The 112,630-nt window shown below is 57.2% G+C and carries 109 protein-coding genes and 13 pseudogenes; 45 read left to right on the forward strand and 77 right to left on the reverse strand.

Annotated elements, in window-relative coordinates; genetic code table 11:
• Positions 1–778: HlyD family secretion protein (locus ACR3FC_RS20915; RefSeq protein ID WP_480478366.1), on the forward strand; the 778-nt coding region annotated here is incomplete at its 5' end.
• A gap of 67 nt (positions 779–845) precedes the next feature.
• Entirely contained in the window at positions 846–1,007 is a 162-nt protein-coding gene (locus ACR3FC_RS20920) for a hypothetical protein (RefSeq protein ID WP_480478368.1), read from the forward strand.
• Positions 1,008–1,156: 149 nt separating this feature from the next.
• Here the strand turns inward: ACR3FC_RS20920 and ACR3FC_RS20925 are convergent, their stop codons facing one another.
• Positions 1,157–1,438 (reverse strand): hypothetical protein, encoded by a 282-nt coding sequence (locus ACR3FC_RS20925; RefSeq protein ID WP_480478370.1) that lies wholly within the window; start codon positions 1,436–1,438, stop codon positions 1,157–1,159.
• Between the two features lie 249 nt (positions 1,439–1,687).
• Between ACR3FC_RS20925 and ACR3FC_RS20930 the strand changes: the two genes are divergently transcribed.
• From ACR3FC_RS20930 to ACR3FC_RS20950, 5 genes are all read left to right on the forward strand, one after another.
• A complete protein-coding gene (locus ACR3FC_RS20930) occupies positions 1,688–2,038 on the forward strand; it encodes a hypothetical protein (protein WP_480478372.1) in 351 nt (116 codons plus the stop codon).
• Entirely contained in the window at positions 2,035–2,454 is a 420-nt protein-coding gene (locus ACR3FC_RS20935; RefSeq protein ID WP_480478374.1) for a hypothetical protein, read from the forward strand. The genes ACR3FC_RS20930 and ACR3FC_RS20935 overlap by 4 nt, the downstream gene beginning before the upstream one ends.
• Positions 2,455–2,552: 98 nt before the next feature.
• Positions 2,553–3,092 carry a TolC family protein gene (locus tag ACR3FC_RS20940; RefSeq protein WP_480478376.1) on the forward strand — a complete coding sequence of 180 codons (540 nt, stop codon included), beginning with the start codon at positions 2,553–2,555 and terminating at the stop codon, positions 3,090–3,092.
• A gap of 31 nt (positions 3,093–3,123) precedes the next feature.
• Positions 3,124–3,654: an AraC family transcriptional regulator ligand-binding domain-containing protein gene (locus ACR3FC_RS20945; protein ID WP_480478378.1), complete on the forward strand. Its 531-nt coding sequence runs from the start codon at positions 3,124–3,126 to the stop codon at positions 3,652–3,654.
• Positions 3,655–3,800: 146 nt separating this feature from the next.
• Positions 3,801–4,118, forward strand: coding sequence for a helix-turn-helix transcriptional regulator (locus tag ACR3FC_RS20950; RefSeq protein ID WP_480478380.1), 318 nt, complete (start codon positions 3,801–3,803; stop codon positions 4,116–4,118).
• Between the two features lie 117 nt (positions 4,119–4,235).
• On the opposite strand, the gene ACR3FC_RS20955 is transcribed toward ACR3FC_RS20950, so the two are convergent.
• Positions 4,236–4,472, reverse strand: coding sequence for a glycine zipper domain-containing protein (locus tag ACR3FC_RS20955; protein ID WP_480478382.1), 237 nt, complete (start codon positions 4,470–4,472; stop codon positions 4,236–4,238).
• A gap of 590 nt (positions 4,473–5,062) precedes the next feature.
• Here ACR3FC_RS20955 and ACR3FC_RS20960 point away from each other — a divergent pair.
• The 4 genes from ACR3FC_RS20960 to ACR3FC_RS20975 are packed head-to-tail and all read left to right on the forward strand — an operon-like array spanning position 5,063 to position 8,430.
• Positions 5,063–5,626, forward strand: coding sequence for a hypothetical protein (locus tag ACR3FC_RS20960; RefSeq protein WP_480478384.1), 564 nt, complete (start codon positions 5,063–5,065; stop codon positions 5,624–5,626).
• A gap of 2 nt (positions 5,627–5,628) precedes the next feature.
• The gene (locus ACR3FC_RS20965) at positions 5,629–6,681 is read left to right on the forward strand and encodes a Mu transposase C-terminal domain-containing protein (RefSeq protein WP_480478386.1); all 1,053 of its coding nucleotides are present in this window, start codon (positions 5,629–5,631) and stop codon (positions 6,679–6,681) included.
• Positions 6,659–7,516, forward strand: a complete 858-nt coding sequence (locus tag ACR3FC_RS20970) for a TniB family NTP-binding protein (protein WP_480478388.1) — start codon at positions 6,659–6,661, stop codon at positions 7,514–7,516. Before ACR3FC_RS20965 ends, ACR3FC_RS20970 begins: the two co-directional genes overlap by 23 nt.
• A complete protein-coding gene (locus tag ACR3FC_RS20975) occupies positions 7,513–8,430 on the forward strand; it encodes a TniQ family protein (RefSeq protein WP_480478390.1) in 918 nt (305 codons plus the stop codon). The genes ACR3FC_RS20970 and ACR3FC_RS20975 overlap by 4 nt, the downstream gene beginning before the upstream one ends.
• A gap of 209 nt (positions 8,431–8,639) precedes the next feature.
• Here the strand turns inward: ACR3FC_RS20975 and ACR3FC_RS20980 are convergent, their stop codons facing one another.
• From ACR3FC_RS20980 to ACR3FC_RS20995, 4 genes are all read right to left on the reverse strand, one after another.
• A complete protein-coding gene (locus ACR3FC_RS20980) occupies positions 8,640–8,984 on the reverse strand; it encodes a type II toxin-antitoxin system RelE/ParE family toxin (RefSeq protein ID WP_480478392.1) in 345 nt (114 codons plus the stop codon).
• Positions 8,974–9,231 carry a ribbon-helix-helix domain-containing protein gene (locus ACR3FC_RS20985; protein ID WP_480478395.1) on the reverse strand — a complete coding sequence of 86 codons (258 nt, stop codon included), beginning with the start codon at positions 9,229–9,231 and terminating at the stop codon, positions 8,974–8,976. Before ACR3FC_RS20985 ends, ACR3FC_RS20980 begins: the two co-directional genes overlap by 11 nt.
• A 149-nt stretch (positions 9,232–9,380) precedes the next feature.
• Entirely contained in the window at positions 9,381–9,926 is a 546-nt protein-coding gene (locus tag ACR3FC_RS20990) for a LuxR C-terminal-related transcriptional regulator (RefSeq protein WP_480478397.1), read from the reverse strand.
• Positions 9,927–10,224: 298 nt separating this feature from the next.
• Positions 10,225–10,578: a hypothetical protein gene (locus tag ACR3FC_RS20995; RefSeq protein WP_480478399.1), complete on the reverse strand. Its 354-nt coding sequence runs from the start codon at positions 10,576–10,578 to the stop codon at positions 10,225–10,227.
• Positions 10,579–10,760: 182 nt separating this feature from the next.
• Between ACR3FC_RS20995 and ACR3FC_RS21000 the strand changes: the two genes are divergently transcribed.
• Positions 10,761–11,471 carry an IS6 family transposase gene (locus ACR3FC_RS21000; protein WP_480478401.1) on the forward strand — a complete coding sequence of 237 codons (711 nt, stop codon included), beginning with the start codon at positions 10,761–10,763 and terminating at the stop codon, positions 11,469–11,471.
• A 51-nt stretch (positions 11,472–11,522) separates the two neighbouring features.
• Here ACR3FC_RS21000 and ACR3FC_RS21005 read toward each other — a convergent pair.
• A pseudogene (locus ACR3FC_RS21005) lies at positions 11,523–12,073 on the reverse strand (IS6 family transposase); the annotation flags it as partial.
• 160 nt (positions 12,074–12,233) lie between these two features.
• On the opposite strand from ACR3FC_RS21005, the gene ACR3FC_RS21010 reads away from it, so the two are divergent.
• Both ACR3FC_RS21010 and ACR3FC_RS21015 read left to right on the forward strand, forming a co-directional pair.
• Positions 12,234–12,467: a type II toxin-antitoxin system CcdA family antitoxin gene (locus tag ACR3FC_RS21010; RefSeq protein WP_480478403.1), complete on the forward strand. Its 234-nt coding sequence runs from the start codon at positions 12,234–12,236 to the stop codon at positions 12,465–12,467.
• A complete protein-coding gene (locus tag ACR3FC_RS21015) occupies positions 12,467–12,766 on the forward strand; it encodes a CcdB family protein (protein ID WP_480478405.1) in 300 nt (99 codons plus the stop codon). The genes ACR3FC_RS21010 and ACR3FC_RS21015 overlap by 1 nt, the downstream gene beginning before the upstream one ends.
• A 9-nt stretch (positions 12,767–12,775) precedes the next feature.
• On the opposite strand, the gene ACR3FC_RS21020 is transcribed toward ACR3FC_RS21015, so the two are convergent.
• A complete protein-coding gene (locus ACR3FC_RS21020; RefSeq protein WP_480478407.1) occupies positions 12,776–13,825 on the reverse strand; it encodes a Fic family protein in 1,050 nt (349 codons plus the stop codon).
• A 238-nt stretch (positions 13,826–14,063) separates the two neighbouring features.
• Between ACR3FC_RS21020 and ACR3FC_RS21025 the strand changes: the two are divergent.
• Together ACR3FC_RS21025 and ACR3FC_RS21030 are read left to right on the forward strand one after the other, a co-directional pair.
• Positions 14,064–14,371: pseudogene (locus ACR3FC_RS21025) on the forward strand (ATP-binding protein); the annotation flags it as partial.
• Between the two features lie 322 nt (positions 14,372–14,693).
• The gene (locus ACR3FC_RS21030) at positions 14,694–16,526 is read left to right on the forward strand and encodes a TPR end-of-group domain-containing protein (RefSeq protein ID WP_480478409.1); all 1,833 of its coding nucleotides are present in this window, start codon (positions 14,694–14,696) and stop codon (positions 16,524–16,526) included.
• Positions 16,527–16,672: 146 nt separating this feature from the next.
• On the opposite strand, the pseudogene ACR3FC_RS21035 reads toward ACR3FC_RS21030, so the two are convergent.
• The 12 genes and pseudogenes from ACR3FC_RS21035 to ACR3FC_RS21090 form a co-directional block, all read right to left on the reverse strand.
• Positions 16,673–17,046 (reverse strand): annotated as a pseudogene (locus ACR3FC_RS21035) (IS6 family transposase); the annotation flags it as partial.
• A gap of 28 nt (positions 17,047–17,074) precedes the next feature.
• On the reverse strand, positions 17,075–17,719 hold the full coding sequence (locus ACR3FC_RS21040; protein WP_480478411.1) for a pyridoxal phosphate-dependent decarboxylase family protein: 645 nt from the start codon (positions 17,717–17,719) through the stop codon (positions 17,075–17,077).
• A 9-nt stretch (positions 17,720–17,728) separates the two neighbouring features.
• Entirely contained in the window at positions 17,729–18,145 is a 417-nt protein-coding gene (locus tag ACR3FC_RS21045; RefSeq protein ID WP_480478413.1) for a hypothetical protein, read from the reverse strand.
• A gap of 224 nt (positions 18,146–18,369) precedes the next feature.
• Positions 18,370–19,017: a tyrosine-type recombinase/integrase gene (locus ACR3FC_RS21050; RefSeq protein ID WP_480478649.1), complete on the reverse strand. Its 648-nt coding sequence runs from the start codon at positions 19,015–19,017 to the stop codon at positions 18,370–18,372.
• Between the two features lie 110 nt (positions 19,018–19,127).
• The gene (locus ACR3FC_RS21055) at positions 19,128–19,385 is read right to left on the reverse strand and encodes an amidohydrolase family protein (protein WP_480478415.1); all 258 of its coding nucleotides are present in this window, start codon (positions 19,383–19,385) and stop codon (positions 19,128–19,130) included.
• 2 nt (positions 19,386–19,387) lie between these two features.
• A pseudogene (locus ACR3FC_RS21060) lies at positions 19,388–20,730 on the reverse strand (amidohydrolase); the annotation flags it as partial.
• Between the two features lie 10 nt (positions 20,731–20,740).
• Positions 20,741–21,586 (reverse strand): oligopeptide/dipeptide ABC transporter ATP-binding protein, encoded by an 846-nt coding sequence (locus tag ACR3FC_RS21065; protein WP_480478417.1) that lies wholly within the window; start codon positions 21,584–21,586, stop codon positions 20,741–20,743.
• 69 nt (positions 21,587–21,655) lie between these two features.
• A complete protein-coding gene (locus ACR3FC_RS21070; RefSeq protein ID WP_480478419.1) occupies positions 21,656–22,636 on the reverse strand; it encodes an ABC transporter ATP-binding protein in 981 nt (326 codons plus the stop codon).
• Positions 22,633–23,490, reverse strand: coding sequence for an ABC transporter permease (locus tag ACR3FC_RS21075; protein ID WP_480478651.1), 858 nt, complete (start codon positions 23,488–23,490; stop codon positions 22,633–22,635). The genes ACR3FC_RS21070 and ACR3FC_RS21075 overlap by 4 nt, the downstream gene beginning before the upstream one ends.
• 11 nt (positions 23,491–23,501) lie before the next feature.
• Entirely contained in the window at positions 23,502–24,440 is a 939-nt protein-coding gene (locus ACR3FC_RS21080; protein ID WP_480478422.1) for an ABC transporter permease, read from the reverse strand.
• 74 nt (positions 24,441–24,514) lie between these two features.
• The gene (locus ACR3FC_RS21085) at positions 24,515–26,077 is read right to left on the reverse strand and encodes an ABC transporter substrate-binding protein (RefSeq protein ID WP_480478424.1); all 1,563 of its coding nucleotides are present in this window, start codon (positions 26,075–26,077) and stop codon (positions 24,515–24,517) included.
• Between the two features lie 21 nt (positions 26,078–26,098).
• Positions 26,099–28,078: a CocE/NonD family hydrolase gene (locus tag ACR3FC_RS21090; RefSeq protein ID WP_480478653.1), complete on the reverse strand. Its 1,980-nt coding sequence runs from the start codon at positions 28,076–28,078 to the stop codon at positions 26,099–26,101.
• A gap of 130 nt (positions 28,079–28,208) precedes the next feature.
• Between ACR3FC_RS21090 and ACR3FC_RS21095 the strand changes: the two genes are divergently transcribed.
• A complete protein-coding gene (locus tag ACR3FC_RS21095; protein ID WP_480478426.1) occupies positions 28,209–28,976 on the forward strand; it encodes a helix-turn-helix transcriptional regulator in 768 nt (255 codons plus the stop codon).
• A gap of 383 nt (positions 28,977–29,359) precedes the next feature.
• On the forward strand, positions 29,360–30,154 hold the full coding sequence (locus tag ACR3FC_RS21100) for an SDR family oxidoreductase (RefSeq protein WP_480478428.1): 795 nt from the start codon (positions 29,360–29,362) through the stop codon (positions 30,152–30,154).
• Between the two features lie 213 nt (positions 30,155–30,367).
• On the opposite strand, the gene ACR3FC_RS21105 is transcribed toward ACR3FC_RS21100, so the two are convergent.
• Positions 30,368–30,820, reverse strand: a complete 453-nt coding sequence (locus tag ACR3FC_RS21105) for a hypothetical protein (protein ID WP_480478430.1) — start codon at positions 30,818–30,820, stop codon at positions 30,368–30,370.
• Between the two features lie 5 nt (positions 30,821–30,825).
• On the opposite strand from ACR3FC_RS21105, the gene ACR3FC_RS21110 reads away from it, so the two are divergent.
• Positions 30,826–31,722, forward strand: a complete 897-nt coding sequence (locus ACR3FC_RS21110) for a LysR family transcriptional regulator (protein ID WP_480478432.1) — start codon at positions 30,826–30,828, stop codon at positions 31,720–31,722.
• A 378-nt stretch (positions 31,723–32,100) separates the two neighbouring features.
• Here ACR3FC_RS21110 and ACR3FC_RS21115 read toward each other — a convergent pair whose 3' ends face one another.
• Positions 32,101–32,721, reverse strand: a complete 621-nt coding sequence (locus ACR3FC_RS21115) for an adenylate/guanylate cyclase domain-containing protein (RefSeq protein WP_480478434.1) — start codon at positions 32,719–32,721, stop codon at positions 32,101–32,103.
• A gap of 23 nt (positions 32,722–32,744) precedes the next feature.
• A pseudogene (locus ACR3FC_RS21120) lies at positions 32,745–32,993 on the reverse strand (nuclear transport factor 2 family protein); the annotation flags it as partial.
• Positions 32,994–33,408: 415 nt separating this feature from the next.
• On the opposite strand from ACR3FC_RS21120, the gene ACR3FC_RS21125 reads away from it, so the two are divergent.
• Complete coding sequence (locus ACR3FC_RS21125) at positions 33,409–34,026, forward strand: GNAT family N-acetyltransferase (RefSeq protein ID WP_480478436.1); 618 nt, start codon at positions 33,409–33,411, stop codon at positions 34,024–34,026.
• A 372-nt stretch (positions 34,027–34,398) separates the two neighbouring features.
• On the opposite strand, the pseudogene ACR3FC_RS21130 reads toward ACR3FC_RS21125, so the two are convergent.
• The 5 genes and pseudogenes from ACR3FC_RS21130 to ACR3FC_RS21150 all read right to left on the reverse strand — a co-directional run bounded on the left by ACR3FC_RS21130 (position 34,399) and on the right by ACR3FC_RS21150 (position 37,873).
• A pseudogene (locus ACR3FC_RS21130) lies at positions 34,399–35,456 on the reverse strand (ornithine cyclodeaminase).
• A 2-nt stretch (positions 35,457–35,458) separates the two neighbouring features.
• Positions 35,459–36,132: pseudogene (locus ACR3FC_RS21135) on the reverse strand (type I glutamate--ammonia ligase).
• Positions 36,133–36,140: 8 nt separating this feature from the next.
• Positions 36,141–36,770: a type I glutamate--ammonia ligase gene (locus ACR3FC_RS21140; RefSeq protein WP_480478438.1), complete on the reverse strand. Its 630-nt coding sequence runs from the start codon at positions 36,768–36,770 to the stop codon at positions 36,141–36,143.
• Positions 36,763–37,134: a MurR/RpiR family transcriptional regulator gene (locus tag ACR3FC_RS21145; protein WP_480478440.1), complete on the reverse strand. Its 372-nt coding sequence runs from the start codon at positions 37,132–37,134 to the stop codon at positions 36,763–36,765. The genes ACR3FC_RS21140 and ACR3FC_RS21145 overlap by 8 nt, the downstream gene beginning before the upstream one ends.
• A 28-nt stretch (positions 37,135–37,162) precedes the next feature.
• Positions 37,163–37,873: an IS6 family transposase gene (locus tag ACR3FC_RS21150; RefSeq protein WP_480478442.1), complete on the reverse strand. Its 711-nt coding sequence runs from the start codon at positions 37,871–37,873 to the stop codon at positions 37,163–37,165.
• A 23-nt stretch (positions 37,874–37,896) separates the two neighbouring features.
• Between ACR3FC_RS21150 and ACR3FC_RS21155 the strand changes: the two genes are divergently transcribed.
• Both ACR3FC_RS21155 and ACR3FC_RS21160 read left to right on the forward strand, forming a co-directional pair.
• The gene (locus ACR3FC_RS21155; RefSeq protein ID WP_480478444.1) at positions 37,897–38,976 is read left to right on the forward strand and encodes an efflux RND transporter permease subunit; all 1,080 of its coding nucleotides are present in this window, start codon (positions 37,897–37,899) and stop codon (positions 38,974–38,976) included.
• Between the two features lie 2 nt (positions 38,977–38,978).
• Positions 38,979–39,230, forward strand: a complete 252-nt coding sequence (locus ACR3FC_RS21160) for a hypothetical protein (protein ID WP_480478446.1) — start codon at positions 38,979–38,981, stop codon at positions 39,228–39,230.
• Between the two features lie 2 nt (positions 39,231–39,232).
• Here the strand turns inward: ACR3FC_RS21160 and ACR3FC_RS21165 are convergent, their stop codons facing one another.
• Positions 39,233–39,943: an IS6 family transposase gene (locus tag ACR3FC_RS21165; RefSeq protein ID WP_480478401.1), complete on the reverse strand. Its 711-nt coding sequence runs from the start codon at positions 39,941–39,943 to the stop codon at positions 39,233–39,235.
• Positions 39,891–40,166: a type II toxin-antitoxin system CcdA family antitoxin gene (locus ACR3FC_RS21170; protein ID WP_480478448.1), complete on the reverse strand. Its 276-nt coding sequence runs from the start codon at positions 40,164–40,166 to the stop codon at positions 39,891–39,893. Before ACR3FC_RS21170 ends, ACR3FC_RS21165 begins: the two co-directional genes overlap by 53 nt.
• A 483-nt stretch (positions 40,167–40,649) precedes the next feature.
• On the opposite strand from ACR3FC_RS21170, the gene ACR3FC_RS21175 reads away from it, so the two are divergent.
• Positions 40,650–41,396: an MBL fold metallo-hydrolase gene (locus ACR3FC_RS21175; RefSeq protein WP_480478450.1), complete on the forward strand. Its 747-nt coding sequence runs from the start codon at positions 40,650–40,652 to the stop codon at positions 41,394–41,396.
• A gap of 353 nt (positions 41,397–41,749) precedes the next feature.
• Here ACR3FC_RS21175 and ACR3FC_RS21180 read toward each other — a convergent pair whose 3' ends face one another.
• The 4 genes from ACR3FC_RS21180 to ACR3FC_RS21195 all read right to left on the reverse strand — a co-directional run bounded on the left by ACR3FC_RS21180 (position 41,750) and on the right by ACR3FC_RS21195 (position 47,413).
• The gene (locus tag ACR3FC_RS21180) at positions 41,750–43,054 is read right to left on the reverse strand and encodes an MFS transporter (RefSeq protein WP_480478452.1); all 1,305 of its coding nucleotides are present in this window, start codon (positions 43,052–43,054) and stop codon (positions 41,750–41,752) included.
• A 75-nt stretch (positions 43,055–43,129) separates the two neighbouring features.
• On the reverse strand, positions 43,130–44,566 hold the full coding sequence (locus ACR3FC_RS21185) for an aldehyde dehydrogenase family protein (RefSeq protein ID WP_480478454.1): 1,437 nt from the start codon (positions 44,564–44,566) through the stop codon (positions 43,130–43,132).
• A 16-nt stretch (positions 44,567–44,582) separates the two neighbouring features.
• Entirely contained in the window at positions 44,583–45,791 is a 1,209-nt protein-coding gene (locus ACR3FC_RS21190) for a mandelate racemase/muconate lactonizing enzyme family protein (protein ID WP_480478456.1), read from the reverse strand.
• On the reverse strand, positions 45,788–47,413 hold the full coding sequence (locus tag ACR3FC_RS21195) for a GMC family oxidoreductase (protein ID WP_480478458.1): 1,626 nt from the start codon (positions 47,411–47,413) through the stop codon (positions 45,788–45,790). Before ACR3FC_RS21195 ends, ACR3FC_RS21190 begins: the two co-directional genes overlap by 4 nt.
• A gap of 118 nt (positions 47,414–47,531) precedes the next feature.
• Here ACR3FC_RS21195 and ACR3FC_RS21200 point away from each other — a divergent pair, with 118 nt between their 5' ends.
• Positions 47,532–48,419, forward strand: coding sequence for a LysR family transcriptional regulator (locus tag ACR3FC_RS21200; protein WP_480478460.1), 888 nt, complete (start codon positions 47,532–47,534; stop codon positions 48,417–48,419).
• Between the two features lie 110 nt (positions 48,420–48,529).
• Positions 48,530–49,357 carry an IS5 family transposase gene (locus ACR3FC_RS21205; protein ID WP_480478462.1) on the forward strand — a complete coding sequence of 276 codons (828 nt, stop codon included), beginning with the start codon at positions 48,530–48,532 and terminating at the stop codon, positions 49,355–49,357.
• Between the two features lie 194 nt (positions 49,358–49,551).
• Here ACR3FC_RS21205 and ACR3FC_RS21210 read toward each other — a convergent pair.
• A pseudogene (locus ACR3FC_RS21210) lies at positions 49,552–49,746 on the reverse strand (IS6 family transposase); the annotation flags it as partial.
• A gap of 228 nt (positions 49,747–49,974) precedes the next feature.
• Between ACR3FC_RS21210 and ACR3FC_RS21215 the strand changes: the two are divergent.
• Positions 49,975–50,871 carry a LysR substrate-binding domain-containing protein gene (locus ACR3FC_RS21215; protein ID WP_480478464.1) on the forward strand — a complete coding sequence of 299 codons (897 nt, stop codon included), beginning with the start codon at positions 49,975–49,977 and terminating at the stop codon, positions 50,869–50,871.
• A gap of 177 nt (positions 50,872–51,048) precedes the next feature.
• Here the strand turns inward: ACR3FC_RS21215 and ACR3FC_RS21220 are convergent, their stop codons facing one another.
• From ACR3FC_RS21220 to ACR3FC_RS21305, 18 genes and pseudogenes are all read right to left on the reverse strand, one after another.
• Positions 51,049–51,675: a cupin domain-containing protein gene (locus tag ACR3FC_RS21220; protein WP_480478466.1), complete on the reverse strand. Its 627-nt coding sequence runs from the start codon at positions 51,673–51,675 to the stop codon at positions 51,049–51,051.
• A gap of 251 nt (positions 51,676–51,926) precedes the next feature.
• Positions 51,927–53,429, reverse strand: coding sequence for a glycerol kinase GlpK (glpK, locus tag ACR3FC_RS21225; protein ID WP_480478468.1), 1,503 nt, complete (start codon positions 53,427–53,429; stop codon positions 51,927–51,929).
• Positions 53,426–55,069, reverse strand: a complete 1,644-nt coding sequence (gene glpD, locus ACR3FC_RS21230; RefSeq protein ID WP_480478470.1) for a glycerol-3-phosphate dehydrogenase — start codon at positions 55,067–55,069, stop codon at positions 53,426–53,428. Before glpD ends, glpK begins: the two co-directional genes overlap by 4 nt.
• A complete protein-coding gene (locus ACR3FC_RS21235; RefSeq protein WP_480478472.1) occupies positions 55,069–55,911 on the reverse strand; it encodes an alpha/beta fold hydrolase in 843 nt (280 codons plus the stop codon). Before ACR3FC_RS21235 ends, glpD begins: the two co-directional genes overlap by 1 nt.
• A 31-nt stretch (positions 55,912–55,942) precedes the next feature.
• On the reverse strand, positions 55,943–57,664 hold the full coding sequence (locus tag ACR3FC_RS21240; protein ID WP_480478474.1) for a PHA/PHB synthase family protein: 1,722 nt from the start codon (positions 57,662–57,664) through the stop codon (positions 55,943–55,945).
• 62 nt (positions 57,665–57,726) lie between these two features.
• Positions 57,727–58,596 carry a 3-hydroxyisobutyrate dehydrogenase gene (mmsB, locus tag ACR3FC_RS21245; RefSeq protein ID WP_480478655.1) on the reverse strand — a complete coding sequence of 290 codons (870 nt, stop codon included), beginning with the start codon at positions 58,594–58,596 and terminating at the stop codon, positions 57,727–57,729.
• Entirely contained in the window at positions 58,596–60,155 is a 1,560-nt protein-coding gene (locus tag ACR3FC_RS21250) for an acyl-CoA synthetase (protein WP_480478476.1), read from the reverse strand. Before ACR3FC_RS21250 ends, mmsB begins: the two co-directional genes overlap by 1 nt.
• 9 nt (positions 60,156–60,164) lie before the next feature.
• Positions 60,165–61,181, reverse strand: a complete 1,017-nt coding sequence (locus tag ACR3FC_RS21255) for a zinc-dependent alcohol dehydrogenase family protein (protein WP_480478478.1) — start codon at positions 61,179–61,181, stop codon at positions 60,165–60,167.
• Positions 61,182–61,191: 10 nt separating this feature from the next.
• Positions 61,192–62,346: an acyl-CoA dehydrogenase family protein gene (locus ACR3FC_RS21260; protein ID WP_480478480.1), complete on the reverse strand. Its 1,155-nt coding sequence runs from the start codon at positions 62,344–62,346 to the stop codon at positions 61,192–61,194.
• Positions 62,346–63,305 (reverse strand): branched-chain amino acid ABC transporter permease, encoded by a 960-nt coding sequence (locus tag ACR3FC_RS21265; RefSeq protein ID WP_480478482.1) that lies wholly within the window; start codon positions 63,303–63,305, stop codon positions 62,346–62,348. Before ACR3FC_RS21265 ends, ACR3FC_RS21260 begins: the two co-directional genes overlap by 1 nt.
• The gene (locus ACR3FC_RS21270) at positions 63,302–64,162 is read right to left on the reverse strand and encodes a branched-chain amino acid ABC transporter permease (RefSeq protein WP_480478484.1); all 861 of its coding nucleotides are present in this window, start codon (positions 64,160–64,162) and stop codon (positions 63,302–63,304) included. The genes ACR3FC_RS21265 and ACR3FC_RS21270 overlap by 4 nt, the downstream gene beginning before the upstream one ends.
• Positions 64,163–64,283: 121 nt before the next feature.
• Complete coding sequence (locus ACR3FC_RS21275; protein WP_480478486.1) at positions 64,284–65,504, reverse strand: ABC transporter substrate-binding protein; 1,221 nt, start codon at positions 65,502–65,504, stop codon at positions 64,284–64,286.
• A gap of 59 nt (positions 65,505–65,563) precedes the next feature.
• Entirely contained in the window at positions 65,564–66,265 is a 702-nt protein-coding gene (locus tag ACR3FC_RS21280; protein ID WP_480478488.1) for an ABC transporter ATP-binding protein, read from the reverse strand.
• Positions 66,265–67,032: an ABC transporter ATP-binding protein gene (locus ACR3FC_RS21285; protein WP_480478490.1), complete on the reverse strand. Its 768-nt coding sequence runs from the start codon at positions 67,030–67,032 to the stop codon at positions 66,265–66,267. The genes ACR3FC_RS21280 and ACR3FC_RS21285 overlap by 1 nt, the downstream gene beginning before the upstream one ends.
• Positions 67,033–67,390: 358 nt before the next feature.
• Positions 67,391–67,552: pseudogene (pgk, locus tag ACR3FC_RS21290) on the reverse strand (phosphoglycerate kinase); the annotation flags it as partial.
• A 47-nt stretch (positions 67,553–67,599) separates the two neighbouring features.
• Positions 67,600–68,310 (reverse strand): IS6 family transposase, encoded by a 711-nt coding sequence (locus ACR3FC_RS21295; RefSeq protein ID WP_480478442.1) that lies wholly within the window; start codon positions 68,308–68,310, stop codon positions 67,600–67,602.
• 100 nt (positions 68,311–68,410) lie between these two features.
• Positions 68,411–70,042, reverse strand: coding sequence for an arylsulfatase (locus ACR3FC_RS21300; protein ID WP_480478492.1), 1,632 nt, complete (start codon positions 70,040–70,042; stop codon positions 68,411–68,413).
• A 14-nt stretch (positions 70,043–70,056) separates the two neighbouring features.
• Entirely contained in the window at positions 70,057–70,899 is an 843-nt protein-coding gene (locus tag ACR3FC_RS21305) for a TauD/TfdA dioxygenase family protein (RefSeq protein ID WP_480478494.1), read from the reverse strand.
• 90 nt (positions 70,900–70,989) lie between these two features.
• Between ACR3FC_RS21305 and ACR3FC_RS21310 the strand changes: the two genes are divergently transcribed.
• On the forward strand, positions 70,990–71,928 hold the full coding sequence (locus ACR3FC_RS21310) for a LysR family transcriptional regulator (protein WP_480478496.1): 939 nt from the start codon (positions 70,990–70,992) through the stop codon (positions 71,926–71,928).
• Positions 71,929–72,291: 363 nt separating this feature from the next.
• Here the strand turns inward: ACR3FC_RS21310 and ACR3FC_RS21315 are convergent, their stop codons facing one another.
• The gene (locus ACR3FC_RS21315) at positions 72,292–73,290 is read right to left on the reverse strand and encodes a HupE/UreJ family protein (RefSeq protein WP_480478498.1); all 999 of its coding nucleotides are present in this window, start codon (positions 73,288–73,290) and stop codon (positions 72,292–72,294) included.
• Positions 73,287–74,111, reverse strand: coding sequence for a peptidyl-prolyl cis-trans isomerase (locus tag ACR3FC_RS21320; protein ID WP_480478500.1), 825 nt, complete (start codon positions 74,109–74,111; stop codon positions 73,287–73,289). The genes ACR3FC_RS21315 and ACR3FC_RS21320 overlap by 4 nt, the downstream gene beginning before the upstream one ends.
• A 340-nt stretch (positions 74,112–74,451) precedes the next feature.
• Between ACR3FC_RS21320 and ACR3FC_RS21325 the strand changes: the two genes are divergently transcribed.
• Together ACR3FC_RS21325 and ACR3FC_RS21330 are read left to right on the forward strand one after the other, a co-directional pair.
• Positions 74,452–76,407, forward strand: a complete 1,956-nt coding sequence (locus ACR3FC_RS21325; RefSeq protein ID WP_480478502.1) for a DUF3604 domain-containing protein — start codon at positions 74,452–74,454, stop codon at positions 76,405–76,407.
• Between the two features lie 18 nt (positions 76,408–76,425).
• Entirely contained in the window at positions 76,426–76,797 is a 372-nt protein-coding gene (locus ACR3FC_RS21330) for a hypothetical protein (RefSeq protein WP_480478504.1), read from the forward strand.
• A 350-nt stretch (positions 76,798–77,147) separates the two neighbouring features.
• On the opposite strand, the gene ACR3FC_RS21335 is transcribed toward ACR3FC_RS21330, so the two are convergent.
• The 7 genes from ACR3FC_RS21335 to ACR3FC_RS21365 all read right to left on the reverse strand — a co-directional run bounded on the left by ACR3FC_RS21335 (position 77,148) and on the right by ACR3FC_RS21365 (position 87,139).
• Complete coding sequence (locus tag ACR3FC_RS21335) at positions 77,148–78,251, reverse strand: DUF4172 domain-containing protein (RefSeq protein WP_480478506.1); 1,104 nt, start codon at positions 78,249–78,251, stop codon at positions 77,148–77,150.
• A gap of 154 nt (positions 78,252–78,405) precedes the next feature.
• On the reverse strand, positions 78,406–79,461 hold the full coding sequence (locus ACR3FC_RS21340) for a helix-turn-helix domain-containing protein (RefSeq protein ID WP_480478508.1): 1,056 nt from the start codon (positions 79,459–79,461) through the stop codon (positions 78,406–78,408).
• A 370-nt stretch (positions 79,462–79,831) separates the two neighbouring features.
• Positions 79,832–80,542 (reverse strand): IS6 family transposase, encoded by a 711-nt coding sequence (locus tag ACR3FC_RS21345; protein WP_480478510.1) that lies wholly within the window; start codon positions 80,540–80,542, stop codon positions 79,832–79,834.
• A gap of 139 nt (positions 80,543–80,681) precedes the next feature.
• Complete coding sequence (locus ACR3FC_RS21350) at positions 80,682–83,081, reverse strand: trimethylamine N-oxide demethylase (protein ID WP_480478512.1); 2,400 nt, start codon at positions 83,079–83,081, stop codon at positions 80,682–80,684.
• Positions 83,082–83,095: 14 nt separating this feature from the next.
• Positions 83,096–85,078, reverse strand: a complete 1,983-nt coding sequence (locus ACR3FC_RS21355) for an ABC transporter permease (RefSeq protein WP_480478514.1) — start codon at positions 85,076–85,078, stop codon at positions 83,096–83,098.
• The gene (locus tag ACR3FC_RS21360) at positions 85,078–86,106 is read right to left on the reverse strand and encodes a quaternary amine ABC transporter ATP-binding protein (protein WP_480478516.1); all 1,029 of its coding nucleotides are present in this window, start codon (positions 86,104–86,106) and stop codon (positions 85,078–85,080) included. Before ACR3FC_RS21360 ends, ACR3FC_RS21355 begins: the two co-directional genes overlap by 1 nt.
• Positions 86,107–86,188: 82 nt before the next feature.
• Complete coding sequence (locus ACR3FC_RS21365) at positions 86,189–87,139, reverse strand: ABC transporter substrate-binding protein (protein WP_480478518.1); 951 nt, start codon at positions 87,137–87,139, stop codon at positions 86,189–86,191.
• Between the two features lie 238 nt (positions 87,140–87,377).
• On the opposite strand from ACR3FC_RS21365, the gene ACR3FC_RS21370 reads away from it, so the two are divergent.
• From ACR3FC_RS21370 to folD, 4 genes and pseudogenes are all read left to right on the forward strand, one after another.
• The gene (locus ACR3FC_RS21370; protein ID WP_480478520.1) at positions 87,378–88,313 is read left to right on the forward strand and encodes a LysR substrate-binding domain-containing protein; all 936 of its coding nucleotides are present in this window, start codon (positions 87,378–87,380) and stop codon (positions 88,311–88,313) included.
• Positions 88,314–88,498: 185 nt separating this feature from the next.
• On the forward strand, positions 88,499–90,175 hold the full coding sequence (locus ACR3FC_RS21375) for a formate--tetrahydrofolate ligase (protein WP_480478522.1): 1,677 nt from the start codon (positions 88,499–88,501) through the stop codon (positions 90,173–90,175).
• Between the two features lie 55 nt (positions 90,176–90,230).
• Positions 90,231–90,536 (forward strand): chorismate mutase, encoded by a 306-nt coding sequence (locus ACR3FC_RS21380; protein ID WP_480473724.1) that lies wholly within the window; start codon positions 90,231–90,233, stop codon positions 90,534–90,536.
• A gap of 51 nt (positions 90,537–90,587) precedes the next feature.
• A pseudogene (folD, locus tag ACR3FC_RS21385) lies at positions 90,588–91,477 on the forward strand (bifunctional methylenetetrahydrofolate dehydrogenase/methenyltetrahydrofolate cyclohydrolase FolD).
• Positions 91,478–91,504: 27 nt separating this feature from the next.
• Here the strand turns inward: folD and ACR3FC_RS21390 are convergent.
• Positions 91,505–92,350 carry an EamA family transporter gene (locus ACR3FC_RS21390; RefSeq protein ID WP_480478524.1) on the reverse strand — a complete coding sequence of 282 codons (846 nt, stop codon included), beginning with the start codon at positions 92,348–92,350 and terminating at the stop codon, positions 91,505–91,507.
• A 129-nt stretch (positions 92,351–92,479) separates the two neighbouring features.
• Here ACR3FC_RS21390 and ACR3FC_RS21395 point away from each other — a divergent pair, with 129 nt between their 5' ends.
• Positions 92,480–92,929, forward strand: coding sequence for a group II truncated hemoglobin (locus tag ACR3FC_RS21395; protein WP_480478526.1), 450 nt, complete (start codon positions 92,480–92,482; stop codon positions 92,927–92,929).
• Between the two features lie 69 nt (positions 92,930–92,998).
• Here the strand turns inward: ACR3FC_RS21395 and glnT are convergent, their stop codons facing one another.
• From glnT to ACR3FC_RS21425, 6 genes are all read right to left on the reverse strand, one after another.
• Positions 92,999–94,327: a type III glutamate--ammonia ligase gene (gene glnT, locus ACR3FC_RS21400; RefSeq protein WP_480478528.1), complete on the reverse strand. Its 1,329-nt coding sequence runs from the start codon at positions 94,325–94,327 to the stop codon at positions 92,999–93,001.
• An 81-nt stretch (positions 94,328–94,408) separates the two neighbouring features.
• Positions 94,409–95,737, reverse strand: a complete 1,329-nt coding sequence (locus ACR3FC_RS21405; RefSeq protein WP_480478657.1) for an FMN-binding glutamate synthase family protein — start codon at positions 95,735–95,737, stop codon at positions 94,409–94,411.
• Positions 95,738–95,757: 20 nt separating this feature from the next.
• Positions 95,758–96,441 carry a protein GlxC gene (locus ACR3FC_RS21410; protein WP_480478530.1) on the reverse strand — a complete coding sequence of 228 codons (684 nt, stop codon included), beginning with the start codon at positions 96,439–96,441 and terminating at the stop codon, positions 95,758–95,760.
• Position 96,442: 1 nt separating this feature from the next.
• The gene (locus ACR3FC_RS21415) at positions 96,443–97,372 is read right to left on the reverse strand and encodes a class II glutamine amidotransferase (protein ID WP_480478532.1); all 930 of its coding nucleotides are present in this window, start codon (positions 97,370–97,372) and stop codon (positions 96,443–96,445) included.
• Between the two features lie 147 nt (positions 97,373–97,519).
• Complete coding sequence (locus ACR3FC_RS21420; protein WP_480478534.1) at positions 97,520–97,735, reverse strand: hypothetical protein; 216 nt, start codon at positions 97,733–97,735, stop codon at positions 97,520–97,522.
• Positions 97,736–97,746: 11 nt separating this feature from the next.
• Entirely contained in the window at positions 97,747–99,120 is a 1,374-nt protein-coding gene (locus tag ACR3FC_RS21425; protein WP_480478536.1) for an ammonium transporter, read from the reverse strand.
• Between the two features lie 340 nt (positions 99,121–99,460).
• Here ACR3FC_RS21425 and ACR3FC_RS21430 point away from each other — a divergent pair, with 340 nt between their 5' ends.
• Genes ACR3FC_RS21430 through ACR3FC_RS21445 form a run of 4 tightly spaced genes read left to right on the forward strand, consistent with a single transcriptional unit; the run spans position 99,461 to position 103,298 of the window.
• The gene (locus tag ACR3FC_RS21430) at positions 99,461–100,606 is read left to right on the forward strand and encodes an aminomethyl transferase family protein (RefSeq protein WP_480478538.1); all 1,146 of its coding nucleotides are present in this window, start codon (positions 99,461–99,463) and stop codon (positions 100,604–100,606) included.
• A gap of 55 nt (positions 100,607–100,661) precedes the next feature.
• Positions 100,662–101,258 carry a dimethylamine monooxygenase subunit DmmA family protein gene (locus ACR3FC_RS21435; protein ID WP_480478540.1) on the forward strand — a complete coding sequence of 199 codons (597 nt, stop codon included), beginning with the start codon at positions 100,662–100,664 and terminating at the stop codon, positions 101,256–101,258.
• Positions 101,255–102,217, forward strand: a complete 963-nt coding sequence (locus tag ACR3FC_RS21440) for a PDR/VanB family oxidoreductase (protein ID WP_480478542.1) — start codon at positions 101,255–101,257, stop codon at positions 102,215–102,217. The genes ACR3FC_RS21435 and ACR3FC_RS21440 overlap by 4 nt, the downstream gene beginning before the upstream one ends.
• Before the next feature lie 13 nt (positions 102,218–102,230).
• Entirely contained in the window at positions 102,231–103,298 is a 1,068-nt protein-coding gene (locus tag ACR3FC_RS21445; RefSeq protein ID WP_480478544.1) for a heme-dependent oxidative N-demethylase family protein, read from the forward strand.
• A gap of 75 nt (positions 103,299–103,373) precedes the next feature.
• Here the strand turns inward: ACR3FC_RS21445 and ACR3FC_RS21450 are convergent, their stop codons facing one another.
• A complete protein-coding gene (locus ACR3FC_RS21450) occupies positions 103,374–104,084 on the reverse strand; it encodes an IS6 family transposase (protein ID WP_480478442.1) in 711 nt (236 codons plus the stop codon).
• A 48-nt stretch (positions 104,085–104,132) separates the two neighbouring features.
• A pseudogene (locus ACR3FC_RS21455) lies at positions 104,133–104,273 on the reverse strand (helix-turn-helix domain-containing protein); the annotation flags it as partial.
• 47 nt (positions 104,274–104,320) lie between these two features.
• Between ACR3FC_RS21455 and ACR3FC_RS21460 the strand changes: the two are divergent.
• Positions 104,321–104,539 (forward strand): hypothetical protein, encoded by a 219-nt coding sequence (locus ACR3FC_RS21460; RefSeq protein WP_480478664.1) that lies wholly within the window; start codon positions 104,321–104,323, stop codon positions 104,537–104,539.
• A 138-nt stretch (positions 104,540–104,677) separates the two neighbouring features.
• Entirely contained in the window at positions 104,678–105,307 is a 630-nt protein-coding gene (locus tag ACR3FC_RS21465) for a helix-turn-helix domain-containing protein (protein WP_480478546.1), read from the forward strand.
• A 98-nt stretch (positions 105,308–105,405) separates the two neighbouring features.
• Here ACR3FC_RS21465 and ACR3FC_RS21470 read toward each other — a convergent pair whose 3' ends face one another.
• Positions 105,406–105,822 carry a WGR domain-containing protein gene (locus ACR3FC_RS21470; RefSeq protein ID WP_480478548.1) on the reverse strand — a complete coding sequence of 139 codons (417 nt, stop codon included), beginning with the start codon at positions 105,820–105,822 and terminating at the stop codon, positions 105,406–105,408.
• A 54-nt stretch (positions 105,823–105,876) separates the two neighbouring features.
• Between ACR3FC_RS21470 and ACR3FC_RS21475 the strand changes: the two genes are divergently transcribed.
• Positions 105,877–106,554, forward strand: coding sequence for an ankyrin repeat domain-containing protein (locus ACR3FC_RS21475; protein WP_480478550.1), 678 nt, complete (start codon positions 105,877–105,879; stop codon positions 106,552–106,554).
• 137 nt (positions 106,555–106,691) lie between these two features.
• Positions 106,692–107,201: a nucleoside deaminase gene (locus ACR3FC_RS21480; protein WP_480478552.1), complete on the forward strand. Its 510-nt coding sequence runs from the start codon at positions 106,692–106,694 to the stop codon at positions 107,199–107,201.
• A gap of 26 nt (positions 107,202–107,227) precedes the next feature.
• Here the strand turns inward: ACR3FC_RS21480 and ACR3FC_RS21485 are convergent, their stop codons facing one another.
• From ACR3FC_RS21485 to ACR3FC_RS21500, 4 genes and pseudogenes are all read right to left on the reverse strand, one after another.
• Positions 107,228–107,470 (reverse strand): hypothetical protein, encoded by a 243-nt coding sequence (locus ACR3FC_RS21485; protein ID WP_480478554.1) that lies wholly within the window; start codon positions 107,468–107,470, stop codon positions 107,228–107,230.
• A 205-nt stretch (positions 107,471–107,675) separates the two neighbouring features.
• Positions 107,676–108,083, reverse strand: a complete 408-nt coding sequence (locus tag ACR3FC_RS21490) for a phasin, PhaP (protein WP_480478556.1) — start codon at positions 108,081–108,083, stop codon at positions 107,676–107,678.
• A gap of 309 nt (positions 108,084–108,392) precedes the next feature.
• Positions 108,393–108,575 (reverse strand): annotated as a pseudogene (locus ACR3FC_RS21495) (IS6 family transposase); the annotation flags it as partial.
• 60 nt (positions 108,576–108,635) lie between these two features.
• Positions 108,636–109,244 (reverse strand): annotated as a pseudogene (locus tag ACR3FC_RS21500) (DUF3179 domain-containing (seleno)protein); the annotation flags it as partial.
• Positions 109,245–109,411: 167 nt separating this feature from the next.
• Between ACR3FC_RS21500 and ACR3FC_RS21505 the strand changes: the two are divergent.
• From ACR3FC_RS21505 to istB, 3 genes are all read left to right on the forward strand, one after another.
• A complete protein-coding gene (locus ACR3FC_RS21505) occupies positions 109,412–109,669 on the forward strand; it encodes a hypothetical protein (RefSeq protein ID WP_480478558.1) in 258 nt (85 codons plus the stop codon).
• Positions 109,670–109,760: 91 nt separating this feature from the next.
• Positions 109,761–111,305 carry an IS21 family transposase gene (gene istA, locus ACR3FC_RS21510; RefSeq protein ID WP_480478659.1) on the forward strand — a complete coding sequence of 515 codons (1,545 nt, stop codon included), beginning with the start codon at positions 109,761–109,763 and terminating at the stop codon, positions 111,303–111,305.
• Positions 111,295–112,083, forward strand: coding sequence for an IS21-like element helper ATPase IstB (istB, locus tag ACR3FC_RS21515; RefSeq protein WP_480474839.1), 789 nt, complete (start codon positions 111,295–111,297; stop codon positions 112,081–112,083). Before istA ends, istB begins: the two co-directional genes overlap by 11 nt.
• Positions 112,084–112,149: 66 nt before the next feature.
• Here the strand turns inward: istB and ACR3FC_RS21520 are convergent, their stop codons facing one another.
• A complete protein-coding gene (locus tag ACR3FC_RS21520) occupies positions 112,150–112,428 on the reverse strand; it encodes a ParB/RepB/Spo0J family partition protein (protein ID WP_480478560.1) in 279 nt (92 codons plus the stop codon).
• Between the last annotated feature and the right edge of the window lie 202 nt (positions 112,429–112,630).

Raw genomic sequence — 112,630 nt, forward strand, 5'->3', positions numbered from 1 at the left:
CCTGACCATTCTGCCCGAATCCGGTGGGCGTGTCAGCGAAATCTACGTAGATAACCGTCAGCATGTCGAACAGGGCCAGCCGTTGTTCAAGCTGGATGATTCCAGTCAGCAGGCCGCAGTCATTACGGCCAGAAAGGCTCTGGGTGAGATCGCGGCGGAAGAGGCCGTTCTGAGTGCTGAGCTTGAAGCCGCCGAAGGGCTTATGCGTCAGGCCGAAGGATCCTTGCAGCAGGCCATTGACGAGTTGGAGACCAACAAGGAACTAGCGGATCGCAATTCGGATATTGTCGGAGAGCGAGAGATTGAGCGGCTTGAGCTGTCCGTAGCCTCACGTCAGGGTGCATTGGATACTGCCGTCGCCAACCGTGATGCAGTGGCGGCCACGCTGCAACAACTGATCGAAGCCAAACGTGAAAGTGCGCAGGCCCGGTTGGATGAGGCGCTTATCGCGCTGGAAAAGACCACCATCTATGCCGGTGAATCCGGTCTTTTGCAGCAATTTGCGTTGAAAGTCGGCGACTACGTGAACCCTGTACTCAGACCGGCTGGATTGCTGGTGCCTGACACCTTGGGTCCGGCCGAGTTCCAGGCCGGGTTCGATCAGGTCAATGACCAGATTTTCGAAGTTGGAATGCCGGCGGAAATCTCCTGCATTTCGAAGCCCTTTACCGTGGTGCCCATGGTCGTAGCGGACATTCAGGAAGTCATTCCAGCCGGTCAGTTCCGGCCGACGGACCAACTGGCCGACATTCAGGATAGGCACGTCCAGGAACGGTAACAATCATTCTGGAACCGCTCTATGCAGGCGGTGCGGATGGGATCGCCGGGCAGCAAGTGTATCGCCAATGCCTATACCAGCAATCATGATCGTATCGCACATGGTGATCTGGGGGCGGGCAAAACTGTTTCTGCACATGGTCGACACAGTCGGTGTCGTGCATGCCGTTATCCTGAGGATTCAAACCTTGCTATTGCCGGTTCAACGCCTCGTATTTTCCGGTCATTAGCAAGGCTGGCGCCAACCACCAACGAACTGCCGGGGTTGGCGTCTTTCTTCATGGCAGCCTGATGTCGTCAGGAGCACAGCCATAGCAAAGAAAAATGCGCCGCAAGATTCCTGCGACGCACTGAGAGTGAGTAGTGGTGATGAAAAAGCCTAGCCTGCCTGGCGTTTGTCCATTTTGCAGTCGACCTTGTCGAGGCCCAGCCCTTCGCTCTGGCGGCAATCCTGGCGCATATCCTGACGCCCGTCACGCGTGTCCTGCCGATCGTCGCGGCGGTCCTGACGGTTGTCCATGCCAGCGGTATCCGCGACCTCATAGGATTCAGAGGCGAAAGCCTGAGGAGTGGAATCTGCGGAATTTGGGGCCACCGACGCAGAGGCCAGAGTGGCAGTCAGAACAAAAACGGCTGCGGCGGAGAGAGTTTTGTTGAACATTTGGATTTCCTTTCCTGTGAAACTGTTTCAAGGCCGGTGTCTGGTCTGGCCTCTGATGAACCCAAGATGGCAATTCCGGGGCTGTTCTGCTTGTATCGCTGGGACAGAGTTGTGCGAATTTGGGACATGAAGGCGTATTCTGGGAACAGCGCCGTCGTTCGACATGAGATATCCGACGTTCGAACTCAACAAGGCGTCAGCCAACAGCACCAGAAGTCCGACAAGCAATTGAGATAAATCGGGAAACAAATGAATAGACGAAGCTTCATTGGACTGTTCGGCGCCCAATTGATTACTCTGTCCGGATGTACGGTCGGTGATGATTTTGTTAATCCAGAAAAGGCGGTGCCGGATCAATTTCTTGGGACACAGAAAGAAGTCTCAATCACAAGAGCACAGACGAAATGGTGGCAGGCCTATGGCGACGCCAAACTCAACCGGCTTGTTGAATTGGGGCTAAAGCAAAACCTGGATATTCGTCGGGCGGTCGCGCGGATTGAACAGTCCCGGCGATATTGGATGGTGCGGGCTATCCGGTTTCAGGAGCGACGCGAGTATCCGAAGTACAGGCTTCTGCAGGAGGGACCAACGGGCGGGTGAACAGCGGCTTTGTCCGAGCCGAAGCAAGTTGGCAGCTTGATCTTTTTGGCAAGTTGAAGCGTGAGAAAGAAGCGGCTTTCTACCGGTTGGAAGGGGCTTATGCGGATGCGAACGTGGCGCGTATCACGTTATTGGGCGAATTGACGACTGCCTATATCGATGCACGCTTTTTTCAGGAGCTGATCCGTATCAATCATCGAGTGGTTGCGTCGCGGGAAAAGACATTGGACGCGACGCTTCGCGCGCAACAACGCGCTGGGGTAGCGCAACCTGAGCCTGATGGCGGCGCTGAAATTCCGATTGTCACTGAACTTGATGTTGCCCAGGCCCGAACGCTGGTTGCTACGGCGCGCGGGAACTGCCAGAAACCAAAATTCTGTTCTTCAAATCTGTTTCTCGTGTCGGAACGCTGTTAGGACAAGCTTGGGACCGACCGCGCGAAGGATTGGACCGGACTGCGCCTCAACCCGTTCCCTCAATCTCGAGCCTCAGGACCGGGGTACCCGCCGATTTGGTGCGAAGCAGGCCGGACGTTCTGCTTGCGGAAAGCCGATTGGCGGAATCTGTCGCACTTGCAGGTGTGGCAGAAGCAGATCTTTACCCCGAACTGCGTCTGACCGGGAACATCAACATCAACTATTCCGGAGACGATATTCTGCCAACAGCTGGCTTTGCCCGGCTCGGACTGGATGTCCCGCTGTTCGATCTGCCCGAGCGGAAATCGCGGGTCCGGTTTCAAAAAGCACGAAGTGAGGAATTGCTGGCCGCTTGGGAAGAAACGGTTGTCGAAGCCGTCGAAGAAGTTCAGGATTCCCTGGTCAGTCTGAAGAACCATCAGGAAGCGGTGCAATTCACAACCGAAGCCATCCGCGAGCTCAATGAAGTGCTGAAACTGGCTCGCAAGGGTTACATCGAAGGTCGCAGCAGTTTCTTGCAGGTGCTGGATGCAGAACGCGCCTTGCTTGCTGCGGAGAATGCTCTGGCGTTGGACAGGCGCAATTTTGCCGTAGACTTTGTTGACCTGAATGTTGCTCTTGGGGGGTCTTACAGGTGACTTACATTTATATTTTTTTTCCGGTGCTTCCATGATCCCGAACAAGAACGAGCGGTTTCTTCATATCTGCAAACATGTCGAAGCTGAGCTTGGCAATGCCGCATATTCCAGATTGCTTGTGGGCGTCGGGCTTGTTTCGGGCAGGGTGGGCGAAATGCAGACCAGCGCCATGCAGGAAGCCACTTTGCTGCGCAACGCGTGTCAGGCCGCAGATGACATTACTCTGGCCGCCCGGATCGGGATTGCATTCAGACAGGCCAGCACATTGACGGCTTATATCGCCCGAAGTTCGGCCACACTACGTCAGGCAATTGAAAACGGTGCGCGTTTCTACAGTCTTTCAGACTCATCGACAGAGTTCGTCCTCAAACAGGACAGCGGCCACGATGTCATGGAGGTTGTAACCCCCGAAGGTGCATTGATGCGGCATCACCGGTTTCAGGAGTTTCGGGTCTTTGGGCTGTTGGCCCGTCTACGTGCGATAGCAGGGGCCGATTTTTTTCCGGAAGAACTTTGCCTGCGTCACGAGGGTGGTACGGATGCGAAAGCTTTTGAAAAATAGCGAATTGCTCAGTAAGATTTGCCTGCCCGTTCAATGGCATCCGCTTCAAGCCAGGCGCGCTGGACCGGTCGATTCCCGGTTACGATCAGGACCTTGTCGCGTATCTGAATGAATTGGGGGCCGAACGCCTGCGCAAAGTGGGGAAGGTGAAACAGAGTTTCAGGGCACAGGTCGAGGCGCTGGTGATTGGCAGATTGCCGGGGCGGATCCTGACAGCAGATGAGATCGCGTCAGAATTGGGGATGAGCCGTCGCACACTGACCCGGCATCTGACGCAGGAAGGAACAAGTTTTCGGCAACTTGTCGAAGAGTTGCGTTTCGATCTTGCCAAGACCTATCTGAGGGACGGGCTCAATATTTCTGAAATCGCATTTATTCTGGGATATGGTGATCATGCTGCATTCTCGACGGCGTTCCGCCGCTGGGCTGGGCAAAGCCCCAGTGCTTTTCAGAAAAACCGCTGAATTGCTTTTGACAACAAACCCCGGCAGATCATGTCCCGACCCGGTTTGAGGCAACGGGCCGGAATTTTCCAGCCCGCCTGGAATGGTCCAGCGTGTCTAGGCGTTGTTGTATTGGGTTCAGTGGTCCTTGTGATGGCTTTTACCGCCTTTGTTATTGTCGAAATCGTCGTGACGATCTTCAAAGTCGTTCTTTTGCACCGCACCAGCTACTGCCCCGACAGTGGCACCAACAACAGCGCCTTCTGCGGCGTCACCGCCAGTGGCTTCGGCAACGACTGCACCTGCAACAGCACCTCGGACAGCTTTTTCCGCGACAAAGTCGGCTTGTGCCGACAAAGGAAGTACCAGAAGCATTGTGGCGGAGAGAGTGGAAAGAAGAGTGAATTTAGTAGCGTTTGTCATGGTTCCAACCTTTCTGACTGTGGCGTCCTTCGTGTCCGCCTTCTGACACTCAATTTGAGGAAAGTCCGGTGGAATTCCTTGTGATATTGGGGCATGAATGTGTGATTATGGGACATCCAAAAACACTGAGCGTGTTGCGCTGCGGGGCGATACTTCACCTCTAACCACTGCACCAACAACGAATACTATATCTCGAGTATCGCTTGACCAATTGCTCAGCGGGTCATCAAGTATCTGATGCGAACTCGTGAAGAAGAAAACTGAGTTGGTCTGTCCGTATTTGCTGTCCAGTTCTTGCCTTCGTGGTCGTGAGGCAAGCACGGTCATCGAGGTTGATCTGGTATCGAAGTTGTTTTGGCATTACCTGTCACTGTACCCTAATTAATCAGAATCTTGTCTGAAATTGTCCTGCAAAATCAATGATAGTTTGTACTCTTAATTTTCATATTGTACCGCTAATTACCACACTGTACCCTTAATTGCCGTACTGTCGGAATTGTGGATATGTTTCGGCCTATTGGGGCGGGGGATTTGCGTGGTAAATGAGCGTCTTGCGAAACACCGTGCAGCGGTTCTTCGGCCGATCCTGGAGCTTGAGAAGAGGTGAGCCGATCAGCACGGCGATCGGAGATGCCGCTTGGGAACTGGGCTTGGCGAAAAGCCACACATGGTCGCTTTACCGGCGTCTGAGAGAGAACGATGCGCGTGCCACGGCGTTGGAGTTGGACCGTCGCGGGCCGAAACCAGGGTCGAAACGGATTGCCAAAGGCGTCGAAATCATCATCTATGAGAGCTTGCGAAAATACTATCTGATCCGTGAGCGTTCGAGCTTTCTTCGCATCTGGCGCGAGATTCGTGCCGAATGCGTGGCGAAGGGGTTTCAGCCCCCGACCCGTAGAACGGTCAAAGCCCGTCTAGATGCTATGGATCAGCGAGAGGTCTTCCGGAAACGGCGCGGGGCAGAGGAGGCTGACAAGGTCTTTGCTGCGCGTCCGGGCCGCCTTGCAGTTTCAGCCCCGCTGAAAGTCGTTCAGATCGATCATACGACTTCGGACATCACGTTGGTCGATCACGTCAATCGACAGCCACTTGCGCGCCCTATCTGACGGTGGCCATCGATGTCGCGAGCCGGATCGTCCTCGGGGTCTATGTCTCTTTCGATGAGCCGTCTGTCTTGTCGATCGCCCTGTGTCTCAATCACTGTGTGCGCCGGAAATCGGTGCACGTCCCTGGAACAATGGAAGAGGTGGTTTGGCCGACGGCCGAGATCCCGACGGCGATCCACGTCGACAATGCCCAGGAGTTCCACAGCGACGCCTTCAGAATGGCCTGCGAAGATTGGGGCATTGCTATCGAGTATCGTCCGCTTGGCGGCAAACACTACGGCGGTCATGTCGAACGGCTGATCGGAACAACTATGGGGGCCGTTCATGTGCTGCCCGGGACAACGCAATCCTCAATCGTTGAGAAGGGCGACTATGACAGCAAGAAGCACGCGGCCCTGACACTGACCGAGTTCGAGGATTGGCTTCATCTGGAAATCTGCCGATACCACAATACGGTTCACGAAGCTCTCGGACGAACCCCAATCGCGGCATGGGCGGACATGGGCGGGGATACTGCGGGACGGCAGGTTGTCGATGTCGATGCCTTTAGGACAAGCTTCATGCCCTTCGAGTGGCGCCAGCTCGGGCGCACCGGGATCACGCTCTTCGGGGTCCATTACTGGAGTGATGTCTTTGCCTCGTTGGTCGGACGAGGGCAGGGCAAGGTACAGGTGAAATACGATCCGCGAGACTTATCGCAGGTCTGGGTCTTCACCGGTGATGGCCGCGTGATCCCGGCGCGCTACCGGGATCTCAGCCACCCGCGGGTATCGCTTTGGGAAAGTCGGCGGGCGCGGAAAGATTGGCAGGAAAAGCATGGTGGCCGGATCAACGAGCGGGTCCTATTCCAATTGATTGACGCGCAACGGCAGCTGGCTGAGGCGGCGCGCCAAAAAACTCGGATTGCCCAGTTAGAGAATGAAAGAGACGCGCGGCTACCCCGGCACCAACCGAGCCGTGATCCGTCGCGCGAAATGTTCGCGATTGATACAGGCAACCCTGATCTGCCTACCTATGAGATTGATGAGATTAATGACCTCAGAAGAAAGAATTGACCGTATCCGCGGCGACCATTGGGTCGCGTTTGACCGTGCCACCGTCGTTCTCAACAGATTGACATCCCTGATGGAAATGCCACAGCAAAGCCGGATGCCAGGGCTGATGGTTTATGGAAGTTCCGGCATCGGAAAGACGATGATCGCCAAGCGGATGGCGAGCAAATTTCCAACGCAGTACAACGCTGAACTGGGTATCACGAAAACACCCATCCTGCTGGTTCAGGCCCCGCCGGCCCCGGACGAACGACGGTTCTATCAACACATCCTGGCGACGATCGGGGCGCCTATGTGGGGTCGGCATACCGTGTCCGAGCTCGAGGTGCGCGCGCTCAGTCATCTTCGGGACATGGACCTTAGGATGCTTATGATCGACGAAGTGCATAACCTGCTTGCTGGCAGCTACCGTGAGCAACGCCGTTTCCTGAACATGCTCCGGTTCCTCGCCAACGATCTCTGCGCCTCGCTCGTCGTCTTCGGTGTGAACGAAGCCCTGGAGGCGGTTCGAGGAGACGATCAATTGGCCCGACGTTTGGACGAACACTACCTGCCGCTCTGGGAAGACGATGTGGAGTTCTCTCGACTGATCCAGACGTTGATCGCGGCGATGGCGCTTGAGCAACGCTCAGGCCTTACGGTGGCGTCGCTTCGGACGATCCTGAAAGTGACCGGTGGCGTCACCTCGCGCGTGTTTATCATGATCAAATCCCTGGCTATCGATGCAATCGAGACCGGAGAAGAGCGGATCACGGACGAAGCGGTTCATGCCTGGCGACCGGTTTGGACGAAGCATGCCTGGAACATTCCTCGACAGCCCGCCGCTGCATTCGGGTGACCGTCAGACCGCTACCGTTTCGACCGCCACCTATGCGTGATGAGCTTCTGTCGAGCTGGATGGGTCGCTTGGCGAAGGCCAATCATTGTTCGGTTGAAGAGCTTTGTGGCTATCTGGGTTTGGGGCAGGGCAGGGTGCCGGAATGTGCAAGCGACCTGCGGATGGCGAACTGGGCCATGCTATGCGGGGCGGTTCAGCGGTCCCCGGATGAAATCGTCAGCATGGCTCTTCCGGATTCAATGCATCATGACGTGCAATACGTGTCCCGGCATGACTTCCAATATTGCCCGGGGTGTGTTGCTAAATCACCCGATTTGGTGCTTCGCCATTGGCGCTTGGCATGGTCGATGACCTGTGAAATCTGCGGCCAGGTCCTGGCAGCAAAGTATCCAGCCAATGATGTATCAAGCAGACTTCATGCCCGCGCTTTGCGCGGCGCGGAAGTTCTGAAGACGGCTGCTATAACGACCGATCTCGCGCGGTTGCGCCGGATCAGTCTGACCCTGCAAGTCATGTCGGTGCTGAAGATCGGGCGTCTTTGGTCGCTCACCTCCGGGAACAAGCGCGATAGGCTACTGGCGCTTGCTGCGGTCGGTATTGGCACGACCCGTCCCTTGTTGGGTGCCGCCATCATATTGCGAGGAAACGACCGGGTGGCCCTGGAGTTGAGCCGCGTCTTTCCTGAACATCGTCAGATGATCGAGCGGATCCGTGGATTGTCGCAGGACCTCAGTCGACCGCTTCCTGGTCTGGGTGAAACAGGGCATCCAACCGGGCATGAAACACATGGATTGTGCCGCCCAAGAGTGTCGGAGAGCGCTTTGCAGGCCGCTCGTCAGGCCATCTCAGAGCTCGGAGCAGACGCAAATCGTCAAGCGCTTCTGACGCGCGCCGATGCACTTTGGAAGCGCTAAAGTGGGGTCAAGTCATAAGCCCCTGAACCTGTGGATATATTGCAATTAAGGGTACAAAAACGCCCCATAACACCGTGAATCCGCTAATTCTGATTTATTAGGGTACAGTGACAACTATGGCCGAGGATTGCTGCACAAGAAGTTGTTATGTGGTGTTTTATGCTCAAGGCTTTCAAGATTCTCGTAGCCACCCCATGACCGGGTTCGTGTTAGGACAATAATCGCAGCAAAATATGTGCATCGTGGTTTTGGCCGCTATAGAAGACAGCGAGCACCCGAACGACCTGTTCATAATCGTCGACGTCAAAATAGATGATCGCTTTGTTCTTGGTTACATTCCGAATGCTATTGCCGAGATGTGGTCTTAAGGTGCCTTGATGTGGAACTTTGGCCAGGCCTTCGAGGCTCTCCTGAATCTCGATGACGCGATTTTCAGCGCGCAGAAATGCGGTCTCTGAGTTTTCACCAAAGTGCTCAGCTGCTTCAACAAGATAGTCAAATATGAGATCGAGATCTGCGGTGACTTCTTCGGCGCGAACGACTTTATAGACCACGCTCTGCTCGCTTGCGTGCGATCATGTCTGCGGTGCGCTTTTCGCCCTCTTCGAGAGTAATGAAGGTTCCGTTTCGACGCTGATCCAGCAGCTCTCGCAGTGCATCCGTGTTTTGCGATTGCTCGCGCATCAGTTCAAGCCCATGCTGAAGCACGGCGGACAGGCTAGCGTAATGACCCTGGGCGACCAGATTCCGTGCGTAGGCATCTTGTGACTCCGTCAGGGATATTGATGCTTTGACGCTCATATCAAACCTCATTACTACTACTGAGTAGTATAATCTGCTGCATACAACTGTCAATATTGGGCGTGCACGGACGTGTTTTATTGGCATATCTATGTGGAAAGAAACTTCCCTGCATATCCCGCTCTATCGAAGTGCCACGCCAACGCCGTTCAAAGGTATCTTATCCACACGCTCTGATCCCAGTTGAGCCCGAGTTTTTCAAAAATCTCTTCAGCGTTCAAATTGAAGTCCTTGGCACGGTTTTGGACCTGAACCGCCTGAAAGCTCTCAAGGTTCCGCACAGTTCGGCCTTCTTCGAAGGTGATCAACTCGTGTGATCTGCCAGACCAACGGACGATCCCGCCACAAAGGATCTGTCGTTCGACATCAACCAGTTCAGCGACGGGATCCGCAAAGAAGTCGGTCCATTTGAGAAGACCCGCACTCACTGCCCGAGCGACTGCTTGTTCGATGGTGCGGCTTTTGAGCTTGGTTTCAATCGAAGCAATCAGCGCATCCACCGTTCGGGACGAAAAGCCCGTCTGACTGGCGATGACGGGTGGAATCAAGCCTGATGCAAGCATCTTCAGCACATCCATCTCCTGATCAGAGAGCGCATCCGAACGAAAGGTAAAACTCGTGCCAATGACATCGAGCGCGAGCAGATGCAGGATCTGTGCTTCATGACGCAGGGCAGGGAGGATTCTTGCTACCAAAGCGTCCCACTCGAAGCGGGTTCAAAACTTTGCAACAGAACCCAGAGATCGCGCGGCGAGGCTCAGATCGGGCGCTACAAACAGGTCATCGGGCTGGAACTTCGCAGCCGCAACATGGAGACCCAGACAACCGAAGCCCGCATCGCTGTCAAAGCCCTCAACCGCATGACCCGTCTAGGTCGTGCGACCTATGAACGTGTCGCATAACGAACCGGGGAAAGGGGCAAATGCGGCCCAAGCGCTATTCGTGCAACGCGGTCCCCCTCATCCACCTTTTCCTTTACTCTTCCCATACCGGTCATTCTCCGGACGGTGGCACCTCGGCCCATACCAGATATCGGTACTCGCCGCCCTCGCTCAACGCGCGCTGCACGATGTCGCGGATATTTGCGGCAGATCGCTTCGGATCGATAAAGATCTGCCATTGCCTTTCGTAGCCTGGGGTCTCGTTCGCCAGGAAGTCGTACTCGAAAGCACGCCCTGGCCCTTGGCCCTCGAGCCGCACAACCTCCAGTCTGGCTACGCTATAGCCCCGAGATGCTATGTATTCGTTGAATTCAAGCATCTTGCTAGAAGGCTCGACGTACACGAAGGCCCCCGTTTCGAGCTTGTCCAGCATTTCGTCAAACTCATTTTGCATATTCACTTTCATTCCAACGGCCTGATGATCGGGTCAGGTTCATTTTCTCTGTCCCGAAGAGGACGGTTCCTATTGCTTACGGCGACGACGTGCCCTTCCGGACCCAAGAGTACCCAGTGCCCGTCCTGTCCAGTCAGCAAGGTCATGGGTATTGCCAAGTTGTCTGGCATTTCGACGACGACTAAATGCAATGAATGAACATTCCATCCAGCATGCCGCGCCTGAAGGGCTTTCGCTACCCTCGTGAGGTCATTGCCTACGCGGTTTGGGCATACCATCGGTTTGCCTTGAGCACTGCGGATGTCGAAGATCTCTTAGCGGAACGGGGTGTCATCGTGAGCCGAGAAACCATTCGGCTCTGGGTTAATCGGTTCGGCGCGCATTTTGCCGCCTGCATCCGGCGCGATCGCCCTAAGCCAAACGACAAATGGCACATGGACGTGGTTGTCATCACAATCCGCGGCAAGAAGCACTGGTTGTGGCGGGCCATCGACGCGAACGGCGACGTTCTCGATATCCTCGTGCAAACGCGGCGAAATGCAAAGGCGGCCAAGCGGTTTTTCAAAAGATTGGTCGCTCAGTTTGGTGAGCCAAGGGTCGTGATCACAGACAAGTTGCGCAGCTACATCAAGCCCGTCAGCACCTTGGCACCACAGGCCGACCACCGGGCCCACAAAGGGTTGAATAATGCGATCGAAGTTTCGCACAGAATGACCCGTAAGCGGGAGAAGTTGTTTGGTCGGTTCAAGTCACACCGACAAGCTCAGAGGTTTCTGTCCGCGCATGACCAGATCAACCTGATATACCGTCCCCGCCGCTATCAACTCACCGCCATCTCTTACCGCCATGCCCGCAACGATGCGTTCAGTCTCTGGGCCGCTTACACCGCCGAAATGGCAGCATAACCCTACTTTTTCCAATGCTTCACAATCGGCCGGCAACAACTTGGCAATACCGAACCGGCCCATAAGCTTCTCTCGCTTCCGGGTTGGTCGGTGCGAGCCCTCAATACGATTATTCAGGCCCTTGTGAGCCCGGTGATCTGCGTCAGGAGCCAGCTGACGGATCGGCTTGATGTAACTGCGTAATTTGTCTGTGACGATAACGCGGGGCTGGCCAAACCGGGCGGTCAACTGTTTCAGAAACCGCTTGGCCGCCTTGGCGTTTCGCCTTGGTTGGACCAGAATGTCGAGCACATCGCCGTTCCCGTCCACGGCCCGCCATAACCACATCTTGACGCCGTTGATCGGGACGACGACTTCATCGAGGTGCCATTTGTCTGCCGCTGCGGGCCGGTCACGCTTGATACAATGTGCGAAATGCCGACCAAACCGGTTGACCCATTTGCGTATGGTCTCACGGCTGACCATCACATTCCGCTCGGCGAGCAGATCTTCAACATCAGCGGCACTGAGTGCGAACCGATGGTATGCCCAAACGGCGTAGGCGACGACTTCACGGGAAAACGGTAGCCCTTCAGGCGTGGCATCTCAGCTGGTATATTCATGGAGACCGGCTAAACAGCCTCAGGTACGACTGCAAGTTGGCAATCCCGGTGACATTTCTACTTTGCGCAGCCGGTGACATTTCTACTTGGTTGCAACAGACATGCGCATACTTGACGCACATTGATTCTATGCATAATCTCCTTACTTAAGGAGATCATCATGCCCCCTGCACCGGTCAGAAAACCTACAAACCTGACGCTCGACAGCGATCTGCTGTCGGATGCCAAGGCTCTGAATGTGAATCTGTCTCGCGCCGCGGAAGAAGGTGTGCGCGCAGCAGTTACCAAAGCACGTGAGGAACAATGGCGGGCGGCGAATGCAGCAGCACTCGAAAGCTCAAATGCGTTTGTCGACAAACACGGCTTGCCGCTTGATCGGAACCGCCAGTTCTGATGGCAAAGTTCGACGTCTATTCCGGCTCCGATAACGATACACTTCTGCTCGATGTCCAGGCAGATTTACTCGATGCCCTGAACACGCGCATGGTCGTACCCCTGATGGCTGTAAGTAAGGCGCCGATACCGGCAAAGCGGCTGAACCCGGTATTCGCGATCGATGGCGCCGAATATGTCATGGTGACGCAGTTCATGGCGGCTGTTCCCAGATCGATCCTGCGAGAACCCGTCACCAACCTGAACAGCAGTTTCGAGGACATCACGTCGGCGATCGATATGCTGACGCAGGGGTTCTGAGGCCGGTTGCTACCGAACCGAATACCAGGCGCCCCGAGCCTGGCCGTGAAGCTCCAGATGGCCGTCATGCACAAGCGCGCGAAAATGCTGTTTGAGCGTATTCCGGTTGGCGCCTGTAAGCTTTACAGCCTCCGCCATTGTCAGACGCCCGTGTTCCCGCGTCAGTTCGTAGAGTTTCGCTGCCAGTTCCGGCATGGCACCCATCATCAGCTTTTCTCGTTCAACGCGGATCCTGAGGCGCAACATTTGCTTTTGCAGGGCGTTCAGGAAAAACTCCAGCCACGGCGTCCAATCGGGCTCAGCGCTTCGGATTGTGCCCTGGGTTTGCCGCAGCGCCAGATAGTAACCTTCCTTGCTTTGCTCGATCACGCTTTCGAGGGAGCTATACGGCACATAGGCGTACCCTGCCCTGAGCAGCAACAGCGTGGTCAAGACCCGGCTGAGCCTGCCGTTCCCATCCTGGAACGGATGTATCTCCAGGAACACCACGACAAATATCCCGATCGCGATCAGAGGATGCATGTCCCGTTTCTGGACGGCATCACTGTACCAGCTGATGAGTTCCGTCATCAGCCGGGGTGTGTCAAACGGTGTCGCCGTTTCAAACACAATCCCGATCTGTGCGCCGGTGTCGTCAAACGCGGCGACACTGTTGGAGGAGGTTTTATAGGCCCCCCGATGGCGCTCATCCTTGTCGCTGTGCTTCAGGAGGTCCCGGTGAAGCTGAAAGATGTGGTTTTCGGATATGGTGATGTGGTCCCACGCCTCGAACACCGTTTCCATCACTTCTGAGTATCCGACGACTTCCTGTTCATCCCTTGTGTCGAAGGTTTTGATTTCCAGGTTGGACAGAAGCCGCTGGACTTCCTGATCGGAAAGCTTGCTGCCCTCAATCCGGGTGGACGAACCGATGCTCTCAATGGTTGCGACCCGTCTCAGCGCCGCCAGCCGTTCCGGCGCCAATGTGCCAAGGGCTTGCCAGGCGCCTTTGAACTCGTCGATTTCCGAGATTCTGGCAAGGATTGTTGAGGTGATAACCAGTGTGTCAGTTCTGAACATACCCAAAATAACACCCATTTACACCCATTTGTCAACCCACTTCTACACCCATTTACACCCAAAAAGCTTTCGCCGATTTTCTAAATCAATACTGCCTCTAGCAGGCATTCAATATTTCACCACCTCAGACCCATGGTTCCCCTCGTTATCGGTCCATTCTACACCAACTGCTCTCGTATAACTGCCTCGCTGGCATGCCCTGGAATGAATAACCCGGCTTGGCACTGAATCTGGACTAGATGACCGCCGCCTGCAACGCCTGCAAAAACAACTGGCAGCACAGGACCTGCTGATCATCGACGAACTTGGTTTTGTGTCGTTGTCAAAGACCGGGGCGGAATTGCTGTTCGAGGTCATCAGCCAACGCTATGAGCGCGGCTGGATCCTGACACCTCGAACCTGCCCTTCGATGAATGGACCAAAACATTCGGATCGGAGCGCCTCACTGGTGCCTTGCTCGACCGGTAGACCCACCACGTCAGCATTCTGGAGATGAACAGAGAAAGCTATCGCTTGGCACAGAGCAGGGCCCGGCAGAACTCCTAAGGCACAGAAGAGATTGGTCCTGACGGACCAAGACGCCTTGGCAACCGCCAGCTATTTGGGAGCGCGTTTGCCAAGGCGCCGGTCACCCAAACAGTGGACGACTTTTGCTCCGCCCAATGGCAGACTTTCTCACCGCCGTTGACACAGCGAATGTCTCCTCTGACGGGCTGCACCGCCACCGAGGTCGGCTTTTGAGCCCAATTGGGACCGTGCAAATAAGGTTTTCCTGACATTTTTCTTCTGGTTCTGGACCGATTGCGCTCTGCAATTTAGGCTCCGCTTTGTATGGATGCCAAGCATAGGAAATTGATCGGAGTCATAAGTGGAACGACGGCTGTCAGCAATCATGGTAACTGACGTGGTTGGCTTTAGCCGCCTGATGCGGGCCAATGAGATTGCCACGCTGCAGGCTTTGAAGAGTCACCTCGACGATGTAGTCGAAGGCCAAGTTAGGGAGCATGCCGGGCGGGTCGTCAAAAGTACCGGCGATGGCTTCATTGCCGAGTTTCCGAGCGTCGTCAACGCAGCAACCTGTGGTGCCGAAATACAATCTCGTATGCGCACCCGCAATCTCGACATTCCCATCGACAGGCGGATCGAGTTCCGGATTGGCATTAATGTCGGAGACATCATTCATGATGGCGATGATGTCTTCGGCGATGGCGTCAATATTGCAGCCAGGATCGAATCTTTGGCACGCCCCGGTGGCATAGCTGTGAGCGCGCCTACGCGTGCTCAGATCAGCGTGGATTCAGGGCTTCGCTTCGAAGATGGTGGGGAACATATCTTAAAGAACATCGATCAGCCTTTACAGGTGTTTCATCTAGCCAGCAGCGGCGCACAGGAACTTCCAGCAGATGCACCGCTGCAACGCAACAAATCAGTTGCGGTGCTGCCACTGATAAATCTGAGCGAAGACCGGGAACAGGACTATTTTGCCGACGGGATCACCGAAGACCTGATCGTGGATTTGTCAAAGATTTCCGCCTTGTTCGTGGTCGGGCGCAATGCTGTGTTTGCCTACAAGGGCAAATCGGGCAACTCCTCGCAGATAGCACGCGAACTGGGCGTACGATACCTGCTTGAAGGCAGTGTGAGACGCGCTGGCAAACGCGTGCGCGTGACGGCGCAGCTGATTGACGGCACGACGGGGGGGCATGTCTGGGCTGACCGTTACGACCGCGACCTGGAAGACATTTTCGAGGTGCAGGACGAAATCACGCGAACTATCGTCGATCAGTTGCGCATCGAGCTGAATGTGTCGGAAGAACGTTCCATCGCTGCGGCTCCAACTCGCGATGTCGACGCCTATAGCTACTACCTGAAGGGCAGACACTTCTACCATCTGCGGATGCATGACTACATGGCGCGCGCGCGCGCCATGTTTGAGGAAGCTGTAAAGCTCGACCCCACATTTGCGCGCGCCTATGCGGGCATCGCGGACTGCGACTCCTGGTCAACAAGTTGGTTGGGCGCAGGCATCGATCGCGACGCGATACTTGCCTCAGCCGAAAAGGCCATCGAACTTGAACCGAACCTAGCCGAAGCGCATGCTGCCAAGGGGCAGGCCCTGTTGGGAGCGGGACAGGAAAGCGCAGCGCGTGCTTCGATGGAACATGCGCTTACTGTCGATCCGTTGTGTTATGAGGCACATTACTACTACGCGCGTTACTGCTGGACATCCGGAGACACTGAGAAAGCCAAACTCCACTTCATCCGCGCGCTTGAAATTCGGCCAGATGATTACCGCTCACCACTACTCCTTAACATGATCCTGACTAGGTTAGGTGAAAAGAAGACAGGGAGGGATTATGTCGATCTAGGCTTGCGCAGGGCAGAAATTGCCGCCGATCTGTATCCTGACAATCCTGACCCGCTCGAACTTGGCGCGTCGATACTCGCCCAGCGAGGCGAGTTTGACCGCGCGCGGGAATGGTTGGACCGCGCATTGCGAATACGGGGCGGAAGTGACGGTGGTAGTTTCAACATTGCTTGTGTCTATTCGCTTTTGGGCGATACGGATCTGGCTCTGAATGTGCTCGAACGTACTGCCAAAGATGCAGGACCTGACGTGCTTCAATGGCTATCGGTCGATCCGGATCTTGATGCGATCCGCGACCATCCCCGCTTCAGGGAGTTGATAAAACAAGACTAGCCTACATGAGAAACTTACTCGTAGCTGTGCTAACATTGCTGCTCTAGATGCCTTCGATCAGTGGCGGAGCTACGCACTTGACATGACCGCGTGATCGTACCCGCATCAGACTTTTGCAATCAGTGCAGAATAAGTTGGCAATCCCGTTTCCTGAAAAAGCGCTTTGCGGCAGCTTTGTTCCGGCGGGATTGAATCAAAACGTCCAGAAGTCACCGTTGGCATCAACCGCGCGCCAGAGCCAGTGTTTACGCCCCAAGATTGGCACCACGACCTCATCGAGATGCCATTTGCCCGCAGGACGCGGTCGATCCCGTCGGACCTTTACGGCAAACTGAGCCCCAAAGCGTGCCACCCAGTCCCGGACAGTTTCGTAAGAAACCGCGATCCCGCGAGAGGCCAAAAGATCCTCAACATCACGCAGGATGAGTGCAAACCGATGGTACGCCCAGACCGCGTAGCCAATGACCGAGCGCGGGAAACGAAAACCTTTGAGGCGGGAAAGATCACACAGATTCAACATGGCAGCGCGCTACAACGACCAGACCGCTTCAACAACCTGGCAATGCCCCTCTTGCACGCCGGGATAGCTCCGGCGTTGAATCACTTGGTTCCCAATGCTCTGTTGTTTCCGGGAGATAGGCGCCGCGGGCAGACATTGACGCAACGAGCGGCGCCCGGTCGCGCACGATAACCATGCCTGCATCGAATGGAGCATTAAGCCACTTGTGCAGGTCAATCGCCCAACTGTCCGCTTCAGCAACCCGCTCCAACCGGTTTGCCAGTTCGGGTACAGCAGCGAGCCAGAGCCCGAAAGCACCATCCACATGAACCCAGCCGTTCCGCTCGCGCACCATTGGGATGAGCTCGGCAAACGGGTCGAAGGCGCCGGTGTTTATTTGACCTGCCTGCAGGATGACAAGCGGCGGGCTGCTGCAGCTGTCCAGGGCAGCCCGGAACGCATCCGGCTTTATCCTCCCTTCGCCGTCCGCCGCGACGATGTTTGTCCGGCCCGCGCCAAAGCCAGCATAACGCAGGGCAGCGAATGGGGCGGAATGCGCATCCTGCCCGATCAAAACGGGAATCTCGGGTGCCGAAAACAGCCCGTCAGCTTCAACATTCCACCCCTGGGCAGCCAGCAGCGCATTGCGTGCGGCCATGACGCCAACCATGTTTGCCACTGTGCCGCCGGTCACAAGACCGGCTCAGCTTTCGGGCGGCAGTGACAGCAACTCTATTACCCAGTTGCAAACAGCGCGCTCCATTCCGGTTATTGCGGGCGTTTCAAAAGATGAGCCCGCGTTCTGCCCCCAGGCTGATACCAGAATGTCGGCAGCTACACCGACGGGATGCGACGCGCCGAGGACATAGCCGAAGAAGGTCGGCCCCGCCATTTTGTGCAGACCGCCTTCAGAAAGTTGCACGATGTCCCCGATTACCTCACTTTCCGGCACCCCCGTTTCAGGAAGAGGGCCCAAAAAGCGGCTGGCAGCTTCACCAAGTCCCAAGACAGGCCGGGCCGGCCCATTTGGCAGTTCCTCGCGGTAGGTTTTGGCTGCCTTGAAGGCTGCCTCTAAAGCTTGCGCCTGCCCTTCACTCAAACCTCGCCGCACTCGTCCCATCTCAAATACCCGCTACCAGAATACTATCCGTGGGAAGGTAACATGGATTGCACCGGAATGCCTTTGTTTACATGTGGCCAAAGAGCGTTTCGTACCGGCCGAGGCATTGGTTGGATAGAAATGCTGCATCTGGTTGCTAATGGCCGCTTTGGCGACCGCTGCATGCGGCGGCGGGTTGTGAAGAATGTCGGCTAAGGGCCGCCAGCGAAGACGGCCCGAAGTTGTTAGATTTCAATGGCCTCAGCGATTGCTAGCGCGTCTTCAAGTTCGACGCCCAGGTACCGGACAGTGCTGTCCATCTTGGGGTGCCCAAGCAGAAGCTGAACCGCCCGCAAGTTGCCGGTCTTCTTGTAGATCTGGGTCACCTTTGTCCGCCTCATCGAATGCGTGCCGTAGGCACTCGCCTCTAATCCGATCGAAGTGACCCAATCGCGGACGATCCGTGCATACTGGCGAGTCGAGATATGAAGACGTTCATGGAAGCGGCCGGGCCAAAGGTACTCTGAGCCGATCATGAGTTCATCCTCCATCCACTTCTCGACCGAGGCTCTTGTGCCTTCCGAAATCTCGAAACGCACTGGTTTCTGCGTCTTGCTTTGCAAAACGGAAGCCCGTTCTTTGATCTGGCCAGATGCCATGACATCGACGACTTTCATCTTCACCAGGTCACAACCGCGCAGCTTGCTGTCGATCGCCATGTTGAACAATGCTAGGTCGCGATGGTTTTCGGCCAGTTCAAGCCGAACCCGGATCGCCCAGACATGCTTTGGCTTCAGCGGTCGTTTCTGACCGACGATGCGGCCCTTGTTCCAGGCAGGGCGCAGGGCGCGGATTGCAGGTAGATTTGGTGTTTCCGTGACTGATCCTCCGATCCGCCATGCCCTCCCACAACGACAACCCGACGTTGACGGGGGATTTAATCACGAGTGAATGCGGCACTCGAAGTTTGCTTTGGCAAGGCTGCCAGAATGCCGGCGAGTGATCATGGACCGTACACCACTTCGCCTCGGCGAACCGTCATCGCCACGCTTAGATCCACTAGGTTGTCTGGAACTGCAATGGGATTGTCCGACAGCACTGCAAGGTCGGCGGCTTTGCCCGGTTCGATCGAACCTCGACGGTCCTCTTGGAATACCTGCCAGGCAGCGTCGATTGTTTGTGCCCGTAAAGCAGAAAGGACGCTAATCTTCTGGTCCTCCCCAATATCCGTCCGCTTGATGTGGTTCGGTTGACGGCGCAATGGGCTAGATGAAGCGGTCTTGTGGGGGTGACGGAGGCGTCGTTGTGAAGCGTGTAGCGGACGCCAAAACGCTCGGCCGACGCGGCCGGAGACAATCGGTCGGCGCGCTCTGGCCCCAGGAAAGTGCTGTGATGCCGGTCACCCCAGAAATGAATATGGGCGGAGAAGAAACTGACGGTTATACCAAGATCCGCCATGCGTTTCAGCTGATCGTCGCGCAGTGTTTGCCCGTGGATGATCGTGTGTCGGTGATCCGCGCGCGGGTTGTGATCCAGGGCGGCGGCCACGGCATCTATAAACATGTCGGCCCCTGCATCGCCGTTGCAATGGCAATGTATCTGGTGGCCGAGGTTGTGCAGTTTTCTGACTTCGCGGCGGTGATCCTCTTCTGCAACATAGGGCATGCCGCAGGGATTTCTCCGGTCGATTGGCCGATGATATGGCTGCGAAAGAAAGGCTGTTTGAAGCTGGAAGGCTCCATCGGTGAAGAGCTTGCGCGGCCCAAGCGTGAAATGGGGATTTCCTGGCCATTCCAGCGTCTCCGACAAGTCCGGTTCTAGCTCCCCGATGGGCAACAGCATCAAGCCGATACCGGGGTCTTGGTCTTTTGAGAGCGACGCAAAATGGTCCAACATAACGCGCGATGTCCATGCGTTCTGCGCGTAAGTCACACCATGCATAAGGTATTCATCGCGACAGGACGCAAATCCTTCCCAGAATCTCTTGCGGTCGATCAGGAAGTCGGTGTCGCCCATTTCCCCCATAGCGGAAAGACCCTCGATGAGACCGGTAAGTTCCCCGTCTTCAGCACGGCCAAAGCGCCCACCCAAAGGATCGGGCGTATCGCGGCTGATGCCCCTCCGGGCGAGGGCGACGGAATTCGCGACACCGTTATGGCCTGAAGCGTGCAGCACCCAGACCGGGTGTTCTGTCGACACGCTGTCCATTCTGCCCGCGCCGGCATTCGGCCTTCCGCAACCGCCGTGTTGTCGAACAGCACGCCCATGACCCATTCACCTTTGGGCGTCTCACTGGCTTTGGCGCGCAGACGTTCCAGCGCTTCGCCCATGTCTGTGCAATTGCCACGCGGAGGCGCGGCGAGATCGACACGGAACAAGGCGATGAAGCCCGGGTCAGGAAAGTGCCCGTGTGGGTCGATGAAAGCAGGGATAAGTGTCTGACCTTGCAGGTCATGAAGCCGCGTGCCTTGGGGCATCTGCGCCCGCAAGGCAGCCTCAGCGCCGACGGATTTGATCGTTTCGCCAACTGTCAGCACCGCCTCTGGCTCCGAGTTGGTCGCATCCATCGTCAGGATGGTGCCGTTGAAGTAAAGCGTTGCCTGCATTGGAGCCCAGTCAGGTCAATGGTGCAAGGCAGCGGAGGCCGTGACCCTCTGATACCTCCCAGCTTGGTGTCTGAGTGCAGACCTCTTGCGCGAAAGGACAACGCTCGCGGAACTCGCAACCGGATGGACGACGCAGTAGGCTTGGCGGTTCCCCAAGCGCAATCCGTTCCAGCCGCGCGTCGGGGTCAGGTTCGGGGTTCGCGCTGAGAAGACAGCGGGTGTAGGGGTGGCGCGGATTTTCGAAAATGGCTTCGGTCGTTCCTTCCTCGACCAGGCGCCCCAGATACATGATCCCCATACGGTCGGCGACGTGACGCACAACGCTGAGGTTGTGGGTGATGATCACCATCGCCAGCCCCAGCTGTTCGCGCAGGTCATTGAGAAGGTTCAAGAGTTCGCCCTGAACGGACACGTCCAAACCTGCTGTGGGTTCGTCGGCAAGGATCAACTTGGGTTCCAGTGCAAGAGCCCGCGCCACGCCGACCCGGCGCGCCTGACCGCCAGACAGTTGATAAGGATAGCGGTTCGCAAAATGTGCGGGCAGGTTGACCATCTTCAGCAGTCGTTTGGCCTCTGATTGCAGGTCCCGGTCTTTCATACCTTGAATGCGATAGGGTTCGGTTACCAGATTGCCGATGGTCAGACGCGGCGACAGACTGCCGACCGGGTCCTGAAACATCATTGCGATGTCCTTGCGCAGCGGGCGCAGACGCTTCTCGGGCAAGCCGCGAATTTCCTGACCGTCGTATTTGACCGAACCGCCCTGCGCCGGGGCCAGCCCGGCAATCGCGCGGATGACCGTGGTCTTGCCCGAGCCACTTTCGCCGACCAGCGCATAGGTTTCCCGGAGCCACATCGAAACTGACTCCCGCCAGAACATTAACCGGACCATAGCTGGTTTGAAGATTATCGACAGATAGAAGGCTCATGCTGTGACCTCCTCTTGGTTCAGCCAACAGGCGGCAAGATGACCTTCGCCAAGCTTCTCGAGCGGAGGGACGTCTGCTGCGCATTTCGACATCGCCTGATCGCAGCGATCGCGGAAAATGCAGCCGCCGGGGAGATTGGCGAGATCGGGAACCTCGCCCGGGATCGTCGGCAAGACACGGGCGCGGGTCTTGATATGGCCCGGGTCGCATTCGATCAGGCGGCGGGTATAGGGGTGCTTCGGGTTGTGGAAAATTTCGCGCACATCGCCGCTTTCGACAACGGCACCCGCATACATCACCACCACCCGATCACAGAGTTCGGCGATCACACCCAGATGGTGCGAAATGAACATAATGGCACAGTGCATCTCTCGCTGAAGTTCTTGCAACCGCTCGATGATCTGCACTTCAAGCGTCGCATCGAGCGCCGTTGTGGGTTCGTCGGCGATCAGGAGATCGGGTTCTGACATCAATGCCATGGCAATGGCGATCCGCTGGCGCATGCCGCCGGAAAATTCATGCGGGAACTGGTTCAGCCGGGCCTCCGGATCGGGAATGCCAACTGCACCCAGCATTTGCGCGGCCTTCGCGCGCTTCTCGGCCTTGCCTGCAGACGACCGGTGCTGAATATCCATCATTTGCTGACCCACCGACAGGACCGGATTGTGCGTCTGCATCGGGTCTTGGAACACGATAGATATATCGTCACCGCGCAGATCACGCATTTGGCGCTCGTTAGCTTTCAAAAGGTCCTGCCCTTTGAAGCGCACCGCGCCCTGACGGAACCGCGTATTGGGCGCGGTCAGCCGCAGGATCGAGGAAATCAGCGTGGATTTCCCGCAGCCACTTTCGCCGACGATTCCCACGATTTCGCCCTTGCGGACATCGAAAGTGATATCCCGCAGGGCCTTTAGATCGCCACGCTCGGTTTCATAGTCGACGCTGAGGTGGTCGATTTCCAGTAATGTCTCGGTCATCGGTTCTTCCTCAGTTTGGGATCAACAACGTCGCGCAGGGACTCACCCAGGAATGTGAAGCCAAGGGTTGCGATGATGATCGGCAGGCCGCCTCCGACGACCAGCCAGGGTGTTTGACGAATCAGTGCATAGCCGTCTTTCAACAGCGCCCCCCAACTTGGAGTTGGTGGCTTCACGCCAAGGCCGAGAAACGACAATCCAGCCTCAAGAGCGATCACTGTGGGGATGTCCATGGCAGCCAGAACAGCCAGTACACCAATGATGTTGGGCAGCATATGCACACCCAGAATGCGCGCCATGCTGGCCCCCATGGAGCGTTCGGCCAGGATGAACTCGGAGTTGCGCAAGGTCAGCGTCTGTGTCCGCGCAACCCGGCCATAGGTCGGGATCGAGGTCGCCATGACCACAAAGACCACCGTTTGTAGGCTGGGGCCGACAAGCGCGACAACCGCCAGCGCGAACATCACGGTCGGGAATGACCGGATAGTGTCAAAGAGCAGCATTAACAGGTTGTCAAGCCATTTGGGCCCGTAGCCAGCGATCATGCCCAGTGTCAGGCCGATCACCATGGCACCAAAAACGGCTGGCAGGGCGACCTTGAGGGCCACTTGCCCCCCCATGATGACACGGCTGAAGGTGTCGCGGCCCAACTGATCGGTGCCCAGCCAATGGGCGGCTGACGGGCCCTGCATGCGGGCCTGAATGTCCATTGCAATCGGGTCGTAGGGAACGATCCATGCGGCGAAGATCGCGCTGAAGACGATGGCACCGACGATGATCAACCCCATCAGGCCAAGCGGGTTCTTGGCAACTCCAGTAAGGATGATCCCAAGTTCGGAGCGGGATTTTTCGATTGCAGCATCGGTCATGTCGAAGTCCTCGCACGTGGGTCCAGCCAGGCGTTGATCAGGTCAGCAAGGGAGGTCGAGACCACGAAAAGGCCCGTTGAAATCAGGACTGAGCCCATCACGATCGGGTAGTTGCGTGTTGTGATGCTGTCGATCACCAGCTTGCCAAGGCCCGGGCGGGCAAAGACGATTTCGGCAAAAACGGCGGCACTCAGCAGGAACCCCATCCCCACGCCGATGACGGTGACAACCGGCAGGATGGCGATCCGCAGGGCATAGACCATGACGATCCGCCGTTCGGCCAGTCCAAAGGCACGCGCTGTGCGGATGTGGTTTTCGCCCAGAACTTCAAGCATTGAGGCACGCACGAGCCGCGCGATATATCCAACCCAGCTAAGCCCGATGGCAAAAGCGGGCAGCACCAGATGGTCCAGCCTGTCCACGAATCCGTCGCCCACACCAATAGCCGGAAACCATTGAAGCTGAACCGCGAAAAGCAAAAGCGACAACAAGGCCACAACAAAGGCTGGAGCGGCCACAAAACTGACCGACAACACCGCGACACAGCGGTCAATCAAGGTGTTGGGGTGGGCTGCCGCGTAGGCCCCCAGGCCGATGCCCAAGGCGGCTGACCAAATAATTGAGGCGAAGATCAGCTCCAGCGTAAAGGGCAGCTGCTGGAACACGATCTGCGTAACCGAGCGGCCCGAGAAGACATCCGTGCCAAGATCACCCTGCAGCATATTGCCGTAGAAGATCACCAGTTGCCGCCAGATCGGCTGATCCAACGCCAGCTCTGCCGTCAGGCGCGCCTGCAATTCCGGCGTCGCGCGGGGGCCCAGCATGATCTGCACCGGATCGCCCGGCACCGCGCGGATCATCAGGAACATCAAAGTTACGGCCACAAGCAGGATCAGCGCTGCCAGCGCGAACCGCCTCAGGGCAAAGCTCAGCATAAATCTTTCCTTTCCCGAACTGGGAGTTTACGTGCGGCCACCCGAAGGCAGCCGCACGTCCAGGCGTGGGGAGGTCACGCCTTGCCGAAGTACCGGAGCAGCGAAAGTCCATCCGGGCGCAGAGCAGGAACCACGCGCGAGGAATGCACAATCGGCGTCGCCTCATGAGTGATGAAACGATAGGCGCCGCTTTCTTCCATCAGGTCCTGCGCGCGCTGGTACATCTCGGCCCGTTTCGCTGTGTCTGTCTCGGCCGATGCCGCCGCGTGGAGCTTGTCGAATTCTTCGTTGCGGAAGCGTTCCCAGTTCCAGATGCCTGCTTGTTCGGTGGTGAACCAAGCCGTCGCATAGGACGGATCGGGTGCCATCGAGAAGCGGTTCAGAACAAGTTGCAAATCTTCGTTGTCTCCACTGGCCCAGAAGGCGCCGGATTCAAGCACATTGATTTCCAGTGTGATACCGATCTGTGCCAGCATCGCCTGAATGACCTGCGCCATCGTGGTGTAGGTCGTCTTGTTCAGGATATCGAGCGACAGCGTGACGTTCGTTTCACCGGACTCTGCCAGCAGCGCCATGGCCTTTTCGATATTGGCCTGTGGTGCCACCATGCCTTCGGCCCGGTTCCCCGCCAGACCCGGCGCGATGATGCCGGTCGAAGGTTCGGCCGCCCCGAAGTAGGAAGCCTCCAGGATCGTCGGCACATCGATGGCGTGCTGAATGGCCTGGCGCAGCTTTTGGTTCTGCAGTTTCGGGTGATCCAGGTTCATCCCCAGCCAGACGTAGAATAGCGATGGGTTCTCGACGAGGGTGCCGCCATTTGGGACGCTATCGCGATAGCGTGCCACAGAGCCGAGAGAGACCCGGGTGAGGTCAAGCTCGCCCGCCTCAAAGGCGATCTCGGCGGTGTTTTCGTCGTCGATCGGATAAATCTCGATCGTATCCCAAGCTGGTGCGTCGCCTTTCCAATCGGGGTTGCGTTGCAGCACCGTCTTTTCCTTGGGGCTCCAGCTTACGCGCAGGTAGGGGCCACTTTCGGCGACGGGATCAGAGCCGATACGGCCGCCGGCCGCTTCGACGGCAGCCTTCGAGACGATGTTGCCTGTGATATAAGGCAAAGCAATCGACCAGAGCGGCGCAAAAGGTTCGTTCAGAACGATTGTGCCTTCGCGTTCGCCAGTCACGTCGACATGGCTGAGCGGTCCCATATCCGGCTTGTTCGGGCTTTCGGTGGCGTCCGCCACGATGCGTTCAAAGCTGAACTTCACGTCCTCGGCGGTCATCGCACCATGGCCGTTGGTAAAGCCGATATCATCACGCAGGGCGAACTTGATGTGGGTCGGGTCGACCTGTTCGATCATTGTGGCGGCATCCAGTTGCCAGCCCCACTCGGAGCCAGGCTTGTACTGGATCAGCTTGTTGTAGATCGCGGCATGGATTTCTTCCTCCACGACGCCGACGCTGTGCGCAGGGTCCATGTTTGGTGCGTCACCATAAGATCGCACGCGCAAAACACCATCGCCCTGGGCGAATGCGCGCCCGGCCCAGCCCATCGGTAGAGAGGCCGCCGCGCCGAGTGCGGTCGCCCCTTTCAGAAAGTTGCGGCGCCCTGTGGGTGCCTTCATCCATTCGATTTTCATAAGTCGTCTCCCTTTGGATGGTTAGAGAAGCCCGCGAGGAACGGTGCGCGACCATTCCTTCGTCAGGACTTCGGTTTGATCAGGCCCTTCGGTGGCCCGTAGTTCGCGGTGAAGGTAGAAATTGCTCTCGTCGCAGGACATGTGCGATCGGGTTTCGATCCGAACTTCCCATGCGTCCCGTTTGAAGTGAAAGTTCCATTTCGCACTGAACCTCGCAGAAGCGGGATCTTCTGGATGAATGGCATAGTGCATGGTGACGTCGCTGCCGCTAATAAGCCCATGATAGGGGTCACGCGTCATGCCGAAATCATCGAACGTATCAAGCGTCGTGCGACCCTTATCGTCCGTACCTCGCTGTACCGAACTCGACGGTTCGCGCAGTACATCCGCATTGAGCACGGGAAAGCTGTCAGGCGGTCCCGGATTGGCGGGCTGGGGTTCGAGTCCGACGCGGCGCTCGGGGATAACCAGTTCGCAACCTTCGGTCTCAAGCGCAATCGCGGCTGATTTGGGCGAAGGCCAGACAATCGGCCAGTAGGAGGTTGAAAGTGCCAATCGCAGGCGATGTCCGGGTGCCAACTGATGCGCACAGGCGTTCAACGCGAACTCCACATCGTAGAGCTCGCCTGGCACCAAAGCTTCTGGGGCCTCGTGACTGTTGTGGTGCGTCAGGTTGAACGGTCGATAAGTGATGCGTTGCGACGTACCATCGGGCGCTACATCGCACAGCCGCGCAACAATTTGCGCAACCGGCTGGTCAATGCGGAACGCCAGTTTCAAACGCGGACGTCCGACGATTTCCAGCGGCGCCTGAAGTTGAAGGTCCAAACAGATGGATTGCCCGTCGTCATCTCTCTGATCGCCGGGCAATTCGTTGTCGATCCGCATACCCGGGCAGAAATACCCGCTGGCGGTCCCGACGTCTGCGGGGCTTGAGATGACGATCGTTCCGGATACAGGATTGGTGCCAAGGACGCCGTTGCCCAAATAGTACGAGCGATCTCGAACATTTTTCGACGGCCAGTTTTCTTCAGCAATCCACCGCCCTTTGCGCGGCTTGTTTTTGCTGGACGGATCGTCATGCTCCTGCACGAATGTCCTGAAATCAGGCAGCGTTTCGGCCCCGTTAAGCTCGCCTTTAAGCCAACGGTCGAACCAACCGATGATCTCCGAGTGGGCATCTGCGGCCTCGATCTTCGAGATATGCGGATAGCGATGCTCCCACGGTCCGATCAGGGCCTTGGTCGGTGATTTCAGGTTTTCCACCAAAGTCAGCGGTGTGTTGATGTAGGCGTCCGCCCAACCGGTGATCGCCAGAACGGGGACATCGATCCGTGACCAGTTTTCGCAAACAGATCCGTGTTTCCAGAAGTCATCGCGGTTCGGATGCGCCAGCCAGTCCGCCGCAAGGTCCGGCAAGCTCTCCAGCCGGGAGATCCAATCTTCGCGCCAGTCAGCGCGCAAACCAGGGTCGGCAGGTCGAGACAGATAGGCGAACATCTGCGCCGCCCAGTTGGCGTTGTCGCTTAACAAGCAGCCGCCCATGAAATGGATGTCGTCGGCATACCGGTCGGTCGTCGAGGCAATGCTGACGACGGCCTTTAACTCGGGCGCACAGCGATAGGCCAACTGCAATCCGTTGAAACCGCCCCAGCTGATCCCGATCATGCCAATGTTGCCGTCGCACCAATCCTGTTCCGCAATCCATGTCAAAACAGCTTCGCCGTCGGACAATTCCTGCTCTGAGTATTCATCGTCAAAACGGCCTTCGCTGTCACCCGTCCCGGCGATGTCGACGCGCACGCAGGCGTAGCCATTCGCCGCGAAAACCCGATGGGTCGTTTCATCGCGCGGCGCAGTGCCGTCACGTTTGCGGTAGGGCAGGTATTCAAGAATTGCCGGCGCGGGTTCTTTAACATCGGGAAGCCAGATCCGGGCGGCCAGTCGCCGTCCGTCTGGCAGAACGATCCATTCGTTCTCAATTGTGTTGATACCGTCCAGCACGTTTCCCACCACAAGCAGTTTGCAGGCACATCGTGGCGCGGACTAATTTGTATACCAAGTAAGCGACTTTACACATATGTACGCAAGTGTAAGCATATCAGTTAACAATTGCGAAGGTTCTTGCAGGATGTCGGAAAATTTCTCAAATAACCTGCGGTCGCTTTGCGCGGACTACGGCAGTATCGCCCAAGTTTGCCGCGACATTGGCCTGAACCGGCAACAGTTCAATCGCTATCTGAACGGTAGTGGCATGCCATCTGCCCACAATCTGCGGCGCATCGCGCAGCACTTTGACGTCAGCGAAGAGGATCTGGAGGCCGACCCGGCGGCCTTTGCGGCAAAACGCACCCGCATGCAGAACCCGATCAGAAAAGGGCCGGCGCGGCTTCTTTCCAGCATATTTCAGAACCAGGCCGGGCCACTCCGCCGTTACCTCGGCTTCTACCATGGGCATTTCGTGACACCCACCTGGGAAGACAGAATCATGCGTACGCTGATCTGGCTGCGTGAAGAAGACGGCTACATCGTGTCACACACTTTCGAGCGTGCGCTGAGCGACGACGAAAGCATCGTTCAGAAGACCAGGTATTCAGGACTCGCGGCCTACAGGGGAAATCGGATTTATCTGCTGGAAAGCGCAAATAGCGAGGACGGCTTTCTCTCTGAGTCGATCCTCTTTCCCGCACACCGCCAACAGATCAGGTACCTGAACGGTATGACGATGGGCGTTGCCACGAGACCGCGAATGGCGCCTTACGCCTCGACCACAATCTGGAAGAGAATGTCCGAGAGAACTTCGATCCGCGAGGCGCTGAAGCAGACAGGGATTTTTTCTTTTCAAGACACGAGGATCGACGTGATTGTGCGAAAGCTACTGATGGACGCCCGATCCTGACAGCCGGCGACGCGGTTACAGCGAGGATTGCTTACGCAGCGAATGGCAGCAATGCGGGCTGCAACCGCAGCATCCGGGCCTGTCGGTGAAAGGCTGGTAAGGGCCGTCCCTGTTTGGGTTTGTGGTTCTCGATGGGTAGAATGCTGCAACTGACCCAATGACCGCGAAGATCCCATAATGAACGATGCTGCAAAGTCTATGAACGGCTGCTGCTATCAGCTTGATCATTGGGGTGCCGCTTTCTATTATGTAATTATCCGAAGAAGAGGAGAACTACGATGGACAAACGGCACCGGTAACCCGGAAACCCGCCTACTAGGCGGAACTGCGCCTCGGGCGACCAACGCTCGGACTCCATCGAATTCATACCTTACGGAGCTTTCATGCCCAGATTAAAGAAAAAGACAGCCCTCATAACTGGGGGTGCCCGCGGCATTGGTGCCGCCATCGCAAGCGCCTTCCGCGACGAAGGTGCCGACGTCATCCTGACAGATATCGACGCTAAGACCGGGCAGGCCATGGCCGACCAGATCGGTGCAACTTTCGCGCGCCTTGATGTGGCTTCCGAAGCGGCGTGGAATACGGTTGCAGAACGCTTTCCCGCCCTTGACGTTCTGGTGAACAACGCTGGTATCACAGGGTTTGAAGGGCCGTTCGACGGTGCGCCACCTGCTCATGATCCCGAAAATGCTGCTTTGGCTGACTGGCGGAAGGTCCATACGGTGAACACCGATGGCACATTTCTCGGCTGCCGTTATGCGATCCGAGCTATGCGCGCGAAGGGTGCAGGCAGCATCGTGAACATCTCATCCCGTTCCGGTCTCGTCGGCATCCCGATGGCCGCTGCCTACGCGGCCTCGAAAGCCGCTATACGCAACCACACGAAGTCAGTCGCGCTTTACTGCGCCGCGCAAGGGCTGAACATCCGGTGTAACTCTATCCATCCAGCGGCAATCATGACGCCGATGTGGGAACCAATGCTAGGCAACGGTCCGGACAGGGCTGAACGCGAAGCTGCAATGGTGGCAGACACACCCATGCGGCGGTTTGGCGAAGCGAAAGAGGTTGCAGCCCTTGCCGTGCTGCTCGCTTCAGACGAGGCGGCCTACATGACCGGAACAGAACTAACGATTGATGGCGGCATCCTCGCGGGTACTGCTGCAACACCCGGCGATTGATTATAAGGCGGGGCGGGCGATCTTTCGTCCGTTCCCGTGCCTATATTGGGGACATTGCCTCAATCGCAGCGAAATCACGGTTTGTCCGCGCTGCCGCCATCTGAGCTCAAAAGAGCCCCGCTGCGTTGCCGCAGGTCCAGTTTGAGCCCATTCCACCGACTGCCAGGGGTGGGTAGCCATCGGTAGTGACAACCTACAGCAATCGTTCTGAAATCAGTTTCCCGCGTTTGCCTTGTCGCGGTTCCACCAACGATTGGGATTGGAATTATGCGGGTCGTAGCTGGCGCGGCTGGCCCAACAATCCTTGATGAAAATCAAAGGCTCTTCGTAATGATGCACATCGCGTATTGCATCCAGAACGCGCCCAAGCGTTTCGGGGTTCTGCTCGACCGAAATAACGACAAGGACGCTTGGGAAAGTTTGAACCTTATTGGCGGCTCCCAGATGCACGGCACTGGTTGAGTTTTCTTCCGGCAAGTAAGTCTCGCTGCCGATAGCGCTGACAAATGCATTGCGCTTGTACCGGCCATAGATCAGTGGATCGACCTCCATCACGTTGTCGATGATCTTGTCCGCATCTTCAGGTGTCGCCTGAATCTCGATCTGCCATACGCGTTCCACTGTGCCTGTTCGTGTCTTGAGTTTGCTGATGTCGATGCTTTGCATTTTCCTTGTCCGTTATCTTCTTTATGCCATGGCCTCTCGGGCCTGATGATGAACGCCAGTCACAACCTGAAGCCGAATTGTGCGGCGGTGATATGCGTGTTGCCACGAAGATCGTTTGTGCGATCAAACCAAGCATTGAGCGGGCCTCCTTCGGCGACAGTAGGCTTGCGTTGATTATTTCGGAAACGAATAATATTGCTAAGCGTGATGAGATATGGAAATCTTACTTCATGAAGCGTGATCTCGAAATCGACCTGCTGCGATCCTTCGTCGCCGTCGCGGCGCATCGAAACTTCACGCATGCTGCAAAGGCCATTGGGCGCACGCAATCAGCTGTCAGCCTTCAGATCAAACGGCTTGAAACCATCGTGGAGAAATGCCTCTTTGAGCGGAGCCGTCAGTCCGTGTCGATCACACAGACCGGCGAAGCGCTGCTGGTCTATGCAAATCGCATTCTGGCCGCGAACGATGCTGCGCTGTCACATCTGCAACGCCCCGAGGCGGAAGGATTGATCAGGATCGGCGCGCCTGATGACTACGCGACTTTCCTGCTGCCTCCGATTCTGTCCGCTCTGGCGAAAGCGCATCCCCGATTGCAGTTCGAGGTGACATGCGACAATGCCTGCGATCTGCTGCTTTTATTGACGAAGGGACATCTGGATGTGGTCGTTGCGACGCATCGTCCAGATGCGGTCGCTGGACAGGTCGCGAGGCATGAACCGCTTCATTGGGTTGCCTCTCCTAATTTCATTGACGATCACGATCAACCTCTTTCGCTCGTTCTCTTCCCATCTGGTTGTGTGCAGGGAAATCGCCTTAGACGTATTGAAGCGCATCGACCGCCAATGGCGCATTGCATATTCCACGCGCAGCATAGGGTTGATCGAGAAAGCCCTTCTTGACGGATCGTCGGTTTCCGTGATGGAGGCCTCTGTCATACCACCTGTTCTCAGGATCATTGACGGACAGGCAGGTTTGCCCTCGCTGCACGAGGTGGTGATATCCGTTCACCAATCGAACACCTGCGAAGCGCACGTGGCACTCGCGGCCGACTTTCTGGTAGAAAAACTGGGAAGGGCTCCTCTGCGAGCCGTTTCATGACACGGGCCTGACAGCAGCGCTGAATTGAGACCGGACATTGGAATCTCCGGCCTGTGTGGCAGATTCGTCCCGCTTATTAGAAGTCGGAAGCAGCGGTGGCGAATGGCCGCTGCTTGGCCGGAGCGGTCGTCCAGGCCCTTAAGCGGACTTCGCCACGCGGTCCCGTTTTATCGAAGGGCTTAACGCCAGTTCAGCTTAAAAATTGTATGTTCACCGTCCAGCCCTTTGAGCGGAACTGTTATCTGGTCGGCAAACGGAAACTCCGGTGATCCGCCCACCATGATCCGAGTCGCATCCGAGACGAGGATATCACTGGGTGCGGCGAGGGCCGCGATCCGTGCGGCCTTGTTGACTACGGTCCCAAAGTGATCGGCATCAGAAGTAATCACTTCGCCGGTATGCAGGCCAATGCGGATTTGTAATTTTGGCTCTTTCGGTTCAGCTGAGTTTTTCTGTTGGATGTTCTGAGCCGCCAACAGGGCTGCCCTTGCGGAGGCGAAGGACGACATCACGCCGTCACCCAGTGACTTCACCAAGCGCCCACCACTTTCGACGATCTGGGTCACGACCAGTCGTAGATGTCTACCAACGGCCTCGCTCCAAAGTGAATCGCCTATCGCTTGAGCAATTGTCGTACTGTCAGCGATATCCGTGAACATGATGGTCGCTATGCCGCTTTGGCCGAGTTCGTATGGTGTAGAGAGGGCGGCATCGAGTAGCTCTTCAAAACCCCTTGCCTCGTAGCCGATCCTTCGACGTTGTTGACGGGGATAGAATTGTGAACATGCACGATCTTCCAAGAGCCCTTGTCGAGCTTCAGAATGACGGTGGAGCGCAGTCGTGCGGACTGTCCGGTTTCGATCCCGTCGATTGTTGCCTCCCACTCCACCCACCCGAGTGATCCGCACTCAAATCCGCGAATTTCTTGTGGATCCCAATGGAAGCGTGGGACTTCACCGATATACTGCTCCATACCGCGACGCAGTGCATCGCCCCTCCGACTCGCCTTGGGCCGAACCAAAGTACGACAAGGCGGCATCATCGGAGAACAGATGCACCACGGTTTCGCCATCACCTCGGCCGTAGGATTTGATCCAGCGTTCAACAATGGCTGCAAGTTCTGGCGAAGGTCGTATCGTATCCGTCATGTGAGCGACAATAAGAGCTTCGTGTCCTAGCGCATAGAGTTCCATGGACGGAACTTTCTTGCTAGCGCCATCCTATTTGGTCGCAGATGTGCTTGCTGCCAACGGAGGCTTTGTCCGCGATCTGTGAGTTTATGAACCATGCGGTGAATGTCCGCACCTAGCGGTTCGCAACGCGCTGCACATGCAAGGGCGCAAAGGGTGAGCAAGGGCAACTGTGGGCTCACTCGACCATTCGAGGCAATTCGCGGAGAAAGTCGGCAGAGAGCCCGGAGCAGTCATCCTTCGTTGCTTAAGCAGGAAAATAAATTGCGCGTTTGACAACAAGTGTTTGCGGCCCTCATGCTAAAACTTGAAAATCGAGGTGGAACGACCAAAGGTAATTCCATGTTTAGATCATCAACCCGAAGTGAAGCAGAAAGTTTGTTAAGCGGACTTGCTCTTGGATTTTCTGCGGACCCATTCATGCGTTGGCTGTATCCTGAACCTGCCGATTTCCTTACCCACTTCCCGCGAGTAATGGACTTCTTTGGAGGGCGTGCATTTGAACAGGGCAGCGCGTTTCGAAACGACGATTTCACCGCTGGCGCACTTTGGCTTCCGCCAGGCATTTACCCCGATGAAGAACGGCTTGTCGCCTGTTTTGAGCAGACGGTCTCACCAGAAAAGCATAATGCGTTGTTCGAAACCTTTGGGCAGATGGACAATTATCATCCGGATGAGGACTGCTGGCATTTAGCTTTTATTGCGGTCGATCCATTTCGCCAAGGAAAAGGGTTGGGGTCCGCCTTGCTTGAATGCTGCCTCAAACGCTGTGACGAAGATGGAAGACCTGCTTACTTAGAGTCGACAAACCCTACAAATCTATCGCTGTATAAGCGCTATGGTTTTCAAGAGATGGGTCTAATCAAAGCCGACCAAGCCCCACCCCTGTTTCCGATGTTTCGAGCCGCCCAATAGCGATAGATCAAACGGCTGCATTGTCCGCTCTGCCGTCATTGCCCTATCGGAAATGCTGCGCGATGCACGAACGGCAGGTCTGGGGAAGCTGCCCTGCGGCGACGCTCGATCTAGCCAATGTCCGGTGAGGGCCGTCCCTGTTTGGGTTTGTGGTTCTCGATGGGTAGAATGCTGCAACTGACCCAATGACCGCGAAGAGCCCTTTTTGCCGAATGCTGCAGGCTGCACGAGCGACGACAATGCACGGATAGCCGACCTTGGACTTATGGAAGGCTTTCCTGCCCCGGCACGATCATGTGCCAAGGCCACGGTCGATATTAAGACGCTTCGAATCAGGCAGAGGCTCAATGGTAAGCGTGATGGGCTACTCCCTCAGGCGCTTCGGGCGCGTTCGCGTTCGATCATGCCAAACAGGTCGCGTGGATCGTCTGGGTCTGCAATCATGTCGAGATGTTGCCATTTATCTGTCTTCGCGATCTTGTCACGAAGCCAGCGCAGAGCGGAAAAATCCTCGATCGCAAAGCCGACGCCGTCAAACAATGTGATTTGACGATCATCTGTGCGGCCATCGCTGGTACCTGTCATGACCTGCCACAGTTCCCTGACCGGATGGTCGTCTTCCAGCTGCTGGATTTCACCTTCGATACGGGTCTGCGGCGGGTATTCAACGAAGATATCTGAGCGCAGCAGGATGTCTTTGTGCAGCTCAGTCTTGCCAGGGCCGTCGCCGCCGATGGCGTTGATATGGACGCCCGCGCCGACCATATTGTCGGTCAGGATAGTTGCATATTGCTTGTCGGCGGTACAGGTGGTGATCACATCCGCGCCCATCACCGCTTCTTCCGGGGTCGTGCATGCGGTGATGCTCATGCCTGCAGCTTGCAGGTTTGCGATGCATTTCTCTGTTGCAGCAGGATCTGTGTCGTAAAGGCGCAGATTCCTATCCCGCAAATGGATTTCAATGCCAACGCCTGGAACTCGGATTGCGCACCATTGCCGACCATTGCCAGTGTCTTGGAGTCCTTGCGGGCAAGGTATTTGGTCGCGACGGCAGAGGTAGCAGCGGTGCGCATTGCGGTCAGGATCGTCATTTCAGTCAGCAAGACCGGATAACCGGTATCAACCGAGGCCATCAGTCCAAAAGCGGTGACCGTTTGCATCCCGCCTTTCATGTTCTTCGGGTGGCCGTTCACATACTTGAAACCGTAATCGATGCCGTCGGACGTCGGCATCAGCTCAATCACTCCCTCATCGGAATGGGACGCAACGCGCGGGGTTTTGTCAAACGAGGGCCAACGGCGGAAATCCTCTTCGATATAAGCTGCGATTTCGACCATGCAGGTCTCGACGCCGATCTCGAGGATCAGACGTATCATGTTCTCGACGCTCACAAAGGGGACGAGAGACAGGTTGGCGTTGGGATTATTCATAATCAGTAAACTTCCTCGTATGCCAAGCAGCGAGCGCTGGTGTCCTTGTCTTTCAGATAGGCTATTTCACCCCGCTTATGCGCCACGTAGACAGTGGCAAAGTCAGCCGGGAACCAGCCACAAACGGTTTCATTGCCTTCAAACCGTTGCAAGGCGGCTTCAAGCGTTTCGGGCAGGCGCACGTAGCCGCGCTGCTCAAGCTCATCCGTGGACAAAACGGACAGGTCTTCTTCGGTGACCTTTGGCGCGGGCAATGCGTCTTCGATGCCCTGAGCCCCGCATGGATGATCGCAGCGAATGCCAGATGGGGCGAGGCGGCGGCGTCGGCGGCGCGGTATTCGAAATTGTACTGGCGGGCGATGCTGGAAGGGTCGGTCGCGGTCACAGGGCAGATCCGCACAGAGGCTTCGCGGTCACGAAAACCCAGATTGTTGTAGGCCGCAGACCAGCGATGCGGAGTCAGGCGAAGGTAAGACACATCAGACGGGGCGGTCAGGGCGATGATGCTGTCGAGATATTTCAACACGCCCGCGATGAAGGAAGCGGTGATCTTTGACATGCCCGCGACGCCGTTTTCATCATATGTGGCCGGCGCACCGCTTTCATCCAGAAAGCTAATGTGAATGTGCACGCCATTGCCGACGCCATCTGGGTCGCGGATCGGCGTGAATGTCACCTGTTCATTCAGGCGTTTCGCGTCATCCGTGTGACTTCGCGCAGGATCACGGCCTGATCGGCAGACCGGTGATCAGGGGCCGGATCGTTTGTCACTTCGTATTGATTGGCACCATATTCCTTCATGAAAGTGTCCGAGGCCAATCCACTTGCATCAAGTGCTGCCATCAGCGTCTCGCCAAACACGCGGCGTTCGGCAGAACCGCTGTGGCCGTAGGCCTCACCGGGTTGGGCGCCGCCCGTTTTGAACTGGAATTCATGCTCAAAGGCCGAGACGAGGCTAACCCCGCCTGCGGCCTTCAGCCGGTCCAGAGCTGCCTTCAGAAGGCTACGGGTGCAGAAGTCCCAGGGCTTGCCGTCAAGATCGGCAATGTCGCCCAAAATGAATTGTTCAACCGGTCCACCGTCTTCGAAATCCAGCTCCACACCGGCTTCCTCGTCTGGGATCAACAGCAAATCACCCAACGCCCCAAAGGGGCTTTCGGCAATTGCATCGAAGCAGGTGATCATGACATTCGTCGGGGTCCAGCCCACGCCCTTTTTCGAGCGCTTCTCCAAATCAGAAACCGGGAAGGCCTTGCCGCGTACTTTGCTAGCAACATCCGAGGTCGCCGCAAAGATCAGGGGGGTCTTAATCATCTTCATTATCTCCAAAATCCAGCCGCACGGAATCCCATTCTTCGATGCGTTTTTTTGTTTGATCCCAGTTTTTGTCAGCGATGCGGGTCAACAGAGCCTCTAACAATGCCAAGGCACCGGCATAGCTGTCCCAAAGGGTGCTGCTATCAATTGGGGCTGCCAAAACTTCGCTTGCGTGGGCGGAAATTGGCGACAGCCACTCATCTGTCATCAAGACAACCTGTACATTGCGCGCTTGAGTAGCCTTTTGTGCAAGCGCGCAAAGATTGTTTTGGTAGCGGCGAAAATCGACGATGAACAAGACGTCACGTGACCGCATCCGCAGCAGATACTCTGGCCAGGGGATTGCCAACTTATTCTGCACTGATTGCAAAAGTCTGATGCGGATACGATCACGCGGTCATGTCAAGTGCGTAGCTCCGCCACTGATCGAAGGCATCTGATCTGGCGTGGCGGTAAGAGATGGCGGTAAGACGGTAGCGGCGGGGACGGAAGATCGTGTTGATCTGGTCATAGGCGGAGAGGAAGCGCTGCGCCTGCCTGCCCGACTTGAACCGGCCCATAAGCTTCTCTCGCTTCCGGGTTGGTCGGTGCGAGCCCTCAATACGATTATTCAGGCCCTTGTGAGCCCGGTGATCTGCGTCAGGAGCCAGCTGACGGATCGGCTTGATGTAACTGCGTAATTTGTCTGTGACGATAACGCGGGGCTGGCCAAACCGGGCGGTCAACTGTTTCAGAAACCGCTTGGCCGCCTTGGCGTTTCGCCTTGGTTGGACCAGAATGTCGAGCACATCGCCGTTCCCGTCCACGGCCCGCCATAACCACATCTTGACGCCGTTGATCGGGACGACGACTTCATCGAGGTGCCATTTGTCTGCCGCTGCGGGCCGGTCACGCTTGATACAATGTGCGAAATGCCGACCAAACCGGTTGACCCATTTGCGTATGGTCTCACGGCTGACCATCACATTCCGCTCGGCGAGCAGATCTTCAACATCAGCGGCACTGAGTGCGAACCGATGGTATGCCCAAACGGCGTAGGCGACGACTTCACGGGGAAAACGGTAGCCCTTCAGGCGTGGCATCTCAGCTGGTATATTCATGGAGACCGGCTAAACAGCCTCAGGTGCGACTGCAAGTTGGCAATCCCCTTGGTGCAACTGCGGCGGGGTTCGTCACAACCGCCAACGCCGACCCCCGGTTGTCGGGCGTTTACACGACATTCTCTGCGCAGTCGCCAAAACTGAATCTCGACCTCGATCGTAAAAGGCTTCAGACGCTTGGCGTGAATGTCGACGACCTGTTCCGGGCCATGCAGGTCACTTTGGGCGGGTATCACGTGAATGACATGAACCTGTTCGGTCGGACGTGGCAGGTCAACTTACAAGCAGATGAGAAATACCGGGCCAATGTCGGAGATATTGCTCGCATTCATGTCCGAAATCACGACGGAGATATGGTGCCAGTGCGCGCCGTGGCGAAGGTAGAGCTCATTCTGGGTCCGCAATTGCTCGCCCGCTACAATAATTTTCAGGCCGTCACCATAAACGGTGGACCGTCTCCGGGCGTATCAATGGGCGAGGCCATCGCGGCGATGGAAGAAATTGCAGCCCAAACTCTGCCAGAAGGCTACAGCTACGATTGGACCGGAACCGCGCAGCAAGAGATTGAGGCCGCCGGAAAGACACCTGTTGTTCTGGGGCTTGCTTTGCTATTCGCATATCTCTTCCTTGTTGCGCTTTACGAGAGTTGGACGATACCGCTTGCGGTCCTTTACTCGGTCACGTTTGCGGTGTGCGGCGCGTTGGGTGCGCTGCTGTTGCTGGGTCTCCAGAACAACCTATACGCCCAGATCGGATTGGTGGTCCTGATAGCGCTTGCCGCCAAGAATGCAATTTTGATCGTCGAATTCGCAATGGATCGGTACCGGCAAGGTCAGAACGCCGTGGATGCAGCTATTCAGGGCGCCCGTGCGCGGTTCCGAGCGGTCATGATGACCAGCTTTGCATTTATTGCAGGGCTATACCCGCTGATTGTGGCCGACGGTGCCTCTATGCTCGCTCGCAGAGGTGTAGGTACGCCGGTTTTCGGAGGGATGATTGCAGCTGCCCTTGTTGGCATATTTGTCATCCCGTCCCTTTACATCATCGCGCAGCGGTTCAGGGAAAAAGTGCACGGCAAAACACCAAATCTCACAGGAGAATGATCATGAGCCTGCTGGTACAATACACTCTCAAATTAGAAAGCGATCGCGAAGCACAGACCGTCGCAATGAAGGCATTGGTTGACGGTTTGAAATCAGAAGGCATCGATGGCCTGCACTATTCGTGTTTTTCCACAGAAGACCCGTTACGTTTTTTTGGCGTATTGGAGTTTCCTAATGACACGACGAAACAAGCATTTCTGAATTCGGTATTGCCAAGTTGTTGCCGGCCGATTGTGAAGCATTGGAAAAAGTAGGGTTATGCTGCCATTTCGGCGGTGTAAGCGGCCCAGAGACTGAACGCATCGTTGCGGGCATGGCGGTAAGAGATGGCGGTGAGTTGATAGCGGCGGGGACGGTATATCAGGTTGATCTGGTCATGCGCGGACAGAAACCTCTGAGCTTGTCGGTGTGACTTGAACCGACCAAACAACTTCTCCCGCTTACGGGTCATTCTGTGCGAAACTTCGATCGCATTATTCAACCCTTTGTGGGCCCGGTGGTCGGCCTGTGGTGCCAAGGTGCTGACGGGCTTGATGTAGCTGCGCAACTTGTCTGTGATCACGACCCTTGGCTCACCAAACTGAGCGACCAATCTTTTGAAAAACCGCTTGGCCGCCTTTGCATTTCGCCGCGTTTGCACGAGGATATCGAGAACGTCGCCGTTCGCGTCGATGGCCCGCCACAACCAGTGCTTCTTGCCGCGGATTGTGATGACAACCACGTCCATGTGCCATTTGTCGTTTGGCTTAGGGCGATCGCGCCGGATGCAGGCGGCAAAATGCGCGCCGAACCGATTAACCCAGAGCCGAATGGTTTCTCGGCTCACGATGACACCCCGTTCCGCTAAGAGATCTTCGACATCCGCAGTGCTCAAGGCAAACCGATGGTATGCCCAAACCGCGTAGGCAATGACCTCACGAGGGTAGCGAAAGCCCTTCAGGCGCGGCATGCTGGATGGAATGTTCATTCATTGCATTTAGTCGTCGTCGAAATGCCAGACAACTTGGCAATACCCTTTCGAGCGCCGTGGCATTCTCGGCCCGCCATTGGTCTTCGCGTGCCCGGATAACCGCTGCGCGCACGCCTTCTTCCGCTGCGCGGGATAGATTCACGTTGAGGGCCTTGGCATCCGATAGCAGATCGCTGTCGAGCGTCAGGTTGGTGGCTTTTCTAATCGGTGAAAAGGGCATGATGATCTCCTTAGGTAATGAGAGTATGCCCAGAAGATATGTGCGTCAAGCATGCGCATTTAAAATGCGCATAAGCATGGTTATGTAAATACGTTTGCTGTTGGAAGCCTATAGCTGGGGCGCAGATAATGCATCACGCAAGTGGTCCGTAATTCCATAGCTGAGCCCGCGCCCAATCCAGTTCGTGAGTGCGGACCATTGGCGTGCGATCTCCTGAGGGAGTGTCCTGTCGAGGGTATGGTCGAACAAATCCAGCCATGCCGAGAAGTGCTCGGGCCTGACGTCATGGGCCGTAGCTCAAGTGGCGCTGAACGCGACCCGATCCCGCTCTTCAACGAAGTTGGAACTAACCCACAGGGCGCTGGACGGTATCGGAAAAACAGGCGAGCTTAAAAACGTCTGAATTCACGCCTGGGATTTGTTGACGCAGAGAACAAATAATAGTGGAAATGACCCATATCATCCTGATTGGATTGCAGGACCGTGACAGCAAAACTTCCCGTGGCCGGTGTCTGGTATGGCATCGAACCTCACAAGGCCGGCGTCATTCGACTTCAAGAGGTGCATATTCATCCTTACTGGAGCGGCTCGATATGGCTTTTGCGCGGTGTAAATCGCGATTTGGTGATTGACAGCGGAACGGGGATCGTGCCGCCGGCGCCAGTCGTCAATGCGATATCTTCCAGGCCGGTCCTGGCTATCGCGTTAAGCAGCTACTACGACCACATTGGAGGAATGTACGCCTTTGAGGCGCGTGCCTGCCACCGGCTTGAGGCCGATGCGATGCAAAACCCGAAAGATACATGGCGCCCCTTTGTCGATGCCAATGCCTTTAGTGCGCTTCCTTACGAAAATTTCCGAGTTGAGGACTATTCTGTCCGCCCCACGACGCCAACCGAAACGTTTGAAGACGGGGATGTGATAGAATTGGGTGATCGACAGATTGAAGTCATTCATGTCCCCGGGCGCACAAAAGGAAGCATAGCACTATGGGAAGCCGAAACCGGTATCTTGTTCGGTGGCGAAACTTTGTTTCTGGACCCGGAATGCCGTAATTTCCCCCCGTTGGATGTTTCGGCGTATGAGGCCAGCCTTCGGCGTCTCGCAACATTACCTGTGCAAACTGTATTTGGAGGCCATTACGCAGACATCAGTGCCGCGCAGTTTCGCACCCTGGTAGGTAAGGAAATTGGCCGATACAGACAGCCTGATGCCACGGCAGATGTCTGAATTGCGATGCCTGGAAAAACCTCAAAATGCTACGAAAATTGCGATCGTAAAACATGGAACAGTTCCGAGCATGTAGCCATCGCATGGCTTTGCTCTTGAGCGCATCGGGCGCGGTCTCCGCCAAAACCGCTTGTCGAAGATACTGTAACAATCCCGATCGGGCGCCGGTCTCGCGAAATCCGGCCTGTTCAACCACCGGTCTGCGATGCAGGAAGAGCGTGGACCTGCGCGGCTATTAGGTTTTGCGGTCAGGCAAAGAAGCACTTTTCGCTGGGACCCTTCATTGGGAACCGTCGGCTCCGATACTGAGGCAACGATTCCCGAACCCGCAGCGCTTCTTTGCCCGCGCCATGCTACGAACGGGCCTCGGCACCAGCCGCGCCGCGAAGCCGTGATTTCAGGATGGCAATCGCGATCAGCCCGATAACGCCCGATGCCGCGATGAAACCAAAATACATCTCATACACGGCAAGCCCGGTGTAGCGCTCGGCAAAGTAGCCGTTGATCTTGGGCAGGTAGATGTCCGGCGTATAGGCGATCAACGAGATCAGACCGATAGCAAGGCCGGTCACACGCGGCGGGATCTTGCTGCGTTCCAGCGTCGCCCAGTAGAGACCGCGTGTGGCATATGTCATCACCCCGACCAGGAGCACAACAAAGAGCAGGATGAAGCTGCTTGCGGTGGCTGGCAGGAACAGCAGGGCCACAAGCCCCAGAATGCTCAGCGAAATAGAGATCGCTAGCACGTTCTCACGGCCGAACCTGTCACCGAGAAAACCCGCACCCAACCCGCCAATCGGGCGCATCCAGAGCTTTGCCACCGTGATGAAGGCGGCCGCGCTGGCGGTCAGGGTATATTTCTCCTGCAGGAAGGCCGAGAAGGAATAGGTCGCCCAGAACAGCTGATAACCGCTAAGGATGATGATAGCGATCAGCCACAATTCGGGCTCCGATACGAGCAGTTTGAAATCCGACAGCAGATTGCCTTTCGGTTCCGCCTTTCCGGTCGGGGCCTCGCCCTTCTGGCGCAGGAACAACAGGCAGAGGAGGCCAACAGCAAAGCAGTTGTAGACATAGAGCATGATCACCGAAGGCAGGGTCGCGTTGGCGGTCAGACCCTTTACGTCGACATAGTAGCTGAACAGCGCGACGGCCGCGGTCGCCAGAACCGCCTCGACCAGACCGCGCATGCCCTCGAGCCCGCCGAAGAAGCGGCCCTGTTCATCGGACCGTGCGACCAGCCTGACGCCTTTCAGGAGCGCCGCCCAGAAGGTCAGGCCCGAAGAGATACCCCAGCCGAGGAAAATCCAGTAGAGCGCGGATTTGTCGGGGATACCGGCATACCAAAGGCCGAGCGCCCCGGTCAGTGCCATCGAGAAGGTTAGCAGAATCCGTGGCGACACCCGGTCCGCCAGCCAGCCGCTGGGCAGGTAGGTGATCACGAACATGGTTCCCAGCATCGAATAGTAAGTGCCAAGCTCGGAAACGGTGATCTGAAAGGTATCCAGGATCGTCGTTTCGAAGTTCTGACGCAGATAGATCAGCGGATAGATGGAACCCGCCGCCAGCAGCAGTATGAAGAACTGAAAGTAGCGCTGGAAACTGGACAGTCCAGGCTGTGCGTCATCGCGCGATGACACAGAACTGAGTGTAGTCATTTTGGTTGTCTCCTCCCCATCCCGGGGTTACATAAGTGTAGGAAAGGTCTTGTACGTGACCCGCTGAGCCTGCAGTCAGGACTCAGCAAGGATCGGGCGGCGCACCTTGAGTTCCTGGAAGTCCTCAAGGCCGAATACGCCACCCTCGCGGCCGTTACCCGACTGCTTGTAACCGCCGAAGGGCGAGCCGTAGTTCACCGCCTGCCCGTTCACGGTGATGGTTCCCGCGCGCAGGGCGTCGGCGACGCGTTCGGCGCGGGTGGCATCTCCGGTCTGCACATAGGCCGCCAGCCCGAATTCGCTGTCATTGGCGATGGCGATAGCCTCTTCTTCCGTGTCGAAGGGAATGATCACTAGGACCGGGCCGAAGATTTCTTCGCGCGCGATGCGCATCTCGTTGGTCACATCGGCAAAGATCGTGGGCCGGACGTACCAGCCTTCCTCCAGCCCCTCAGGCTTGCCGGGGCCTCCGGCCAGCAGGCGGGCGCCTTCATCCGTTCCAACCCGGATCATCGCCTGAACACGGTCATATTGCATCCCGTCGAAGAGCGGGCCGATGTGATCGCCTTCCACCGCCGGGTTGCCAACCTTCTGGCCGGCGGCGGCGCGGGCCGCGATCTCGAGCACGCGGTCGTAACAGCTGCGTTCCACAAGCATGCGCGTGGGCGCGTTACAGGACTGGCCGGTGTTGTGGAAGCAGCCCCGGACAGAGTTGGTCACGCAGGTCTCCAGATCGGCGTCGGCGAAGACCAGGTTGGGGGACTTGCCGCCCAGTTCCAGCGTGACCCGCTTGACGGTATCGGCTGCGTCCTTGGCGACCAGGATGCCGGCCCGGGTGGAACCGGTAAAGGACATCATCGCAATATCGGGGTGACGTGACAGGGCCGCTCCGACATTGGGGCCGTCCCCGAAGACAAGGTTGAACACGCCTGCGGGATACCCCGCCTCGTGCACGAATTCGGCGAAAAGGGCGGCGGAAAGCGGCGTGTATTCCGACGGCTTCAGCACACAGGTCGACCCGACCGCCAGCGCCGGTACCACTTTTTGCGCAATCTGGTTGATCGGCCAGTTCCAGGGCGTGATCAGCCCGCAAACCCCGATCGGTTCGCGGATCAGCAGATCGGTATTGGGCAGGATCTCGCGTTCGGGCTGGGCTTTCAGTGCCGCGATGAACGCGTGGATATGGTCGATGCCGCAACCGGCCTGAGCTGACCGGGACATGGTGATCGGCGCGCCCATCTCGGTGGTGATTGCCTGTGCCATCTCTTCCAGCCGGTCGGTGAAAGTTGCCGCCAGCCGTTCCAGCAAGGCCAGTCGCTCTTCCTTGGAGGTTTTCGAATAGGTTTCGAACGCGCGCTTTCCCGCGCCAACGGCGCGGTCGACATCGGTCTCCGAACCCAGCATCACCTCGCCGATCCGGGATTTGTTCGCCGGGTTGGTAATTGCGAATGAGGTCGCTCCGGCCGGATCGACCCAGGCGCCGTCAATGTAGAATTTGTTCAGGGTTTTCATGTCTTTCGCCTTCGGTTCACTGGACAACCGGTTCGGTGACCAGGTTGAGGTGGAGTTCTGTATCGCGATAGGGATGGGCCGCGATGGCGGCGTCGTTCAGTTCGACCCCGAGGCCCGGGGCGGAGGGCGGGATGACGTAACCTTCTTCCCAGGTGATCGGGGTGGTCAGAAAATTCATGAAGGGCCCGTCGAAACGGCCGATGGATTCCAGGATCAGGAAGTTCGGACTGCAGGTGGCGATCTGGATATTCGCCGCCGCCACGACCGGCCCGCAGTAAAGATGCGGCGCGATCTGTGCCTGACGGGTTTCGGCCATCGACGCAATCTTCTTGGCTTCAAGGATGCCGCCGACCCGGCCGAGGTTCATCTGCAGGATCGAGGCCGCGCCGGCCTCGAGAATGCGGGCGAATTCATGCTTGGTCGTCAGCCGCTCGCCCGCCGCCACGGGGATCGAGGTGTAGCGGGCAACTTCCGCCATGTCGGCGGGGTTTTCGGGGGGCAGCGGTTCCTCGAACCAGAGCGGGTCATAGGCTTCAAGCCGACGCGCCATACGCTTGGCGCCCGAGACGGTAAACTGGCCATGGGTGCCGAAAAGCAGGTCGGCCCTGGTGCCCACCGCCTCGCGGATGCGTTTGCAGAAGTTCTCGGACAGCTCGAGGTCACTGAGCCGCGGCTGGTGGCCGTCATAGATGCTGTAGGGGCCCGCCGGGTCGAACTTGACCGCGGTGAATCCCTGCGCGACTGCCTTGATTGCGGCTTCAGCCGCCAGGTCGGCATCGTTGTAGACATTGGGCGTGTCCGCGTCGGGATAGACATCGCCCTCGGGCGGATAAAGATAGGTATAGCTGCGCAACCGCTCGTGCACCTTGCCGCCCAGAAGCTGGTAGACTGGCTGGTCCGCCGCCTTGCCGATGATGTCCCAGCAGGCCATTTCCAGACCGCTGAGAACGCCCATCACGGTCACATCCGGCCGCATGGTGAACCCGGCGCCGTAGGTACGGCGCCACAGCCGTTCGATATGATGCGGGTCCTGCCCGGCGAATTGCCGGTCAAAGACGTCATGCGCCATCGCCGCGCAGAGATCCGGCCCGAATGTGGCGTTATAGATTTCTCCGACGCCGGTGATACCGCATTCCGTGGTCAGGCGCAGAAAGATGAAGTAGCGCCCGCCATGGCGCGGCGGGGGGTTGCCCACCACGAAGGTTTCGAGTTTGTCGAGTTTCATGACCTGCCTCCCAGCAGCATTGAATCTTCCAGTATGAGCTCTGCCGCACGCGCCGCCAGCATCATCACTGGCGCATTGATGTTGCCCGAGGTTATGTTGGGAAAGGCCGAGGCATCGGCGACCCTCAGCCCGGCAATGCCATGCACCCGCAACCGTGCGTCCAGAACCGAATCGCGTGCGGTTTCGCCCATGCGGCAGGTGCAGCTGGGGTGAAAAATCGTTCCAGCGCGCTCACGAAAATCCTCCAGCAGCTGCTCGTCGCTCATTCCGACAACATCGGGCACCAGGCGCGTTTCGGTCACAGCGCGGATCGCCGGGGTTTGAGCTAGGCCCTGCAATACCCGCCCGGCTTTGATTGCCACTTCGCAATCTTCGTCAGTTGACAGCGAATTCGGCCGGATTGCCGGAGCCGCAGCGGGATCGGCAGAGGTGATCGCGATCTCGCCCCGGCTGGTCGGTCGGCAGGGTTGGGCGCAAAGCAGAAATCCCGGCTCGGGATCGACGCCGGCATTTCCGGCGGCATCCGTGACATAGGACATAGGGTTGCAGTAGATTTGCAGATCGGCCGCCCCGGCCCTGTCGTCCGAGCGCACGAAACCACCGACCTGATTGACCGGCACGCTGAGGGGGCCTTTCCGGGTCAGAAGATACTGCACCCCGGCCAACATCTGTCCGATCCGGTTGCCCAGGCGGTTGTTCAGTGTCGGCCGGTTTGCGCGGTAGTAATATGAGATCCCCAGATGATCCTGGAGCCCCCGGCCCACCTGTGCCAGATCGTGTTTCACCTCGATCCCGTGACGCTTCAGCAGGTCCGACGGTCCGATGCCGGAAAGCTGAAGGAGCTGTGGCGAGTTGACCGCCCCTGCCGCGATGATCACCTCGCCCCCGGCCCGCGTAACAACGGATTTTCCGCCGATGCGGTAGCGAACACCGGTGGCCCGGCCCGCCTCAAGCTCCACCTGCTCCACCAGCGCGCCGGTGATCAGCTTCAGATTGCCGCGTTTCAGCGCGGGCCGCAGGAACGCATCTGCCGAAGACCAGCGGCGGCCGTCGCGCACGGTTGAGCGCAGCTGCATCAACCCCTCGGTCTCTGTACCGTTCAGGTTCCGCGCCACCTGCCAGCCCATCTCTCCTGCGGCTTTCAGGAAGTGCCGGGAAAACGGATGCATCCGCGCACTGACATCGCTGACCCGGAGCGGTCCGTTGCCGGTGGTGCCCGCCGGGGTGCTCAGTGTTTCGAGCGCTTCATAGGTGCGCCGTACGCTTTCGCTGTTCCAGCCCGTGGCGCCCGACTGTTCCCAATCGTCGAAATCGTGCGGCAGGCCGCGCAGATAAGCCATGGCGTTGATCGAGCTCGACCCGCCAACCACCCGGCCACGTGGCCAGTAGGCACTGCGCCCGTTCAGCCCCGGATCGGCCTCGGCAGTGTAGCGCCAGTTTACGCGCGGGTCGTTGAAGGTCTTGCCATAACCCAGCGGCACCTTGATCCAGAAACGGCGGTCGCTGCCACCGGCTTCTATCAGCAGAACCTTGTGGCGCCCTCCGGCTGATAGCTGGTCCGCAAGAACGCAGCCCGCCGATCCGGCGCCCACTATGATGAAATCGAAGTCAGAGTCAGGCATTGGCACGAATCCCGAAAAAGCGTCAGCGCTAAGATCGCCGACGCTTTTGTCAGGGGTTTAGCTATAAATCAAACAATGCTATTTTGACCTGAGGCTAAACTTCAGTTTAAGGAAAGCCATGACCAAACTCCCCCACGTCACTTGGCTCCGTACCTTTGAAGCCGCAGCACGACACAGCAGTTTTACCGCCGCCGCCGAAGAGCTTGGCCTTACGCCCGCCGCCGTAAGCCAGCAGATCCGCCTGCTCGAAAAGCAACTGGATACCGCCTTGTTTGTCCGGCTGCCCAGAGGTGTCACGCTCACAGACGCAGGAAAGGCCTATGCCCAGCCGATCCGTCGATCCTTTGCCGATATGCAATCCGTGACCAGCGGCTTGTTCCGAAAGGCGCGAATGCCCGCCGTAAGAGTGCGCGCTTCCATCTCTTTCGCCGGGCTGGTCCTGGCGCCGCGTATCACCGAGTTTCACGCGCTGCACCCTGAGATCCCGGTGCAGTTGACCTCGTTCGTATGGGCAGACCGTTTCGGCGACGATCCTTCTGACATCGACATACGCTACGGCACGGGAGACTGGGACGATGGCGCACTGCAACACCTTGGGCACGAGACCGCCATTCCCGTCTGTCATCCGGACTTTGTCGCGTCATTACCGCAGCCGCTGACAATTCAGGCGCTTGCCGCCGGTCCCACGATAGAGATTATGGGATCCGAGGCCGACTGGTCACAATTATCCGACCTGCACGATCTGAAGCTTCAGATGACTGGCCACCTTTTCAAGGTGGATTCCTCTCTTATAGCGCTGCAGTCGGTGATCGCCGGCCTGGGCACTGCCATGGTTCTGGAACGCTTTGCTTTGCATTACCTGGACCGGGGCATTCTGATCGCGCCATTTGAATATCGCCTTCCGGTCCGACTGTCGCATTTCATCGTATGCCGTGAACGATCACTGCTGAAAGAGGAAGTTCGGGTATTTTGCGATTGGCTAACGGCCGTCATGCGGGAAAACTGAACTGATGCGGTGGATGCCCCCACCAACGGTATCTTGTATGCCATAGAGCGTGTTGCACAAATCGTTTCCGATGCGTAGCTGGTCCTTTGATTTGACTGCGGGATGCTGTGATGCCTTTCAAATTCAATGCGTCGCGGCGGGATAAGTTTGCGAAAGCAAAGTACCGTGTGACGAACTGGGCCGAATACAACGAGGCGCTCCGCCAGCGTGGTGACGTAACGGTCTGGTTCAGCGAAGACGCGGTGTCTGGGTGGTGCGCAGTGCGCTCCGGCAAGCGCGGTGGTCAACAACGATATTCTGATCTGTCGATTGAGACCTGCTTGACCTTGCGCGCCGTGTTCGGCTTACCGCTTCGCCAAACGCAGGGCTTTGTCCGCAGTCTGCTGCGGCTCATGCAGACGGACCTCCCCGTGCCGGATTTTTCGACGCTTTGCCGGCGTGCGCCATCGCTTCAGATCGCGCCCGACACCCGGACAGCCAGTGGTCCGATCGCGCTGGTTGTGGACAGCACAGGGCTGCGTGTCCACGGTGGCCGCGAGTGGATGCGTGAGAAGCACGGGCTGCCGAAGGCCCGCAAGATATGGCGCAAACTGCATATCGGCTTCGATCTGGAGAGCGGCGAGCTTGTGGCGTCCTGCCTGACACCCCAGCAGGTCGGGGACACCGGCGCTCTGTCCGACCTTCTTGCCGAGGTGTCCGGTCCGGTGCGCCGTTTCATCGGTGACGGGGCTTATGATGGTGTACCAACCGCCGCGACCATCCGGCATGCGTTTGGCCCGGATGTCGAGCTGATTATTCCGCCGCCGAAGAACGCCGTTCCCGGAGATTGCCAGGCACGCAACGCCCATATCGACATGATAACCGAAACTGGCCGAATGGCATGGCAGAAGGCCACCGGTTATGGTCAGAGATCGCGCGGCGAGGCCCAGATCGGGTGATACAAACAGGTCATCGGACTGGAACTGCGCAGCCGCAACATGGAGACCCAGACAACCGAAGCCCGCATCGCTGTTAAAGCCCTCAACCGCATGACCCGTCTAGGTCGTGCGACCTATGAACGTGTCGCATAACGAACCGGGGAAAGGGGCAAATGCGGCCCAAGCGCTATTCGTGCAACGCGGTCGATACAATGTGCGAAATGCCGACCAAACCGGTTGACCCATTTGCGTATGGTCTCACGGCTGACCATCACATTCCGCTCGGCGAGCAGATCTTCAACATCAGCGGCACTGAGTGCGAACCGATGGTATGCCCAAACGGCGTAGGCGACGACTTCACGGGGAAAACGGTAGCCCTTCAGGCGTGGCATCTCAGCTGGTATATTCATGGAGACCGGCTAAACAGCCTCAGGTGCGACTGCAAGTTGGCAATCCCATTTATGGAGATCTGCGTTTGCAGAAAGTCCAACCCTCAGCTTCAGGAGGACCAGAGCGGACTCTCGCAAATGCCGGTTCGTGACACCCTACCGCCAATCACGACCTGGGGCCATCTTGATCAATATCTGAATTTTGAATAGCCTCAAAGTATTGGCGGGACGTGATGGAGATTAGTGACAATGGAAAAGATAAAAAATATAAAGTCTATTCAGGTGTTTATGGCGGCTGCAAATGCCAAGAACGCATCTGGCGCGGCTTCTTACCTGAATACCAGTCAAAGTTCGGTAAGTTATCACATTAAAAAATTAGAAACCGAAGTTGGTGTGCCCCTGTTTGAGAGGTCACACACCGGGCTGGAATTGACAGAAGAAGGCACCCTGCTTGCTTCTTATGCGGAGCGCGGCCTGACGCTCATCCAAACGGGTCTCGACAAGATCGCGGATATGGTCGAATCCACGAAGGTGGCGCTCTTGCCGATGTTCGCGAGCCGGTGGTTGGCGGCAAGGCTTGGTGATTTCTGGGAGCATCACCCCAAGTTGCCGGTGATGATGCAGACACATAACAATACCTACACCAAGCTGGAGCGCCCTGATCACTTCGCCGACCTGGGTGTGCAGTGGGGGTGCGGCGGCTGGAAGCGGTTTAACTCAACCAGATTATGGCCAGAAAAAATGGTTGTTGTCTGCAATCCGCAATATCAGGTAGCAAACCGTATCGAAACGCCTGCTGATCTGGCGCGCTGCACCTTATTGCATGTCGACGATGAGAGGATGTGGCGGGAATGGTGCACGAATAACGGCCAGACGCTTTCTCAGTCGCAGCCGCAAATGATACTGGAGGACAGGCATTTCCAGCTGAGCTCAACGATCAATGGTTTGGGCGTATCGCTATTCGCCAAATGGCTGGTCCAAAAGGAGATTGAACAAGGTGTGCTGGTCAATGTTTTCGACCGCGACTACGATACGTCGTTCGCCTATCATTTGACCTCTCCCAAAGATACGCCGCTTTCACAATCCGCACTAAAGTTTCAGAACTGGTTTTTCAAACAATGCAGGGAGTACGGACCATATCGCTAGATGTGAGCGATTTCTGGCTGCCTCTTTCCGGATATTTGACCAGTCGCCACTGAAGTCAGCAATTCAATGGCGACTGGCCCCCAACGATCAGAGCAACCGGTTCATCGCGCCCGGGACGGGATGGAGAGAGTTCAGGCGCGTCAAGCGATCTGGTCGTTGGGTGCTCCAATTTCGGCGTCACTCTTCCTGAGAGTTACCGTAAGCCTTCATCTTCCCCTCGAAATAGACCACATTCTCACCGTAGGGCTCCAACCCCATGGCTGCCTTGCGCATGACGTCCACTTCGTCGAAGGCCTCTTCGGCGGGGCGGAGGTATTTCACGTCATTGCGCCAGTAATATTTGAACCCGTTGAAATGGCCGTTGTCCGGGTACCAATACATAACGCCAAACCCTTCGGGGTCCTCAATCGGGGTGTTGTGGATCGTGTTTCCGGGAATGTAGAAGTAATCACCGGTTTCCATCCATTGATACTCGCCCTGCGCCAGGGTTCTGGCACGACCGGAAACCGCATAATAGCATTCCGGTTGCCCGTGGAAATGCGGGTTGTGATCGGAAGGCTTTCCGTTGGTGATGCCGATGGTGACCGGCCAGTCGCTGAGTTCCTTCCAGAGATACCCGACCGGCGCGTTGTCAAGGCTGCATTCAGCGGCCTCGCTGATCGCGCCACTGTCATCTATCGTCAGGCAGCCCTGGTTCTCGGCCGGGATGGTCTCATCCGGCTGAATGCTCAGAAAATCGACCTTTCCGCTTTCCCAATCCGCGATATAGGCCCGGACCGTTTCATTGTCACATTGCGCCGGCATGGTGTCGGATGGCGCGAATGGGCTTGTGACAAACGGCACATGCGTTGCCTGCTGAAACGGACGCTGAGCCGTGATGAAATGACCATGCTCATTGATGTTTCATTCTGCCTGCGTTTCCTCTGCATTGGCAGAAACACCGCCAAGACAGAACACTCCAACAGCTGCGAATGTGTATTTGGATACTGATTTCATTTATTTTTCCCACCTTCATGGAAATTGAGTTCAACAGAACAGGTTGATCTGTTCCGGGCTTAATCCGGCGTCGAAACGACACTCATCGTCGCATCTACCGCACGTTTCCATCTGCCGTACCTCTGGCTTCTTTCACTCGCACTCATTACGGGTTCAAAGCTGCGTTCCAGTTCCCAGGCACGGGCAAAGCCTTCCATGTCCGGATAGAGACCGATCTTCATTCCAGCGAGCCAGGCAGCCCCCGCAGCGGTCGTCTCACGCACTTTTGGCCGGTCAACCGGGGCACCGGTGATATCGGATAGAAACTGCATCGCCCAATCATTGGCCGACAGGCCGCCATCGACACGCAGGATCCCGGTTTCACCACCGGTATCCCAGTCCGTATGCATTGCCTCAAGCAGGTCGCGGGTCTGAAGGCCCACACTTTCCAGCGTGGCGCGGGCAAGCTCGGCCGGCCCGGAATTCCGCGTCAGCCCGAAAACGGCCCCGCGGCAATTGGGTTGCCAGTATGGCGCCCCCAGACCGGTAAAGGCCGGGACCAGGATCACATTCTGCTCACTGTCGGCCTGCTCGACCAAGGCTTGGGTTTCTGCGGCATTCCTGATGACACCCAACCCGTCTCGCAGCCATTGCACGGCAGCGCCGGCAACGAAAATCGAGCCCTCGAGGGCATAGCAGGGTTTGCCCTCTAGCTGGTAGGCGATTGTGGTCAGCAGCCGGTTTCGCGACTGCACCGGTGCATCCCCGGTGTTGAGAAGCGCGAAACAGCCAGTGCCATAGGTGGATTTTATCATCCCCGGCTTGAAACAGGTCTGCCCGACCGCCGCTGCCTGCTGGTCGCCGGCAACGCCCTGGATCGGGACTTCGCGTCCGAACAGGTCTTCGCGTACAACACCGAAATCATCGGCACTGTCCCGGACAGTCGGCAACATCTGTACGGGAATGTCCAGAAATCCGCAGATCGTTTGCGACCAGCGGCCTTTATGGATGTCGTACAAGAGGGTGCGCGCCGCATTTGTTGCATCGGTGACATGGCTTTTGCCCCCGGTCAGCCGCCAGATCAGGAATGTATCGACTGTCCCGAACAAAAGCTCGCCCGCTTCGGCGCGCTCGCGGGCGCCTTCCACGTTGTTGAGCAGCCAAGCGAGTTTGGTGCCGGAAAAATAGGGATCGAGCAGTAGGCCGGTGCGTTGCCGCACCATGTCCTCATGCCCCTCAGCCCTGAGTTTCCGGCAGAGATCGGCAGTGCGTCGGTCCTGCCAGACGATGGCATTGTGGATGGGTCTGCCCGAAACCTTGTCCCACACCACGGTGGTTTCGCGCTGGTTGGTGATACCCATAGCCGCGATGTCGGACGCGGTCAGCCCGGCGCGTTCGATCGCGTCGCGACAGCTTCTCACCGTTGTCGACCACAAGTCGGTCGGGTCGTGTTCGACCCAGCCGGAGGCAGGATAGTGTTGGGGAAACTCTTCTTGTGACGTCGCAATCAGACGCATGCTGCTGTCAAAAATGATGGCGCGGCTCGATGTCGTGCCCTGATCTATTGCAAGTATGTGGCTCATCGCAGTGCCTCCATCTCGGCCTTTGCCGATTCAAAACCCGCGTCCTGCATCCAGTGCTGCAATGCGCCGACCTTCTCGGCGCTCAGCCTCAGGCCCAGTTTGGAACGGCGCCAGACGATATCCTCGGCGCTCTTGGCGAATTCGTGCTCCACCAACCAGCGCACTTCGCTTTCCGTCAGGGTCGCGCCGAAATTGCGGCCTAGATCTTCGATACGAACGGCCTTGCCCAGAATCTTCTGCGCGTCGGTGCCGTAGGCGCGAAACAAGCGACGTGCCCAGAATTCATCGAGGAACGGGTACGCGCGGCGCAGTTCCGCCATCTTCCGATCCGCATCCTCGACCGGGAAATCCCCTCCGGGCAGTGTCGCCTGCGCCGTCCAGGAGCCAGGCAAACCGTCACAGAATGGAGCAAGTTTCTGGATCGCCGCCTCGGCCAGCTTGCGATAGGTCGTGATCTTGCCGCCGAAGACATTCAAAAGCGGCGCGGGCCCGGTGGTGTCGAGTTTCAGCACATATTCGCGTGTCGCGGCAGTGGCGGTGCTTGCGCCGTCATCATAAAGCGGCCGCACGCCGGAATAGGTCCAAACGATATCATCGTAACGGACAGGTTTGTTGAAATATTGCGAGGCGAAGCGGCACAGGTAGTCCTGCTCGTCTTCGGAACATGCGGGCGGGACCGCAACGTCGCGATGGTCTGAATCCGTGGTGCCGATCAGTGTGAAATCGCCCTCGTAGGGGATCGCGAAAATGATCCTCCCATCTGTGCCCTGAAAGAAATAACATTTGCCATGATCGAACAGCTTGCGGGTTACGATATGGCTGCCGTGGACAAGGCGAACCGATTCACCGCTTTGCGTTTTGGTAACAGTATCAATGACATCACCGACCCATGGCCCGGCGGCGTTGACAAGCATGCGCGCAAAGTAATCCTGGTCCTCGCTAGTTTTTCTGTTCCGGACGGTAATGACCCAATGCCCGCTTTCGCGTCTGGCAGAGGTGACGCGGGAATGGGTCAGGATGGTTGCACCACGCTCTGTGGCGTCGCGGGCATTCAATGCAACGAGCCGGGAATCGTCGACCCAGCAGTCGGAATACTCAAAAGCTTTGGTGAACTTGTCCACAAGCGGTTCTCCAGCAGCATCCCTCTGCAGGTTCACTTGACGCGTCCCCGGCAGAATCCCGCGCCCGCCAAGGTGATCGTAGAGAAACAAACCCATTCGGATCAGCCATGCCGGCCGACGTCCGCGCATCCACGGCATGACGGTTCTGAGCAGTTTCGAGGTGGGCGTCTCGCCCTCGAAGCGCATGCTGCTGTGATAGGGCAACACAAAACGCATGGGCCGGCTGATATGGGGCATTGCGCGCAGCAATACCTCGCGCTCTCTCAGGGCCTCCCGCACAAGGCGGAATTCGAAATATTCAAGATAGCGCAATCCACCATGAAACAGTTTGGTGGATGCCGACGAGGTCGCCCCCGCAAGATCGCCCATCTCAGCCAATGTGACGGACAGGCCCCGCCCGGCAGCGTCTCGTGTGATTCCGCACCCGTTGATGCCGCCGCCGATGACAAAGAGGTCAAGCAGGTGTTCCGGGGTGCCAACGATATCGGGTGATTTTCTTTCAGCATGGTTTTCGTTCATCACGACAAACCTCTCTCGCGATCCAAAAATGATGTGATCAAAGGGCCGATCTCATTTCGGCGAGAATACATCAGCAGGTGTCCGGCCGGGAAAACCTTCAGTTCCGCACCCGGAATTCTTTGTGCCAGCAACATTTGGTTTGCCACCGGTATCAGCCCGTCATAAATTCCCGAGATCACCTGCGTCGGCTGCGTGATCCGATGCAGCCAACCTAGGCTGGTCCACGAAAGCATCGCCGCAACCTGGCCGTAATACCCGACAGAAGACGGAGGGATGCTGTATTGGGTATATTCCCTGAACAGCGAAGGGCACAGGAGCGCTTCGCCGCCATACATCGCTGGACCCACAAAGTTGGCATATTCCTTGCTGGTGTATCGCAAGGGGAAGAAGATTTCCGACAATGCGACAGGTGTGCCCCACCAGCTGCCAATCCCGCCAGCGGAGGTGATCGCAAGGACAAGCCTGCGGCATTTGTCGGGATGATCATGCGCAAGTTGCTGGGCAATGGTGCCGCCCCAGGAAATCCCCAGCACATCGTATTCCCCGACACCAAGCCGGGACAGCAACCTGGAAACCAGTGAGGCGTGATCCGTGATACCAACCACCTCTTCGGGCACCGAGGACAGGCCGGTGCCCACTGCATCAAAGGCCAGGATAGTGCGGTCTTTCAACTCTTCGATCAAGGGGAACAGAACCTCGACGGACTGTCCCAGACCGTTGCAGATCAGCAAGGGCGTACTATCGTTCCCTACCTCCCTGATGAATACCCGCAAGCTGTGGTCACCTATGCCGACCACCTCGAGGCGGCCATCCAAGGGCATGATCGCCTTCGCCTCCGTCATGGCCTCTCTCTCGCGCTCATCGAGCGTGACACTATCCATCCGTGGAAACGGCTTCGGTCACATATGTGCCGGGCGCCGGATCCAGAACGGGATAGGCATCGTTTCCTGCCGCCTTCGGGCTTGCGACGCGCTTCTCGGTCCCGCTATCCGCAAGCCAGGCGATCCAGTGCGGCCACCAGCTGCCCTCGGCATGTTCGGCGCTCGCCTTCCAGCCATCGGGGTCGAGATTGCGGTCACCGCCGTGATAGTAGTTCCGGCGGCTCTTGGTCGGATGGTTGACGACGGTCCCCGAGACGTGGCCTCCATCGGTCAGCACATATTCCGATTGCCCGCCCACAAGACCGGTCGCAAGGTAGGACGTCTTCCATGGTACGATATGATCGCCTGTCGCCGCCACGAAATAGCACGGTAAGTCGATCCGTCCGGTATCGACGGGCTGACCCAGAATTTCCAGCGATCCTGGGTCTTTCAGACGGTTTTCGTGGTACATCTTCTCGATGTAGTAAGAGAACCACTTTGCCGGCAGGTTCGACGTATCGGCGTTCCAGTAGAGAATATCGAAAGGCGGCGGAGATTTCCCGAGCAGATAACTTCCGACAACGAAATTCCAGATCGAGTCGTTGACATGCAGCAGTGACATAGCATGGGCGATGTCGCGGCCGGGCGCCAGTTTCTCCGTCCGCAGACGCCGCTTGTAGATTTCGATCTGAGGCCGGTCGATAAAGACCTCTAGCTCTCCGGGATCGCTAAAATCAATCATCGAGGACAGGAAGGTCGCGGTGCCGACCCGGCGCTTCAAAGCGTCATCCATGACCGCAAGCGCGACTGTCAGCATCGTGCCGCCGTTGCACCAGGACAGGAGATCGGCCTTGTCGGCCCCAGATATGTCCAGACAGACCGAGAGCGCCTGAAACACACCGGTTTCGATATAGGTGTCCCAATCGAAATCGCGCTCGGGTGACGGGTTGCGCCACGAGATCATGTAAACGCTCAGCCCCTGTTCCAGCATGTAGCGGACCATGGACTTCTTCTCATTGATGTCGAAAATGTAGAATTTGTTCACACAAGGCGGCACCACGAGCACCGGCCTAGCCTCGACTGTCGGCGTGACCGGATGGTACTGGATCAGCTCGATCAGTTCGTTCCGGTACACGACCGAGCCCTCTGTGGTTGCCAGGTTTCGGCCCACATCGAACGCGTCTTCGTCGGTGGTGCTGACATAGCCCTTTTCGACGTCAGCGAGCAGATTGCGGAAACCGTCGATCAGGCTTTGCCCTTTGGTTTCCTGCGCGCGGCGAATGATTTCAGGGTTTGTCAGCGCATAGTTCGACGGCGCCAGGGCATCGGCGATCAATCTCGTATAGAAGCTGAGCTTGCGCTGTTCGTGGGAAGGCAGGCCTGTCTTGTCAGCAATATCAGTCATGCGCTCGGCCGTCAGGCAGTAGGCGTCGCGCCAGAATGAAAACATCCCTTCATTCCATGCATCATCGCTGAAACGCCGGTCCTTGGTCCTTGCCGGGGCCTTGTCGCCGTTGCCCGCAAAGCTGCCCAGCCAGAGTTTCGCGAAATCGGTCTGATATTGCACCCAGGCCGATAACGCATCGCTGCGCGGTTTGAACAAGGCCTCGAAAGTGGCGTTGAAGGAATCGGCGACTTCCGCAAGTTGCTCGGGTTCCATCGCGGCGAACAACGGATGCGATTTCAATGCGCTTTCGAACGACTGCTCGAACATGCTCTTCATTTTGTTGTCCATCTTGGATCACCCCATGTTTCAAGCGGATGCTGCATCGGCCCGGCACAGACCCGCGCCGCGCTTTATTGCCCGTAGGCCTCGAACTTGCGAACGATCGCGCTGAAATCCATGCTGCGCCCGTCCGCGTTTTCAACAAAGTCCTCGTAAAGTTGCAGGGCTTTGCGGCCCATCGGCGTTTCGGCCCCGGCACTCTCTGCCGCGTCCTGGCTGAGGCGCAGGTCCTTCAGCATCAGTTCCGCGGCGAATCCCGGCTTATAGCCGTTGTCGGCCGGCGATTTCGGTCCCACCCCCGGCGCCGGGCAATAGACGTTCATGGACCAGCTGTAACCGGACGAGGTGCTCACCACGTCAAAGAGGCTCTGCCGGTCCAGGCCCAGCCTGTCCGCCAGCACAATTGCCTCGCAGGTCGCAGCCATCGTCGCACCTAGGATCATGTTGTTGCACAGCTTGGCGGCCTGACCGGCACCGGCCTCTCCGCAATGGACCGATTTCTGCCCCATGACATCCAGCAGATCGCGCACTTTTGCATAGGCGGCCTCGGAGCCGCCCACCATGAAGGTGAGGGTTCCTTCGGTGGCGGCCTTCGTTCCGCCCGAGACAGGTGCATCGAGCACATCCACGCCCACCGGTGCCCCAAGCGCGGCCACCGATTTGGAGGTCTTCACGTCGATGGTCGAGCAATCCATCAGGACGGCCCCGGGTTTGATCAGCGGCAGGATGCGCCCGACCACATCGGAAACGACCGGCCCGCTCGGCAGCATCAGGATGACCACGTCTGCCCCGTCGGCAGCCTGACGCGCGTCGCTTGCCAGCGGCAGGTTTTCCGCCCGGCCTACAGCCGGGTCGAATCCGGTGAGGTCATAACCCGCGGCAGCAAGATTGGCCGCCATCGGCCCACCCATATTGCCAAGACCGATAAATCCGATCTTCATCATGGCGTCGCCTTTTCCGGGGTTTTGTTCCAGTATTCATCCCGCAACCGGCGCTTATAGAGTTTTCCCGTCGCCTCGCGCGGCAGTTTTTCGCGGAAATCCACGCTTCGGGGGCATTTGATGGCCGAAAGCCTGGAACGGCAATAGGCCATCAGTTCCTCGGCCAGCTCCGGCGATGGCTTGGTCCCGGCGATCAGCTGAACCACGGCTTTGACCTCTTCGCCGAAATCCTCGTTCGGCACGCCGATCACGGCCGCGTCTTCGACAGAGCCATGCGACAGCAGAACGTCCTCGGTTTCCTGCGGGTAGATGTTCACGCCACCCGAAATGATCACAAAGGATTTCCGGTCGGTGAGATAAAGGTATCCGTCCTCGTCGAGCCGGCCAATGTCGCCCAGGGTCGTCCACCCCAGCGCATTGCTGCATTTGGCGGTCTTCTCCGGGTCGTTGTGATACTCGAACTGATGGCCGTTCTCGAAATAAATCTCGCCTTCGGAACCGACCGGTAGCTCGTCGCCATTCTCATCGCAGATATGCAGAACGCCGAGTTTGGCGCGCCCGACGGACCCTTCATGGCCAAGCCATTCATGGGTGTTCAGCGCGGCAAAGCCGTTGTTTTCGGTACCCGCATAATATTCATGGATGATCGGCCCCCACCAGTCGATCATCCGATGCTTGACATCCACCGGACAGGGCGCGGCGGCATGCAGAGCCAACTTCATCGAGGAAAGGTTGAATGCCTCGCGCTCGGCCTGCGGCAATTTCAGAATTCGCACGAACATGGTCGGAACCCACTGGCTATGCGTGATCTTTTCCCGTTCGATGATCTGCAGGGAACGCAGCGCATCGAATTTGCCCATGATGAAGGCGCTGCCGCCCATCTTGATCGTCACCATCGTGTGCCGAAGGGGCGCTGCGTGATAAAGTGGCGCGGGACAGAGATAGCGCGTCTCGGCATCGTAGCCGAAAAGGCCGCTCAACAGGTCGATCAGCATTGACCGGCTGCCGACGGGGGTGCCGGTCAGCGGCCATTTGATCCCCTTTGGCCGCCCGGTCGTGCCCGAGGAATAGAGCATGTCCTGCCCCTGCACCTCGTTCTCGACCGGCGTGATCGGCTGCTCGGCCAGCGAGGCGAGCCAGTCGAGACAGTCCGCAACCGGCACTCCGACCGCGAATATCTGGCGATCTGCCGGAAGCGCCGCACGCAGCCGGGACAGCGAGTCGGCAAACCTGTCCGACCCGATCACGACCCGGGCGCTGCAATCGCCGACGATATAGCTGATCTCTTCGAAGGTGAGATGCGTGCTAACGGTGGTGTAATAGAGGCCCACTCTTTCAGCCGCGAAACAGATCTCCAGAAATTCCCGCCGGTTATCCATCACGATCACGATATGATCGCCCGTTTTCAACCCAGTCTTACGCAGCAGGTGTGCGCCCTGGTTGGCGCGTGCCTCCAACTCGCCAAAAGTCACCGTCTCGCCGGTGTCGCACATCCGATAGGCCAAACGGTCCGGCGCGGTGCTGGCATGACATCTTGTGTGATACGGTTCTACTTCCATAGCCATAATTCAAAACCCTATGAGTGTTTTGCCGACGTGGCCGCCCGAACGCAGGTGCTCCAGCGCGGGCTTCAGTTCTTCAAAGCCAAAGGTCTCACCCAGAACCGGGTGGACTTCGTGTTGCTCCATCGCTGACAACATCGCCTCAAACCCATCCCGGTGCCCGACGGTAACGCCTTGCAGCCGGACCTGCCGGGCCACGATCGGCCCCAGCGAAGCGTTCAGGTTCAGACCGGAGAGCACGCCGATCATCGAAATCGTGCCCCCCGGTCGAACCGCTCGAAGCGAAAGCGGAAGAGTAGTTTCGCCACCGAGTTCAATAATGTTGTCATAGCCACTGCGATCAGCCGTGATTCCCCGGCTGGCGCGGGCCCAATCTTCGGTCTCGCGATAGTTGATGGTTGCATCCGCGCCCATCTTCCGAACCAAATCCAGCTTGTCTTCGCTCGACGAAATGACGGTGACATGCGCACCGTGGATCTTGGCGAATGCTAGGGCGAACAGCGCGACCCCACCCGTTCCCTGGATCAGGATCTTGTCGCCGGCGCGGGTGCGGTTATGGGTCGAGATCGCGCTCCATGCGGTCAGCGCCGCGCAAGGCAGGGTCGCGGCCTCTGCATCGCTCAAGTAATCCGGCACCCGGACCACGCCCTGTTCCGACAGGCAAACGAAATCCGCCATCACTCCGTCAAGCGGCCCGCCAAGAGCCGACGAGAAACGCTCGGAGCTGGGCTCGCCGGCGGTCCAGTTCTGGAAATAGGTCGGGCAGACCCGATCCCCGGTCTTGACCCGGGTGACACCCTCGCCGGTTTCCACAACCTCTCCAACACCATCGGATATCGGGATCAGGGGCAGCTCGCCGGTGGCGCGGCCATAGCCCCTGACCGGCACGATCAGATCACGCGCATTCAGTGACGCCATTTTCATCGAGATCAGTACTTCGCCCGGGCCCGGCTTGGGCTGCGGCCGTTCCGCTAGCTGAAGATTATCAAAGCCCCATTCGCCCTGAATCTGGAATACACGCATGTTTCATCACCTATTTTGTATTGGGCTCGTGCCCGGCGCGGGCGCGAGTCAAATGTGCGACACGTTCGAGAAGCATTTCGGTCGATCCGTCGACCAATGCTGCGATTTGCACAGCAGCCAGATGTCGGGCGAAAACCCGCGCGGGATTAAGCCCCTCTGCTCCCATGGCGTGGAGCAGTTTGGGCAGATGGTCCTGAGCGTTGACTACCGCATGTATTTTCGCCTGCGCCGCCAGGAGCTGTGCGTCGCGATCTTCGACGATCGCCCGTACCGCCAGGGCAACCAGCGATCTGGAGGCCGCAAGATCCGTGACGCAACGCGCAAGATTCAGCCGCCAGGCCTGATGCCCTGAAAGCGGTGTGCCGAAACAATGCCGCTCTTCCCCATAGGCTCGTACCGCATCGAGAGCCGCCTGCATCATCCCGCAACACATTGCCGCAACATATGTCCGGGCGCCATTGATCTCGGACAGGATCGACTTGAACGCGGTGCCGGCCTCCAGCAACAGGTTTTCGTCGCCCAGCCTGTAGTCTTTCAGTCGAAAACCGCCCGTGCCCGTACTGGCCTGCGAAAACGACGAATCCAGCGGGAAACGCTCGGCCCCGTCACCATCAAGGTCCACGACAAAAGCCGCGATCCCGTTGCGGTCGCCGTGCTCACCGCATTGCGCGTAGACGATCGCCAGCGAGGCATGCCGCGCATTGGTGATCCAGACCTTTTCGCCGTTCAGCACCCAGCCTCCGGTCCCGCGTGCTGCGGTCATCCGGATCGCGGCGAAATCCGAACCGGCGCCGGGTTCCGTAAGCGCCGTACAGGCGCTGGCCTTGCCGGAAAGCAATAGCAGCAGCCAGCGGTCCTTGACGGCGCCATGCGCACATTGCGCCAGTTTGGCGGCCACATTATGGGTATTGATGACCGACATGGCAAAGCCGAAATCCGCAGCGGCGAGAATTTCACAAGCCTTTGCCTTTTGATTGAAAGAATATGCCATGCCGCCATCCTTGACGGACAGTTCTATGCGGGTCAGACCCAATTTGGCCGCTTGGCGGAGCAGAGATTTTCCAGGATGGTCACTCTGCGTCCATCTGCCCGCAGCCGGCGCGATCTGAGAGTCGGCAAACTCTTGAATACGCGCCAGCCAGTCATGTTCGGCCTGGCAGGGCATTATAACTTGCTCCGCTTCGACAACCGTGCCCACAGATCGGAGCTTACCCCAACAATGCCTCGTGGCATGAAGATCGTCGCCAGAACTAGGATCAGACCGTAGATGATCAGTCGGAAGCTGTCTGCAAACCGGAGGTATTCCGGCAGGAAGACCACGATGAAGGCGCCGATAACAGGCCCTGCGATTGTCCCAGATCCCCCCATGATGACGGCCAGGATGGCATCTAGGGATTGCGCCACGCCGAAAATCTCGGGGTTGATAAAGCTCTGATAATGCGCATAGAGCGCCCCTGCGAGCCCCGCGAACATGGCGCTCGCGACAAAGGCGAAGAGTTTGTATTTCCACGTCGGAATGCCGATCGCACCGACCAGATTCTCGTTTTGCCGGACAGCGACCAGAACCTGCCCGATGCGCGAGTGCACGATACGGGCGGCGATGATTATCATCAGAACCGCGACCGCGAGAACGAAGTAGTAGTAAACCAGCCGATCTTCGAAATCGAGCAGCGAATTCTCGCCGCCTGGTTTGGGTATGCCGGTCAGGCCCGCTTCACCGTTGGTCAGGTGGGTGAAGTTCATCAGAACGATGAAGATCACCATATTGAAGGCAAGCGTCACGATCGCGAAATAGTGCCCCTTGACCCGCAGGCTCGGGTATCCGGTTGCCAGCGCGAAGACCGCTGTCACAAATGGCGCAAGCAGGATGGTTAGCCAGACAGGCATGTTGAAATTTGTGCCCATCAGCGCCGTGCTATAGGCACCGATGCCCATGAACCCGGCCTGAACGATCGAAACATATCCGGTATAGCCCTGGATCAGGTTTTGACCCTGCGCCATGATGACCCAGACCAGCGCCAAAATGCTGAGATGCAGGTAGTATTTGACGGTGATAAGCTGCGGCAGCGCGATGAAGAAAACCAGGGCTGCGGCATAGCCAATGTGCTTTGGTGAGATGTTCATGACGGTTTTCCCATTAGGCCTTGCGGGCGCACCAGAAGAACGACGATCATCACGACGAAGGCGATGACATCCTTATAGGCGGACGAGATGAAGCCAGCGGCGAGTGACTCGGTGATGCCGAGGACGATCCCGCCGATAACCGCACCGGGAAAGGACCCCAGACCGCCGAGGATCAGCACCGCGAAGCCTTTCACCACCAGCCCTTCGCCAATGCCCGGCGCGATGGCGAAAAGCGATCCGACCATGACCCCGGCGGCGACACCAAGCGCGGTGGAGATCGCGAAGACGACCAGGGGAATGGTGTTGACATTGACGCCCATCAGGATCGCGGCGTCTCGATTTTCCGCTACCGCCCTGATCGCTTGACCGGTTTTCGTGCGTTCAACAAAAACCGCCATGGCGCCAACCAGAACAGCCGCCGACAGAATGACGTAAAGCCGCAGTTCCGGGACCGTCACACCCCCGATGTTGAAGACCCTGCTGGCGGCGGTCGGAATGACGATCTGCTCGGCCCCGAAAAGCTGCAGATTGATTCCCTCGACCATCATGGTCAGGCCAAGGGCGACAATGAAAGCGTTTATATGGTTCGCATTTCGCACCGGTCTATAGGCCAGGAATTCGATCACCACACCCAGGGCAAGACCCACGGCGACGGCGATCAGTATTGCGCCAAACAGCGGAACGCCCTGCGATGTGACCAGGAAGAAGGTCAGGTATCCGCCAAACATGGATACCGATCCATGCGCAAAATGGGCGATACCAAGAATTCCGAACACGGTGGTCAGGCCAAGAGCGATCAGAACGTAGACCCCACCTATGGCTATGCCGTTTAAGACTTGCTGCAGTATTTCGATCATGTCACATGCTCTCGTTGTGCGAGGATCCGATGCCCCGCGGAGAAGACCGTTGCGATGCTGGTCAGTTTACGAAGATGGGTGGGAGGGCTGGCAGGCTAGCCCGCCAGCCCAACCCCCGTCTTTAGTCGATTGTGCTTAGGTAAGCCGAATAGGCCGCTGCGTCGGACGGAAGGTCTTCAACGAAAATCCAGTTTCCGCCCTGCCACTGGAACGCACCATTGGACGTATAGGCCTGGCCATTCGGGTCAAACATCTTACCGTCGACGGGCAGATACTGCATGACAACCTCGTCGGGCACGGCCAGTTCGCGCAGGGCGGCGGCCACAGCTGCGGTGTCCTCAACGGTTCCGGCCGCTTCCAGCGCGTCTTTCAATGCATAGGTTTGGTCATACGCATATGGCGAGCTGGGCGACGGAGAAATGCCGAACTTGGCGCTGAAGTTTTCGTGGTAGGCAATACCGTTTTCGGTTGCCGACAGCAATGTCAGTTCGGTCGGGCGTAGGTCCCAGACCCCTTCCATCTGTTCGGATGTGGCGACGCGCAGGAACTGCTCTTCGCTACCGCTCGTGAAGCCGTAACGTGGAACGTCAATACCTAGTTCGACAGCCTGACGATAGACGAAGGCAGCCGGTTCTACATAACCGACAACCAAGATCGCATCCGGTTCCAGGCCGCGGATTTTGGTCAACTGAGGGGTCATGTCCCGATCTTTGAGCGCAAAGAGTTCATGGGTGATGACCTCGCCCCCAGCAGCGGTCAGCTCATGCTCAAATGCCTCGACGTAGCTTGCGTAGAAACCGACTTCCAAAGCGCCCAGAACGGCAACGCGCTTGTGACCCTTGGCCGCAACAAAACGTCCTGCGGCTGCACCGGTATAATCCGCCGGCGGGCGTGTGCGCACCAAGTTCGGAATTTCGCGGGTTGTGATGGAACGCTCGGCCGCATTGCCAACCAGCATCACAGCATCCTCATTCTGGATGAAGGATGCAACCGCACCAGTCGCGCCAGAGCAGCAGAAGCCCAGTATGTATTTTACACCATCCCGGTCCAGAAGTTTGCGAACCGAGTTCGACGCTTCGGTCGGGTTGGCCTTGTCATCATAGGCGATCACGTTCAGCATGTATGTGTCGTCACCCACCTTGACGCCACCGCTGGCATTGATCTCTTCTGCGGCCAGTTCAACGGCCTGCGCCTGCGGCAGGCCATAGACGGCCGCGCCACCGGTCAAGGCGTCGCTGACACCGATGTCCAAGGTTTTCTCACCCGCCTGAACGGCCGCACTCGACAGCGCAAGGCCCAACGCGGTAAAGACCGTGGCTGTTCTGAAATTTCCAATAGTCATCTACATTTCCTCCTGCGTAGATCTTGGTGCCGGGGGTCTCCCCCGGAAAACTCCCGGCTTTAATGGCCCAGATAGGCCTTTGCGACTTCGGGATGGGATTGCAGTTCCTCTCCCGTTCCCTCCAAGACAATTTCTCCTGCTTCGAACAGATAGGCCCGGTCAGCCAGCCTGAGCGCCATCAGCGAGTTTTGCTCAACCAGAAGAATTGTCATCCCTGTCTTCTTGATGCGGTCGATGGTCTCGCCGACCTCGGCCACGATCTTTGGCGCAAGACCCAGAGACGGCTCATCAAAAATGCACAGCCTGGGACGCGCCATCAGAGCCCGGCCGATCGCAAGCATCTCCTGTTCGCCACCGGACAAGGTTCCCGCCGCCTGCGTCGCGCGCTGACGAAGGATCGGAAACATGTCCATCATCTCTTCAACATCGCTGGCCTGCTCGGAATCGCTGCGCGCATAGGCACCCATGCGCAGATTCTTCAGGACGTTCATCTGCGGGAAAACCTGCCGCCCTTCGGGGCACATGGTTATTCCGGCGCGGACGATCGAATGTCCGCTCTGATTGGTGATGTCCTTGCCGTCAAAGCTGATCTTGCCGCTCCGGGCCTGTACTAGGCCGCAGATCGCCTTCAAGGTCGAGGACTTGCCCGCGCCATTCGCACCGATCAGCGCGACGCACTCGCCCTCCTTGACGTCAAGGTTGATGCCGTGGACCACTTCAATCGGCCCGTAGCTTACCCGTAAATCCCGTACTTCGAGCATTAAACTGATTCCCCCAAATAAGCGTCGATAACCGCCTGGTTGCTGCGGATCTCCGCCGGTGTGCCATCAGCGATCTTGGAACCGAAATTGAGAACCACAATCCGGTCGCAAACCTCCATGATGAGCGCCATGTGATGCTCGATCACCAGCACGGCAACACCGCGCGCGCGGATCGATTTGATCAGCTCGCTCAAGGTCTTGCGCTCATGCGACACAAGCCCTGCCGCAGGTTCGTCAAGCAGGATGATCTTTGGCTCAGAGGCCAGCGCCGTGGCGACCATCAGAAACCGTTGCTGGCCGGACGAAATGGTTCCGATGGGTTCATCCGCAACCTCAAGCAGGCCGGTGATCTCAAGAATATCCTGCACCCGCATTTCGACCGTTTCGCGTTCGCCCTCATGGCCGCCAACACCGAAGACCGACGACAATGGCGACGACTTCAGCGTCGATTCGCATCCCAGCGTGATCTGCTGACGAACCGTGAACTCGGGAAAGATGCTCGCCGTCTGAAAGGTCCGCGCCAACCCAAGCTCAACACGCTCATATTCCGGAAGATGCTGAATATGCGCTCCGGCAAGAAAAATCTCTCCGGATGTTACCGGAAAGATCCCGGCCAGCGAGTTAACGGTCGTTGATTTGCCCGAACCGTTAGGGCCGATCAATCCCATCACCTCGCCAGGTTCCACCTTGAACGAAAGGTCCTTTATGGCGTGAACACCGCCAAAAGACTTGCAAAGCCCTTCCACACGTAAAACTGCTGTAGTCATGAGGTGCTCCACCCAAATTTCCACCCATTCCGACAGATAATACTTGATGGGAAATTCTGTGGGAAACGCAAAGAACCCGCTGACTCACCAAAATTTTAGATACCATCGGCGAGCCGTCATGAGCACAGCACACGGCCATACCTCTTTTTCGTCAGGCGAAAGCCACATGATATGGCCGCGACAGGTGCCTCACCATATCGAAAATATCGCTATCGTTTTGTATTTGTGCGCGATGCGGATCCGGGCGGCATGCCTCGGCCTCAGGCTTAATCGCGCGTGTCGGTCCACGCAGCCCTAGTGCTTGTATTCCAAGGAAAACCGCTGTCCGGGGACCGGATTTCCGGTATAGCAGTTTCGATCAGCGAACCGCCGCGAGTCCCGGAAGATCCTTCCCTTCCAGCCATTCCAGAAATGCGCCACCCGCTGTCGAGCAAAAGGTGAACTGGTCGGCCATCCCGCATTGGTCGAGCAGCGCCAGGGTATCTCCGCCCCCCGCAACAACGAGCGTCCCTGCTTGGGATTGCCAACTTATTCTGCACTGATTGCAAAAGTCTGATGCGGGTACGATCACGCGGTCATGTCAAGTGCGTAGCTCCGCCACTGATCGAAGGCATCTGATCTGGCGTGGCGGTAAGAGATGGCGGTAAGACGGTAGCGGCGGGGACGGAAGATCGTGTTGATCTGGTCATAGGCGGAGAGGAAGCGCTGCGCCTGCCTGCCCGACTTGAACCGGCCCATAAGCTTCTCTCGCTTCCGGGTTGGTCGGTGCGAGCCCTCAATACGATTATTCAGGCCCTTGTGAGCCCGGTGATCTGCGTCAGGAGCCAGCTGACGGATCGGCTTGATGTAACTGCGTAATTTGTCTGTGACGATAACGCGGGGCTGGCCAAACCGGGCGGTCAACTGTTTCAGAAACCGCTTGGCCGCCTTGGCGTTTCGCCTTGGTTGGACCAGAATGTCGAGCACATCGCCGTTCCCGTCCACGGCCCGCCATAACCACATCTTGACGCCGTTGATCGGGACGACGACTTCATCGAGGTGCCATTTGTCTGCCGCTGCGGGCCGGTCACGCTTGATACAATGTGCGAAATGCCGACCAAACCGGTTGACCCATTTGCGTATGGTCTCACGGCTGACCATCACATTCCGCTCGGCGAGCAGATCTTCAACATCAGCGGCACTGAGTGCGAACCGATGGTATGCCCAAACGGCGTAGGCGACGACTTCACGGGGAAAACGGTAGCCCTTCAGGCGTGGCATCTCAGCTGGTATATTCATGGAGACCGGCTAAACAGCCTCAGGTGCGACTGCAAGTTGGCAATCCCGGACAAACCCGTCCTTTACCAGGGGACCCTCAGTGGACGCTTAGCCATCAGTTTCAGCCATTTGGAGTTTCCATCTTCCACGCGGCCAGAAGTTTCGGCAGCGCTTCGTTCCAGTCCAGGACTCCGGAGGTGTCAGCCCAGGCCTGGTACTGGCGGATAAGGTCTTTCTCAAGCGCAGGGCTGCGGCCTGCAAGATTGGTCAGTTCGGTGCGGTCGGCCTCGATGTCGTAAAGCTCCCAATGGTAATCATGCAGGCGCACGAGTTTGAACTGACCGAGGCGGATCGCCGCGTTTCCTTCGTGCTCCCAGAAGATCGGCTGTTCGCGCTGCCAGTCCTTGCCCTGAAAGAGGCTCAGCAGCGACTCTCCCTGCAACGGTTGGATTTCATGGCCACCCAACTCGCTCTGATAGGCGGCACCGGTGGCCTCCAGGATGGTTGGCAGGATATCAACCACATGGCAGGCCGCATGGGCGGCACCACGCGGCCTGAATCCATCTGGCCAATGGGCAACCAGCGGGGTCGAGATGCCGCCTTCATGCACATAATGTTTGTACAGCCGAAACGGTGCGTTGGAGACATTGGCCCAAGGCTTGTCATAACTTTGAAAGGTCTGGGCATCGCCGGGGCGCAAACCTGTCACATTGCCCATCGTGATCTGCCTGCCATCATGCGTTTTGTCCGGGTAGAACTTCGCCCAGCCGTCCTCGGCCATGAATTCGGCGCAGCCGCCGTTGTCGGAGAGGAAGAGGATCAGCGTGTTGTCGAATTGCCTGAGCCGCTTCAGGGCCGAAATCAGTTTGCCAATCGACTGGTCCATGCGGTCCACCATTGCCGCATATGTGGCCATCTTGCTGACCTCCCAATCCTTGTTTGCCTCATGCTCCCAGCCATGCACCGTGCTGTCACGCGGGGAGATGTCCCAGCCGCGCTGGAACACGCCTTGACCGTTCATGGTTTCGTGGCGTGCGGTGCGGATTTGGTCCCAGCCCTTGGCATAGACGCCGTCATATTTCGCGATGTCCTCGGGGTGTGCATGCAGCGGCCAGTGCGGCGCGGTATGGGCGAGGTAGAGAAAGAAGGGTTTCTCTTCCGCTACCGCGCCTTCGATCATGCCAATGGCCTTATGGGTGATGGCTTCGGTGAAGTAGAAATCGTCCGGGAAGGTTTCGACACGGGCATCATCCTCCAGCATGTAGTGCGGCGAAAAGAAATGCGTGGCCCCGTCCATGATCCCGTAGAAGCGGTCAAAGCCACGCTGTCGCGGGGTCGGGTGCTCGACATCGCCGACCCGCCAGCTGTCCACCTCGCGGGCTTCGAAATCACCGGCCACATGCCACTTTCCGGACATCAGCGTGCCATAGCCGCTGGCGCGCAGGTGTTCGGCAATGGTGGCGCTGTCGTTGCGCAGGAAGCCCTGATAGGCGGCCGTGCCAAGATTGGCGCCCATATGGCCGACGCCAGCATTGTGCGGATAAAGCCCGGTAAGGAGCGAGGCGCGAGTGGGGCAACAACGGGCGCAGTTGTACATCGCAGACAGCATCACGCCGCCCCGCGCGAGGGCATCGATGTTGGGGGTTTGGATTTCAGACCCGGTGCAGCCGAGATCGGCAAACCCCATGTCGTCCGCGAGGATCAGAATGACATTGGGTCGGCTGGCGTTGGACTGCGGGTTACGGTCGGTCATACCGGTGCTTTCAATTAGGCTAAGGCTGCGACGACGGGCGCAAGCGGAACGCCCTCGACAGTGACACGGTGCATCAGGCGCCGGTAGCCGTGATAGTCGTTGATCGCCTTGTGCCAGGTGGCGCGGTTGTCCCACATCGTGATGTCACCGGCCTGCCAGCGCACCCGGCATTGAAACTCGGGTTGCTGGCAATGGGCATAAAGCATGGCCAGAAGCGCCGCGGATTCGTCTGGGGTCAGCCCTTCTATACAGGTTGTGAAAACCGGGTTCACAAAAAGGCCGCGCCGTCCGCTCAATGGATGGGTGATGACAACCGGATGCCGCGCGTCCTGCGTGGCGGCCTCTGCGTTGCCCAGGCGGCCCGATTTCACCGCCTCGCTGTCCATCGCGGAGGCGCCGAACACATGGCGCGAGGAGTGCACAGCCGTCAGACTGTCGAGAAAGCGTCGCATCGGCGCAGAGAGCGCCTCATAGGCGGCACCCATGGAGACAAACAGCGTGTCGCCGCCATAGGGCGGCACCTCGATTGCGTGCAGAATGGAGCCCATCGCCGGTTCCTGATCGTAGGAATGGTCTGTATGCCATCCCTCACCAACCGCTTCGGTCTGGTCCCTCTCCTTCAGCACCGTGGCGATTTCCGGATGGCCCTCAACCGGCTTGAAGAACCGGTTCACGTTTATCGGCCCAAAACGGCGGGCGAATGCCAGGTGATCCTCAGGACCGACGTTCTGGCCCCGCAGCACGATCACCGAGTATTTGGCAAAAGCGCGCTGGATCGCATCAAAATCTGCGCCGCGACGGATATCCACCCCAAGGATTTCCGCACCCAATCCGCCCGTCAGAGGTATTATTTCCATACCGGCCTCCAATCTGTCCTGACCGGAGCATAGAGATTGCCTCAAGGTCAGAAAAACTGATTTAATCGTCCGCAAAGATAGGTATTTCCGATGTTTCGCTTCACCCTTCGCCAACTCACCTACCTGTCGGAAACAGCGAGACAGGGCGGGATCGCACAGGCGGCGCGGCAACTGAATGTCTCTGCCGCCGCCATCGCGTCGGCACTGGATAAGCTGGAGGCCGCCACCGGCGTGACCCTGTTCGACCGGTTTCCTGCGCAAGGCATGCGGCTGACCCGCGCGGGCGAGGACTTTGTCGCACAGGCAGACGCGCTGCTGGTTCACGCATCTGGGCTGGATCGGCGGGCCACAGATCTTGCGTCAGGCCGGGCGGGCAGGATCCACATTGGCACCCATCATGCATTAGCGCAGCGGATCGTCCTGCCCGCAGTAATTGCTTTTCGCGAAAACCACCCCGGCGTCCGAATTGAAGTGAAAGAGGCAGACTATCCGGCTTTGGTAGAGGCGCTGGATGCGGGCGAGGTGGATGCGCTGGTGATCTTTGACCAAGGGCTCGACAAGCGGCGGCACCATGCAGAAGTTCTTTTGGAACTTCCCCCTCAGGTCTTGTTGTCAGCGACACACCCCTTGGCAGCCAAAAGCCGGATCAGCCTGTCCGAACTGAACAATCTGCCCTACATTGCGGTTTCACCTGCCGGCCCTGGCCCCAGCTACCTGCAACTTCTACAGGCCGCGGGCATTCACCCAGAAGTGCCGTTCCAGTCCCAATCGCGTGAACTTGTCCAGGCTTATGTCGGCAAGGGGTTCGGGTTCACACTTGTGGGTTTTCCCCCCAAACAGAACCGCACAATAGAAGGCGACCCTATCGTTGCGCGGCCGCTCAAGGAAGAAATTGGCCATTACAGGGTGGTGATTGCCCGCTCGCACCAAGCCTTGCAGACGGCGCTGATGGAGCGGTTCCTAGAGATCTGCAGGTCGCCCGCCACGATTTCCGGCCTCGCAGGATTCCAAGGATCTGCAATCCTGTGACGCTGACGTCCGTCATTAATTCTACACCCGTCGTCGTGGCTCTCTGCCGAACTCAGAAAAGGTGCAACATCGGTCCTATGCGAGCCACTAAGCATGATCGAAGACGGCCCAATCCGGACATTGGCTAGATCGAGCGTCGCCGCAGGGCAGATTCCCAGACCTGCCGTTCGTGCATCGCGCAGCATTTCCGATAGGGCAATGACGGCAGAGCGGGGCAAAGTTGCCAGATGCGAATGCAGCGAAATTGGAACACCGGTTGAGGCACGATCTAAGGAGTCCTCGCCGCACTGCAGCTGCGATTCCCAGAGAGCGGTCATTCAGAGCGCATCAGTGGCTACGTTGGTCGCTGCATTCGAATCTTGTTTAAAATCCCGCAATCCGTTCAATCACCCAAAAGGCGGCTAGACTACCAACGCAGTAACTTGTCACGTGTTCAAGCTGGACCGCTCGCTCTTTTACTGCCGGATAGAGAAGCCGGGCCGCGAACCCAATGGTCAGTACCACAACGATAAACAGGATCTGACCAAGCTCTACCCCGACGTTGAAAGCAAACAGGGCCAGTGGAATGTCCCCTTCAGGCAAGCCGATCTCCCTCAGTGCCCCGGCGAACCCCAGACCATGTATCAAGCCGAATGCGAAAGCGACGATCCAGGGGAAACGCACGGCCAACGGGTCACGGTTCTCCGGTGAAAGCGATAGCTCATGGGCGAGGAACACGATTGAAAGCGCAATCACGGCCTCGACAGGTGGAGGAGGGAGGTTCAGCCAGCCGAGAGTGGCCGAAGCCAACGTGATGCTGTGCGCAACGGTGAACGCCGTGATCGCCCAGAACAACCGACTGCGATCGCGTATCAGCAGCACAAGCGCGAAGACAAAAAGCAGGTGATCAAGGCCTTCGAGGATGTGTGTCACTCCGAGCGCGACATAGCTCGAAAGGATGTCAAGAACCCCAGGATCCTCAGGTACAGTGAATGCGGTTTCGGTCCATGTCAGGCGACGCACCTGCGTCTGTCCGGGTTCCAATTCGTACCGCACTAAGGTTTCCGTTCTGGTCTGCTCCAGCCCGACGATCTCGATCACACCGCCCTCAAGGCCTCCTGGACAGGTGGTTACCCATGCGGTTGTCCAGGCACGTCCATCAAAGGACGGTGACGGAGGCGGCTCATGTGAACAGTTCCCTGGCAGGCGAGCCTCTATGGGCATCATTCGACCGTTCACGTCAGGTGCGCGCCAGGTCACGCGCCAGCGCTCTTGCCCCATGGACGCGAGATCGAGATACCCTGGATCAAGCGCGTGGGCCGGCGCGTATCCCGGCAGACAGATGGCGGAAATGGCGAGCAGAAGTAACAGCAGCCGTTTCATCTGTTCAACACCTCTTCGGCGTTGGGCAAGATAATGGTGTAGCGATCCAGCAGCGCTTGACCGAAGCTTTCGCGCATCTTCTTTGTCTCAGCGGCGAGCCATTCGGCCTTTACGCGGTCGCGGATTTCGGACAGCGGTGGCAGCACGGCGTCCATTCTCTCGATTACCCGCACGAGATGCAGGCCATAGCCGCTCTCGACCGGACCCTGCCATTTTCCGACCGGCAGGTCCGCCAGCGCCTCGTGGAACCCCTCTCCAAATGTGTGGTCGATCACCGGCGAAGGCGTTATCGGAAAGGACTGTGGCAGTAGAGTAGCCGGTCCCAGCGTCGCCGGGTCGGCACCGTTCTCCAGCAGCGCCAGAAGTTCTAAGGTATCCCGATCTCCGGGCACAACGATCTGTTCCAGAGCCATTCGAGCGGTTTGCGTGAACCGTTCCGGGTTTTGGTCCAGATACGTCTGAAGCATGGCCTCATCTGGTTCCACCATCGCGGCGCCGGATTCTGCGAGGAACTTCATCTTCTGGTTCAATCGCTGGCGTATGACCACGTCGCCTTGATCAAGTCCGAGGATCAGCGCCTCGCGGACATAGGCCTCTTCCAGCGCCCACGATTGCATCAAGTTCTCCAACTCCCGGATCGTGGGGGGGCGGTTCCAGGTGGCAATGAAGTTCTGCACCAGTCGGTTTGCCTCGCTCTCGGTCAAGCTGATCATATCGGGGCTGAGCGCAACTGGCTCATCCTCGATCGCCGCGTATGCGGCAAAGATCAGGGCACCAAGCGCGAAGAAATGGACAAGCGGGGAAAGAAGAAGCGTGCGCATGCGTATCATCAGGCCTTCGGGTATCAGTCGCCACAAGGGGGTAAGCTCTACGGTCGGCGATGTGATTGCAAGCTATTACACAAAACCCAAGTAATCTTGAGGCATATACAATCGCCAACCTCGCGACGCTTGCCGCCGGATTCCATGCATTCTACGATGAGCAAGGGTATCGTGGCACGGAAGCTTTGACACCAAACAGGCGCCCTTAATCAGGCCAGATTGCCCGCGCCAAATCTCTATACCAAGCACGACGTCCGTTTGATCTCGGTCATAGCTACTGTTCGACCAAACCGCTAAAATATGGTTTTATGCTAAAACAGAAGCGTTGGGAGGAGAAGACATGGAACAGCAGAGACACGCCGCCGTAAAAAACGCGATTGCCTTGCTCGCAACGACTGTCCTCACTACGGCAATGCCAGCCCATGCGCAGGAATGGACCCCAGCTTCGGAACAGCTCGCCGATACCTATCCAGCGCCGGCCTATTCACCCTATGCTGGTCGAACTTTCCCGGAACGGCCACTTTGGGGAGAGACGCATCTTCATACGGGACAATCCATGGACGCCGGAGGTTTCGGTGCGCGCCTTGACCATGAGGATGCTTATCGTTTTGCGCGCGGAGAAGAGATCATCGCGTCCTCTGGCCAGCCTGTTCGCCTGTCGCGCCCATTAGACTGGCTGGTTATTGCAGATCACTCGGACGGTATGGGCATGATCTTCGACGCTCTTGCAGGCAATCCGTCGGTTACGCGCTATGAACAGGGCAAACGTTGGTCCGACGGGTTCCGCGCGGGCGGACAGACAGCAGTGGATACAGCGCTTGACCTGATCGGAAGCGTTTCTCAGGGCGCCATCGAAGAGGAAATGTTCAACAATTACATGCCCGGCTCGCGAAGGTTCGCAACGATTTGGTCGGACAACCTCAAGACCGCCGAGCGCTTCTACGAGCCCGGCATCTTTACCCCAATGCTCGGGTTCGAATGGACTTCGCTCGTCGCGGGCAACAACATGCACCGCAACGTGATTTTCCGCGATGGGCCGGACCGCGTTGGGCAAGTTGTTCCCATGGTGATGACGCCGCCCTGGGGCAGTCCCGATCCCATGGATCTCTATGCCTATCTCGAGGCCTACGAGGAGAAGACCAACGGCGCGGTGCTGGCACTTGCACACAACGGCAACCTGTCCAACGGCGTAATGTTTCCGATCGACATCCGGTTCGACGGCTCGCCTGTGACTCAAGAGTACGTTGAAGCCCGGGCCAAATGGGAACCGCTCTATGAGATCACTCAGATCAAGGGCGACGGCGAGGCACACCCGTTTCTCAGCCCGAATGACGAGTTTGCCGACTATTACAATTGGGATGTCGGCAACCTCGATCTATCCGAAGCCAAGACCGAGGATATGCTGGCGCGAGAATATGCCCGCGAAGCGCTGAAGAGCGGGCTGGCGCTGGAAGCTGAGTTCGGGACAAATCCTTACAAGTTTGGGTTCAGCGGCGCGACAGACAGTCATACCGGTCTTGTGACCGCCGAAGAAGAGAATTTCTTTGGCAAGCACACCGGGTACGAGCCGTCCGCAGAGCGGATGCAGCATCCTTTCATGAAGAATGAAAACGGTGAGCTGTTCGCTTGGCAGATGGTCGCTGCCGGTCTCACGGCGGTCTGGGCCGAGGAGAATACCCGCGAAAGCATCTTCGACGCCATGGCGCGCAAGGAAGTCTACGCCACGACCGGCCCTAGAATATCGGTTCGTTTCTTCGGTGGCTGGGACTTTGACGAGGCCGATATCGCATCTCGTATTCCGTCAACCGTAGGGTATTCGAAAGGCGTGCCCATGGGCGCTGATCTGTCCGCTGCGCCTGATGGGGCCGAGGCGCCGACATTCATGGTGGCCGCGCTACGGGATCCGATTGGCGCCAACCTCGACCGCATCCAGGTCGTGAAGGGCTGGCTCAACGAGGACGGCACGACCAGCGAGGCGGTCTACGACGTCGCCTGGTCCGACGGGCGCGTCCCCGGCTCGGATGGCATGGTGCCCGCGGTAGGCGATACGGTGAATGTGGCAACGGCGAGCTGGGCCAACTCGATCGGGGCATCCGAGCTTGCGACCGTCTGGACCGACCCGGACTTCGATCCCGCCCGCCCGGCCTTCTACTACGCCCGGGTATTGGAGATCCCCACACCGCCTTGGTATGTCTACGATGCCTATCGCTACGGGATCGAGATTCCTGAAGGCGCACCGACATCACAGCAGGAGCGTGCTTACACATCTCCCATCTGGTACACGCCAGCAGGCTGACGGGCAGTGGAATTTGGGATGACAGTAAGCCTCGACCGTCCGTTCAATGGTGCGGTCGAGAAGGTAATTGCCACGCTCGCTGTAGAAGGCTTCGGGGTCATTTCGCGCATCGACCTCGACAAGGCTTTTTGTGGAGAAGCTTTGGGAGGTCTTTCACAGCTATTCAATTCTTGGGGCAAGCAACCTGAAACTTGCATTTCGGGCAGTGAACGCCGGGGCCAATGTGGTTTTCTCTTGCCCTTCAACGTTACGGTCGAGGAAGTTGAGGCCGGGTCAATCGTCAGAAAAGTGGATGCCGGTCAAATGACGAACGTGGGAGTTCTGGCCAAAACACCGGAAGTATCGGAGTTCGCGACTTGTCCCAGTGAAAGCCTGAATGGCGTCGCCTGAAGATTGTGCGACGAGTACCAGCGCCACGTCGGTGTTAGACAATAGATCACTGAGCAGACCTCCGTTGGAGATGGATGGATAGCCAGTAATGCATGCCGCGACCAATTCGAGCGTCCGCTTTCATCGCTGCGGGACAACGATGGGCTATGATTGGATTTTCCGTCCGGCCTGCTGCAGCAGAAAAACTTGTGATTTCGGTCCGGCCGGATTGGGCTCGGAGCGGGCTTGCAGCGATGCAGAGCCGAGCTCGGAATCGGCACCTTTTGAACGTCGGCTTTGATCAAAGCCCAGGCTGGCTCGGGACTGCGGCGAATGTCCGGAGACCGCCGTTCGTGCCGTACTTCAGCCCCCTACCCGTCCAGCTTTAGCCAATAGCGTGTGTACCGAAGTTCACCGGTTCGGGTCAAAGCCCCCTTCTCTACCAGGTCCTGCAGATCCCGCGTCGCTGTGGCGCGGGACGTTCCCGTGATCGAGATATAGTTCTCGGCGCTCAATCCGCCTTTGAACCCATCCGGCCCAGCCTTGAACAACCGGGCGATTACCTTGCCTTGGCGGGCGTTAAACTGATCGCGATGCCGGTCATAGAAGTGCGTCTTGGATATGAAGAACCCAACCCGCTCAAGAGTCACCTGCTGCGCTGTAAGTACGGTCTCTGCAAACCAGATAAGCCATGGTGTGACGTCCAGCGTTTTTTGATGGCGTTCAAGCTGATCATAATATGCCTTCCGCTCTCGCTCGATGGTGAAAGCAAGGGCAATCAGGCTTGGCTGACCAATATTTTGCGCCAGGGACTTTTCAGCCAGCGCCCTACCCAACCGGCCATTGCCGTCCTCAAAGGGGTGAATGCTCTCGAAATACAGATGGCTCAAACCGGCCCGGATCAGTGCGCGCAATGGTTCGGGACTATCCGGTGCGGTCCGGTTGAACCAGGTTACGAACTGGTCCATTTCAGCCGGAACCTGATGTGAAGGTGGCGCTTCGAAATGCACCGTTGGGCGGTCGAGCCTGCCTGAGACGATTTGCATCGCATCCTCATGGCTTCGGTATGCTCCAATCCTTTCCAGATGCCTGTCATGGGACAGAAGCATGTCATGCCACCGAAACAGAGTGTCGTGTGACAGTGGTTCCGAATAATTGGAATAAACATCCACCATCATTTCAGAAACGCCCTGCTCGCGCGGTTTGGATGGATAGCTGTCGGGAGCCAGTCCAAGATGCCGACGCAAGGAAGATTGCACGCTGAGACGATCCAGCATCTCACCTTCGATCGCGCTGGTTTTCATCGCTTCTTCGCTTAGCAGGTCGATACGCAATTGATCTCGATCCGATGTGTTCACATGATGAACAGCTCCAAGAACTTCCCCTGAGGACAACAGGAACTGTTGCTCGTATGGTTCGAGTCTTGCGGCATCGTAACGAAAGGTCGGCCAATCAGGGTACTGCCAGTTCCACATCGTGAGGTATAAGCCTCCTTTCTATAACTCACTACTTATGGATATGTGATTTATAGAGGTCAATCCTATAGCTCACCTTTTTCAAACTTTTCGATCCGATCATCGATTGGACGTGTAATCTGAAAACGGTGAAACTTGTCTTGTTTCCTGAAATTTACGTGGCATTGGAGGACCGCGAGAGCATTGCCTTTGGGGACAGTTCTCCCTTTTGGATTTTAGCCAGCAATGAAATCAGGTAAGCCCCTGGAGATTGTATGTTTTCAGCACGTTGGAAGATGTATCCGAGAACGATGAAGCGAATAGCTGGGCGAAACGTTGATTTCATTGCATACCAGGTTTGGCCAAGCCGCAGGTACTCGGCGATATCATCCATAAGCCGATCACAGTGGTGCTGATCTTTAGCAAAGCGTAGTTCTGAGCATAGCCGTGGAAAACTGCGCTCCATTTGATCTGGAGAAACCTGAATCTGAGAAAGTTTTTCTTTCTTAACTTTCGGATTCAAAGAGTTCTCTTTGTGCCCCTCAATTTCACTGTTACTGGCCCTCAAATTTTCTGCATCAGTTTGTGTTATCTCGGAGATTTCCACAGAGATTTCTGCCAACAGCTCGCTGAGTATATTCGCATCTGGTTTGCGACGCAGAGCATTGCGTACAGTGGTCATCAAATCAGAGATCGCGGTGTCATTTGCTACAAGTTCTCTAAGGCGCGCCAGAGCGGCGGAAACCTTGTCACGGAGTACAGTGAACTCGAGAACGCGATCAGCATGCCTCTGGGCTTCCTGGATGAACTCTGCATGCCTTTCAGACAAAGGCATCAAGGAGAGCCCAGTTGCGGTGACCACCCTGCCCTGTCGATCCCGGCGCGCCCATCGCTTGCCGTTTGCGCTCATGATGCGACGAATAAGTCCAAGCTCAACCAGCGTCGAGATATGACGCTCAACAGTCTGCACGCTGACATGAGTTCGTTTGGCGATTGCCGCGTTGGACGCGAAACAGATGTGATGATCATCTTGGTCCACTGTAATCTGATCACCGCCCACAAAGGAAATCATCGCTCTCAGGACATTGAGAGTTGTAGATTTTAAGCCAAGAGGTTCTCTGGCCTCTTCAACCGCGCGAAGAAGTATCCATTTTTTGGGCGTACAACTCCCCTGCCCTGCCGTTCCCGACAAGGTTGCTCCATTTGGAGCCAATGCTGTTAGTGTTTTCATGATTATCTATCGGCAGACAAAAATTACCCGTTCGCTCAAGAGCGTTTTTTCTTGTGTGGCGATTCGGGTGCTGCTAGATTCTAGGTGTCTAATCTAAGAATTGCGCTTTGCGCAGCAGCCCTCGAAGCTCCGGTTTCGGGGGTTTTGTTTGTTTGCCTTCCTCCTTTCTGCTCGTCCTCAGTTCTTTTTCTCGGCGTTTACAGCTGTAAACTCAGCGTGTGAGCGCTTGATAATTTCAGCCATGTTTTTGTCCAACCAGCCAGCGAAGCCAGCGTTGGCTCCGGTCCTTTTGACCGAAACAGTTAGTGATCTGTTGGTGGGGTATTGCCAAGTTGTTTGAGGATGCATGAAAAGTGATTTTGTTCCGCGCTCAGGCTGTCATTTCTGCGGTGTATTCATCCCAGAGTGTGAATGCATCAGCCCGTGCGTGGCGGTATGAGATGGCGGTGAGTTGGTATCGGCGGGGGCGGAAGATTAAGTTGATCTGCTCATGCACAGACAGAAACCTCTGGGCTTGCGGATGTGATTTGAACCGCCCAAACATTTTTTCTCGCTTCCGTGTCGGCCTGTGCAACACTTCGATTGCGTTATTCAGGCCTTTGTGGGCGCGATGGTCGGCGTCCGGAGCCAACTTATTGATCGGCTTGATGTAGCTGCGCAACTTGTCAGTGATTACGACCCTCGGTTCACCAAATTGGGCCACCAGCCTTTGAAAGAACCGCTTTGCAGCCCTTGCGTTCCGACGTGTTTGTACGAGAATGTCGAGGACATCACCATTTGCGTCGATGGCGCGCCATAGCCAGTGTTTTCTGCCACGGATCGAAATCACGACTTCGTCCATGTGCCACTTGTCGTTTGGCCGCGGACGATCTCGTCGGATGCAGTCTGCGAAATGCTGCCAAAACCGATTGACCCATAGCCGGATCGCTTCCCGGCTTACAATCACGCCCCGCGCTGCCAACAGGTCCTCAACATCCGCCGTGCTCAGTGCAAAGCGGTGGTACGCCCAGACTGCATAAGCAATGATCTCACGAGGATAGCGGAACCCTTTTAGGCGTGGCATATTGGTCGGATTGTTCATGACCCGCGGATAGCCCGGTCAAGACAGACGAACAACTTGGCAATACCCATCAGGAGGTTAGCAATATGGCGGCCTAACCCACCGGCACAAAAGCGGGTTTCCGAACAACCCCAATCTTTGCAACGGAACCATCAAATTATCATTCTGCTGCGTCCGGAAAACTATTTTCGAGGTAGACACCTTTCACGCGCTCTTTGGTTGGATCAAAATGCGGGAACGGAACGATTCTCGCCTTTAAACGCTTTTGCTGCCCATCCAGTTGACCAATTTCTATGTCGCGACCCACGATCGCATGAGTTGACGAAACACGACCTAAGGCGATGATCATTCCTAAGATGGGTGATTTCATCGCGCTGGTGATTTCGCCGACCTGTGCCTTTCCGATGCGCACACAATCGCCCGGTGAAGGAACGGTTCCACCTTCTACTTCAAACCCGACAAGTTTGCGATGAGGGTGGGCCTTCCGTTCCTCAATTGCGGTGCGTCCGATAAAATCATCGGTTTTTGACTTCAACGGGACCGTAAAGCCGATGCCAGCCTCGAACGGATCGGTTTGATCGTCGAATTCGGATCCGGCAAAGATCAGGCCGCCTTCGATCCGCAACATATCGAGCGCGGCAAGGCCAAGCGGGGCAATTCCATAGTTCTGACCAACGTCCCAGACACGGTCGAATATCTCGACGGCGTCTTTGGGATGGCAGAAAATTTCGTACCCTAGTTCGCCGGAATATCCGGTCCGGGAAATCACGACCGAAGTTCCGCGCATATCTCCGACCCGGGCCACTGTAAGCCGGAACCAGGGTAGCTCTTCAATGGTCGGCTGCTGGGGGGGGGTCCAGAAGATCTGCGAGAGGATGTCGCGACTGTGCCGCCCTTGAACCGCGATGTTGTGCAGCTGATCCGTCGAATTGCGCACCCAGACATTCAAGTTGCGTTTTTGCGCTTGTTCCTGAAGCCACAATCCACTGGTGTCATTCCCTCCGATCCAGCGGAAGTTTGTCTCACCCAGACGATAGACGGTGCCATCGTCAATCATCCCGCCGTGCTCATAACACATTGCGGTATAGACGACCTGACCGACGCTTAGCTTTTTCATGTTGCGGGTCACGCATAGCTGCATCAGCTCTTCTGCATCGGGTCCGACGACCTCGTATTTTCGCAGCGGGCTCAGGTCCATGACGGCAACCTTGTCCCGACAGGCCCAGTATTCGGCAATCGCGCCATGATTGGTCATCGTGTTCGGCAGCCAATAGCCGTTATACTCGACGAAATCCCGGGTGTGCCGCGCAAAGCAGTCGTGAAATGCAGTTTTTTTGGTTTCTTCCACATCCGCCTCCGCAGATTTTCTATAGCCGTAGGATCGTTGAAAATCCTCGGTCGCCTTGTACGTTCGCACCTGAATATCGGTCGGGTTCCATCCGTTTGCCGGATCGATGTCGCAGGGACATGCCGTGCTGATGCAAACCAGATCCGTCAGCGCGCGCAGCAACACGAAGTCACCCGGTCGCGACCAGGGATCGTCCATGCCAATGGCATTGGCGTCATCCAGCATCGTGTTAAAAAAGAAGTTGATCGCAGGCCAGCCGCCGCGCGGCTTGATGCCATACTGGTCCAGATCTTTGTTAATATTGTCCGAACAGTTTACGTGACCGGGATAACCAAGGTCTTCGTAGTACCGCGCCGTACAAGCAAGGCCAAACGTGTCATGACGACCGCAAGTGTCCTGCACGATTTCGATCAAGGGCTCCTGATCGACGGACCAGTATTTCGAAAATATCCCCGGTTGCGGGTACAGGCTGCCCATCAGGCTGCGGGTTGTCGTCGGATCGATTTCGCGCTCAATCCCCTGATCCAGCGCCCGGCGGCTGAAGGCCTGAAAATCCGAACATTCGCGCCCGCGAATGTCCAGAATCTGGATGAATTCTCCGGCTTTGACCTCATAAGATATGGCGTTTCCCGGTTGAATGTTGATGTCCCTGAGAGGGTCGGCCAAGGGCTCAGGCGCGCCAACACCCGGCTTTTCCAGACCCGGCGCGGAACGCTGAATATAGAGGATGATATCCGTTGGAGGGTTGTTGTTCTCCGGGCGCATCGCCTCGCCGGGCGCGGCGACAATCAGAAGACCATCGCTTTCCGCCACGAAATGCATCATGTCGCCGGGGCGCGAGCCTTCGGCAAAAGCGCGTATTGCGTCTCCCTGCCCGATGTCAAACCCCGCAACCTCGAGCGCGCGCAAAACCTTCCGGCCTGAGGCGGAACCGTTAGCCAGCGTTGCGATTACCCCGTCGGGACGCCCGTGTCCCCGCGCGCCAAGCATCGCCGCGTCCGAGCTTCGGTCGGGGGCAAAAAATACCATCTCCGCGGGCTGCATCCCGTCGCGATCCAGCAATGTGATCGTGTCCCCTTTGAACACCGGAACGGCGCGCGATCCCATTGCGGGAACCGGATGGCGTTCTGTGCCATGCGGCAGGATGGGCAGACCAGGAGCCAGCACCCCGCTGCGTTCGAACGGTACCTCAAACAAGGGTTTTACGTTCATCTGAACAACTCCGGTTAATCCAGCCCCAAAGCGCGCTTGCGCTTTTCGGCCCAGCTGCTGATTGCCAAATCAAAGGTCAACGCCATCAGAGACACGTTCAGACCCAGTACAAAATTCTTACCCAATTCGGTGCCTGCCAGTGTTCGCTGCAACTCCTGCCCCAGATCCTGCGTGCCGATGAACGCGGCGATAATGACCATGAAGAACGCGAACATGATGGCCTGATTGAACCCGACGGCCATTGTCGGCAGCGCCAGCGGGAACTGTACTGACATCAGTTTTTGTCGGCGCGTCGAACCAGACATGTCTGCGGCTTCGGTCATTTCCGGCGGCACGCTTCCCAGACCGATGATGGTATAGCGGATCAGCGGCACGGCGGCGAAGATCAGGATGGAAAACACGACCGCCACGTCATTGACGCCGAACAGCATGATCGCGGGGATCAGATAGATGAAGCTAGGGAAGGTTTGCGCAGTGTCGCAGGCCAGCAGGATACTCTTGGACCAGCGGTTGGACCGAGCTGCAACAACACCCAAGGGGATACCGATCAGAGTTGCCAGCACAACCGCTGAAATCACAGTATAAAGCGTGATGACCGAGCGATCCCACCAGCCGGAAAACGCGACGATTGTAAAAAACACCGCAGCATAGATACCGGGTTTGCGGCCTCCGACCCAATAGGCAAAGGAAACAACCAGCAGGATGAACGCAGGTGTCGGAATGGCAAGCAGAGTATCACGAAACGGGATCAGCACTTTGACGTTCAGGAACCAGCGCAGCCATTCGGTTGTCCCTTTGATCACATCGAAGGCCAGAACCGACTTGATCACATCGTCGATTTCCTTGCCCTGGCTCAGATGCTGCTTGCGACCAACTTCAGCCAGGATCGGAAACACTTGCGACAACAGGGTGAACCCGATGAACAGACCTACTGCGATTAGGGGAATCCGATGCCGTTTCCACCATGGCGTTCCGCGTTCGAAATGAATGGGCTGTTTGACGACCCAGGCCTTCGACATCCGGTCAAGCATGACCGCAAGAAGAACGATGGTCACGCCGATTTCAAACGAACGGCCAAGTTTGAAGCTGCCCATCATTGCAAGCAACTTGGCACCAAGGCCTGGCATACCGATAAAGGCGGTGAGAACCACCATTGCCAGACACAGCATGATCACCTGATTGACACCTACCAGCACTTCGGTGCGGGCGGCTGGGACATATACATGCCGCAGCATTTGCCAGCGTGTACATCCGGACATTTGGCCGGCTTCGATCACTTCGGGGCTGACTTTCTTCAGACCCAGTGTGGTCATCAGGATCATCGGCGGGATGGCAAAGGTGATTGTAGCCACGGCCCCCGCAGTTGGTCCGACTTTGAAAAAGATCACCGCTGGCAAGAGATAAGTAAAGAAAGGCAGGGTTTGCAGAACGGACAGGATAGGTTTCAGCACCCGCTCGAACCGACCATATTTCCAGGCGGCGATGCCCAGCACCAGGCCCAGCACAAACGCCAGCGGCGCCGCCACTACAATGACCGACATGGTCTGCATGGCGATGTTCCACTGGCCGATTGCAGCGGTCCAGATAAACGTACCCGCACCCAGAGCCGCCAGCCGCCACCCCCCCACGGCATAGCCCACAACAGCAGCAACAGCAGCGATTGCTGACCACGGGATTGGGCCCAGATAAGGCCAGCGGCGCTTGCCTTCGAGCAGGTTGGCCGACATATCCAACAGGATTTCCAACGGGCCTTCGGCGATAAAGCGGGTCACATAGATCAGACCAAGGTCATTTTGGATGAAGTCGAAGACTGCATCCAGAACCTGCGCCGTTGGCGGGATTGCCGCCTCGGGAATGCGGTTCAACCATTCAGGGAGAATTCCGATCGCCTTGGCAAGGATCAGCGCAAAGGCTGTGATCAGAAGTGCGGTAAGGACTCTGGTGCGCCCCCACACACTGTCTGCCGTGTCCGGTAACTCGGTGGACAGCGTCGCCATCATTCGGCTCCGAGCAGAACATTCAACGCGGCATCGCGATCCAGAACGCCGGTGACAACGCCTGTTTCATCCGCAACCGGCAGCAGGATACGTTTATCGTTGACCAGAACCCGGGCCAGTTCATGAATGGTTGATCCGCCATTGATCGGCGCGCCTTCAAGGGTATGGCCGTTCACTGGTTTTGCCAGCCCTTTCGCATGCACCACGCGGGCCTTGTCGATATCCTCGGTGAATTTCGCCACATATTCGGTCGCCGGGTTCATCACGATCTGATCCGGAGTATCGCATTGTTCGACCGCACCGTTGCGCATGATAGCAATCCGGTCAGCCAGACGCAGCGCCTCGTCGAAATCATGGGTGATGAAGACGATGGTTTTGCCCAGCATCTCTTGCAGGCGCAGGAATTCATCCTGCATTTCACGGCGGATCAGCGGATCAAGCGCCGAGAAGGGTTCATCCAGAAACCAGATATCCGGTTCGATGGCCAGCGACCGGGCGATACCGACCCGTTGTTGCTGGCCACCGCTCAATTCCCGTGGGAAGTATTCTTCCCGGCCTTCAAGGCCCACCAGCTTGATGACCTCCAAAGCGCGTTCGCGCCGGTCGTGGCGATCCTGCCCACGCATTTCCAGCGGGAAGGCGACATTGTCCAGAACCGTGCGGTGCGGCAGCAACCCGAAAGACTGAAACACCATCCCCATCTTGTTGCGGCGCAATTCGATCAGGTCGCGCTCGCTGAGTTTCATGATGTCCTGACCGTCTACTTCGATCGTGCCTCCGGTGATGTTGTGCAGACGCGAAAAGCACCGCACCAGCGTGGATTTGCCCGATCCTGACAACCCCATGATGACAAGCATCTCGCCACGGCCAACCTCGATCGAGACATCCTTGACCCCGGCGATATACCCATCCTCACGGATCTCGTCGAAACTGCGGCCTGCCGGCATGGACTTCAGATAGCTCTCGGGCGAGGGTCCAAACAGTTTCCAGACATTCTTGGCTGATATGACAGGCGCGATGGCGGGCATGGCTGCTTTTCTTTCTTGTTGAGCGCGGCCCTGGATCACAAAACGATCAAGGCCGCGCCAGATTCACTATTCCTAGCCGTTATCAACTGCAGGCATTGATCCACGGGTCAACAACGGCACGGTTGGCGTCCAGCCACTCTTCCGCCGCTTCTTCCGGCTCAAGCTCATCAGTGTCGACCAGCTTTGCCATTTCCGCGATCTGAGGGTTGGTGAAAGAAATCTGGGTCAGGGCGCAATACGCGGCTGGCCACTTGTCTTTCATGCCATCCCAAGCCGCCTTTTTCAGATAGCCACTTGCCGGGTTGCCACAATCATAAAGCGCATCCGGGTTCGGACCCTTGGCGGGATCCTTGTCGCAGCCGTCTTCCCAAGCAGGGAACTCCACAAACTCACCGGGCCAGACGGCTTCGGCAAAGTTTGGCGTCCAGTTGAACACAAGAACTGGCGTCTTGTCAGCCTCGGCGGCACCAATCTCGGCCCACAGCGCCGCGGCGGAACCCGCATTGATCACGGTGAAATTCAGATCAAGCGCTTCGGCGCGTTCCTTACCATGCTTCAACCAGTCTACCGGACCATCAAGATACCGGCCCTTATCCCCGGTCTCGGCCGTGGCAAACAGGTGCGCGCAGTCGTTCAGTGCATTCCAATCAGGCAGACCCGGGCAAGAGTCTTTGGTCCACATCGGGTACCACCAATCTTCGCGCGTAACGGCATCATGATCGCCCGCGTCATGCAAACCACCCTTTTCCAGCGCAGCCCGGTAGGATGCGCCAAACGCGCCTTCCCAGACTTCCATCTCAAGCGCGACGTCGCCTAGACGGACCGATTCATAAACCGCCTGGCTGTCGGTGGTGACATATTCGACGTTGTTGCCCATCTCCTCGAAGATCAGGCCGACGACGTTGGACATCACGATCTGGCTGGACCAGTTGTGAATTGGAATGACGATCGGGTCGCTGCTGTCTTCGGCAATCGCCCCGGTTCCCGCTACTGCTGCCAAGGTTGCTGCAGAAAGGAAGTTTGTAAGTTTCATGTTCGCTCCCTGAGTGAGGTTCATTTTTGTCAAAGGGGCTCTTCCGGCCCGCGAATTCGTGCATTTTGCCTAGAATCGCTCATAATGCAGAAAAGAAATTTGAGGGGCGTTGACCATAAAATCTTGAGGCAAACTCAACTTTTTACTATGATAACAGTCGGTTGCTCGTTCAGACGGCAACTGGTGCCCATGAATGTTTTTGCGTGTGGCCGCGTCCAGATCGGGAAAAGTCCTGTAAATGCCAAAGAAAACATCAGTCCTAGGGAAAGTCCTTCCTCCGCTCGATTATTTGTTGGCATTTGAAGCCGCGGCAAAAGCGCAAAGCTTTGCGCAGGCCAGTAAGGTGCTGAACATCTCGGAAACTGCGATCAGCCGCAAAGTGCGCCTGCTGGAGCAGCATTATGACGTGCCATTGTTTGTGCGGGGTCACCGTTCGGTGTCACTGACGCAACAAGGTGCCATTCTGTTGGCCACTGTCGAGAAGTCACTGGATCAGATGCGGGACGTCAGCCGTGAAATGCTGGCCAAGCATCAGGCTAACAAGGTGTCGATTTCCGCGACGAATTCTGTTGCGTCTTTGTGGTTGATGCCACAGCTGCACAAGTTCAACAAATCCAATGGCCGTATCCGTATTTCGCTGGTGTCTTCGGACAGTGACGCAGAGTGTCTTTCGGATTCGATGGACCTGACGATCCTGCGTGGGGATGGCGATTGGCCGGGATACGAGGCAAAGCTTCTGTTCGGAGAAACAGTGTTCCCGGTTTGCAGCCCCGAGTACCTCAGAAGCAACCCCAATGCGGCGGATCTTTCCGCGCTGCCGGAACTGGACCTTATTGAAGTCACCAGCAGCCATGCGGAGTGGATGACGTGGCGTACATGGTTCAGCGGTAACGGTGTTTCCACCTCATCGATGGAACAGGCCGTGGCTTTCAACACCTATCCACTGTCGGTTCAGGCTGCCGTCGATGGATTGGGAATCGCATTGGGTTGGGCCCATCTTGTTGACCCCTTGCTTGAGAGCGGCGCGTTGGTCAGGCCGATCCAGAACGCGTCGGTGCGAACACAATCCGGATACTACTTGCTGAAAAGGTCGCTTCAAAAAGCCTTCCCGGAACAGCGCATCGTCGAGGATTGGTTGCTGGGTCTAAGCGCAGGTCGAAAAAGATACGCCTAATCCTGGTTGCAATTCCCCGATTCTTGACTTGATGTTTGGAAATGTCCCCTGGGTGCCTTAAACTCACGTATTGACCCTTGGGAATATTTATTTACCTTAAAGAAAATTTCGACCGAATCTGGCCCTGCGTTTTGTCGCTTTGGCCGGACCAATCCAGACTATCTCACGCAGGGAGACCAAACCCAATGAGCTATAAATCCGACATCGAAATTGCGCGTGAAGCGAATAAGAAGCCGATCCAGGAGATCGGCGCGAAGCTTGGAATATCCAGTGATGATCTGTTGCCGTATGGGCATGACAAGGCGAAGGTGAGCCAGGAGTTCATCAACTCGGTGCAGGGTCGTGAAGACGGCAAGCTGGTGCTGGTGACGGCGATCAACCCGACGCCTGCGGGTGAGGGCAAGACGACCACGACGGTTGGTCTGGGTGACGGTCTGAACCGGATCGGCAAGAATGCGATGATCTGTATCCGCGAGGCCTCGCTGGGTCCGAACTTTGGGATGAAGGGCGGCGCTGCAGGGGGCGGCTATGCGCAGGTTGTTCCGATGGAAGAGATGAACCTGCACTTCACCGGCGATTTCCACGCGATCACCTCGGCCCATTCGCTGCTGTCGGCGATGATCGACAACCACATCTACTGGGGCAATGAATGCGAGATCGACACCCGCCGGGTCGCATGGCGTCGTGTGGTCGACATGAACGACCGCGCCCTGCGCCAGATCACTGCCAGCCTGGGCGGCGTGTCGAACGGGTTCCCGCGCGAAACAGGTTTTGACATCACAGTGGCGTCCGAGGTCATGGCGATCCTGTGCCTGTCAAACGACCTGAAGGACCTGGAAAAGCGTCTGGGTGATATCATCGTGGCTTATCGCCGCGACAAGACGCCGGTCTATTGCCGCGACATCAAGGCCGAAGGGGCGATGACCGTTCTGCTGAAAGACGCAATGCAGCCGAACCTGGTGCAGACGCTGGAAAACAACCCGGCCTTTGTCCACGGTGGCCCGTTTGCCAACATCGCGCATGGCTGCAACTCGGTCATTGCCACCAAGACCGCGCTGAAAGTGGCTGACTATGTGGTGACAGAGGCGGGCTTTGGCGCCGATCTGGGTGCCGAGAAGTTCATGAACATCAAGTGCCGCAAGGCGGGCATTGCGCCCTCTGCCGTGGTTCTGGTTGCCACCGTGCGGGCGATGAAGATGAATGGCGGTGTCGCCAAGGCCGATCTGGGCGCGGAAAACGTCGCCGCGGTCAAGGCGGGCTGCGCCAACCTGGGCCGTCACATCGAGAACGTGAAGTCGTTCGGTGTGCCGGTTGTTGTCGCCATCAACCACTTTGTCACCGACACCGATGCCGAGGTTCAGGCGGTGAAGGATTATTGCGCCTCTCACGGGGTCGAGGCGATTCTGTCGCGCCACTGGGAACTGGGCTCGGAAGGGTCTGCTGATCTGGCCCGCAAAGTTGTGGAAATCGTCGAAGGGGGCTCTGCGAACTTCGCGCCGATCTACCCCGACGAGATGCCGCTGTTTGAGAAGATCGAAACCATCGCCAAGCGCATCTACCGCGCCGACGAGGTTCTGGCCGACAACAAGATCCGCACGCAGCTGAAAGAATGGGAAGCAGCGGGGTATGGCAACCTGCCGGTCTGCATGGCGAAAACCCAGTACAGCTTCTCGACCGACCCGAGCCTGCGGGGCGCGCCCACCGGCCATTCGGTCCCGGTGCGTGAGGTCCGCCTGAGCGCGGGTGCGGGCTTTATCGTGGTTGTCTGCGGTGAGATCATGACCATGCCGGGCCTGCCCCGCAAACCGGCCGCGGAAACCATCTGCCTCAATGACGCAGGTGAGATCGAGGGCTTGTTCTAAGCCGCTGAATAAGACATCTCGTGGTCCGGGACCCCCGGGCCATGAGGAGACGATGATGCCCACTCTGACACCGCCGCAGGACTGCCATTCGATGCGGGATCTGCGGGTTCAGATCGACAGGCTGGACCGCCAGCTGATCGGGATGCTGGTGAGGCGCGCAAGCTATATCGACCGCGCGTCTGAGCTGAAGCCGGGCGAGGGCCTGCCCGCCCGCATCCCGGACCGGGTCGAGGATGTGGTGCAAAAGGTGCGCGCCAGTTCGCAGGCCGCGGGGATGGACCCCGATTTGTCCGAAACGCTCTGGCGCATTCTGATTGACTGGTCGATTGCACGTGAGGAACGCGTGCTCGGCCCCGAGTAAAGACCGGGCGCGTTTTGCGCCCGTTTGGGTTTTGAAAGAAGGGACCAAAGGATGGTAGCGCAGGTTATCGACGGGAAGGCCTTTGCCGCCAAAGTGCGCGCGCAGGTGGCCGATCAGGTTGCAAAGCTGAAGAGGAAAACGGCATCACCCCCGGCCTGGCCGTGGTTCTGGTGGGAGAGGATCCGGCCAGCCAGGTCTACGTCCGCTCGAAAGGCAAGATGACCGTCGAGGTTGGCATGAACTCGTATGAGCACAAGCTCGATGTGGATACCTCCGAGGCGGACCTTCTGGCGCTGATCGACAAACTGAACACTGAACCAGCGGTGCATGGCATTCTGGTACAGCTGCCGCTGCCAAAACACCTGAACGAGGATCTGGTGATCAACTCGATCGATCCGGCCAAGGATGTGGACGGCTTCCACATTTCGAATGTGGGCCTGCTGGGCACCGGTCAAAAATCGATGGTGCCCTGCACCCCGCTGGGTTGCCTAATGATGCTGCGCGATCACCACGGGTCGCTGTCGGGCATGGATGCAGTTGTCATCGGTCGCTCGAACATCGTGGGCAAGCCGATGGCGCAGCTGCTGCTGGGGGACAGCTGCACCGTGACCATCGCGCATTCGCGCACCAGGGACCTGCCGGATGTGGTGCGCCGCGCCGATATCGTCGTGGCCGCTGTCGGCCGCCCCGAGATGGTGCCCGGCGACTGGATCAAGGAAGGCGCCACCGTGATCGACGTGGGCATCAACCGCATCGAGCGGGATGGCAAGACCAAGCTGGTCGGCGACGTCGACTATGCCAGCGCTGCCGAACGCGCCGGCGCCATCACCCCGGTCCCCGGCGGCGTCGGCCCCATGACCATCGCCTGCCTGCTGGCCAACACCCTCACCGCCTGCTGCCGCGCAAACAAACTCCCAGAACCAGAAGGCCTGACCGCCTGATAAACACGGGGGCCGGAGGGGGGCGTTTCAGAGTGCAAGGTACCCTATACCTGCAAATGCAACACAACACCCAAGCCACTGCTGAAGAGCCATTTTTTCCTTCAATATGGCCCAGGCCAGAACTACGGTTAACAACCCAAAAACGGATGCCGAGACCGAGGCAAATTGTGCATTGGGCAAACCACCCGCTGAGACCACGCAAAGGATGGCAACTGCATCCAGAACGCCCATCACACATAACAGGGGCATCACTTGGGGTCCGGGCCAGATTGCTTTTCCAGATGCCACAGCAACCATCCCCAGAGTCAGGATTGCCGCCAATCGGCTGACCAGCGAGACCGAGTACTCGTTGCTAAGCTCGGTTGCATATTGTCCAAGGGCAAAGGCCGCCGCGAAGCCGACGGCCGCAACCAGCGACAGCAGTATTGTTGGGCCTGTTGCCGGATACACCACCGCATCCCGTTCGGACTTGGCTGCGACCACGGAAACCCCGATGCCAATCGCAATGACGGCAAGCCAATGCAGCGGGCTGATAGTTGCACCACGCCATATGGCCAGCAACACGGACAAGACCGGGTAACTCGCGACAAGTGGCGCAACCAACCGAACCGGGCCACGCTGAAAAGCGGCATACATGCTGATACCCGCCAACAGATAAAACCCGCCCGCGGCGACAGCGGTGAACACTGCGGCACCAGAAATCGAGTCAAATGTACCCAGCGTCACCGTCAGACCAAACTGAAGCACCGCGCCAGATATCAGCACGACCATCAGCGATGCGATCACGCTGACAGACTGGCTGACATAACGTACTGCCAGATCGTGTATACCCCAGCAAAGTGCTGCGACCAGGCCAAGCGCCAGAGCAGTCATTTTGTCATCACCATCATCGGCTTAGTTTCAATCCGCTTGAGACCATGCATACGTCAAACTGTCACTGGTGTTAAACTTATTTTCCTGATATGCAATAATATTGAAGCCAAAGGCAGTAAGAGGCAGCACATGACGTCTGCATTAGAGCAACTTGGCGGTGAGAGCCGGCTGCGCAGTCTGGTTGAGCGTTTCTATGATCGGATGGAAACGGATCCGGCAGTTTATTCCTTGCACAGGCTACACTTTCGCGGCCATGGGCTGAACCATACCAGACAGGCCCAGTTCGAATTTCTCAGCGGTTTTCTGGGAGGGCGGGCCTATTACCGCGAACGATTTGGTCACATGGACCTGCGTGAAATTCATGCGCATGTCCCTATCCGCGAAGCTGATGCCGAGCTTTGGCTGGAGACGTTTGACGCCGCGCTGGCGGATTGCGGCATGTCCGGTCCGGTTGTCGACAGGATGCGCGTGACGTTGCGCAGGGCGGCGCTCATGCTGGTCAATGACGTACCTGACTGGCGGCTGGAGGCGGATGCGGGCGCAGATGCCCGTGACACACAGCGTGAAAAGAGCGACTAACTTCGCGTGGCCATCGCAGAAACAGGGCCGCCTATGGCGCGGCCCCGATATGCAATCCTGCAATCCGACTTAGATATCGAGCGTGTTGTCTTTTTCCCAGCGCGAGAAATGGGAAACAAAAGAGTTCCATTCCTGATGCTTCATTTTCAGGAAGGCTGACGAGAATTCGGCACCCATCATCGCCTTCAGTTCTTTGTCCTTGTCGTATTCGCGCAGCGCATCAAGCATGTTCAGGGGCAGTTTCGGTGCACCGCGTACCTTATGGCCTTCGGCATACATATCGATGTCCCAGCGCTTGCCGGGATCGGCTTTGGACCGGATACCTGACAGCCCGGCCGCGATGATGACGGCCTGTAGCAGGTAGGGGTTGGTTGCGCCATCGGGCAAGCGCAATTCGAAACGTCCGGGGCCGGGAACGCGCACCATGTGCGTGCGGTTGTTGCCGGTCCAAGTCACCGTGTTAGGCGCCCAGGTAGCACCGGACATCGTCCGCGGCGCGTTGATGCGTTTGTAGCTGTTCACAGTGGGGTTGGTAATCGCCGCCAGTGCCGAGGCGTGTTTCATGATCCCGCCGAGGAAGTGCTTGCCGCGTTCTCCCAGACCAACCTCGCCGGTGGGGCCGTCACCCTCTCCTGCGAATACATTGGTTTTAGCGGCATCACCCGGCGCATCCCAGACCGAGATATGGGCATGGCAGCCATTTCCGGTCAGCCCTTCGACCGGTTTCGGCATGAATGTCGCCCGTAGCCCGTGTTTTTCCGCGATCGATTTTGCCATGAACTTGAAGAAGGAATGCTTGTCTGCTGTGCGCAGGACATCATCGAATTCCCAGTTCATCTCGAACTGGCCGTTGGCATCCTCGTGGTCGTTCTGGTACGGACCCCAGCCCAGGTCCAGCATGTAGTCACAAATTTCGCGCACCACATCATAACGGCGCATCACGGCCTGTTGGTCATAACAGGGCTTTTCGGCTGTATCAAACGGATCACTGATCTGTTCGCCATCCGGGGTCATCAAAAAGAACTCGGCCTCGATCCCGGTTTTGACATGCATGCCCTCGCTTGCCGCTTCGTCGATCAGGCGGCGCAGAACATTGCGCGGAGCTTGCGCGACGTCCTTGCCTTCCATCACACAGTTGCCCGCAACCCATGCCACCTCTGGCTTCCAGGGCAGTTGGATAACGGAAGACGGGTCCGGAACCGCCAGCATGTCGGGATGCGCCGGTGTCATGTCGAGCCAGGTAGCGAAACCGGCAAAACCAGCGCCATCTTCCTGCATCTCGGCAATGGCCTGCGCTGGCACCAGTTTGGCCCGCTGTCCACCAAACAGATCGGTGAACGAGATCATGAAGTATTTAACGCCTTTTTCTTTTGCGAAAGCTGCGAGATCTGTCGTCACGATTGCTTTCCTTTCCCTGTTGAATTTTTGATTTTCAAAGCAAGAACGCGGCCCCCATTCAGGAGGCCGCGTCGCATATGTTCAGAACCCTTCCTTGCCCGGGTACCAACTGGTTCCCGCTAAGGGCACCCGCGCCATCGCGGCGGCCTCCATGGTCAGGGCACACAGGTCCTCCGGCTCGAGGTTGTGCAGGTGGTTGTGACCGCAGGCACGCGCAATGGTCTGCGCCTCTAACGTCATGACCTTCAGGTAGTTGCGCAGCCTGCGACCCGCTTCGACGGGGTTCAAGCGCGCGGCAAGCTCTGGGTCCTGCGTTGTGATGCCAGCGGGGTCGCGCCCTTCGTGCCAGTCATCATAGGCCCCTGTGGTCGTGCCCAGTTTCTGATACTCGGATTCCCATTTGGGATCGTTGTCGCCAAGGGCCACCAGAGCGGCGGTGCCAATGGCGACCGCATCGGCCCCAAGCGCCAATGCTTTGGCCACATCGGCACCTGTTCTTATGCCACCCGAAATGACCAACTGAACTTCACGGTGTACACCCAGATCCTGCAACGCCTGCACGGCGGGGCGGATACAGGCCAGTGTGGGCAAGCCAACATGTTCGATGAACACATCCTGCGTGGCGGCTGTGCCACCCTGCATCCCGTCCATGACCACGACATCAGCCCCGGCCTTTACCGCCAGTGCAGTATCATAATAGGGGCGCGTCGCGCCGACCTTGACATAGATCGGCACCTGCCAACCGGTGATTTCGCGCAGCTCAAGGATCTTGATCTCCAGATCGTCCGGCCCCGTCCAGTCCGGATGGCGACAGGCCGAACGCTGGTCGATGCCTTTGGGCAGGGTCCGCATTTCGGCCACACGGTCGCTGATCTTCTGACCCAGAAGCATCCCGCCACCGCCGGGTTTGGCGCCTTGCCCGACCACGACTTCAATCGCATCCGCCTTGCGCAAATCATTCGGGTTCATGCCGTAGCGCGAGGGCAGATACTGGTAGACCAGTTTGGTCGAGTGGCCCCGTTCTTCCGGGGTCATGCCGCCATCGCCGGTTGTGGTCGACGTGCCCGCAGCAGATGCGCCACGGCCCAAAGCCTCTTTGGCGGGACCAGACAACGCGCCGAAACTCATACCCGCGATGGTGATCGGAATGTCCAACTTGATCGGATTTTTCGCAAAACGTGTGCCTAGCGTTACCGAGGTATCGCAGCGTTCGCGATATCCTTCCAGCGGATAGCGCGAGATAGATGCGCCCAAAAATAGCAGATCGTCGAAATGAGGGACCCTGCGCTTGGCACCACCTCCGCGAATATCATAGATGCCTGTCGCGGCTGCGCGTCGGATCTCGGCATTGATGGGGTTGGAGAACGTCGCCGACTGGATCGGCAGGGTGCGGGGGATCTGATCGTCCATATCTTTCATACCCTTCTTCCTCAGTATGCGGCGGCGTTGTCGATGTCGAAATTGTACAGCTGCCGTGCCGAGCCGTAGCGTTTGAACTCTTCCGGTTTGGCATCACAGCCCGCACGGTCCAGCAGGTCTTTCAGTATCTCCAGATGCTCGGGGCGCATTTCCTTCTCGATACAATCGGCGCCAAGACTTTTGACCGAGCCACGCACGAACAGCCGCGCCTCGTAGAGTGAATCCCCCAGCGCATCGCCTGCGTTTCCGCAGACCACCAGATTTCCGGCTTGCGCCATGAAGGCGGACATGTGGCCGATATTGCCGTGCACGACGATGTCGATGCCTTTCATCGAAATGCCGCAGCGCGAGCTTGCATTGCCCTTGATCACCAGCAACCCGCCATGGCCGGTCGCGCCGGCATATTGGCTGGCGTCACCATCGACGATGACCTGACCGGACATCATGTTTTCTGCAACACCCGGCCCGACGGATCCTTCTACCTTGATGGTTGCCTGCTGGTTCATCCCCGCGCAGTAATACCCGGTCGATCCCTTGACCGTCACCTCGACCGGCGCATCCAGCCCAACGGCTATCGCGTGGCTGCCCTTGGGATTTACAATTTCCCAGCGGGTCTGGTTGGTCTCAGAATTTTGTGCCTGCAAGCAAGAGTTCAATCCGCGCAGCCCGTCTGCCTCTAGATCATAGGTCTGCATATCAGGCGGCCTTTTCGTGGGTTGTAGGGCTGTCGTTGTGCGACCAGAAATAAACGGTGGACGGTTCAGGTTCCCAAACTCGGGCATCTTCGATGCCTGGCAGGTTCACCAGGGCGCGATACTCGCTGCCAAAAGCCACATACTGGTCGGTTTCGGCCATCACGGCTGGTTTGCACGCGATCGGATCACGCACGACGCCAAAGCCGTCCTTGGTTCCCACGACAAAAGTGAAGAAACCGTCCAGATCATCAATGCTGGATTCCAGAGCCTCGCCCAAGGTGGCACCATTCATCATCTTCCAGGTCAGGTAGGCTGCGCCAACTTCGGTGTCATTCTCTGTTTGGATCGTTACACCCGCGCGGCGCAGTTTGCGACGCAACGAGTTGTGGTTGGACAGCGACCCGTTATGGACCAGACATTGGTCGGACCCTGTATTGAACGGGTGGGCACCCATTGTGGTCACCGCAGATTCCGTCGCCATGCGGGTGTGTCCGATGCCATGCGTGCCGCTCATTCCGCTGAGGTTAAAACGCTCGGCAACATCCTTCGGCAGGCCGACTTCCTTGTAGATTTCAAGGCTGTCGCCACGGCTCATCACCCGGACCGATGGGCGGATCTCAGCCAGCGCGGCGCGTGCAGCTTCGAACTGACCGGCGGGAACTTCCAAAACGGCATGTGAGTCGTTGTTTCTTTGACCAACAGATGTGCCCAGGCTTTTGCCCAACTCGTCCGCAAGGTCGACAAAATCGGTGTCGGGGTTGGGGGACTGAACCGTAATCTTGGTTTTACCCTCCGATTCTGCGCCATAAATCGCAATACCGGCACTGTCGGGGCCACGATCTGTCATCGTGATCAGCATGTCTGTCAGCATATTGCCCAGATGAGGAGCAAGGGACTGATCTTTGAGGAATAATCCAACAATTCCGCACATGGCTGGCAGATCTCCTTGTGTGTTTCGTTATGATTCGACGGTACCAATTATTCTGCGGGATATCAATAACAGCAGGAAAGTTTTTTTCCTGTCAGGCAATGGGCGCATCCATTGACCTTGCGCCCATTGCCGGTTCTCAGAACCGGATCAATAGCGTTCCAGCTGTGCTCTTACTCTGTCTTCGTCTCCTGCGTGACGGGCTTTTTCAAGGTGTTCGCCCTCGCGGACAAATTGGATACGGTGCCAGCCGACCCAGAAGACAACGCCGATGATGACCATCAGAATTTCGTACCCCTGGAAAGGATAGACCGGTCCGACTTCGGCAAGATCAACGGCCCAACTTGTATATCCGATTGTAGACATAACGTTCTCCTCTATTTCGCGGCTGCGCCGCGGGCGGCCAGCTCTTCTTTGTCAGCCGCGATGATCGCTGCTTTGGCATCTTCGTAGGCATGGTGTTCGGCGTAATCGAGGCCTTGAAGCTCAACCTCTTCCGGTATGCGAAGAACACCGGCAGCTGCCTGCAACTTGGCTACGATCCAACCGGGCATGAAACCCAGCACAAAGAACATTATGACTGCACCGGTGACCTGTCCGACCGGATTGATCGTCGCATATCCTTCGTAAGGCGACGACGGGACACCCCACAGGACAAACCCAGCAATGATGAGGCCAATGACACCTGAGTACCCGTGCACTGCAACGGCACCAACAGCATCGTCAAGTTTGAACCGGCGTTCGACCCAGTAGTGCAGCTTGTAAACAATCACGACCCCGATCGCGCCGATGATCATCGCCTGGATCGGGTGGTACAAATCATTGCCCGCGGACGCAGTGATAATACCGGCCAGCCCGCCCGAGAATGTCCAGAAGGCATCACCTTTTGAAACCACGTACGCGGCCATCAAGCCACCCGACAGAGACATCAGGAAATTAAAGGTGATCGCTGAGAGCGTCGTCGGAGCCAGATAGATGTTTGTTGCGGTCCAGGTCACACCAGTGATCTGCCCGTCAATCGCCTCGGGAGAGATCACCGGAACGTTGCAGGCTGCGTAGAAACCCCAGAAGCCGGTGTAGATCAGGAAAATCCCGATCGTCAGCATCCAAGGATTGTGAGGTGGAATATCCCGAGGAGTTCCGTCCTTAGCAAACTTGCCAAGGCGCGGACCCAGAACCATGATCACACCAAGCGCATACCCCCCCGCGATCGCGTGAATAACGCCGGATGCATAGGCATCATGATACCCCAGAACACGCACCATCCAGCCGGCATAGTGCCAACCCCATGCGGCATCGATGATCCAGAAGACCGACCCGATCAGCACCGCATGTACCCAAAGGGCCGAAGATCTGATCCGCTCGATCACCGAGCCGGAAACGATCGAGGCCGCGGTCCACGAAAACAGCAAGAATGCGGCCCAGAAGACCCCTGTGATTCTGTCGCCAAGGTTGGTGGCCATTGTGTCGGCCCAAGGCAGATTCGCGGCACCCGCTTCTGCATCCAGACCGCCCCAGAACGGAAAGTTCGGAAAGGCCCAATAGATCCACCATCCGAAGAAGAAGAACGTGACCGTCACCAGCGGGATGATCATGATGTTTTTCATCAATGTGTGCATGTGGTTACGCGCTCGGCTGGCGCCGACCTCGTACATGCAAAAGCCCACATGGATGAGGAACATGAAGACGACCGTTACCCAGTAATAAAACTCGGTAAAGACCGTCGTGAGTGCGTTTAGATTACCATCCACTTCGTAGTCTCCCTGTTGTTGCAGCAGGAGGTCCGCCCGCGCAGAATTTCCTGCTGGGAATATTTATCTACTCAGAGGACATTTTCATTTGCGACCTGTCAATAGATATGTGGGGCAAACACCTTTTAGGCCTGTCCGTAACCTACGCTTTGGCACACCAAAAACGGACCTAAACATTTGACAAACAACTAACAAATTCCTTTCTCAGGAATGTTTTCAGGGTGCAAAAATTGCAGGCAAATATTCCCAGCAGGAAAATTTTCTGCACTCAGGTGTTGATTTTCAATCCAACATCGGCCTCAATGTGGCCAACAAAAACGATCAACGGGAGACCTGAACCATGGCCATTCTTTGGAGGACGTCGGCCCTTGCGCAGCGCCATGCCGAGATCGGCGGCGAGCTTGAGGACTGGAACGGAATGGGGACCGCTTGGTTCTATGACCACAGCCCTGAACGTGCCAAAGCGGACTACGAAGCCATCCGCACTAAAGCTGGTCTTATGGATGTGTCCGGTCTGAAAAAGGTTCATGTGGTTGGCGAGGATGCCGCCTATGTTATTGATCGCGTCACCACGCGGAATGTGGAAAAAATCATGCCGGGCCGATCGACCTATGCCTCGATCCTGAATGCTGAAGGCAAGTTTGTTGATGACTGCATCATCTATCGTCTGTCGGTGAACACGTGGTTGGTGGTGCATGGCACCGGAACAGGCATGGAGCAGCTGACATCCGTGGCGGCAGGCAAGAACTGCTCGGTCATTTTTGACGACGACATGCATGATATGTCGCTGCAAGGGCCAGTCGCCGTTGATTTCCTGGCCAAGCATATCCCCGGCATTCGTGACCTGGCTTATTTCGGCATTATGCAGACCAAGCTTTATGGGTGCCCGGTGATGGTTTCGCGGACCGGGTATACCGGTGAGCGTGGGTACGAGATTTTCTGTCAGGCCAAACATGCTGTGCATCTGTGGGACAGCATTCTGGCTGACGGCAAGGACATGGGCATCGTACCGGTCCAGTTCTCGACACTCGATCTGCTGCGCACCGAAAGTTACCTGCTGTTCTATCCGGGCGATAATTCGGAAACCTATCCGTTCGATGGTGAGACGTGTGGTGATACGCTGTGGGAACTGGGTCTGGATTTCACTGTCTCACCCGGCAAGACCGGCTTTATCGGCGCCGAGAACCATTATGCCTCGAAGGGCAAGGAACGGTTCAAGATCTATGGCGTCAAGTTGGAAGGCACGACACCAGCGAATGAGGGCGCGGACCTGCTGCAGAACGGCGAAAAGGTCGGTGTTGTCACCTTTGGCATGTATTCCGAAATCAACGGGCATAACGTGGGTATCGCGCGGATGCCGGTTGCCTGCGCATCGCCCGGAACCAAGCTGACGGTGCGCAACGGAGATGGAACGGAAATAGCGGCGACTGCGGAAGAGATGCCGTTCTACGATCAGGATAAATCGATCAGAACCGCAAAGGGCTGAGTTTCAGGGGGCGCAACGGGCATACCGTGGCGCCCTTTTCCTATTTGAGGGTACAATGTCAAAGTTCGAATTTCCCAAGTCAATCACAAGCCGACCGATCTGGGGCACGCTGGAGGCTCGGCAGGGCGACCATCATCTCATGATCGCCGAAGCCGAAGGCGCCGAAGCCGTTCTCGACATCGCGACGCCTGATCTGATGGCCAAAACGCACCTGATCTATATCCCCAAAGGGACGGACTACTCGGAAAGGTTGCAGGCGCTGAACCCCGCGCAGTTCTACGAAGGACCTTCCTATGCGGCCGCGCTGCAACGCATCCGCCGCGTACTGGAGGACGCGCATATGGGACTGCAGGTCTATCTGAGCGGTACTGAGGGCATGATGGGACAGGCCATGAATGAGGTGACAGCAGTCGGCCTGCCACACACGGCAATACAGACCGAGCATCGCGGTTCGGTTGCACGCCGGATGCAATGTGTGCACTGCAAAGGCATCACCGAAAATGTCGAGGTTGATCCATTTGTCTGCTCGCATTGCGGGCTGAATCTGTTCGTGCGCGATCACTACTCCCGCCGGCTTGCCGCCTATCAGGGTGTCCGCGTCGACGCCGAAGATCATGGCAACGTGCCCGAGCCGAAAGGGATTTACGAATGAGCGGTGCCGAGAAAATTCAGGTCAAAGTGACCGAAATCACCCCGCTGAATGAACTGGTGACGCGGTTCCGGTTCGAACGCATCGACGGCGGTCAGTTGCCAACTTTTTCCGGCGGAGCGCATACCGTTGTCGAAATGAAGGATGGCGGTATCACACGGCTTAATCCTTATTCCCTGATGTCCGACCCGTTTGATCAGTCATCCTATACGATCTCGGTCCGGCGTGATGACGAAGGCAGGGGCGGTTCGTTGTTCATGCACCGTCAGGTCAAGCTGGGTGATGAAATGACAATCAGCTACCCGGTTAACCTGTTCTCGCTTGACTTGCGCGCCCGCAAGCACCTGTTTCTGGCCGGTGGCATTGGCATCACGCCTTTTCTGGCGCAGATCAAGCAACTCGAACTGCTGCACGGGCACTGGGAACTGCATTACGCGTGCCGCAACACGGCATTGGCGTCTTATGCCGAGCAACTGACAGACAGGCATCCGAATGAAACCCATCTGTATTACGACGACCAAAACCAGCAGATTGATCTGAAAAACCTGCTGAGCGGGCAACCCTTGGGAACGCATGTTTATGTCTGCGGTCCCAAGGGCATGATTGAGTGGGTGCGCAACACCGCCGCTGCCGAAGGCTGGCCCGAGGATTGCGTCCATTACGAAGAGTTTCTGGCACCGCGACCCGGCAAACCGTTCGAAGTGCGGTTGGCCACATCGGACAAGGTTATTCATGTGGGCGAGAATGAAAGCCTGCTGGAGGCGATCGAACGTGAAGGGGTGGATGCTCCGTATCTGTGCCGCGGCGGGGCCTGTGGCCAATGCGAAACCGTTGTGCTGGATCATGATGGCAATTTCGTTCACCGCGACCACTGGCTGACCGATGAGGAAAAGGCAGCGGGCAAGAAAATCATGCCCTGTGTATCGCGTTTCGAGGGCAAGTCCCTCGTGCTGGACCGCTGAGAGGAGGCCCAACATGACCATTCAATTCAACGACGAGTCCTTCCGCGACGATTATACGTTTCATAACTCGGACTGGGCGATAAAACGCTTTCCGTTTCCGTTCCACGAAGACAGCTACATGTATTCGGTCAACATGGAACAGCATCGCGGCGGGCCCGAAGGGTCAGTCTATGAAAAGCGGTTCGATGTGGACGAACATTATGTTTCGGAAATGAAAGACCGCGCCATCGTTCTGGATCAGGACCCGCTGCGTTGCCAGTCTTTGCCACACATGACATTGGCGGGTTGGGACATTCTGGAACTGATTATGGTTTGCAAGTCCGAGGATTACCCGGACCTGTTTGAACTGCACCGCAACGGCAACCAGTGGCGCTGGGTCAACAAACCATTGGGGATTGATCACAGCTTTACCTTCATGGATGAAACCACCCTGCCCTGCGGGCCGATAGAATATATCACCCGTCAGGCCCAGGGTGACTATGCGGTGCTTGATCAACGTGACGACATGCTGTGGATGGATGCCGGAATGGTGACCACCCAGGCCGACTGGAGCCTGGATTTCGACATTGGCATGAACTTTTTCGAATGGCACGCCCCGGTGCCACTGGCCCACGAGATGGGTATCTTTCAGCGTGCGCTGAAATTCTTGCTGAGCATTCAGCAGGGTGCGCCCGCGCGCCGCCTGAACTGGACCATGACGGTCAACCCGCTTTTGGATACCAGCCCGGAGAACTACCATAAATGGGGTATTCAGAAAACCACGCTGACACCGGAGAATATTGGCCAAAAACAACATCTTCGGGTCGAGTTGCAGACATTCTTCCGACTGCCGCGTTCAAACGCGCTGTTATTCCCAATCCGCTGTTATCTGTGTAGTTTTCAGGATCTGATGACTGTACCGAAATGGGGTCGTCGCCTGCATCGTGTTGTTCGTGACCTGCCGGTGGAACTGGCAACCTACAAAGGGTTCATCGACAACCGGCCGCTGATGCTGGACTATCTCAGCCAGTTCGACGACGGGTTGCCCACCTCGCCCGGGGTCTGGCCGGATCTGGAAACGGAACCCCCCTTGTCAAAGTAAACCGGCAATGTCAGGTGTCTTGGCGGGATTGCCAACTTATTCTGCACTGATTGCAAAAGTCTGATGCGGGTACGATCACGCGGTCATGTCAAGTGCGTAGCTCCGCCACTGATCGAAGGCATCTGATCTGGCGTGGCGGTAAGAGATGGCGGTAAGACGGTAGCGGCGGGGACGGAAGATCGTGTTGATCTGGTCATAGGCGGAGAGGAAGCGCTGCGCCTGCCTGCCCGACTTGAACCGGCCCATAAGCTTCTCTCGCTTCCGGGTTGGTCGGTGCGAGCCCTCAATACGATTATTCAGGCCCTTGTGAGCCCGGTGATCTGCGTCAGGAGCCAGCTGACGGATCGGCTTGATGTAACTGCGTAATTTGTCTGTGACGATAACGCGGGGCTGGCCAAACCGGGCGGTCAACTGTTTCAGAAACCGCTTGGCCGCCTTGGCGTTTCGCCTTGGTTGGACCAGAATGTCGAGCACATCGCCGTTCCCGTCCACGGCCCGCCATAACCACATCTTGACGCCGTTGATCGGGACGACGACTTCATCGAGGTGCCATTTGTCTGCCGCTGCGGGCCGGTCACGCTTGATACAATGTGCGAAATGCCGACCAAACCGGTTGACCCATTTGCGTATGGTCTCACGGCTGACCATCACATTCCGCTCGGCGAGCAGATCTTCAACATCAGCGGCACTGAGTGCGAACCGATGGTATGCCCAAACGGCGTAGGCGACGACTTCACGGGGAAAACGGTAGCCCTTCAGGCGTGGCATCTCAGCTGGTATATTCATGGAGACCGGCTAAACAGCCTCAGGTACGACTGCAAGTTGGCAATCCCGTGCTGACCGCCGGTAGCCGGGCGGGACCGAAAACGCCAAAATCTTGCGAACGCTGTCACGAGATATCCCGAAATGCCGGGCCGCTTCTCGCTGGCTCATGCCCTCGGCACAGGCCAGACGAACTTTACGATACAAATCCACGGAAAAGACCCTCCCGCCCCCCCTCCGTTACGAAAAGAAGGGCAAAGATGGACGACTTTAACGCCGCCCGCAGCAGGGTCATCCCGCCGCTACCGTGGTCGACTTTCTCACCGCCGTTCTCAGTCACCAATGACCAGCAAAATACCTCTTGTCCCGCTATTTCATTTGCCGCTCTCAAAGGTTCGATGACCGAAGTCAAGCAGGCCATCGGAAGTCCGTCGAACAACAGGAATCCAATCTCGAATACATTTTTTCTACCAGCATGATTATTTTACTATCAGGAATAATGGGTGCTACGATAGCCCGAATTGGATTGGCTGAAACGGCGCAGCTGCTTGCATCGTTAGTTCGGACAAGTGTAGCAAGACATTGAAGGCGAAACATTGAAAAAACGCGACACAGAAATGGTGGGAAATCTGACTCAGGATCCGCATTCCGTTCGAACGAGCGAACGTGAAAAGGTGCTCGAAGTAGCGATCGGCCGCGAGGTCCGAGCCTTTCGCAAACAGCAAAACATCACCGTCGCTGAACTGGCCCAATTGACAGGATTGTCGATCGGCATGTTGTCGAAGATCGAGAACGGCAACACATCTCCCTCGCTGACAACTCTTCAATCGCTCGCCGATGCGCTTTCAGTTCCCCTGACAAGTTTTTTCAGACAATTTGAAGAGCGCCGCGAGGCGGTTCATACCAAAGCAGGTGAAGGCGTCGAGCTGGAACGTGAAGGAACTCGCGCCAACCATCAATACAACCTGCTTGGGCATATCGGGGCCAATGGATCAGGTGTAATCGTGGAACCTTACCTGATCACTTTGACCGCTGAATCCGACGTGTTTCCGACGTTCCAACATGGTGGAATTGAGACGATTTACATGCTTGAAGGCGAGGTAGACTACCGCCACGGGGACCAGATTTATCCCCTGAAACCCGGCGATACCCTGTTCTTTGACGCCGACGCACCCCACGGCCCGGAACGGTTGGTCAATCTGCCGGCACGCTATCTTTCAGTGATCAGCTATCCGCAGACAAACTGATCGGCTTGCGCAGCAGGAAATCTGTGGGTCTGTCATACCCCTCATGGCTGCCCGTGCTGACAATCGTGAACCCAAGCCTGGAAAATATGCGATGGTTTTCAGTGAGCTCCACGCGCGTTTGCAGTTCCAGCGCGGGCAGGCCAAGCTGCGCTGCGCGGATTGCAGCATGATCCACCAAGGACCGGAACATACCCCCGGCGGCGCTTTTGCTTTTCGAGGTTTTGGAGCGCTTCACCGGCCTGGGCTTCGTCATCATATGTCACCATCATGGCTTGCCCGTTTGTCCCAATACGTCCCCAAGTACGAAGGACGGACACTTCCCCAAACAGCGTCGGCTGCAATTCTATTCCATAGAACCGCGCCATGTTAATGTCGGGGTCCACATGGATCAGGTGGACAGGTGTGGTTGCCGTCAGTTCCATGACGCGATTGTCGGCAAACTCAGCCCGTCTGTCCAATGACATTGCGAAATCAATTCCCGTGAATGGATTCTGATCCTGAATGGAAAATGACATTGAATGCATCCGCTACTACTATAGCTGACCAATATGTAGGTAATAGGATCGGCCATGTTTCGTTTTCTACTATTTGCTTTCGTGATAGGTCTTGCCGCCAGCGCAGGCACGGCGCAGACACCGCCTTCGGCTGATGAGGTCGCGCAATACGACGGTCTCTTCGCAGCCGCTCACACCGGCAACGAAGAAATGATCCGGCAACTCGTTGCGGCAGGGGCAAACGTCAACGCACGGGACTCGCGGGGTCGCACACCAGCCCATGTGGCCGCGTTTGCTTCAGAGGACGAGGCATTGCGTGCACTGGCTGAGGCCGGTGCTGACATGAACGCGCTTGAAGGTCAGGCCTACGACGTTGTCACAATTGCGGCCGTTGCAAATGATCCAGAACTGATGACGCTCGCAATCGAGTTGGGAAACGATCCCGGACTAACGACCAGCCCTTATGAAGGAACGGCACTGATTGCAGCCGCGCATCTCGGTCATGTCGAGATTGTTCGACAGCTGATCGCTGCTGGCGCGCCTCTGGATCATGTGAACAATCTGCATTGGACAGCAGTAATCGAAGCCGTTGTGCTTGGTGACGGCGGCTTGGACCATCTTGCGGTTCTGGATGCGTTGTTGGCAGCGGGTGCTGACCGATCGCTTGCCGATCGTAACGGCACTACACCGCTCGAACACGCCGAACTGCGCGGATTTGCTAAGATGGCAGAGCGGCTAAGAAAAGAGGACTGAGGCCAGTCCAGCAGGCTGAAGCGGAGCGTTCCACCTCACAGGTGCCGATGGCAGCTTGGATGAGACCAACCTCAAATCAAGTTCCTCTCGTAGTGGAGCGGTGACAGATTTGAACACATCTCACGGGTAACGGCACAATGGACAAGATCAGAAAAAGTGAACAGGACTGCCACAGCGACCTCGAATTCGCGAGGCGTGGTTTTCTTGGCGCATCAGGCTTTAGCGCACTGACAATTGGATTGAGTGGCTCCGCTGTAGGCCAAACTTCTACAAGGGCGGACGACGCAATACCTCAACCAAGTGATCCCAAGGATGCCACATTCATGGAGCGCGCGTTCGAAATGCGTCAGTATGCGATTGATCATGGAGATCAGGGGTATGGCGCAGTTGTGGTGCGCGATAACATTATTATTGGCCAATCGTGGAGCAGGGTCATCTTGGATCAAGACCCCACGGCCCACGCCGAAATGGCCGCGATCAGGGACGCGGCGCGCCGCCTCAATGACCGAGATTTGAACCAAGCGGCCATGTACTCATCTTCCCGACCATGTCCCATGTGTGAAGCCGCGGCATACTGGGCTGGAGTCCGCCTCATGTTCTACGGCCGGAAAATCACGAGCGCAGGTTCGCCGAAGCTTTGCAGTTAGAATGGTTCTCAGCCATCAGCGACGTTTCATTTTGCATTCGCCTCCCACGGTGGGAAGTCGGCCCAAACCAGACCTGCGTTGTACCTTCGGAACGCTGCAGCGCAGCCCGCATTGCCGACATTCGCTGCACCGCCAAAGTTTGGGTTGTCATAAACTAATAGTCTACGGGTTAACCAATCATTTATCCCTGTGGAACGAGCAACCGCTTCTTGACCAAAAAATTCCCAAAAGGATGACAGGATACGGATATCTTTTTCGACGGCGATCAATGGTTTCCCCCATCGGAGGCTTGTAAATAAGCGATATTCACGCCGCCTTTACATAGGGCTACGTTACATAGGTGCGCACCGGAGCATATCATACATAACGTTTCGATCCTCTTACACACGCGCATAAAGGGCAGATTCTTCAATCTGCCCTTCTCTATTGCACCAATTAATAAGAAACGGCGCAATTCTGTTCTCTTGTTCCGAATTAGGCTGCTAAGGCTTTCTTTGCAGCGGCGGATTCTTTGGTGATGTCTCTGCCGGCGGTCATCAGCAACTCGACAGTGTCTATCAGGGCTTTCTTGGCGATCTCGGCAAAAGCAAACATCATTTCAGTGGCGTCTTCGGTAGCGCCCGACAAAAAATCTGTGGCAGCTTTTGCGTACTCAGTTGGCTCCGCCTTGGCTTTTGACACTTCGGTCAGCTTGACAATGGTATCTTTGGTCCACACGCTGGAAATATCCGTTGATTTTTCAGCCGCTTCTAATGAAATGCGCGACAGTTTTTCGCTCAGCGATGTGGAAGTTCTGAACGCATTTTCGAAGACTGCGGCTTTGAGGGGAAATTCGCCCATCGCATCTTTCCAAATCGCTGTGAAGTTCTGGATTTTTTCCATTGTCTTAAGTCCTAGTGTTTTGCGGGCCCACCCCGCATTATCTCCAATTGAGATTTTATCCTTTCTGCGACACAGCAATGCAAGGAGATAAGTTTACGCTAGGGAAAGCAGTGGAACGGAAGCGTTTTCAAAAACTTGCTTGCAAGCAACTTAGTCTCCGACGCCGGTGTCAACGGCATGGAACCCGAATCGCTAGTATCACTGGCCGCGGGTGCTTGACCGGTGCTGTCAGACAAAGGTGCTGTCAGACAAATTCGAACCTGTCTCCGTTAGGCCAAAAGAACTGTCCTTTATACAGCACCAATATACAGCACCAAGTTTGCGCAACTCGGCAAGAGCGGCGGACCGTGTCAGCTTGAGGGTGTCTCGGCTGGTGAGCGATCTTTCCTGGTTGAAATGGTTTTAGACGGAGGAGTGGACGGAGGCGAATTTCAGCAAACTTCGCATACGCTTGAAACGTTGCATGGTGCGTTCTCTTCGTCGGAACGGCAGGGGCATTGCTAACTTGATTGCACGCGGCTGATGGCTGTCTGGCCCGCGTCCGTCAAGCGGTCATTTCGAGAGCGTACGTTCACCCCCGTCGGCCAGCATCCATCTGCCTTCCGGCCAGAAGGCGTGGAATGCAAAGGCGAACATGACATCATGGGCGATATCCTGTCCCGATGCGTTACGCACCCGGACTGAGCCTACATCGCGCCCCTTGGCGATGCGCCCGGTGTCGAGGGCCGAGGCCTGCCCCGCGCGCCAGGAGAGCGTTATCCCGGCCTCAGAGATCTCGCCCTCTGCTCTCAGCCTCTCCAGAGTCCAGGCTTTGTCGCCGACGCGGATCACGCGCGCCAGTGGGTTGATGCCATGGGGCGGGTTTTCACCGGAATAGAGAAAGGGCCGCGACAGGGTGTCATAGCCGCGATAAGGGTTGCGCCCATAGTCGCGAATATAGGCCGGTTCGTTCATCACCAGCCCATCCGGGTTACGGCTGCTGAACTCCTCCCAGCTTTCCATCCAAGTGGGCAGGGTCTTCAATTCGGTGCCTGTCAGATCGCCGACAATGGCCCGGCCGATGGCCTGCTGCCACCAGCTTTCAGTTTCGCGGTCATACATCACCATGTCGGAATGGCGCAGCTTACCTGAGACGCCGAATGTGAGCGTGCCCGCAGCTGTCACTGTACCCTAATTAATCAGAATCTTGTCTGAAATTGTCCTGCAAAATCAATGATAGTTTGTACTCTTAATTTTCATATTGTACCGCTAATTACCACACTGTACCCTTAATTGCCGTACTGTCGGAATTGTGGATATGTTTCGGCCTATTGGGGCGGGGGATTTGCGTGGTAAATGAGCGTCTTGCGAAACACCGTGCAGCGGTTCTTCGGCCGATCCTGGAGCTTGAGAAGAGAGGTGAGCCGATCAGCACGGCGATCGGAGATGCCGCTTGGGAACTGGGCTTGGCGAAAAGCCACACATGGTCGCTTTACCGGCGTCTGAGAGAGAACGATGCGCGTGCCACGGCGTTGGAGTTGGACCGTCGCGGGCCGAAACCAGGGTCGAAACGGATTGCCAAAGGCGTCGAAATCATCATCTGTTGATTTCCGCTGAGAAGTGACCCGGTAAGCCAGATAATTTTCACTGAGAATTGACCCATGTGAGCACATTGCCCCGACGTTTTCGTTTGGGGAGATTTGGAGTGATCGACATGGGATTTTGAGTGTCATACGACGCTGGGCATTGCGTGACAAAATGCCAATTCGCGAGATTTCACGGCGCACGGGGTTGTCTCGCAACACCATCAAAAAGTATCTACGCGAAGGCGCTGTAGAACCGAAGTTCAAGACACCGCCGCGTTCTAGCAAATTGGATCCGTATGCGGATCGGTTGTCTGCCTGGCTGCTCGCCCAGACACGCAAGCCCCGCAAGGAGCGGCGCACGGTGAAGCAGATGCATGCTGATCTGGTGAAGCTGGGTTATGAAGGATCCTATGGCCGTGTTGCCGCATTCGCGCGGACGTGGCGGTCAGATCGGCACCGTGCGGAACAGACGACGGGACGCGGAACTTACGTGCCGCTGGTATTCCAGCCGGGTGAAGCGTTCCAGTTCGACTGGAGCGAAGACTGGGCCAATATCGGTGGAGATCGGGTCAAGCTTCAGGTCGCCCATATCAAACTCTCACACAGCCGGGCTTTCCTCGTGCGAGCCTATCCGTTGCAAGCGCATGAGATGCTGTTTGACGCCCATTGGCATGCGTTCCGCGTGTTTGGTGGCGTTCCCGGCCGCGGGATTTACGATAATATGAAGACGGCCGTGGACCGTGTGGGCCGAGGCAAGCAGCGTGACATCAATGCCCGCTTCAAGGCCATGGCCAGCCATTATGTTTTTGAACCAGAGTTCTGCAACCCTGCTGCGGGTTGGGAGAAAGGTCAGGTCGAGAAGAACGTCCGCGATGCGCGCAACCGGCTGTGGCAGGTCATGCCCATCTTCAAGGATCTGGGCGAGCTGAACCAATGGCTTGAGGATCGCTGTGTCGCCCTATGGGCCGAGACAAAGCACCGGGAATTGCCGGGTACTGTTGCTGATGCATGGGAAGCTGAGAAGCCCACGTTGATGGCGCTGCCGCCCGCCTTCGATGGATTTGTCGAACACAGCAAACGGGTATCGCCGACATGCCTGGTGACCTTCGAACGCAACCGGTACAGCGTGCCGGCCAGCTTTGCCAACCAGCGTATCAGCCTGCATGTCTACCCCGAACGTCTGGTCATCGTGGCTGAGGGCCAAACCGTTTGTTCACATGAGCGGATCATAGAGCGGTCACATCGCAAGCCTGGCAGAGTGGTCTACGATTGGCGTCACTATTTGGCAGTCATCCAACGTAAACCGGGTGCTCTGCGTAACGGTGCGCCGTTCACAGAGATGCCAGATGCCTTCCGTCGACTCCAGGATCATATGCTCCGCAAAGAGGGTGGTGACAGGGAAATGGTCGATATCCTGTCACTGGTTTTGCATCACGACGAGGACGCAGTTCTACGCGCCGTAGAATTGGCGTTGGAAGCCGGGGTTCCTACCAAGACGCATATCCTGAACCTGCTGCACCGCTTGATTGACAAGAAGCAAACAGACCTTCCAGAGATCGACCCACCAGATGCGCTGGCTTTGGAAACGACCCCGAAGGCAAACGTGGACCGCTACGATGATCTGAGACAAACCGGGGAGAAGCGCCATGCGTCATGATCCAGCAGGAGCTTCCGTCGTGATCATGCTGCGCAGCCTCAAGCTGTATGGCATGGCAAATGCAGTAGAGGATCTGGTCGCTCAGGGCGCGCCCGCCTTCGAGACCGCAACACCGATGCTGTCTCAGCTTCTCAAAGCTGAGATCGCTGAGCGGGAGGTGCGGTCAATCGCCTATCACACCAAGGTGGCGCGCTTCCCCTCTTACAAAGACCTCGCAGGCTTCGACTTCAAATCCAGTGAGATCAACGAGGCCACTGTCCGGCAATTGCACCGCGGAGAGTTCATGGAAAATGCAGAGAACGTTGTCCTGATCGGCGGCCCCGGTACTGGCAAGAGCCACATCGCGACTGCCATCGGCGTTCAGGCCATCGAACATCACAGGCGTAAAGTCCGCTTCTATTCGACAGTGGAACTGGTCAATGCGCTGGAGCAGGAAAAGGTGCTAGGCAAAACCGGGAAGATGGCTGAGATGATGACCAAGGTCGACTTGGTCATTCTCGACGAGCTCGGCTACCTGCCATTCAGCTCATCCGGCGGCGCACTGCTATTCCACCTGCTCAGCAAGCTCTATGAGCGCACCAGCGTCATCATCACAACCAACCTCAGCTTCTCTGAATGGGCGCAGGTCTTCGGGGATGCAAAGATGACAACAGCTCTCCTCGACCGCCTCACGCACCGCTGCCACATCCTCGAAACCGGTAACGACAGCTACCGCTTCAAGGCAAGTTCTGAAGCAAGGAAAACGAGAAAGGAAACGCCAACATTGACCACAACATAAACGCTGAGACATAAACAAAGGTGGGTCAAATCTCGGTGAAAATACCGGGTCACTTCTCAGCGGAAATCAACACTTCACGGGAACCTGTGCCAGATCGGCGCGTTCGGTCACGGCGATGTTCAGAGCCCGCAGGCGGCGACCGCCGGCGACGATGGCGACTTTTCCATCCGCATCGCGCAGACCGCTGAGGTTCTGGATCAGGCCGCACATGACCAGACTGTCAGCCAGCAGGGCAATGCCCTCTTCGGCAACCTCTTGTCGTGGGTTCAGATCTGACAGGTAGAGATCGGAGAGCGAGATGGTTTCGATGGTTTCCGGTGCGGTGAATGTTTCGACTTTGCTCATGGGGCAAATCCTTGTTTGAGTGTTTCGCTTCGTGTTAAGGGTGCCCTACCCCTTCCGGGGTAGAGCGGGGCCGCTTAGGCGGCTGCGTGTTGTTTCAAGAAGCGGAGCGCGATGTTGGCTGACAGGCCTCCCTTCTTGAGCAATTCCACAGCTTCACGTGTTCGCTGTTCGATGATCTTTGCAGGCATAAACTCACCTCCTT

The sequence above is a fragment of the Ruegeria sp. AF3 genome, from assembly GCF_056536285.1.

What these genes read in the sequence shown, in the direction of transcription:
- ACR3FC_RS21315 (WP_480478498.1), bottom strand. Translation starts at nt 73,290, where the DNA reads ATGAAACGGCTGCTGTTACTTCTGCTCGCCATTTCCGCCATCTGTCTG.
- ACR3FC_RS21255 (WP_480478478.1), bottom strand. Translation starts at nt 61,181, where the DNA reads ATGCGTGTATTCCAGATTCAGGGCGAATGGGGCTTTGATAATCTTCAG.
- istB (WP_480474839.1), top strand. Translation starts at nt 111,295, where the DNA reads ATGCGTCATGATCCAGCAGGAGCTTCCGTCGTGATCATGCTGCGCAGC.
- ACR3FC_RS21140 (WP_480478438.1), bottom strand. Translation starts at nt 36,770, where the DNA reads ATGATTAAGACCCCCCTGATCTTTGCGGCGACCTCGGATGTTGCTAGC.
- ACR3FC_RS21345 (WP_480478510.1), bottom strand. Translation starts at nt 80,542, where the DNA reads ATGAACAATCCGACCAATATGCCACGCCTAAAAGGGTTCCGCTATCCT.
- ACR3FC_RS21335 (WP_480478506.1), bottom strand. Translation starts at nt 78,251, where the DNA reads ATGTGGAACTGGCAGTACCCTGATTGGCCGACCTTTCGTTACGATGCC.
- ACR3FC_RS21370 (WP_480478520.1), top strand. Translation starts at nt 87,378, where the DNA reads ATGCCAAAGAAAACATCAGTCCTAGGGAAAGTCCTTCCTCCGCTCGAT.
- ACR3FC_RS21235 (WP_480478472.1), bottom strand. Translation starts at nt 55,911, where the DNA reads ATGACGGAGGCGAAGGCGATCATGCCCTTGGATGGCCGCCTCGAGGTG.
- ACR3FC_RS21170 (WP_480478448.1), bottom strand. Translation starts at nt 40,166, where the DNA reads ATGCCCTTTTCACCGATTAGAAAAGCCACCAACCTGACGCTCGACAGC.
- ACR3FC_RS21180 (WP_480478452.1), bottom strand. Translation starts at nt 43,054, where the DNA reads ATGACTACACTCAGTTCTGTGTCATCGCGCGATGACGCACAGCCTGGA.
- ACR3FC_RS21470 (WP_480478548.1), bottom strand. Translation starts at nt 105,822, where the DNA reads ATGTCATTTTCCATTCAGGATCAGAATCCATTCACGGGAATTGATTTC.
- mmsB (WP_480478655.1), bottom strand. Translation starts at nt 58,596, where the DNA reads ATGAAGATCGGATTTATCGGTCTTGGCAATATGGGTGGGCCGATGGCG.
- ACR3FC_RS21160 (WP_480478446.1), top strand. Translation starts at nt 38,979, where the DNA reads ATGAGCCTGCTGGTACAATACACTCTCAAATTAGAAAGCGATCGCGAA.
- ACR3FC_RS21095 (WP_480478426.1), top strand. Translation starts at nt 28,209, where the DNA reads ATGTCGGAAAATTTCTCAAATAACCTGCGGTCGCTTTGCGCGGACTAC.
- ACR3FC_RS20920 (WP_480478368.1), top strand. Translation starts at nt 846, where the DNA reads ATGCCTATACCAGCAATCATGATCGTATCGCACATGGTGATCTGGGGG.
- ACR3FC_RS21430 (WP_480478538.1), top strand. Translation starts at nt 99,461, where the DNA reads ATGGCCATTCTTTGGAGGACGTCGGCCCTTGCGCAGCGCCATGCCGAG.
- ACR3FC_RS21405 (WP_480478657.1), bottom strand. Translation starts at nt 95,737, where the DNA reads ATGGACGATCAGATCCCCCGCACCCTGCCGATCCAGTCGGCGACGTTC.
- ACR3FC_RS21390 (WP_480478524.1), bottom strand. Translation starts at nt 92,350, where the DNA reads ATGACTGCTCTGGCGCTTGGCCTGGTCGCAGCACTTTGCTGGGGTATA.
- ACR3FC_RS21445 (WP_480478544.1), top strand. Translation starts at nt 102,231, where the DNA reads ATGACCATTCAATTCAACGACGAGTCCTTCCGCGACGATTATACGTTT.
- ACR3FC_RS21195 (WP_480478458.1), bottom strand. Translation starts at nt 47,413, where the DNA reads ATGCCTGACTCTGACTTCGATTTCATCATAGTGGGCGCCGGATCGGCG.
- ACR3FC_RS21435 (WP_480478540.1), top strand. Translation starts at nt 100,662, where the DNA reads ATGTCAAAGTTCGAATTTCCCAAGTCAATCACAAGCCGACCGATCTGG.
- ACR3FC_RS21440 (WP_480478542.1), top strand. Translation starts at nt 101,255, where the DNA reads ATGAGCGGTGCCGAGAAAATTCAGGTCAAAGTGACCGAAATCACCCCG.
- ACR3FC_RS20970 (WP_480478388.1), top strand. Translation starts at nt 6,659, where the DNA reads ATGACCTCAGAAGAAAGAATTGACCGTATCCGCGGCGACCATTGGGTC.
- ACR3FC_RS21420 (WP_480478534.1), bottom strand. Translation starts at nt 97,735, where the DNA reads ATGTCTACAATCGGATATACAAGTTGGGCCGTTGATCTTGCCGAAGTC.
- ACR3FC_RS21480 (WP_480478552.1), top strand. Translation starts at nt 106,692, where the DNA reads ATGGACAAGATCAGAAAAAGTGAACAGGACTGCCACAGCGACCTCGAA.
- ACR3FC_RS21410 (WP_480478530.1), bottom strand. Translation starts at nt 96,441, where the DNA reads ATGCAGACCTATGATCTAGAGGCAGACGGGCTGCGCGGATTGAACTCT.
- ACR3FC_RS21320 (WP_480478500.1), bottom strand. Translation starts at nt 74,111, where the DNA reads ATGCGCACGCTTCTTCTTTCCCCGCTTGTCCATTTCTTCGCGCTTGGT.
- ACR3FC_RS21260 (WP_480478480.1), bottom strand. Translation starts at nt 62,346, where the DNA reads ATGCCCTGCCAGGCCGAACATGACTGGCTGGCGCGTATTCAAGAGTTT.
- ACR3FC_RS21460 (WP_480478664.1), top strand. Translation starts at nt 104,321, where the DNA reads ATGGACGACTTTAACGCCGCCCGCAGCAGGGTCATCCCGCCGCTACCG.
- ACR3FC_RS20955 (WP_480478382.1), bottom strand. Translation starts at nt 4,472, where the DNA reads ATGCTTCTGGTACTTCCTTTGTCGGCACAAGCCGACTTTGTCGCGGAA.
- ACR3FC_RS21100 (WP_480478428.1), top strand. Translation starts at nt 29,360, where the DNA reads ATGCCCAGATTAAAGAAAAAGACAGCCCTCATAACTGGGGGTGCCCGC.
- ACR3FC_RS21200 (WP_480478460.1), top strand. Translation starts at nt 47,532, where the DNA reads ATGACCAAACTCCCCCACGTCACTTGGCTCCGTACCTTTGAAGCCGCA.
- ACR3FC_RS21310 (WP_480478496.1), top strand. Translation starts at nt 70,990, where the DNA reads ATGTTTCGCTTCACCCTTCGCCAACTCACCTACCTGTCGGAAACAGCG.
- ACR3FC_RS21365 (WP_480478518.1), bottom strand. Translation starts at nt 87,139, where the DNA reads ATGAAACTTACAAACTTCCTTTCTGCAGCAACCTTGGCAGCAGTAGCG.
- ACR3FC_RS21355 (WP_480478514.1), bottom strand. Translation starts at nt 85,078, where the DNA reads ATGGCGACGCTGTCCACCGAGTTACCGGACACGGCAGACAGTGTGTGG.
- ACR3FC_RS20945 (WP_480478378.1), top strand. Translation starts at nt 3,124, where the DNA reads ATGATCCCGAACAAGAACGAGCGGTTTCTTCATATCTGCAAACATGTC.
- ACR3FC_RS21450 (WP_480478442.1), bottom strand. Translation starts at nt 104,084, where the DNA reads ATGAATATACCAGCTGAGATGCCACGCCTGAAGGGCTACCGTTTTCCC.
- ACR3FC_RS21340 (WP_480478508.1), bottom strand. Translation starts at nt 79,461, where the DNA reads ATGAAAACACTAACAGCATTGGCTCCAAATGGAGCAACCTTGTCGGGA.
- ACR3FC_RS21285 (WP_480478490.1), bottom strand. Translation starts at nt 67,032, where the DNA reads ATGACTACAGCAGTTTTACGTGTGGAAGGGCTTTGCAAGTCTTTTGGC.
- ACR3FC_RS21220 (WP_480478466.1), bottom strand. Translation starts at nt 51,675, where the DNA reads ATGCCGGCGCAATGTGACAATGAAACGGTCCGGGCCTATATCGCGGAT.
- ACR3FC_RS21280 (WP_480478488.1), bottom strand. Translation starts at nt 66,265, where the DNA reads ATGCTCGAAGTACGGGATTTACGGGTAAGCTACGGGCCGATTGAAGTG.
- ACR3FC_RS21105 (WP_480478430.1), bottom strand. Translation starts at nt 30,820, where the DNA reads ATGCAAAGCATCGACATCAGCAAACTCAAGACACGAACAGGCACAGTG.
- ACR3FC_RS21015 (WP_480478405.1), top strand. Translation starts at nt 12,467, where the DNA reads ATGGCAAAGTTCGACGTCTATTCCGGCTCCGATAACGATACACTTCTG.
- ACR3FC_RS20960 (WP_480478384.1), top strand. Translation starts at nt 5,063, where the DNA reads ATGAGCGTCTTGCGAAACACCGTGCAGCGGTTCTTCGGCCGATCCTGG.
- ACR3FC_RS21215 (WP_480478464.1), top strand. Translation starts at nt 49,975, where the DNA reads ATGGAAAAGATAAAAAATATAAAGTCTATTCAGGTGTTTATGGCGGCT.
- glpD (WP_480478470.1), bottom strand. Translation starts at nt 55,069, where the DNA reads ATGAACGAAAACCATGCTGAAAGAAAATCACCCGATATCGTTGGCACC.
- ACR3FC_RS21270 (WP_480478484.1), bottom strand. Translation starts at nt 64,162, where the DNA reads ATGATCGAAATACTGCAGCAAGTCTTAAACGGCATAGCCATAGGTGGG.
- ACR3FC_RS21275 (WP_480478486.1), bottom strand. Translation starts at nt 65,504, where the DNA reads ATGACTATTGGAAATTTCAGAACAGCCACGGTCTTTACCGCGTTGGGC.
- ACR3FC_RS21205 (WP_480478462.1), top strand. Translation starts at nt 48,530, where the DNA reads ATGCCTTTCAAATTCAATGCGTCGCGGCGGGATAAGTTTGCGAAAGCA.
- ACR3FC_RS21190 (WP_480478456.1), bottom strand. Translation starts at nt 45,791, where the DNA reads ATGAAACTCGACAAACTCGAAACCTTCGTGGTGGGCAACCCCCCGCCG.
- ACR3FC_RS21000 (WP_480478401.1), top strand. Translation starts at nt 10,761, where the DNA reads ATGAACATTCCATCCAGCATGCCGCGCCTGAAGGGCTTTCGCTACCCT.
- ACR3FC_RS21010 (WP_480478403.1), top strand. Translation starts at nt 12,234, where the DNA reads ATGCCCCCTGCACCGGTCAGAAAACCTACAAACCTGACGCTCGACAGC.
- ACR3FC_RS21305 (WP_480478494.1), bottom strand. Translation starts at nt 70,899, where the DNA reads ATGGAAATAATACCTCTGACGGGCGGATTGGGTGCGGAAATCCTTGGG.
- ACR3FC_RS21185 (WP_480478454.1), bottom strand. Translation starts at nt 44,566, where the DNA reads ATGAAAACCCTGAACAAATTCTACATTGACGGCGCCTGGGTCGATCCG.
- ACR3FC_RS20925 (WP_480478370.1), bottom strand. Translation starts at nt 1,438, where the DNA reads ATGTTCAACAAAACTCTCTCCGCCGCAGCCGTTTTTGTTCTGACTGCC.
- ACR3FC_RS21520 (WP_480478560.1), bottom strand. Translation starts at nt 112,428, where the DNA reads ATGAGCAAAGTCGAAACATTCACCGCACCGGAAACCATCGAAACCATC.
- ACR3FC_RS21080 (WP_480478422.1), bottom strand. Translation starts at nt 24,440, where the DNA reads ATGCTGAGCTTTGCCCTGAGGCGGTTCGCGCTGGCAGCGCTGATCCTG.
- ACR3FC_RS21415 (WP_480478532.1), bottom strand. Translation starts at nt 97,372, where the DNA reads ATGTGCGGAATTGTTGGATTATTCCTCAAAGATCAGTCCCTTGCTCCT.
- ACR3FC_RS21465 (WP_480478546.1), top strand. Translation starts at nt 104,678, where the DNA reads ATGGTGGGAAATCTGACTCAGGATCCGCATTCCGTTCGAACGAGCGAA.
- ACR3FC_RS21380 (WP_480473724.1), top strand. Translation starts at nt 90,231, where the DNA reads ATGCCCACTCTGACACCGCCGCAGGACTGCCATTCGATGCGGGATCTG.
- ACR3FC_RS21475 (WP_480478550.1), top strand. Translation starts at nt 105,877, where the DNA reads ATGTTTCGTTTTCTACTATTTGCTTTCGTGATAGGTCTTGCCGCCAGC.
- ACR3FC_RS20985 (WP_480478395.1), bottom strand. Translation starts at nt 9,231, where the DNA reads ATGAGCGTCAAAGCATCAATATCCCTGACGGAGTCACAAGATGCCTAC.
- ACR3FC_RS21250 (WP_480478476.1), bottom strand. Translation starts at nt 60,155, where the DNA reads ATGGAAGTAGAACCGTATCACACAAGATGTCATGCCAGCACCGCGCCG.
- ACR3FC_RS21070 (WP_480478419.1), bottom strand. Translation starts at nt 22,636, where the DNA reads ATGACCGAGACATTACTGGAAATCGACCACCTCAGCGTCGACTATGAA.
- ACR3FC_RS20930 (WP_480478372.1), top strand. Translation starts at nt 1,688, where the DNA reads ATGAATAGACGAAGCTTCATTGGACTGTTCGGCGCCCAATTGATTACT.
- ACR3FC_RS21240 (WP_480478474.1), bottom strand. Translation starts at nt 57,664, where the DNA reads ATGGACAACAAAATGAAGAGCATGTTCGAGCAGTCGTTCGAAAGCGCA.
- ACR3FC_RS21395 (WP_480478526.1), top strand. Translation starts at nt 92,480, where the DNA reads ATGACGTCTGCATTAGAGCAACTTGGCGGTGAGAGCCGGCTGCGCAGT.
- ACR3FC_RS21125 (WP_480478436.1), top strand. Translation starts at nt 33,409, where the DNA reads ATGCTAAAACTTGAAAATCGAGGTGGAACGACCAAAGGTAATTCCATG.
- ACR3FC_RS21295 (WP_480478442.1), bottom strand. Translation starts at nt 68,310, where the DNA reads ATGAATATACCAGCTGAGATGCCACGCCTGAAGGGCTACCGTTTTCCC.
- ACR3FC_RS21330 (WP_480478504.1), top strand. Translation starts at nt 76,426, where the DNA reads ATGACAGTAAGCCTCGACCGTCCGTTCAATGGTGCGGTCGAGAAGGTA.
- glpK (WP_480478468.1), bottom strand. Translation starts at nt 53,429, where the DNA reads ATGAGCCACATACTTGCAATAGATCAGGGCACGACATCGAGCCGCGCC.
- ACR3FC_RS20995 (WP_480478399.1), bottom strand. Translation starts at nt 10,578, where the DNA reads ATGAAAGTGAATATGCAAAATGAGTTTGACGAAATGCTGGACAAGCTC.
- ACR3FC_RS21150 (WP_480478442.1), bottom strand. Translation starts at nt 37,873, where the DNA reads ATGAATATACCAGCTGAGATGCCACGCCTGAAGGGCTACCGTTTTCCC.
- ACR3FC_RS21350 (WP_480478512.1), bottom strand. Translation starts at nt 83,081, where the DNA reads ATGAACGTAAAACCCTTGTTTGAGGTACCGTTCGAACGCAGCGGGGTG.
- ACR3FC_RS21300 (WP_480478492.1), bottom strand. Translation starts at nt 70,042, where the DNA reads ATGACCGACCGTAACCCGCAGTCCAACGCCAGCCGACCCAATGTCATT.
- ACR3FC_RS21045 (WP_480478413.1), bottom strand. Translation starts at nt 18,145, where the DNA reads ATGGGACGAGTGCGGCGAGGTTTGAGTGAAGGGCAGGCGCAAGCTTTA.
- ACR3FC_RS21325 (WP_480478502.1), top strand. Translation starts at nt 74,452, where the DNA reads ATGGAACAGCAGAGACACGCCGCCGTAAAAAACGCGATTGCCTTGCTC.
- ACR3FC_RS21375 (WP_480478522.1), top strand. Translation starts at nt 88,499, where the DNA reads ATGAGCTATAAATCCGACATCGAAATTGCGCGTGAAGCGAATAAGAAG.
- ACR3FC_RS21165 (WP_480478401.1), bottom strand. Translation starts at nt 39,943, where the DNA reads ATGAACATTCCATCCAGCATGCCGCGCCTGAAGGGCTTTCGCTACCCT.
- ACR3FC_RS21360 (WP_480478516.1), bottom strand. Translation starts at nt 86,106, where the DNA reads ATGCCCGCCATCGCGCCTGTCATATCAGCCAAGAATGTCTGGAAACTG.
- ACR3FC_RS21265 (WP_480478482.1), bottom strand. Translation starts at nt 63,305, where the DNA reads ATGAACATCTCACCAAAGCACATTGGCTATGCCGCAGCCCTGGTTTTC.
- ACR3FC_RS21085 (WP_480478424.1), bottom strand. Translation starts at nt 26,077, where the DNA reads ATGAAAATCGAATGGATGAAGGCACCCACAGGGCGCCGCAACTTTCTG.
- ACR3FC_RS21020 (WP_480478407.1), bottom strand. Translation starts at nt 13,825, where the DNA reads ATGTTCAGAACTGACACACTGGTTATCACCTCAACAATCCTTGCCAGA.
- ACR3FC_RS21065 (WP_480478417.1), bottom strand. Translation starts at nt 21,586, where the DNA reads ATGTGGCTCCGGGAAACCTATGCGCTGGTCGGCGAAAGTGGCTCGGGC.
- ACR3FC_RS21490 (WP_480478556.1), bottom strand. Translation starts at nt 108,083, where the DNA reads ATGGAAAAAATCCAGAACTTCACAGCGATTTGGAAAGATGCGATGGGC.